The organism is Bacteroides sp. BFG-606, from assembly GCF_024788145.1.
GTDB lineage: Bacteria > Bacteroidota > Bacteroidia > Bacteroidales > Bacteroidaceae > Bacteroides > Bacteroides vicugnae.
Genome location: NZ_JANUIL010000001.1, coordinates 5,595,087 through 5,710,429, shown reverse-complemented (window position 1 = coordinate 5,710,429; position 115,343 = coordinate 5,595,087). Strand labels below are relative to the sequence as shown.

The 115,343-nt window shown below is 42.0% G+C and carries 74 protein-coding genes, 11 pseudogenes and 1 riboswitch (2 of these 86 cut by a window edge); of the genes and pseudogenes, 48 read left to right on the top strand and 37 right to left on the bottom strand.

The genetic code is table 11. The features are described from left to right. Together NXV01_RS22090 and NXV01_RS22085 are read right to left on the bottom strand one after the other, a co-directional pair. Positions 1-2,044, bottom strand: partial view of a SusC/RagA family TonB-linked outer membrane protein gene (locus NXV01_RS22090; RefSeq protein ID WP_259023245.1) — the 5' portion only. The gene continues 1,289 nt to the left of window position 1, outside the view; 2,044 of the gene's 3,333 nt are visible here — the first part of the coding sequence; its start codon is at positions 2,042-2,044; its stop codon lies off the left edge, out of view. Positions 2,045-2,076: 32 nt separating this feature from the next. Next, on the bottom strand, positions 2,077-4,710 hold the full coding sequence (locus NXV01_RS22085) for a zinc-dependent metalloprotease (protein ID WP_259023244.1): 2,634 nt from the start codon (positions 4,708-4,710) through the stop codon (positions 2,077-2,079). 198 nt (positions 4,711-4,908) lie between these two features. Here NXV01_RS22085 and NXV01_RS22080 point away from each other — a divergent pair, with 198 nt between their 5' ends. The 3 genes from NXV01_RS22080 (at position 4,909) to NXV01_RS22070 (ending at position 10,067) form a co-directional block, all read left to right on the top strand. Beyond that, complete coding sequence (locus NXV01_RS22080; RefSeq protein ID WP_259023473.1) at positions 4,909-6,561, top strand: M23 family metallopeptidase; 1,653 nt, start codon at positions 4,909-4,911, stop codon at positions 6,559-6,561. 25 nt (positions 6,562-6,586) lie between these two features. Then, on the top strand, positions 6,587-8,224 hold the full coding sequence (locus tag NXV01_RS22075; protein ID WP_259023243.1) for a C69 family dipeptidase: 1,638 nt from the start codon (positions 6,587-6,589) through the stop codon (positions 8,222-8,224). Positions 8,225-8,321: 97 nt separating this feature from the next. After that, complete coding sequence (locus NXV01_RS22070; protein ID WP_195649418.1) at positions 8,322-10,067, top strand: phospho-sugar mutase; 1,746 nt, start codon at positions 8,322-8,324, stop codon at positions 10,065-10,067. A 397-nt stretch (positions 10,068-10,464) separates the two neighbouring features. Here the strand turns inward: NXV01_RS22070 and NXV01_RS22065 are convergent. The 7 genes and pseudogenes from NXV01_RS22065 to cdd form a co-directional block, all read right to left on the bottom strand. Beyond that, a pseudogene (locus tag NXV01_RS22065) lies at positions 10,465-10,758 on the bottom strand (hypothetical protein); the annotation flags it as partial. Positions 10,759-10,776: 18 nt separating this feature from the next. Next, on the bottom strand, positions 10,777-11,613 hold the full coding sequence (gene nudC, locus NXV01_RS22060) for an NAD(+) diphosphatase (RefSeq protein WP_259023472.1): 837 nt from the start codon (positions 11,611-11,613) through the stop codon (positions 10,777-10,779). Positions 11,614-11,660: 47 nt separating this feature from the next. Then, positions 11,661-13,361, bottom strand: a complete 1,701-nt coding sequence (locus tag NXV01_RS22055) for an ABC-F family ATP-binding cassette domain-containing protein (protein WP_259023242.1) — start codon at positions 13,359-13,361, stop codon at positions 11,661-11,663. 377 nt (positions 13,362-13,738) lie between these two features. Beyond that, positions 13,739-15,112, bottom strand: coding sequence for an FAD-dependent oxidoreductase (locus NXV01_RS22050; protein WP_195649421.1), 1,374 nt, complete (start codon positions 15,110-15,112; stop codon positions 13,739-13,741). A 99-nt stretch (positions 15,113-15,211) separates the two neighbouring features. Next, positions 15,212-15,793, bottom strand: coding sequence for a DUF417 family protein (locus tag NXV01_RS22045; RefSeq protein ID WP_195649422.1), 582 nt, complete (start codon positions 15,791-15,793; stop codon positions 15,212-15,214). A gap of 88 nt (positions 15,794-15,881) precedes the next feature. Next, positions 15,882-16,721: an AraC family transcriptional regulator gene (locus NXV01_RS22040; RefSeq protein WP_004300715.1), complete on the bottom strand. Its 840-nt coding sequence runs from the start codon at positions 16,719-16,721 to the stop codon at positions 15,882-15,884. Positions 16,722-16,723: 2 nt separating this feature from the next. After that, a complete protein-coding gene (gene cdd, locus NXV01_RS22035; RefSeq protein WP_148364822.1) occupies positions 16,724-17,206 on the bottom strand; it encodes a cytidine deaminase in 483 nt (160 codons plus the stop codon). A gap of 541 nt (positions 17,207-17,747) precedes the next feature. On the opposite strand from cdd, the gene NXV01_RS22030 reads away from it, so the two are divergent. Beyond that, positions 17,748-18,350: a DUF4407 domain-containing protein gene (locus NXV01_RS22030; RefSeq protein WP_259023241.1), complete on the top strand. Its 603-nt coding sequence runs from the start codon at positions 17,748-17,750 to the stop codon at positions 18,348-18,350. A gap of 41 nt (positions 18,351-18,391) precedes the next feature. Here the strand turns inward: NXV01_RS22030 and NXV01_RS22025 are convergent, their stop codons facing one another. Both NXV01_RS22025 and NXV01_RS22020 read right to left on the bottom strand, forming a co-directional pair. After that, positions 18,392-19,213 (bottom strand): hypothetical protein, encoded by an 822-nt coding sequence (locus NXV01_RS22025; protein ID WP_259023240.1) that lies wholly within the window; start codon positions 19,211-19,213, stop codon positions 18,392-18,394. 210 nt (positions 19,214-19,423) lie between these two features. After that, the gene (locus tag NXV01_RS22020; RefSeq protein ID WP_259023239.1) at positions 19,424-19,591 is read right to left on the bottom strand and encodes a hypothetical protein; all 168 of its coding nucleotides are present in this window, start codon (positions 19,589-19,591) and stop codon (positions 19,424-19,426) included. A gap of 455 nt (positions 19,592-20,046) precedes the next feature. Here NXV01_RS22020 and NXV01_RS22015 point away from each other — a divergent pair, with 455 nt between their 5' ends. Then, the gene (locus NXV01_RS22015) at positions 20,047-20,673 is read left to right on the top strand and encodes a recombinase family protein (protein ID WP_259023238.1); all 627 of its coding nucleotides are present in this window, start codon (positions 20,047-20,049) and stop codon (positions 20,671-20,673) included. A 14-nt stretch (positions 20,674-20,687) separates the two neighbouring features. Here the strand turns inward: NXV01_RS22015 and NXV01_RS22010 are convergent, their stop codons facing one another. Together NXV01_RS22010 and NXV01_RS22005 are read right to left on the bottom strand one after the other, a co-directional pair. Continuing rightward, complete coding sequence (locus tag NXV01_RS22010; protein ID WP_259023237.1) at positions 20,688-20,903, bottom strand: hypothetical protein; 216 nt, start codon at positions 20,901-20,903, stop codon at positions 20,688-20,690. A 55-nt stretch (positions 20,904-20,958) separates the two neighbouring features. After that, a complete protein-coding gene (locus tag NXV01_RS22005) occupies positions 20,959-22,569 on the bottom strand; it encodes a tyrosine-type recombinase/integrase (protein ID WP_259023236.1) in 1,611 nt (536 codons plus the stop codon). A gap of 190 nt (positions 22,570-22,759) precedes the next feature. Here NXV01_RS22005 and NXV01_RS22000 point away from each other — a divergent pair. The 22 genes and pseudogenes from NXV01_RS22000 to NXV01_RS26095 all read left to right on the top strand — a co-directional run bounded on the left by NXV01_RS22000 (position 22,760) and on the right by NXV01_RS26095 (position 51,073). Beyond that, positions 22,760-23,666 (top strand): annotated as a pseudogene (locus NXV01_RS22000) (glucosaminidase domain-containing protein). Between the two features lie 138 nt (positions 23,667-23,804). Continuing rightward, positions 23,805-25,182, top strand: a pseudogene (locus NXV01_RS21995) (NAD(P)/FAD-dependent oxidoreductase). A gap of 181 nt (positions 25,183-25,363) precedes the next feature. After that, entirely contained in the window at positions 25,364-26,611 is a 1,248-nt protein-coding gene (locus NXV01_RS21990; protein ID WP_122135840.1) for an efflux RND transporter periplasmic adaptor subunit, read from the top strand. A 17-nt stretch (positions 26,612-26,628) separates the two neighbouring features. Continuing rightward, the gene (locus NXV01_RS21985) at positions 26,629-27,294 is read left to right on the top strand and encodes an ABC transporter ATP-binding protein (RefSeq protein ID WP_008999908.1); all 666 of its coding nucleotides are present in this window, start codon (positions 26,629-26,631) and stop codon (positions 27,292-27,294) included. 67 nt (positions 27,295-27,361) lie between these two features. After that, positions 27,362-27,988: a GIN domain-containing protein gene (locus NXV01_RS21980; RefSeq protein ID WP_148364826.1), complete on the top strand. Its 627-nt coding sequence runs from the start codon at positions 27,362-27,364 to the stop codon at positions 27,986-27,988. Between the two features lie 56 nt (positions 27,989-28,044). Then, the gene (locus NXV01_RS21975) at positions 28,045-29,322 is read left to right on the top strand and encodes an ABC transporter permease (RefSeq protein WP_259023235.1); all 1,278 of its coding nucleotides are present in this window, start codon (positions 28,045-28,047) and stop codon (positions 29,320-29,322) included. 1 nt (position 29,323) lies between these two features. Next, entirely contained in the window at positions 29,324-30,592 is a 1,269-nt protein-coding gene (locus NXV01_RS21970) for an ABC transporter permease (protein WP_195649425.1), read from the top strand. 31 nt (positions 30,593-30,623) lie between these two features. Next, a complete protein-coding gene (locus NXV01_RS21965) occupies positions 30,624-31,913 on the top strand; it encodes an ABC transporter permease (RefSeq protein ID WP_195649485.1) in 1,290 nt (429 codons plus the stop codon). Between the two features lie 34 nt (positions 31,914-31,947). Then, positions 31,948-33,201, top strand: coding sequence for an ABC transporter permease (locus NXV01_RS21960; RefSeq protein WP_259023234.1), 1,254 nt, complete (start codon positions 31,948-31,950; stop codon positions 33,199-33,201). Positions 33,202-33,285: 84 nt separating this feature from the next. Beyond that, positions 33,286-35,895, top strand: coding sequence for a HAMP domain-containing sensor histidine kinase (locus tag NXV01_RS21955; RefSeq protein ID WP_259023233.1), 2,610 nt, complete (start codon positions 33,286-33,288; stop codon positions 35,893-35,895). A gap of 129 nt (positions 35,896-36,024) precedes the next feature. Beyond that, entirely contained in the window at positions 36,025-37,503 is a 1,479-nt protein-coding gene (locus tag NXV01_RS21950; protein ID WP_259023232.1) for a TolC family protein, read from the top strand. A gap of 92 nt (positions 37,504-37,595) precedes the next feature. Then, the gene (locus tag NXV01_RS21945) at positions 37,596-38,945 is read left to right on the top strand and encodes a sigma-54 dependent transcriptional regulator (RefSeq protein WP_148364832.1); all 1,350 of its coding nucleotides are present in this window, start codon (positions 37,596-37,598) and stop codon (positions 38,943-38,945) included. Positions 38,946-38,971: 26 nt separating this feature from the next. Further along, positions 38,972-40,264, top strand: a complete 1,293-nt coding sequence (locus NXV01_RS21940) for a PAS domain-containing sensor histidine kinase (RefSeq protein ID WP_195649429.1) — start codon at positions 38,972-38,974, stop codon at positions 40,262-40,264. Positions 40,265-40,386: 122 nt separating this feature from the next. Continuing rightward, positions 40,387-42,915 (top strand): DUF5686 and carboxypeptidase-like regulatory domain-containing protein, encoded by a 2,529-nt coding sequence (locus NXV01_RS21935; protein WP_259023231.1) that lies wholly within the window; start codon positions 40,387-40,389, stop codon positions 42,913-42,915. 108 nt (positions 42,916-43,023) lie between these two features. Continuing rightward, the gene (locus NXV01_RS21930; protein ID WP_148364834.1) at positions 43,024-44,313 is read left to right on the top strand and encodes an inositol-3-phosphate synthase; all 1,290 of its coding nucleotides are present in this window, start codon (positions 43,024-43,026) and stop codon (positions 44,311-44,313) included. A 162-nt stretch (positions 44,314-44,475) separates the two neighbouring features. Further along, positions 44,476-44,955, top strand: coding sequence for a phosphatidylglycerophosphatase A (locus NXV01_RS21925; protein ID WP_148364835.1), 480 nt, complete (start codon positions 44,476-44,478; stop codon positions 44,953-44,955). Positions 44,956-44,969: 14 nt separating this feature from the next. Then, a complete protein-coding gene (locus NXV01_RS21920; protein ID WP_148364836.1) occupies positions 44,970-45,437 on the top strand; it encodes a GtrA family protein in 468 nt (155 codons plus the stop codon). 86 nt (positions 45,438-45,523) lie between these two features. Next, complete coding sequence (locus NXV01_RS21915; RefSeq protein ID WP_217721131.1) at positions 45,524-46,174, top strand: CDP-alcohol phosphatidyltransferase family protein; 651 nt, start codon at positions 45,524-45,526, stop codon at positions 46,172-46,174. A 123-nt stretch (positions 46,175-46,297) separates the two neighbouring features. After that, positions 46,298-47,215 (top strand): phosphatase PAP2 family protein, encoded by a 918-nt coding sequence (locus NXV01_RS21910; RefSeq protein ID WP_409012958.1) that lies wholly within the window; start codon positions 46,298-46,300, stop codon positions 47,213-47,215. 47 nt (positions 47,216-47,262) lie between these two features. Continuing rightward, positions 47,263-48,273, top strand: a complete 1,011-nt coding sequence (locus NXV01_RS21905) for a lysylphosphatidylglycerol synthase transmembrane domain-containing protein (protein ID WP_195649431.1) — start codon at positions 47,263-47,265, stop codon at positions 48,271-48,273. 61 nt (positions 48,274-48,334) lie between these two features. Further along, the gene (locus tag NXV01_RS21900; protein ID WP_148364839.1) at positions 48,335-49,507 is read left to right on the top strand and encodes an iron-containing alcohol dehydrogenase; all 1,173 of its coding nucleotides are present in this window, start codon (positions 48,335-48,337) and stop codon (positions 49,505-49,507) included. Between the two features lie 230 nt (positions 49,508-49,737). Continuing rightward, positions 49,738-51,073, top strand: a pseudogene (locus NXV01_RS26095) (ATP-binding protein). Positions 51,074-51,222: 149 nt separating this feature from the next. Here the strand turns inward: NXV01_RS26095 and NXV01_RS21885 are convergent. The 6 genes and pseudogenes from NXV01_RS21885 to NXV01_RS21855 all read right to left on the bottom strand — a co-directional run bounded on the left by NXV01_RS21885 (position 51,223) and on the right by NXV01_RS21855 (position 55,540). Next, a complete protein-coding gene (locus tag NXV01_RS21885; RefSeq protein ID WP_148364840.1) occupies positions 51,223-51,672 on the bottom strand; it encodes an N-acetylmuramoyl-L-alanine amidase in 450 nt (149 codons plus the stop codon). Between the two features lie 18 nt (positions 51,673-51,690). Further along, positions 51,691-51,984 carry a hypothetical protein gene (locus tag NXV01_RS21880; protein WP_099147015.1) on the bottom strand — a complete coding sequence of 98 codons (294 nt, stop codon included), beginning with the start codon at positions 51,982-51,984 and terminating at the stop codon, positions 51,691-51,693. A 121-nt stretch (positions 51,985-52,105) separates the two neighbouring features. Then, the gene (locus tag NXV01_RS21875; RefSeq protein ID WP_258981323.1) at positions 52,106-52,612 is read right to left on the bottom strand and encodes an HU family DNA-binding protein; all 507 of its coding nucleotides are present in this window, start codon (positions 52,610-52,612) and stop codon (positions 52,106-52,108) included. Between the two features lie 188 nt (positions 52,613-52,800). After that, positions 52,801-54,180 carry a replicative DNA helicase gene (gene dnaB, locus NXV01_RS21870; protein WP_258981322.1) on the bottom strand — a complete coding sequence of 460 codons (1,380 nt, stop codon included), beginning with the start codon at positions 54,178-54,180 and terminating at the stop codon, positions 52,801-52,803. 4 nt (positions 54,181-54,184) lie between these two features. Beyond that, a pseudogene (locus NXV01_RS21860) lies at positions 54,185-54,809 on the bottom strand (hypothetical protein). A 461-nt stretch (positions 54,810-55,270) separates the two neighbouring features. Beyond that, on the bottom strand, positions 55,271-55,540 hold the full coding sequence (locus NXV01_RS21855; protein WP_099147019.1) for a DUF4248 domain-containing protein: 270 nt from the start codon (positions 55,538-55,540) through the stop codon (positions 55,271-55,273). A 202-nt stretch (positions 55,541-55,742) separates the two neighbouring features. Here NXV01_RS21855 and NXV01_RS21850 point away from each other — a divergent pair, with 202 nt between their 5' ends. The 4 genes from NXV01_RS21850 to NXV01_RS21835 all read left to right on the top strand — a co-directional run bounded on the left by NXV01_RS21850 (position 55,743) and on the right by NXV01_RS21835 (position 61,313). Continuing rightward, on the top strand, positions 55,743-56,687 hold the full coding sequence (locus NXV01_RS21850; protein ID WP_217721128.1) for a site-specific integrase: 945 nt from the start codon (positions 55,743-55,745) through the stop codon (positions 56,685-56,687). A gap of 372 nt (positions 56,688-57,059) precedes the next feature. Further along, a complete protein-coding gene (locus NXV01_RS21845) occupies positions 57,060-57,509 on the top strand; it encodes a hypothetical protein (RefSeq protein WP_258981317.1) in 450 nt (149 codons plus the stop codon). After that, on the top strand, positions 57,497-60,040 hold the full coding sequence (locus NXV01_RS21840; protein WP_259023226.1) for a hypothetical protein: 2,544 nt from the start codon (positions 57,497-57,499) through the stop codon (positions 60,038-60,040). The genes NXV01_RS21845 and NXV01_RS21840 overlap by 13 nt, the downstream gene beginning before the upstream one ends. 772 nt (positions 60,041-60,812) lie before the next feature. After that, entirely contained in the window at positions 60,813-61,313 is a 501-nt protein-coding gene (locus NXV01_RS21835) for a GNAT family N-acetyltransferase (protein ID WP_259023225.1), read from the top strand. A gap of 77 nt (positions 61,314-61,390) precedes the next feature. On the opposite strand, the gene NXV01_RS21830 is transcribed toward NXV01_RS21835, so the two are convergent. From NXV01_RS21830 to NXV01_RS21820, 3 genes are all read right to left on the bottom strand, one after another. Next, positions 61,391-63,139 carry an ATP-binding protein gene (locus NXV01_RS21830; RefSeq protein ID WP_259023224.1) on the bottom strand — a complete coding sequence of 583 codons (1,749 nt, stop codon included), beginning with the start codon at positions 63,137-63,139 and terminating at the stop codon, positions 61,391-61,393. 178 nt (positions 63,140-63,317) lie between these two features. Then, on the bottom strand, positions 63,318-64,892 hold the full coding sequence (locus tag NXV01_RS21825) for an Rne/Rng family ribonuclease (RefSeq protein WP_148364845.1): 1,575 nt from the start codon (positions 64,890-64,892) through the stop codon (positions 63,318-63,320). Positions 64,893-65,172: 280 nt separating this feature from the next. Then, positions 65,173-65,448: an HU family DNA-binding protein gene (locus NXV01_RS21820; protein WP_004300646.1), complete on the bottom strand. Its 276-nt coding sequence runs from the start codon at positions 65,446-65,448 to the stop codon at positions 65,173-65,175. 211 nt (positions 65,449-65,659) lie between these two features. On the opposite strand from NXV01_RS21820, the gene mutY reads away from it, so the two are divergent. The 4 genes and pseudogenes from mutY (at position 65,660) to NXV01_RS21800 (ending at position 69,361) form a co-directional block, all read left to right on the top strand. Further along, the gene (gene mutY / locus NXV01_RS21815) at positions 65,660-66,694 is read left to right on the top strand and encodes an A/G-specific adenine glycosylase (protein WP_148364846.1); all 1,035 of its coding nucleotides are present in this window, start codon (positions 65,660-65,662) and stop codon (positions 66,692-66,694) included. A 145-nt stretch (positions 66,695-66,839) separates the two neighbouring features. Beyond that, the gene (locus tag NXV01_RS21810; RefSeq protein ID WP_259023223.1) at positions 66,840-67,319 is read left to right on the top strand and encodes a single-stranded DNA-binding protein; all 480 of its coding nucleotides are present in this window, start codon (positions 66,840-66,842) and stop codon (positions 67,317-67,319) included. Between the two features lie 77 nt (positions 67,320-67,396). Beyond that, positions 67,397-68,751: pseudogene (locus NXV01_RS21805) on the top strand (gliding motility-associated protein GldE). Continuing rightward, positions 68,729-69,361: a 4'-phosphopantetheinyl transferase family protein gene (locus tag NXV01_RS21800; protein WP_195649438.1), complete on the top strand. Its 633-nt coding sequence runs from the start codon at positions 68,729-68,731 to the stop codon at positions 69,359-69,361. The pseudogene NXV01_RS21805 and the gene NXV01_RS21800 overlap by 23 nt, the downstream one beginning before the upstream one ends. A 38-nt stretch (positions 69,362-69,399) precedes the next feature. Here NXV01_RS21800 and NXV01_RS21795 read toward each other — a convergent pair whose 3' ends face one another. The 7 genes from NXV01_RS21795 to NXV01_RS21765 form a co-directional block, all read right to left on the bottom strand. Then, positions 69,400-69,624, bottom strand: a complete 225-nt coding sequence (locus tag NXV01_RS21795) for a (4Fe-4S)-binding protein (RefSeq protein WP_004300640.1) — start codon at positions 69,622-69,624, stop codon at positions 69,400-69,402. Positions 69,625-69,632: 8 nt separating this feature from the next. After that, positions 69,633-69,935, bottom strand: coding sequence for a GNAT family N-acetyltransferase (locus NXV01_RS21790; protein WP_148364849.1), 303 nt, complete (start codon positions 69,933-69,935; stop codon positions 69,633-69,635). Between the two features lie 80 nt (positions 69,936-70,015). Then, complete coding sequence (locus NXV01_RS21785; protein WP_259023222.1) at positions 70,016-71,389, bottom strand: tryptophanase; 1,374 nt, start codon at positions 71,387-71,389, stop codon at positions 70,016-70,018. Between the two features lie 289 nt (positions 71,390-71,678). Next, on the bottom strand, positions 71,679-72,440 hold the full coding sequence (locus NXV01_RS21780; RefSeq protein ID WP_234132835.1) for a DUF4465 domain-containing protein: 762 nt from the start codon (positions 72,438-72,440) through the stop codon (positions 71,679-71,681). Between the two features lie 36 nt (positions 72,441-72,476). Next, on the bottom strand, positions 72,477-74,456 hold the full coding sequence (locus NXV01_RS21775; RefSeq protein WP_259023221.1) for a YncE family protein: 1,980 nt from the start codon (positions 74,454-74,456) through the stop codon (positions 72,477-72,479). Between the two features lie 17 nt (positions 74,457-74,473). Further along, positions 74,474-76,516 carry a TonB-dependent siderophore receptor gene (locus NXV01_RS21770; protein ID WP_195649441.1) on the bottom strand — a complete coding sequence of 681 codons (2,043 nt, stop codon included), beginning with the start codon at positions 76,514-76,516 and terminating at the stop codon, positions 74,474-74,476. Between the two features lie 182 nt (positions 76,517-76,698). Further along, positions 76,699-76,899, bottom strand: a riboswitch (cobalamin riboswitch). A gap of 305 nt (positions 76,900-77,204) precedes the next feature. After that, positions 77,205-78,149 (bottom strand): DUF5106 domain-containing protein, encoded by a 945-nt coding sequence (locus NXV01_RS21765; RefSeq protein WP_148364853.1) that lies wholly within the window; start codon positions 78,147-78,149, stop codon positions 77,205-77,207. A gap of 51 nt (positions 78,150-78,200) precedes the next feature. On the opposite strand from NXV01_RS21765, the gene NXV01_RS21760 reads away from it, so the two are divergent. Then, the gene (locus tag NXV01_RS21760; RefSeq protein ID WP_148364854.1) at positions 78,201-78,488 is read left to right on the top strand and encodes a hypothetical protein; all 288 of its coding nucleotides are present in this window, start codon (positions 78,201-78,203) and stop codon (positions 78,486-78,488) included. Between the two features lie 351 nt (positions 78,489-78,839). Here the strand turns inward: NXV01_RS21760 and NXV01_RS26090 are convergent. Next, a pseudogene (locus NXV01_RS26090) lies at positions 78,840-80,544 on the bottom strand (DUF6377 domain-containing protein). A gap of 300 nt (positions 80,545-80,844) precedes the next feature. On the opposite strand from NXV01_RS26090, the gene NXV01_RS21750 reads away from it, so the two are divergent. The 5 genes and pseudogenes from NXV01_RS21750 to NXV01_RS21730 all read left to right on the top strand — a co-directional run bounded on the left by NXV01_RS21750 (position 80,845) and on the right by NXV01_RS21730 (position 91,528). Next, entirely contained in the window at positions 80,845-84,018 is a 3,174-nt protein-coding gene (locus NXV01_RS21750) for a TonB-dependent receptor (RefSeq protein WP_195649444.1), read from the top strand. Between the two features lie 20 nt (positions 84,019-84,038). Then, the gene (locus NXV01_RS21745; RefSeq protein ID WP_217721116.1) at positions 84,039-85,664 is read left to right on the top strand and encodes a RagB/SusD family nutrient uptake outer membrane protein; all 1,626 of its coding nucleotides are present in this window, start codon (positions 84,039-84,041) and stop codon (positions 85,662-85,664) included. Positions 85,665-85,757: 93 nt separating this feature from the next. After that, complete coding sequence (gene bglX / locus NXV01_RS21740) at positions 85,758-88,007, top strand: beta-glucosidase BglX (RefSeq protein ID WP_195649486.1); 2,250 nt, start codon at positions 85,758-85,760, stop codon at positions 88,005-88,007. 15 nt (positions 88,008-88,022) lie between these two features. Further along, positions 88,023-89,280: pseudogene (locus NXV01_RS21735) on the top strand (glycoside hydrolase family 5 protein). A 22-nt stretch (positions 89,281-89,302) separates the two neighbouring features. Continuing rightward, positions 89,303-91,528: a glycoside hydrolase family 3 C-terminal domain-containing protein gene (locus NXV01_RS21730; RefSeq protein WP_409012957.1), complete on the top strand. Its 2,226-nt coding sequence runs from the start codon at positions 89,303-89,305 to the stop codon at positions 91,526-91,528. 121 nt (positions 91,529-91,649) lie between these two features. Here NXV01_RS21730 and NXV01_RS21725 read toward each other — a convergent pair whose 3' ends face one another. Beyond that, on the bottom strand, positions 91,650-93,431 hold the full coding sequence (locus tag NXV01_RS21725) for a cell wall metabolism sensor histidine kinase WalK (protein WP_195649448.1): 1,782 nt from the start codon (positions 93,429-93,431) through the stop codon (positions 91,650-91,652). A gap of 27 nt (positions 93,432-93,458) precedes the next feature. Beyond that, positions 93,459-94,148 (bottom strand): response regulator transcription factor, encoded by a 690-nt coding sequence (locus tag NXV01_RS21720; RefSeq protein ID WP_148364856.1) that lies wholly within the window; start codon positions 94,146-94,148, stop codon positions 93,459-93,461. A 241-nt stretch (positions 94,149-94,389) separates the two neighbouring features. On the opposite strand from NXV01_RS21720, the gene NXV01_RS21715 reads away from it, so the two are divergent. The 4 genes and pseudogenes from NXV01_RS21715 (at position 94,390) to NXV01_RS21700 (ending at position 99,435) form a co-directional block, all read left to right on the top strand. Further along, entirely contained in the window at positions 94,390-95,583 is a 1,194-nt protein-coding gene (locus tag NXV01_RS21715) for a hypothetical protein (protein ID WP_148364857.1), read from the top strand. Between the two features lie 141 nt (positions 95,584-95,724). Continuing rightward, positions 95,725-96,532: pseudogene (locus tag NXV01_RS21710) on the top strand (DUF3805 domain-containing protein). A gap of 26 nt (positions 96,533-96,558) precedes the next feature. Continuing rightward, positions 96,559-98,427 (top strand): ABC-F family ATP-binding cassette domain-containing protein, encoded by a 1,869-nt coding sequence (locus tag NXV01_RS21705; protein ID WP_148364859.1) that lies wholly within the window; start codon positions 96,559-96,561, stop codon positions 98,425-98,427. 153 nt (positions 98,428-98,580) lie between these two features. Further along, entirely contained in the window at positions 98,581-99,435 is an 855-nt protein-coding gene (locus NXV01_RS21700; protein ID WP_148364860.1) for a histidinol-phosphatase, read from the top strand. A gap of 90 nt (positions 99,436-99,525) precedes the next feature. Here the strand turns inward: NXV01_RS21700 and NXV01_RS21695 are convergent, their stop codons facing one another. From NXV01_RS21695 to NXV01_RS21680, 5 genes and pseudogenes are all read right to left on the bottom strand, one after another. Further along, a complete protein-coding gene (locus tag NXV01_RS21695; protein WP_259023220.1) occupies positions 99,526-101,568 on the bottom strand; it encodes a DUF4988 domain-containing protein in 2,043 nt (680 codons plus the stop codon). 23 nt (positions 101,569-101,591) lie between these two features. Then, positions 101,592-102,035, bottom strand: a complete 444-nt coding sequence (locus NXV01_RS26085; protein ID WP_409012876.1) for a DUF4955 domain-containing protein — start codon at positions 102,033-102,035, stop codon at positions 101,592-101,594. Between the two features lie 806 nt (positions 102,036-102,841). Next, positions 102,842-104,107: pseudogene (locus NXV01_RS26080) on the bottom strand (PL29 family lyase N-terminal domain-containing protein); the annotation flags it as partial. Positions 104,108-104,393: 286 nt separating this feature from the next. Continuing rightward, complete coding sequence (locus NXV01_RS21685) at positions 104,394-105,521, bottom strand: glycoside hydrolase family protein (protein ID WP_148364863.1); 1,128 nt, start codon at positions 105,519-105,521, stop codon at positions 104,394-104,396. Positions 105,522-105,628: 107 nt separating this feature from the next. After that, positions 105,629-109,663 carry a two-component regulator propeller domain-containing protein gene (locus NXV01_RS21680; protein WP_259023218.1) on the bottom strand — a complete coding sequence of 1,345 codons (4,035 nt, stop codon included), beginning with the start codon at positions 109,661-109,663 and terminating at the stop codon, positions 105,629-105,631. Positions 109,664-109,876: 213 nt separating this feature from the next. Between NXV01_RS21680 and NXV01_RS21675 the strand changes: the two are divergent. The 3 genes and pseudogenes from NXV01_RS21675 to NXV01_RS21665 form a co-directional block, all read left to right on the top strand. Further along, positions 109,877-111,101: pseudogene (locus tag NXV01_RS21675) on the top strand (glycoside hydrolase family 88 protein). Between the two features lie 54 nt (positions 111,102-111,155). After that, positions 111,156-114,362, top strand: coding sequence for a TonB-dependent receptor (locus tag NXV01_RS21670; protein ID WP_229128615.1), 3,207 nt, complete (start codon positions 111,156-111,158; stop codon positions 114,360-114,362). A 23-nt stretch (positions 114,363-114,385) separates the two neighbouring features. Then, a protein-coding gene (locus NXV01_RS21665) for a RagB/SusD family nutrient uptake outer membrane protein (protein ID WP_229126990.1) crosses the window boundary here: on the top strand, positions 114,386-115,343 show its 5' portion. 668 nt of this gene lie beyond the right edge of the window; 958 of the gene's 1,626 nt are visible here — the first part of the coding sequence; it begins with the start codon at positions 114,386-114,388; its stop codon lies beyond the right edge, outside the window.

Sequence of the window (115,343 nt, the reverse complement as noted above, 5' to 3'; positions counted from 1 at the left end):
CTACACCAAATAGGTCCGAGCCATCAATACGTACGCTTGCTCCTAGTGTGTAACGTTGCATAAGGGTATAAGAACCATTTGCATAAAAAGAGGCGAAAGCATTTTCGGCATAAGTTTCTGTATGTAATGGGTATTTTTTAACGTCGTCATTCTCTGTTAGAATCAAAGGCTTGGTGGTAAGTGTTTTAGGGTCATATCCGTAAGCATTAGATGCAAGTGTTTCATACCAATTTTTTCTTATTTCTGACCCACCCATAATTTGTACTTCATGGATGTTTTTAAAGGTTTGACTCCATTCTCCTTGTACTTTCCATGTGATTTGTGATGTAGTGGCGTTACTTACCTTGTGCATCCCCCCTTCCGGTATACGGTATGTGTCACCGGACTTACTGTCTTTACGCATATCACGCATGGAGAACGTATTTGCACCAATATATTGTTCTACTCCGGATTGTTCCCATTGCAAGCCAACTTGTGATGTTAGTTTCCAATGGTCATTGAAACGTAAGTCAGCATTAAAGATTGCATTAATAGCTGTCGTTATCGTTTCTTTACTGGTATTGGCACGATCTTCAAGGAGATTGAACCCTCGTTCAGGATCAGGCTCGTTATCGCTGTTGGATACAATGTCATAATCATATACATAGTTTCCTTCCGCATCATAAATTTCTTGATATGGATTTGCTACGCGAGAGTAATAAACAGGATTTGAATAACCATATTTATCGGTAATAAAGTCCTTATTCTTCCGTCGGTTAGCAAAGAGCGAAGTTCCTATTTTTAGTATTCGGTTTACTTGATAAGACGTTTTGTTTGTCAAGTTAAAACGACTCATATTTACTCCAGGCACATTCCCGTTTTCTTGTGAATATCCGAGTGAATTATAATAAGTCACTTTTTCACTTCCTCCTGATATGCTGAAATTATATTCCTGCGTGAAAGCATCTCTAAATAAGATGTCATTCCAATCTGTGTTAATTGTTTTTAATCGGTTAATTGCATTTTGAGCTTCTGTGGTTAAGCCATTCCATCCTTGTTGTTGATAGGTCTCAAATAAATTATGTTGTCTGAGTATGGATGCTACTCCTCCTTTATGTAAGTAGGGATGTGAGGTAAATATGTCATCAGGTTCTTTCATTAATTCTAGTTCTAGATTTACTTTTTGTTCGGAATTTAATAAATTCAATCGTGAAGTATCCAGATTAGGAGTATATGTCAATCTTGTATTAAAGTTGATTACAGGTTTTCCTGTCCGTCCTCTTTTGGAAGTTATGATAATTACTCCGTTTGCGGCACGCGCACCATAAATTGCGGTAGCGGCAGCATCTTTTAGGATAGTGATACTTTCTATATCGTTCGGACTCAACCCGGCAATGGATGATTGTTTCATGTTAACAATATCATTGTCTGTATCAGTGCTTAGTTTCGCAATATCAGTCCCCTCCAAAGGTATTCCATCCAATACCCATAACGGGTCTTGTGTTCCATTCAATGAAGCTGTACCACGAATACGAATACGTGCAGGAGCTCCCGGTGCGCCGGAAGTTGTCGTAACGGCTACCCCCGCAACTTGTCCGGCTAATGCCTGGTCGATACTTTTTGCTGCGCCTACCATTCCGTCTGTAACGTCTACTTTAGCAATAGCAGCAGTCAGTTTACGACGTTCCAGTTCTTGATAACCAGTTACTACTACGTCTCCTAGTGTGTGTGATGAAGCTTGAAGGACAATACGATAAGTATCTTTTCCAGCTTGCAACACGATATTTTGTTCTTCAAAACCTATATAACTACAATGTAGTCTGGTCACCTTTTCCGGAATGGAAATGGAGAATTTGCCATCCATATCAGTGATAGTACCTAGAGAAGTCTGTGATACTCCAGCTTTTTTCAAATCGTCTGCATTAACATATACAGAAGCACCGATTAGAGGTTCATTGTCTTCACCGGATATAACGACTCCGGTGATTGTGCGGTTAACAGCGTTGGCTGTAGCCAACGTGCTAACAAGAAAACATATAAGAACGTATAAGTATTTTTTTCTCATCAATATAGATAATTAAAGTGATTGATTTTGTTTTATTTGATTCCCAAAGCTGTATTAATACGTAGGATCATGTCTTCATAATGATAGCGTGCAGCAGTATCAGAAGTGCCGAGGCGGTTTTGTAACAATTTCTTGATACGTAATAACTCTCCGCGTTTCACCGAGATAGCATCAGAAATACGGTTGAGCTGACTGCCGTAGAAGTTGAGCACACGTGGAGCACCCATTCGGTCTTCCTGACGAAGTGCCCGTTGTTCGGCGGCATAACAACTACAGAAAGGAGTAGCATGGTCAAGCAGGAAATGCTCGCTTGCAATCTTCTTGTTGATTTTTACAGCTTCGGGTTCTGCGGCTGCTGTAAGTAATGCATCGAGGAAGTTTTTCTGCAAAGAACGTTCCATAACATTGGGGATGCCACCACGTTCGGTAATACCGAAAATGTTTTTATGAAGTCCGTCCATAAGCTCCACTACTGTAAATGCTTTCTTTCCGTTGACAGATTCATTCTCTATCATACGCATCAAACGAGTGTTGCCTAGTAAATCCCAAAGGATATAGGCTTGGGCGTTCTTTAAGATTTGCGTAGGAGCATTCTCCTGTTTTCCGATTGGAGTGTTGCGGAGCAGATAGGTATATTGTCCTACTTCCGTGTCAAACAGCCATTTAGGATAGGTCAATACTTCATCCATCAAGAATTTCAATGAAGCTTCTTGTTTCTCTTTCTCAACGAATGTATAAGTCTTGACACCGTCTCCTACAATTGTATTTTCAATATATATACCGCCGATGTTGGCAAGTACATGATATAAGTAGTTGTTCCACTGGTTGATAACTGCATAGTAGAGACGCGACGCTTCTTCGTAAGTTTGTCCTTTTTCTCCGGTGGTAGTCCATTGAAGAATTTGTGGAACGATACGTTTCAGGTTTTTGATGCCATATAAAGAAGAACGGACCGGATCATCACCCAGATCTTCGTTCTGTGCGCGTGGATCTACTGCGTCACGTACATCCTGCGCTTCACTATACTTATAAAGACGATCGGTATGCTTACTCAAGAAATCGAATAAAATATCCTTTTCTTCTTCCGGAGTATTCTTTCCGTACCAACGATAACCATATTCGATAGCAAACATATCATAAGGACCGATATGCGGAGAAAGAACTTTTACGCCATCTCCAGGCTGTGCAATATAATTGAATCGTGCATAATCCATGATAGATGAAGCGGTAGAATTCATTCTGGAAGTAAATGCTTCGGAACGTAACGAATCCGTCGGGAAAGCCCATGAACCCATCATATTGTGACGGAGTCCCAATGAGTGGCCTACCTCATGGCAAGCAACGAACCGGATGGCATCTCCCATTAAAGCATCGGGTAATTGCACATTGCGTGCTTCCGGACACACAGTTCCAGTCTGCACAGTGATCCATTCGCGTACCATAGAAAGCACATTGTGCCACCACATAATATCAGCTTCCAGAATTTCTCCGGAACGTGGGTCTAACAGGGAAGGTCCCATTGCATTTTTCTTTTCTGAAGCAGCGTAAGTCAGTACGGAGTAATTGACATCGTCCATGTCTATATGCATACTGTCTGTGATTTCCTTGGCGATAATCGCGTTCTTGAAACCTGCTTTTTCGAAAGCAATCTGCCAGTCCTCGATACCTTTTTTAATGTACGTACGCCATTGGTAAGGTGTTGAATTATCAATGTAGAATACGATTGGTTTGGCAGGCTCCACAAGCTGTCCTTTCAGATAAGCCTCCCGGTCTTCCGGTTTGGGTTCCATGCGCCAGCGAGTGATATATTGTGTTTTATCCGTACCTTGTTGTGCATCACTAAAACTTAATAACGGATTAGTGAAATAACCGACTTTCTGATTGTCGAATCGTCCCATCATCGGCTTTTCAGGCAACAAGAGAATAGAAGAACTGACTTCCACCGTCACATAAACAGTGGTAGTTCCTTCTGTAACTCTGGTAGTCAATTCGGAAGTTGCCACGACATTGTTTGAAAAGGATTTGATGGATAAAATACGGGATAAGTTCTTGATAGCCGAAGTACCCAGATTGATATTAGTAAATACATTATTAATACTGGTTTCAGTACCGTCATAAATATCATTCACCTTGATTACTAATGCAGTAGAATCTGCATTAATCGCTTCAATTTTGAATGCGGCAATCAATGGAGAGATAAAATTATCCTTTACCGAACGGAAGATGGCATCCGTTTGGGGGGCCAGAGGTAATGGGCGTTGTTGTCGTAGCATTAATTTGCCCGTAGCTTTATCCCATTCCATGCAAACCATCTGATTCTCGTAGTTTACTCCACGGTTTACACCTGCATCATTAAGTTCGGCAGGAACTCGTTGCAGTTTGTTGACAACTAATAAATCACGTCCCAAAAGTGAGGTGGGAATTTCAAAATAATAGTCATTCTTTTTTTGGTGTACAGCAAACATTCCTTTCGTTGTTTTACTGTCTTCCACTAATTTTTCGTAGTCGCTTTTACTCTTCTCTTCTTTCTCTTCTGGTTTCTTCTTTTTCTTTTTAAACCAACTCAGATTTTCTGTAGCGGGGGTAGTTGCAAATGCCGAGAGCGTTTCTCCACTCAGCAATATACATGCAATGACCGCTGCCATTACTTTTACATACATTCTCATTGAGTTTCTAACTTTTAATTATAATTAAAAAACAGCCACAAAAGTACTAATATTAATAACATAATAACTACTGATTTGCAATGAATATAACATTTAAAAGAAATATTAACTAGAATCTAAGACCATCATTCCTCCCAGATATTTCATAGTTTAGTGGGAATAGTGTACATTTGCGGGAGTAAAAAAGTGAATGGAATGATGAGACGATATATCACTGCTTTGATGCTGGCTTGCTGCATCGGAGGGTATGGACAAGAGAAAAAGCAAGCAACCTTTGTGCCTCCTTTTGACTTTCCTCTTACATTGAGTGGAAACTTTGGAGAAATCCGCTCCAATCACTTCCATGGCGGGCTGGATTTTAAAACAGGCGGAGTGATCGGTAAACCCGTTCTTGCTCTCGCTGATGGTTATATTTCGCGTATTCGCGTAACGAATGGATCGGGGTATGTACTTGATGTCTGCTACCATAATGGTTATTCAACTATCAACCGCCATTTGAGCGGTTTTGTTTCTCCCATTGCCGAAAGGGTGGAGAAACTTCAATATGAAGAAGAGAACTGGGAAGTGGAGATTGTGCCTGAACCGGGAGAATATCCGGTAAAAGGAGGGCAACAGATTGCATGGAGCGGCAATACCGGATATTCGTTCGGCCCACATCTTCATCTGGATGTGTTTGGAACGGAATCGGGGGATTATATTGACCCTATGCCTTTCTTCCAGTCGAAAATAAAAGATACACGTGCTCCGAAAGCTGATGGTATCCTCTTTTTCCCGCAACCGGGCAAAGGAGTGGTGGATGGAAAACAGGAGAATAAAACGATTCTTCCCAATAGCGAACGTCCTGTGGAAGCATGGGGAGTGATAGGGCTGGGTATCAAGGCATACGATTACATGGATGGCGTAAGTAACCATTACGGAGTTTATTCTGTTGTGCTCACGGTAGATGGGAATGAAATATTTCGCAGTACCGTAGATCGTTTCTCGCAAGAAGAGAACCGGATGATTAACTCTTGGACGTATGGACAATATATGAAATCTTTTATTGATCCGGGAAATACGTTGCGTCTGCTGAAAGCGTCGAATGATCATCGTGGTCTGGTGACGATTGACGAGGAACGGGATTATCACTTCTTATATACATTGAAAGATGCTTTCGGAAACACTTCCAACTATCGTTTTACCGTGCGGGGCCGGAAGCAGCCGATTGAACCGTTGAATCATCGGGAGAAATATTATTTCATCTGGAATAAGACTAATTATTTGCAAGAGCCGGGATTGAGCCTGGTTATTCCGAAAGGAATGTTGTATGACGATGTCCCCCTCAATTATCAGATGAAGGCGGATAGTGGTGCCGTTGCTTTTACTTATCAACTGAATGATAAGACGGTTCCATTGCATGCAGCTTGCGAACTTCGTATCGGATTGCGTAGAAAGCCGGTTGCCGATACGACCAAATATTATGTGGCCCGCATCACTCCGAAGGGAGGAAAGTACAGCGTAGGCGGAAAGTATGAAGACGGATATATGAAAGCTGCCATCAAGGAGTTAGGAACTTATACTGTTGCCATCGACACCATTCCGCCGGAGATTATTCCTGTTAATAAGAACCAGTGGGGAAGAAACGGAAAGATTGTCTATCGGCTGAAAGATCAGGGGACGGGAATTGCTTCCTATCGCGGGACGATTGACGGTAAGTATGCACTTTTCGGACGCCCCAATATGGTGAAATCGTACTGGGAATGTGTACTTGATCCGAAACACGTGAAGAAGGGCGGAAAGCATACGGTCGAGTTTACAGTGACCGATGGTTGCGGAAATGAAACGGTAGCTCGTGAAAGTTTTGTTTGGTAAATTATTAAAAGTGAATCATATATTTATGAAGAAAAGAATTATTTTTTGTGCTGCTGTATTTATGGCGGCTGTGGCGAACACTTTCGCTTGCACTAACCTGATTGTCGGAAAGAATGCGTCTGCCGATGGCTCGACAATCGTTTCCTATTCTGCCGACTCGTATGGCCTGTTCGGAGAACTTTATCATTATCCGGCTGCTACCTACCCGAAGGGAACGATGTTGAAAGTATATGAATGGGATACCGGCAAGTATCTGGGAGAAATAGAGCAGGCACGTCAGACTTACAATGTAGTCGGTAATATGAATGAATATCAGGTTACGATTGGTGAGACTACTTTCGGTGGACGTCCGGAACTGGCGGATTCTACAGGGATTATTGATTACGGAAGTTTGATTTATATTGGTTTGCAACGTTCGCGTACTGCCCGTGAAGCAATTAAAATCATGACCGATTTAGTGCAGCAATACGGTTATTATAGCGAAGGAGAGTCTTTTACTATTGCCGATCCCAATGAAATCTGGATCATGGAAATGATTGGTAAAGGTCCCGGAATCCGTGGAGCTGTTTGGGTAGCTGTACGTGTACCCGACGACTGCATCTCGGCTCATGCCAATCAGTCACGTATTCACCAGTTTGATATGAATGACAAGGAGAACTGTATGTACTCTCCGGATGTTGTTTCTTTTGCCCGCGAGAAGGGATATTTTAATGGAGTAAACAAAGATTTTAGCTTTTCGCTAGCCTACGCACCTCTTGATTTTGGTGCCCGCCGTTTCTGTGAGGCACGTGTGTGGAGCTATTTTAATAAGTTCACGGATAACGGAAAAGATTATCTTCCTTATATTGAGGGAAAGACCGATACTCCGATGCCTCTTTTTGTGAAACCGAAACAAAAACTGTCTGTACAGGATGTGAAAGATATGATGCGTGACCACTATGAAGGTACGCCTCTTGATATTTCCAATGATTTCGGAGCAGGTCCTTATAAGACGCCATATCGCCTCTCTCCTCTGAACTTCAAGGTAGACGACAAGGAATATTTCAACGAACGTCCCATTTCCACTCAACAAAGCGGATTTGTATTTGTTGCACAAATGCGTGCTCATAAGCCGGACCCGATAGGTGGTGTACTTTGGTTTGGCGTGGATGATGCTAACATGGCGGTATTTACTCCGGTCTATTGCTGTGCAACGAAAGCTCCGGTATGCTATACCCGTGTGGGCGGAGCCGATTATATTACATTCTCCTGGAATTCAGCTTTCTGGATTTTTAACTGGGTATCTAATATGGTCTATCCGCGTTATGATTTGATGATCGGTGATGTACAGGAAGCGCAGAAAGAAATGGAAACGACTTTCAACAATGCGCAGGAAGGTATTGAAGAGATGGCTGCCAAACTGTTGGCTAAAGATAAGAACGCAGCAGTAGATTTTTTGACAAATTATACAAACATGACTGCACAGAGCACTTTCGATACTTGGAAACAATTAGGTACATTCTTGATTGTGAAGTATAATGATGGAGTAGTGAAGCGTGTTAAAGATGGTAAGTTTGAGCGTAATTCTATCGGACAACCAGCCGGTGTGATCCGTCCCGGATATCCGAAAGAATTCTTGCAAGAATATGTCAAACAGACCGGTGATAGATATTTGGTGAAATAAGAATTGAATAACTAGGATTTGTAAACTTATTATTTTATATTTGTGTGCTCAAGAAATTGATAATAAATAATTCATTAACCAATAAATAACAATCGAAATGGAAAATCAGGAACTTATTAAACAGGTCACTGAAAAAGCCGAAAAATGGCTGACCCCGGCTTATGATGCTGAAACCCAAGCTGAAGTGAAACGCATGTTGGAAAACGATGATAAAACCGAACTTATTGAAGCTTTCTACAAAGACCTTGAATTTGGTACTGGTGGTCTGCGTGGTATCATGGGAGTTGGTAGTAATCGTATGAATATCTATACGGTAGGTGCTGCCACTCAAGGACTTTCCAACTATCTGAAGAAGAACTTCAAGGATCTGCCGCAGATTTCTGTAGTAGTAGGTCACGACTGCCGTAACAACAGCCGTTTGTTTGCAGAGACTTCCGCTAATATTTTCTCTGCCAACGGCATTAAAGTATATCTGTTTGATGATATGCGTCCGACTCCGGAAATGTCTTTTGCTATCCGTCACCTCGGTTGCCAGAGCGGTATCATTCTGACTGCTTCTCACAATCCGAAAGAATACAACGGTTACAAGGCATATTGGGATGACGGTGCACAAGTGTTGGCCCCGCATGATAAAGGTATCATTGACGAAGTGAACGCCATTGCTTCTGCTGCTGACATTAAATTCCAGGGAAATCCTGATTTGATTCAGATTATCGGTGAGGACATTGATAAGATTTATCTGGATATGGTGAAAACAGTTTCTATTGATCCGGCAGCTATCGCCCGTCACAAAGATATGAAGATTGTCTATACTCCGATTCACGGTACAGGTATGATGTTGATTCCGCGTGCATTGAAGATGTGGGGATTCGAAAACGTATTTACTGTGCCCGAACAGATGATTAAGGATGGTAATTTCCCGACTGTCGTATCTCCGAACCCGGAAAATGCGGAAGCTCTTTCCATGGCTGTAAACCTTGCCAAAGAAATTGATGCTGACCTCGTTATGGCTTCCGATCCGGATGCCGACCGTGTGGGTATCGCTTGTAAGGATGACAAGGGCGAATGGGTACTGATTAATGGTAACCAGACTTGTATGATGTACCTTTATTATATTCTGACACAGTACAAACAACTGGGTAAGATTAAAGGGGGCGAGTTCTGTGTGAAGACAATCGTTACTACCGAACTTATCAAGAAAATCGCTGATAAGAACAACATCGAAATGCTTGACTGCTACACCGGATTTAAGTGGATTGCCCGTGAAATCCGTCTGCGTGAAGGCAAACAGAAATATATCGGTGGTGGTGAAGAAAGCTACGGATTCCTTGCTGAAGACTTCGTGCGCGATAAAGATGCTGTATCCGCTTGCTGTCTGATTGCTGAAGTTGCTGCATGGGCAAAAGATAATGGCAAATCTTTGTATCAGTTGTTGCTTGATATCTACGTAGAATATGGATTCTCTAAAGAGTTTACTGTAAACGTAGTGAAACCGGGTAAGAGCGGTGCTGAAGAAATCAAAGCGATGATGGAAAACTTCCGTGCTAATCCTCCGAAAGAATTGGGTGGCTCTAAAGTGATTTTGAGCAAAGATTATAAGACTCTGAAACAGACAGACGATAAAGGTAACGTAACTGTAATTGATATGCCGGAACCCTCTAACGTTCTTCAATATTTCACAGAAGACGGTAGCAAAGTTTCCGTTCGTCCTTCAGGTACAGAACCGAAGATTAAGTTCTATATGGAAGTTCAGGGTGAAATGGGATGCCGCAACTGTTATGCTTCTGCCGAGTCTGCCGCCATGGAAAAGATTGAAGCAGTGAAGAAATCATTGGGTATCTGATTTTGTCTCTTCTGAAATTGCAGACATAGATCATAAAAAGATAAAGATTAAAATAGCGCCTCCATCGTCTTTTGAAGATTGTGGAGGCGCTTCTTTTTCTCTGTACATAGCCCTGATTCTGCCTATTTTCGGGCATTTTCCCTCATTTGGCACAGTTCTTTCATTTCCTTTGCATTCTTTAAGCTCACTTGCTAATCCTTCTTGCGAGAATCTTGTTGTATTGGCATCATCTCAATTTCAACAGGCAGGCTGCGGATATACACATGTTTTGTTGATGCTTTAGAGTGATACGTTCAGTTTCATATTCGTAAGTTGTTCGTTTGTAGTTGTGTGTATTTCGTAGCCTGCTTTTCTTCATCTTATTTCTTGGTTCCTATCCAAGTCCATTTATGCCATATCTCCATAAAAAACGGTAACCGAAGTCTTTTCCTTTTAATTGCTGGTTGTGCGACTGGATAAAGAAAGTGAATCCAAAAAGCAGAGCAAATATGGCATAAGATTTTCCGGCAAGCAGTGAGAAGGTTATATTAAATACTCCCTCATCCAAAATAGTGAGCCATTCGGGAGAACTTTCCGGATAAACAGGGAAAATGAAATGTTCCAGATTATGTACTAAGAGAATCGCCATTACAGCAAATCCTCTAAGAGCATCCACTACTTCGATTCGGGGTGTTTTGGGTGATAATTCCACGGGGTTGATTTATGATTATTAGTTTAATACATCTTCATTTGGATGTTCAATCCACCAATCGATCATCTTTCGTGCAAGGCTAAGTTTTCTGGGAAGTTCGGGTAGATTATCTCTTGTGTAAAAGTCTCCCGAACTCAATTCTTCATCTTGGAGTGTGATTTCCCCTCCGGCATAATCCGCAATAAATCCGACCATTAGACCGCTGGGATAAGGCCAGGGCTGGTTGCCGAAATAAGTGATATTCTTTACGTCCAGTCCGGTTTCTTCTTTCACTTCACGCGCCACACATTCTTCTAATGTTTCTCCGGTTTCCAGGAATCCGGCAACGAGGCTATTGAATGTTCCTTTAAAATTGCAGGCATGCACTAAGAGTAGTGAGTCTTTTTTTCTCACTAATACCAGAATCGCTGTGGATATGGAAGGATATACTTCCCGACCGCATTTCGGGCAACGTTTCATAATAGATTCTTTCTGTTCCATCAGCGTGCCACAGGCGGAACAGAAGCGGCTGTTTCTATCCCAATGCAGAATCTCATGCGCTTTTCCTGCAGTCTGATAATGAGACAAAGGGAGATATTCATAAGAGGCGCGAAGTCCTATCATTGTCCATTGCTCCGATTCTTCAATGGGAGAGGAGAGGGAGAAAGCTTTGCAGTTTCTACCTTCCAATGTGGTGATATTATGTACTGTTGTTTTTTCTTTCATAATGATAGGAGAACTTTCTCCATATGGGACGGCATACTTACCATCCCCTTTTTTCTCAAGAAGCAGTTGATCTTTATAAAAGATAAACCACCATGATTGTGCTGTCTGATCCATTTTATTCCAATTCTTTTCTTTGCGCTGCGAAGTTATAAAAAACTAGGTTGATATGTAGACTTCCCGGATAAAATATCAATAGACTAGCTTAATAAAATACGTTGCTCGATACCGATTTCCTGAATGAAATAATCGTCGTGTGAGATTACAATTACAGTACCCGTATAGTTCTTGATGGTAGCAGTAATGATTTCAATACTCTGTATATCCAGATTGTTGGTCGGTTCATCCAGAATAAACATATCGGGAGTATTATTGCTAATCATCAGGCAGCAGAAAGCAAGACGCATTTTCTCACCGCCGCTAAGTTTCCGGCAGGATTTATCCCATTCGGAAGCAGGGAATAAATAACGGTTCAGAATGGTCTTTATTTCATGCTCCGGCAGGTTCCGGTTATTGAAAGCGTAAGCCTGTTCCAGAATACTGTTCCGGTTGTCGATGATAGAATATTCCTGATTCAGATAAACATAGGTAAATTCCATTCGCGTCAGGTTTCCTTCCTGTGGCTGGAACTGTCCGGTGATTAGCTTCAAAAGAGTTGTTTTCCCACTGCCGTTGGCCCCTTCTATACGGAGGCGGTCTCCACTCTTTAGTTGGAAGCTGATAGGGGTTTGCCAGAGTTGCTGTTTGAAATCGCTATTGTCCTGAATATCATTACTGTCCGGACTGGGATGATTACCTGTATCAGCAAGATTTGCTTCATTATTCATCTGAATATGACTGTTGATTGAATTGGGATGATAACCGAAGTTAATCTCTTTTGCTGTCACCAATATCTTTCCGGTGTGGAGCGAGGAACTATTAAAATCGGTTTTTAATGTAGCGGTTGGGGAGAGCGAACTTCGAAGCTGGTTGCGTTCGTCTGTTAACTTCTCGGCTTTCTCCTGATGGGTGCTGTTAAGTTTGCTGGTACTCTTTTCTGATTTTCCTTGAAGCGCATTGAACACAATACGAGGAACTCCCTTTTTAATATGATTCTTTTCTCCACGCACATTTTGTTTGTCCCTGCGTTCGGCCGTTTCGCGTGCCACTTTGTGGGCAATGCGCAGTGCCTTCTCTTTTTCTTCAATACGTTGCTGCAATGCTTCCTGCATCAGCGTTTTTTGTTCTTTATAGAATTCATAATTTCCTCCATAGTAATTGATTTGATGCTTTTCCAGTTCGCATATTTCGGGGAGAAGATTAAGCAGAGTGCGGTCATGACTTACAACTAACAGTGTGGAGCGGCATTTCTCTACCCAGTCGTATAAACGTTGTCTGCCGGAAGAATCGAGGTGATTGGTCGGTTCATCCATAAGTATGACAGGTGGGTGATGGATGTCCATACCTGCCAGAAATACACGGGTCTTTTCACCTCCGCTAAGCAAATTCATCGGGTAAGATAGAGTAAACTGTCCTAGCCCCCATAAATCGAGAGCGGCAATGGAACGTTTTTCAATATTCCAGTCATCATCCAGGACGACGAAATTTTCGTTTGAGGCATCTCCTGACAGGATAGCATGTAGGGCTTGTTGCTTACGCTCTATCCGGAGTGCCTGGGCGATGGTTAATGAATCATATTGCCCGAAATGTTGCGGGATATAATATAGGGCATCCGGGCGGACAATGACACCGGAAAAGGGTGAAAGTTGACCGGCAATAATTTGCAGCAAAGTAGATTTGCCGCAGCCATTGTTACCGACTAATCCCAGTTTTTGGCCTTTGCTGATGGCGAAATTGAGATCACTGAATAATACTTCTTTATCCGGATGGATATAGCTGATTTGTTGAATACTTATAGACATAATGATCTATTGGGTTTGAGGTTGGAAATAGCGTGAAGGAAAATCACAGGATAGGGGAACGACAAACACAATACTGGCTAAACAACACGGATTTCGTGATGCTTAACAAAATAGAAAAAGCATATAAGAAAAGTGATGTTTACTTAGAAGTGTTGTCTTACTTACTAATTCTCATTGCGGTAGGTATATAGTTTAACTTGGTTGCAAAGATAACACTTTCTGTTAGATTTCACTCTGTTGAGGTAGAAAAAGAATAAGATTCATTTATTTAGAGGCTCTGTTTGCCTCATTCAGAGCCTCTGATTACTCCAAATACAGCCTCTGTTTGTCTTGTTCAGAGGCTGTATTTTAGGAGTGATTTATATTCTGCCTTATTCTTATACATCAAATAGTTGATTTAATCCCTCACTCATACTGGGATGTGTGAAGATAAAATCACGTAAGAATGTAGACGGTTGTCCCGTTTTCATAGCCATAGCTACGGTATTGATGATTTCCGAAGCATCGGCACAAAATAGTGTACAGCCCATAATTTTCCCGTTATGATTATTGATGATGGCTTTTAACATACCATCTGTCTGCTGTAGTGTACGGGTGCGGACGATGGAAGTAGCCGGTAGCCGGGAAACCTTAAATGAGTATCCTCTTTTTAACGCCTCTTCTTCACTGATTCCGATATGTGCCAACGGTGGATCAATAAATACTGCATACTGAACTGGATCACGGTCTCCGATATCACGTTTCTTATCACCGAAGAGCTGGTCACGGATAATCCGGAAATCATCCAGTGAGACATAAGTAAATTGCGACCCGCCTTTCACATCTCCCATTGCCCATATATGAGGAACAGTGGTACGCAACTGATCGTTTACTATAATAGCTCCGTGCGCATCGACTCCTACGCCTGCTGCTTGCAAATTTAATCCTTCAATCATCGGTTTACGTCCCGTTGCGATGAGAATGGCATCTCCGTCCACATAATAAGGAGTACCGTCGGATACGTCCGAGTAAGTCAGTGTCACTCCGTCACTGGTATCATGGACGGACTGTGCGCGGGTGTTCAGGTGGATTTCAATACCTTTTTTATCCATAACTTCTTTGACGCTGTTTGCAATGTCCCGATCTTCACGAGGCATAAATTTGTTTCCTCCTTCGAGTATCGTCACTTTGCTACCGAATCCGGCATACATAGAAGCAAATTCCAGTCCGATATATCCTCCGCCTATGATAATCAAGTGATGGGGAAGGACGTTTAAATCCAGAAGCGTACTACTGGTATATACATGCTGGCTGTGCTGAATACCGTCTATTGCCGGAATGATAGGAGTAGAGCCTGTATTGATAAATATCTCTTTACCTTGCAGTTCGATGTCCCCTTCCGGAAGCGCTACTTTTATGGTATTGGAAGATACGAAAGAGCCCGTTCCGGTGTAAATAGTTACATTGGGACGCTTGTTTAGTCTTTCGTAATTATCATTTCTAAGAAAAGAGGTGAGACGGTTCTTCCGGCCGATGGCTTGTTTGTACATATTCGCCTGTTTGGGAAAATCGTCATGGTAGAGCAAGGCGGAAACCTCGGCTTCATGCACCAGCATTTTGGTTGGAATACAGGCTATGTTCGGACAGGTTCCTCCATACATCATGTTGGAACGTTCCACGATGGCAACTTGCCATCCGCGGTTGGAAAGTTCGGCAGCCAGGGTCTTTCCTGCCTTGCCGAATCCTATTATTATTGCATCATATTGTTTCATAACTTCTTTTTATTAACGATTCGTATGAGACTATATAACAGTCTGAAAATACGATTTGTTCCGTAATCTCAAGAAGTTAGCACTTTCTGCAAAAGGGGATTAGCTCTTTTTAAGTGTTTTGAGTACGCGTTGTGACGAGTCGGATAATAACACTACGGCACTGGCTAAAATCACAATGTCTTTAATCACCAATCGCCCTGCGCCGGATAGTAATGGGAAGCCGAATTCTCCGCTTCCCAGATCGGGAACCCAGACTTCCGGGGTGGTGACGAGAAAAGAAAGTGTTCCCAGCGTCATGATAATAGCAAGAGCGTCACCTGCCAGTCCCACTTTCGGGAAAAAGATGCCTAGGAATACCAGTATGCCGATGCTCATAATAAGAGCTCCCAGTCCGTAGGAGAAAGTATAAGTACGGTTTGCTTCGTGCCATGCACGATTCTCCGGGACGAAAGCGCCTTCCGCATTTTTATGTTCTTTGTATTCAGGCGCATCTTTAGCATAGAAGAAGCTCATGAAAGGGCTGTTGGCTACGAACGGAACAATCCCGTCGGCTTCATAATGGAAATACTTCAATCCGCCTATCCATACAAATACTACCAAGATGGCCACGCGGATAAATTGGATACCGAAACCTTTTAGACTTGAAGTGAAGGTCAGTAAAGCGATAAATTTCTCTTTCATTTTGTTGGGGTTTTAATGAGTTTATCTAACGTTGCAAAGATCGTTCATTCCCCATACTCCTCAAATAGCAATACTTCCGTATGCCTTATCAATTTTTCCCTTCCTGCGTATTTCTGAATTGTACGGCGCTCTGTCCGGTCATATTTTTGAAGAAACGGCTGAAAGAAGCCTGGTCTTCAAATCCCAGAATATCGGCAATTTCTTTGGCACTTTTGTTGCTGTAAAGCAAAAGGCGTTTGGCTTCCGCTTCCACCCGTTCGTGGATTACCCGGAGTGGTGATGGTAGTTTGCAGGTTGAAAAGATGTTCGATAGTGTCTTGGGAGATTTGTGCAGCATATCGGCATAATCCTGTACTTGCTTCTTCGTCCGGTAATGCTCGTCAACCAAGTTATAGTATTGGCGGACAATCTCGAAACCGGATTCTTTTTCACGGGTGATATTCATGCGATGACGTGCAATGCGGGTACATTGAATGATGAAGCGTTTCAGCAGAATGCGTAGCATCTCTTCCTGCAGGCTGTCGGAAACGGTAAATTCGTTTTCCAGTGCTTCGGTAATGGTGTCGAGCTCTTTGCGTTCTTTTTCATTCAGGGTAAAACGGATCAGGTGAGAAGAACCGTTGAACAGGAAACCGCTACACGACACTTCATGGTCGTTGCCATAGATGCAATAGAAGTTACTGTTGAACAGCAAAGTCAGATATTCACCGTCAATCGATTTAAATTCGAGGTGTTGCAGATGAGTGAGTGAAATCACTTCATCTTTGGTAAGCATCATTTCCTGATGGTCGATTTCTACTGTGATGCTTCCGCTGCGTACCCATATAAATTTATAAAGCCCCTTTTCTTTTTGCAGTGCTTTTTCTGTCAGATAAGAGTCTGTAAGTGCGAGTGTCCCTTTTAGTTTCGTGTGATATTGTTGTAACATAGTTAGTCCTCCATTGCTGATGCGTCAAATGATAGCGGTAGTAGGTCGCTTATACTTTTTACTTCGTAGATACATTCTTTGCCATACAATAGGATACGGATGGGTTGTTTGTAACGCTTTTCCGTTTCCAGAATCACTTGCCGGCAAGCGCCGCAGGGGGGAATCGGTTGGTCGATGAAATCTTTTTCCGTTCGTGCCGCAATGGCAAGAGTGACAACCGGCTGGTCGGGATATTGGGAATTGGCATAGAATAAGGTAGTGCGTTCCGCACAAAGTCCCGATGGATAGGCGGCATTCTCCTGATTGGTTCCTGTCACAACAGTTCCGTTGCCCAATAGCGCAGCGGCACCTACGGAGAAATGGGAATACGGAGAATAACTACGAGCTGTTGCCTCCATGGCAGTCTGCATAAGTGCCCGATCGGCCTCATTCAACTCATCATATTGATATACTTTAATAATAGCGGTAATTGTGAGGTCTCTCATATACGTCAGGGTATTGGTTTCTACAATTAATGTTACAAAGTTAGGAAAGAGATTGATAATCCCAATTATTTTTCGGATTTTTAAAGTATACTGAAAAAGAGATTATTATAAACACAGGTTCTCTATACTTGTTCTTCTTGCCATTGTTGTAGAACAATGCAAATATAATATAAATTATCATTTGTGTAAATCCAACTTGCATATATCTCTATTTTTTATGTGGATTTTTTTGTATGTTTGCATACAAATAAAAAAATGTAAGCCTATGAAGTATTAAAATTTAGAAGACATATTAAATAAAAAGCGTTAGCTTTCACTCTTGCTTTTCGAAATCGCCAAATTGAAAAAAAGTACCCAAGCAGTTGAAGTTAATGCTCACGTCGTATATGGCGTGGGCTTTACTTTCATTTGGGTATGATAGTGTTTGGCGATACTAGAAAAGCAGATGATAAAGTTTAGTCCACGTTTTTTATTGTCTATTTTTTCGAATGATTTGGGACTAAAATTGAAAACTTTTAATTAATAGTAATTTATAGAAAATATGATGATAAATAAATATACACGTGTTATATTATTGCTAATTACATCTTTTAGTTTTAGTGGTTGTGTTGTGTCTAAAGTTGTAGGTGAATCCAATCAAGAGACCTTTATTGGGATAAGTGTATTATTTGTGTTTTTTATTATACTAGGTCGTATTGGAGAGGAATTTGCAATGGTAACTGGTAGCTATGAAGAAACTAATAACATCTATGATGATTCAGGGCGAAAAATAGGAGAAGTTGGTACTGGAAACTGGAGAAGTTTTAACCCAAAACAACTAAAAGGTGAATCATATTCAGATTATGTACAAAGAGTAAAAGATATGGATTATGAAGGTAGAGCAAAATGGGGTAATGGAGCTTTTCTTATTCCAATTTTAGTGATTGGTGTATTATGGATGATAATGAATATGGATGAAGGGCTAACATCTTATAAAAATCTAAATGTTTTTTTGGCAATATTATCTATAATTCTAGCAGGTCTTATAGGATTTATTGTGTCTATAAAATTATGGAAACCAATTAAATTATTTAGGAAATGGAGTGGAGTTATAATTGTTTTATGGCTTGTTTTTGAATTTATTATGTATCTTTTTTCTAAATAGCATATATATTATAGTGCCTATTTTATGTAGGCACTATAATATTATATAAGTAGTTTTTTTATATCAATAGTGTTTGTTTTTGTGGCTTTTAGTTTTTGATATAATTTTCTATATGGTTGCATAGCTCGGTTTATTGATGTATTTTTAGCGATGTATTTTCTAATAATAATTTCAACTTTTTGAAGGTCATAATCACATTGTTTAAGTAATATACTCCTTTCATATTCATGTAATGATATTACCGAAGTATTTTCTTCTATATTAATACAATTTACAGCTTCGTTAATAATACTTAAAATAGGATTTGCTACAGAATATAAGACACTCTTTAAGTTGTTATTTGAAATTTGAAGAAATTTTCTTATTTGTCCTACGGTGTTTATATTAAGCTCAAAGCGTATTTTGTTATGAAAGTATGCTATTATTTCTTCTTTATTTTTTAATAACCTAAGATACTCTATATTGGTTGATTTTTCTAGCTCTTTTTGCTTATTATAGATTGTTAATCTCTTTTTATATCGTGCAGTAGAAACTACATTTTCAATAGATATTCCGTTTTTATATTCTTTGTAAATCCACTTCTTATAATTGATTATATTCTCTTTTATATATTGGATTATTTGAGGGAAATTTTTAATTTGAATATCTTTGGTGATATCACATTTAAGAATATTAGAATCTAATATTATACTTTTAATATCTAAATTGCAAATCTCTAAATTATTGATGTTTGAAAGACATGTTTCTATGTTTTTGTAATTTATAAGTTCAGTATAATTTTCTAATAGAATCTTAGATGTAAATTCTAATATTAAAGATTGTTTTGTATAATCTATTATTATAATGAGACTATATGGTATCATTTGTTTGTATTTACAATATATTAAATTATCACTTTTATAATGGTTGATGAAATAATCTTTTTTGATATTGTTAATGTACTTTATATTTGTTATTATTTTAATTTTATCGAAACATAACATTGTATTTTATTATTAAGTAAGGATTATTAATCTTGCAGTGTAACAAGTTTTGTTACTTTGACAAGTAGTAACATTAAGTGGGCATTTCTTTTAAGAAACATTTTCTTCTTCCTGCTTACTAGGAATGGTTTTCCAATATTCTTTCATGGATTTTGAAATTGCTCTTTTGTGTTCTTCACTTTTAGGTTGATTTTTCAAACTCTGACTAATTTTTCGCTTAGTTCCTTCTCCTAATTCTCGATACTTTCTTTTTCCCATATTTCTTTTTTTATATAAATAGTTGATTAAGTAGAAAAGTAAAGTATAGTAGGTATATAATTTTTGTTTATATTTGATGAAGCAAACAGTACGCTGTTATATTGAGGTTATAATAATTTAATTATAGAGTATATAGTTACATATATTGATTTCTTCTGTTTTACTATACGTGTCATTATTTTCTCATGAAATCTCCTGGATTGTCTTTTAAATGTTTAATATATAATGATTTATTATTGAAAATAATATGAATTTATATTATTTAATATATGTAAGATACAGCTGTTTTTATGTGCTAATTATATATGTTGTATTCATTTTATTAGTGTATTCAAATAAATCAGGAAATATATATAAATACATATATAATATGTATTCAAAAAAATCTTTGTATTATTTGAATATATCTAAGGTAAATATTATCTTTGCAGAGTATTATAATAGATTATGAATATATGAAAGCAATAATTTATGCACGTGTTAGTTCTGTCACAGAACGTCAAACAACAGAACGTCAAATTTCTGATTTAAAATCTTATGCAAAATATTCTAAAATGGAGATTGTTAATGTCTTTGAAGAAAGAATATCGGGCGCAAAACGAAATCAGGAACGTCCTGTTCTTATTCAAGCTTTAGAGTATTGTAGAAAAGAGCATATTGATATGATATTAGTTTCAGAGCTAAGTCGGTTAGGGCGAAATTCCTTTGAAGTATTAGCTGTTATTAAGAGCTTGGTAGATGATAAGATAAATCTATATATTGAAAAAGAAAAATTTGTCTTATTGGATGATAAAAAACAACCTTCTATATTTGCTCCTATTATGATTGCTACTCTTGCAACTTGTGCACAGCTTGAACGAGAAAATATAAAATATAGGTTAGATAGTGGTCGAAAATTATATATTGAAAAAGGGGGTATTTTAGGGCGAAAAAAAGGAAGTTTTAAAACTATGGAACAAAAGAAAGAGGAATATAAAGATGTTATTAGAATGTTAAAACAAGGATATTCACTGCGTAATATATCTAAATTGACAAACTGTTCTTTATCTACAGTTCAGCGAGTGAAAAAAGAATTTATATAAAGAAAAAGGGGATTTTACTCCCCTTCTTCTTTTATTTCAACTTTATCATATGTCTCTATTATTTTTTTTATCTTTTTTATTATATCGTTAGGACTTTCTCCTTTTTTATATTTGTCCAGCTCTTTGTGAGCATTATCTAACTCTTCCCATAATTTTTTGATAGGAACATCTTCAAGTTTAATTTTCCGTTCTTTAATCTTGCTGTAATAAGTTTCTGCTATTCTACCCATATAATTAAAATTTTAAATGATTTTGCAAAGATATAAAAATAGATTAGATAATGAACTATTCAGCTTTGTTAATTGCTTCTTTATATAGTTCTTGTATTGCATTTACCTTTTCAAATAATGTTTTTTCTCTTGTATTATATATTTCTTTAACAGTTTTTATATCAATCCCTGCGTCAAGTAATTTGGACTCATATTTATAACTCATTAATCTATGTAATGTCTCAATGTCATAAATATTTTGAAACTCATATGCAGGTGCGCCTAACATGGTCAAAACCTCTTTTGCTTCATCTATCGCATCTTGAATAAACTTTTTTTTCGCTTCATCTATTAGCTTATCAATAGTTGCTGAACTAAATTCTATATTTGGTGATTTTTCCCTTATCTCTTTTTCAATTTCTCTATCTATTCGTTTTTCAATAAAAATGCCATCTCCGTTTTTTATATATGTATTAAGGCTGTTTTCTGTGGTGTGTCCACTTTGTCTTTGCGTGTCTATTTTTGCCACTCCTGCGGCTATAGAATTGGTAACAAAACTTCTTCTACTTGTATGTGTAGCAACTAGTTCCCAGCGTTCTTTGTTAATTTCATGTATTTCATGACCTCTTTGTTCAATTATTTTTTCACGCCCTGTTATACCTGCTTCTTTCGCAATAATTTTTATATCTCTGTCACACTTGTAGATGTCAATATTGGGTAATTTGAAATCATATTTTTCGAGAATTTCTAGTGCTTGTGGATGAAGTAAAATCTCTGCTGATTTCCCTGTTTTTTTTTGCTTTATGACACAATACTTTTTTCCTTTATATTCTTTTATTATATCTTTTGTTATTTGTTGGATATCGCTGAATCTTTGTCCTGTGTAGTATTGGAAAATAAATAGGTCTCTTATTTGCTCTTTATCCCCATTTAATTTTAATTCTATCATAGCCTTTATTTCGCTTTCTTTTAGGACAATTTGATTCTCTCTACCTCTTAAATCTTTTTCAAATTCGTACAAGAGAATCCGATTTTTCCTAAGGTCTATCAATCCTTCTTTTTCAGCACTTTTTGCGTACTCTATAATTTTTTTTATTTTTTGATTTCGAGTGCTAACTTCGTCATATTTACCTTGTCTATTAATTTTTGTTTTGAGGAACTCTCTATACGATATTAATAATTCTAAAGTGAATTTCTCCCAATTATCAAGATATATATTATTAATTTCAAGATATTCTTTGAATGATTTTAATATTCTGTATTCTGTTAATTTAGAGCTTTCTTTTATTGTTTTTTCCTCTAACCTTCTATATATCCAATGTAAAGGTTCTTTTTCTTTATTTGTCTTTTTACTCATAGTGACTTTATAAATGTGTTTCTTTATGATATCTACTTTCTGATTTAGTGAGATTATATTTTGACAAAGATAACTTTTTGCTTCATGAAAAGCAACAATACACTCATTTAATTTATTGTTGACTATTGTATTGTTATGATTATCTAATTCTGTCAAATGAGGGCTTATAATAGCTTTCTGTTGTTTGTAGTTCCATTGTTGAGGGTATATCTTAACGTTAGTACTTATTTTGATTCTAATACCACTTATATTAATGACCAAGTATATAATAGTTGGTTTGTTTAATTTGCTCTGTCGTAAATTAAAATACATTTTTATAGCCTCATCCAAAAAAATTGTTGGTTCTCCATTTTTGTTCTCTGATTAAGTTTTCCCTTTTGGTTCTTTTTGTTCTACAGAGATGGCGGGAAAGAAGAGTGGTATTCTCTTAAATACCTGTTAACCAATATTCGTGAAAAATCTTTTTTACTTTCAATTATTTTTCGGATTTTTGTGCCATCTAATCCACATCTGAACTAAAATGGAGAATAAACTGTATAGACTTATCTTTTTAACTGTTGTTTTCTTCTTTGCCGTAGGAGTGCAGGCACAGAAACGGAATGCCCGTTACATCGAATATATAAATAAGTATAGTGATCTGGCTGTTGAACAGATGAAGCTTCATAAAATTCCGGCCAGTATCACGTTGGCGCAGGGATTGCTGGAAAGCGGTGCCGGATACAGTCAGTTGGCACGAAAGAGCAACAATCATTTTGGTATTAAGTGTGGAAGTAGTTGGCGGGGGCGTACCGTTCGTCACGATGATGATGCACGCAACGAATGTTTCCGTGCCTATAGCCATCCTCGTGATTCTTACGAAGATCATTCTGACTTCCTTAGAAGAGGTGCCCGTTATGCCTTTCTTTTCAAACTGGATATCACAGACTATAAAGGATGGGCCCGTGGACTGAAAAAAAGCTGGATACGCCACAGATCCGTCCTATGCTAACCGTCTGATTACGATTATCGAAGATTATGATCTGTATAAATATGACCGTAAAGGTGTATACTCGGAACGGAAACTGAGAAAGAATCCTTGGTTGATGAGTCCGCATCAGGTATATATTGCTAATGATATAGCCTATGTTGTAGCCCGCAACGGTGATACCTTTAAAGATTTAGGTAACGAATTTGACATTAGTTGGAAGAAACTGGTGAAGTATAACGATCTGCAGCGCGATTATACGTTAGTAGAGGGAGATATCATCTATCTGAAGAGCAAGAAGAAAAAGGCTTCCAAACCTTATACCGTATACATTGTGAAAGATGGAGATTCTATGCATGGTATCTCTCAAAAATATGGTATCCGCCTCAAAAATCTTTATAAGATGAATCGTAAGGACGGCGAATATGTTCCTGAAATCGGAGATAGATTGCGCCTGCGGTAGGGACACATATAGAGTGTTTTTTTGTTCGCCACCGATGAATAAATCCGGCTTTTTTTTCTTTCTTCGTAAAAGTTTTGCCTTTCGAAAACTTAATGGTTCATTCATGTGTTATTATTCTTGATAAAACATGATTGTAATATGAGTCTTAACATTGCAAAAAATAATAAGAAACGTGTCGTTATAGTAGGCGGTGGTTTCGGTGGCTTGAAATTGGCTAACAAGCTGAAAAAGTCAGGCTTCCAAGTTGTATTGATAGATAAGAACAACTATCATCAGTTTCCCCCTTTGATTTATCAGGTGGCTTCGGCCGGTATGGAACCAACTTCCATATCTTTCCCTTTTCGTAAAATATTCCAGCGCCGGAAAGATTTCTATTTCCGTATGGCAGAAGTACGTGCCATTTTCCCGGAAAAGAATATGATACAGACTTCCATCGGAAAAGCAGAATATGATTATCTGGTGTTGGCTGCAGGAACTACAACCAACTTTTTCGGTAATAAACATATTGAAGAAGAAGCCATGCCGATGAAAAACGTTTCGGAAGCAATGGGGTTGAGAAATGCTCTTCTTGCGAATCTGGAACGTGCCTTAACTTGCTCAACCAAACAGGAGCAACAAGAGTTGATGAATATCGTTATTGTGGGAGGTGGAGCAACCGGAATAGAGGTAGCCGGAATACTTTCCGAAATGAAGAAATTTGTCCTGCCAAAAGATTATCCTGATATGCCGAGTAGCTTGATGCATATATATCTGATTGAGGCCGGGCCGCGACTGCTTGCCGGAATGTCGGAAGAATCTTCCGCTCATGCCGAACAGTTTCTCCGTGAAATGGGGGGTAAATATCCTGTTGAATAAACGTGTTGTGGACTATCGTGACCATAAAGTGGTACTCGAAGATGGTACGGAGATTGCTACGCGCACTTTTATTTGGGTGAGTGGTGTTACCGGAGTGACTATCGGCAACATGGATCCTTCGTTGATAGGACGTGGCGGACGTATTAAAGTTGATTCGTTCAACCGTGTGGAGGGAATGAGCAATGTGTTTGCTATTGGTGACCAATGTATTCAGGTTGCTGATGAAGATTATCCGAACGGACATCCTCAATTGGCGCAAGTCGCTATTCAGCAAGGAGAACTGCTGGCAAAGAATCTGATTCGTATGGAGAAAGGACGGGAAATGAAACCTTTCCATTATCGTAATCTGGGGTCGATGGCGACTGTAGGACGTAATCGTGCCGTGGCAGAGTTTAGTAAAGTAAAAATGCAGGGATGGTTTGCCTGGGTGATGTGGCTGGTTGTTCATCTGCGCTCTATTCTTGGGGTACGTAATAAGGTTATTGTACTCTTGAATTGGGTATGGAATTATTTCACTTACGATCAGTCTATGCGTATGATTGTCTACGCCCGTAAAGCAAAAGAGATTCGTGATCGTGAAAAGCTGGAAGAGACTACGCATTGGGGAAAAGAACAAGTACAAGAGGAAAAGAACCCCTCTATTACATCATCATCCAAGTAGACAGACCTCCTGTCGGCAGGATGATAGATTTTATTCTGAACGGTAAATTCGTACAGGGTGTCCGATATCGGACACCCTTTGTTTTTTGTTATCTTCTATTTATCAATCATTTACGGTTTTGGCACAGATTTGGTATATAAAGTATCGAATTGATACATCATAAAATAGTAAATGATCAGATATGGACAGAGAAATTCCTAAAGAAGTACGTCAAAAAGAACGTAATAAGAAGATAATTCGTTATTCATCCATTGGAGTGGCAAGTATGATTGCCATCGGTGTACTTATATCTGTACTAAGGGCAGGAGTGGAAGCAAAGGATCTTGTCTTTTCCACAGTCGATAAAGGAGTGATCGAGGTAAGTGTCAGTGCTTCCGGTAAGGTTGTCCCTGCCTTTGAGGAAATTATCAATTCTCCGATCAACAGTCGTATTATTGAAGTCTATAAAAAAGGGGGAGATAGCGTAGACGTAGGTACTCCGATTCTGAAACTGGACCTTCAGAGTACGGAAATTGAATATAAAAAGTTGCTGGACGAGGAACAGATGCGTCAGTATAAGCTCGATCAGCTTCGCGTCAATAATCAGACGAAACTTTCCGATATGGCAATGCAGATAAAAGTTTCGGCAATGAAATTGAGCCGGATGAAAGTGGAGTTGAGAAATGAACACTATCTGGACAGTCTCGGTGCAGGAACAACAGACAAGGTACGTCAAGCTGAATTGAGCTATAATGTAGCTCAATTAGAGTACGAACAACTTCAGCAACAATATAAAAATGAGAAGGAAGTAGCTGCTGCCGAACTGAAAGTTCAGGAGCTTGACTTTAATATCTTCCGCAAGAGCCTTTCCGAAAAGAAACGTACGTTGGATGATGCACAAATCCGTTCCCCGCGTAAAGCTATTCTTACTTATATTAATAACCAGATCGGTGCACAGATTTCCGAAGGCGGACAGGTGGCTATCATTTCTGATTTGAGCCATTTTAAAGTGGAAGGTGAGATTGCGGATACGTACGGTGACCGTGTAGCAGCCGGAGGAAAAGCAATTGTTAAGATAGGGAGTGACAAACTGGAAGGGACGGTTAGCAGTGTTACACCACTATCCAAGAATGGTGTGATATCATTTACCGTTCAGTTGAAAGAGGACAATCACCGCCGCTTGCGTTCCGGATTGAAGACAGATGTTTATGTGATGAATGCAGTGAAGGAAGATGTGATGCGTGTAGCTAATGGCTCTTTCTATGTAGGACGCGGTGAATATGAACTTTTTGTTTGTAATTCTGATAATGAACTGGTAAAACGTAAAATACAGTTAGGCGATTCTAATTTTGAATATGTAGAAGTGTTGAGCGGATTGCAGCCGGGTGATAAGGTAGTGGTAAGCGATATGAGTGCTTATAAGAACAAGAATAAGTTGAAAATTAAATAAACTAAATACTAGAAGTTATGATAACATTGAACTCTCTTTCTAAGATTTATCGTACGGACGAGATTGAAACGGTAGCATTGGAGAATGTGAATCTGACGGTAGAACGTGGAGAATTTCTAAGTATAATGGGACCTTCCGGATGTGGAAAATCCACCTTACTGAACATTATGGGGTTGCTTGATGCACCTACAATGGGGATGGTGGAAATCAACGGAATACGTACTGAAGGAATGAAAGACAAGGAACTGGCGGTTTTTCGTAATAAAACGCTCGGTTTTGTATTTCAGTCTTTTCACTTGATTAATTCGTTGAACGTGATGGATAATGTAGAACTTCCTTTGCTTTATCGACGTATGGCTGGCAGTGAACGAAAACGGTTGGCACAAGAAGTATTAGAGAAGGTTGGATTGAGCCATCGCATGAATCATTTTCCTACACAACTTTCCGGTGGGCAATGCCAGCGTGTAGCCATTGCCCGTGCTATTATCGGTAATCCCGAAATAATCCTTGCCGATGAGCCGACTGGTAATCTGGATTCAAAGATGGGAGCTGAAGTAATGGAACTGCTTCACCGGTTGAATAAGGAAGACGGACGCACCATCGTGATGGTCACCCATAATGAAGAACAGGCGAAGCAGACTTCACGCACTATTCGTTTTTTCGATGGACGCCAGGTGCAATAGAAATGGCCTCTTACAATTAGAACTAAATAGAAAAATAGATTAATGTATCTCTAAATTAAAAATCATCATGACAAAGAATATTTTTATCGTTGCAATAGCTGCCCTGTTAAGTGTTGCTTTTTGTTCACTATCGGCACAAAATGTGAGTAAAGATTATAATGTGGACGAGTTTTCTGCCATAAACCTGCAATCTGTCGGGAATATTATTTTTACTCAATCGTCAGGATGTGCCTGCCGTCTGGAAGGTCCTTCTGAATTTGTAGAGAAGACAAAGGTAACAGTGAAAAATGGAACTCTGGTTATCTCTTATAAAGATAAAAATGCCAAGAATGTCAAGAATCTGACTTTCTATATCACTGCTCCCGATTTGAGCAAAGTGAAAATAGACGGAGTAGGAAACTTCGATGCAAAAGAAGAACTAAAACTTAAAAATATAGCTTTCGAACTTGATGGAGTAGGTAACTGCAACGTGAAAAGTCTTTATTGCGATGAATTGAAACTTGATGTTGACGGAGTAGGCAATATGAAGCTGAATGTTGATTGCACCACTATCAAGGCCAAAGTGGATGGAGTAGGAAATATCACCGTGTCCGGTAAAGCGGATGCAGCTTTCTTTAAACGGGATGGCGTTGGCAAAATCAATTCCAAAAACCTGAAATGTAAAGACGTAACAAAGAAAGGTTGGAATTTCTAATGTAGAACATTCTTCTGTGAACTCCTGTAAAATCAAATCAAAAAAAGAATAAGAAGATGTGGAAGCAATACATAAAGCAAGCTCTTTACCAGTTGAAGGAGAACCGGCTTATTAGTATTGTCTGTATGGTAGGTACAGCTTTGGCTATTTGCATGATAATGGTGATCGTGCTGACATTGCAGATACGGATAAAAGACTGTGTGCCGGAGGTTAACCGTTCACGATCATTGTATGTCAAGGCAATGACATCCCGGCATAAAGAGCAACACAATAATGCTGCCAGCAGTCAGATGTCTGTCACGACTGCCCGTGAATGCTTTAAGACATTGACAATACCTGAAGCGGTTACCATTACTTCCGTTAATAATAAGATGCGCGCTTCTCTTCCCGGAGGAGGCAGGATGAGTGTAGATGAAATGGAGACGGATGAAGCGTTCTGGCAAGTCTTTAGCTTTGAATTCTTGTGTGGCAAACCATACACGAAAGCCGATTTTGAGAGTGGGCTGTCCAAGGCTGTCGTTTCTGCCAGTGTGGCACGTCGTCTGTTCGGTACAACTGACGTGGCAGGACGTACCATCCAATTAAACAAAGCCGATTATGCCATTACAGGAGTAGTGAAAGACGTATCAAAGTTGGCGACAGCTTCTTATGCACAAGTCTGGATTCCCTATACTTCGACAGATTTGGCTTCTTTCTCGTGGAGAGAAAATCTGATGGGGCCTATGCGGGCGGTCATCCTTGCACGTTCGTCCGACGATTTCCCGGCTATCCGTGCTGAAGTAGAAAAATACCGTCAAGTCTACAATAGTAAGTTGAAGGATATGGAATTGGTTTATCGTGGTCAGCCGGATACTCAATTTGCTTACCTTTATCGTCATTGGGGGACAGACCTGGATATGAAACACATTGTCAGGCGATTCGTTCTTATCATTGTAATTCTACTTTTGGTTCCGGCTATCAACTTAAGTAGCATGACTTTATCCCGTATGCGAAAACGTATGACAGAAATCGGTGTCCGGAAAGCATTCGGTGCTACTGCCAACGAATTGTTGCGACAGGTATTCTGGGAGAATCTGATATTGACACTGCTTGCAGGAGTACTGGGGCTGATATTGAGCTATTCAGCTACTTTTCTGTTAAACTCATTCCTTTTCGGTAACAGTGAGAATGCAGGTCTTGCCGGGGAAACTTCTCTTTCCACTGATATGCTATTCAGTCCGCTGACATTCCTTGTAGCATTCTGTTTCTGTCTGTTATTAAACCTGTTGAGTGCCGGTATTCCGGCCTGGAGAGTATCGAGAATGAACATTGTAGATGCAATAAACCAAAGATAAAATGATGAAACAGTTATTGAAACAAATATATAATGAGCGCCGGAGCAATGCTTTTCTATGGATTGAGCTATTGTTGGTGTTTGTCGTTTTGTGGTATATCGTTGATCTGGTTTATGTCACTTTGCATATTTATTATCAGCCAATGGGCTTTAATATAGAAAATACGTATGTATTACGCATGAATCGTCTTACCGATAAATCTACCGATTTCAATCCGGAGCTGACTGTTAAAGATGATATGGCTGCTTTAAGGGAAATAGCCGGACGTTTGTCCCGTCATCCGGAGGTCGAATCTGTCTGTATCTCTCAAAACAGTATTCCATATAATGAAGGGTGCAGTGGAGCGAGTTTCCGCTTCCCGGATAATGACACGGTTTGGATAAGTACGATGGATCGTTGGGCAACTCCTGAATATTATAAAGTGTTCCGTTTTCGGAATATCGATGGTTCCGGTTATGAAAGTCTGGTGAAAGCTCTGGAGAAAAATACGATAATCGTTCCTGTCGATGTTGCAGACTATTATCCGGATGCCACTTTCCATGGAAAAGACCTTTTGGCTAAAGAAGTTCGCACGAGTGATACCAACCTTCGTATTGCAGCTTTAACGGAGCCTGTTCGCTACGATCATTATAATATTGCCGGAAAACCTTTTACCGGGACATATATCGGCACTTATCTTTCTGACGAACAAATGGAAACGGTCGAAAATGTAGCCTATCTTGAGTTGAGCCTGCGTGTTCGAGAAGGCGTAGACAATGGGTTTGTAGAACGTCTTATGAATGATGCCGACCGTATCTATCAAGTAGGGAATATTTATATACTTGATGTCACCCCATTAAGCAAAGTCCGGACCGCCAGTGAGATAGACAATGATAATGAATTGCGTACCCAGTTCTGTATTCTCTTTTTCCTGTTGTTGAATATCTTTCTGGGAGTGATCGGTACTTTCTGGTTCCGTACTCAGCAACGCCGGGGAGAAGTCGCTTTACACATGGCGATGGGAGCTAACCGGAAAAATATATTCTATCGTTTGATTACGGAAGGTTTGTTACTGTTAAGCATGTCGGCTCTTCCTGCCGTATTGATTGCATTCAACATTGGATATAGTGAACTGGTAGATATATCACAAATGGCATTTACAGTATCCCGTTTCCTGATAGCCATTTTACTGACATCTCTCTTGATGGCAATAATGATTATTCTTGGCGTGTCGTATCCGGCTCTGCAATCAATGAAAGTGCAACCGGCCGAAGCACTAAGAGATGAGTAAGAAATATACTGAACTTTATACTGAAATGATAATGATAAAACTCTACTTTAAACAAGCGTTCCATCTGTTGAGGGAAAATAAACTGCTTTCTTCTATTTCTATTATAGGTACAGCTTTGGCTATTGCTATGATTATGGTAATTGTCATCACTTTACGTGCAACAATCGCTCCTTTTGCACCGGAGACCCATCGTGACCGGATGCTCATTTTCCGGTATGCCGGACTTCAGAACAAATCCAATGTGAACTGGCAGAGTAACGGCCCTATCGGATACAATACAGCGAAAGCCTGTTTCAAAGAAATGAAAACTCCCGAAGCGGTTTCCATCACTAGTTTTTTTCGGGAAACAATGTTGGCAGCCAAACCGGCAGGCGAAATGGAGAGTTGTAGTGTGTTGCAAACAGACGATGCTTTCTGGAAAGTGTTCGAGTTTGATTTTATATCCGGTAAACCGTATGATAATGCCGATTTTGATGCGGGTGCGGCAAAAGCCGTAATCTCCGAAGACATGGCACGCCGCTTGTTCGGAATATCAGAAGTAGTTGGAAAAACCTTTCTTCTGAATCATTCAGCTTATGTTATTTGTGGAGTAGTGCATCCGGTATCTAAATTGGCGAATTATGCTTATGCACAGGTCTGGATTCCTTTAAGTTCGACAAATGCTTTCACAACCACTTGGGGGGATGAAAATATCATGGGAATGACTGCTGTCTACATTCTGGCCAAATCAAAAGAAGATTTTCCGGCGATTCACCAGGAGGCGGATCGGCTAAGAGCCATTTTCATGGCTGGGCATCCCAACTTCGATCTGCTTTATCGTGGACAACCCGACACCTATTTTGTAGCCGCGCAACGGTACTCCGCCAATAATCCTCCGGCTGTGAAAGAAGCCGTCCGGCAATATATCTTGACGCTGCTTGTTCTGTTACTTGTTCCTGCTGTCAACTTGTCCGGACTTACTTTGTCGCGTATGCGTAAGCGTATCTCTGAAATAGGCGTGCGAAAAGCCTTTGGTGCACCCAGACGTGAACTTATGATGCAAGTGCTTTCCGAAAATATGCTTTATTCTCTCTTCGGAGGTATTCTCGGATTGGTATTAAGTTATGTTGCCGCTTTCCTTTTGGGAGGAATGCTTTTCTCTGTAGATTTCGTATCTAATGGCGTGGAAGATTGGCGGACTATGTGCATCGACTTATTATTCGATCCTGTCGTATTCCTGTTGGCATTCTTTGCCTGCTTCCTGCTCAATCTGTTAAGTGCGGCTATTCCGGCATGGAAAGTAACCCGCACCAATATTGTTGACGCCATAAATGAAAGATAATCCAATCACATTCAACTCATTAATTCTAAAGAAAATGCAACTATTAAAACAAATATGGAATGAACGCCGGTCAAACGGATGGTTATGGTCGGAACTGTTAATTGTTTTTGTGGTCTTGTGGTATGTGGTCGACTGGACATATGTGACGGCTCGTACCTATTACGAACCGGTAGGATTTGATATAACCGATACTTACTATCTGGAACTTAGTCTGAAAAACAACAAGAGCGACTCGTATCTTTCGAAAGAGCAAAAGAATACCACGCTGGGACAGGATATCACCGAATTAACCAATCGTCTCCGTCGGTTGCCGGAGGTGGAAGCTGTTTCCATATCCAATAATGCACGTCCCTATATTGGTAGTAATTCCGGCATGATGGTGCGTCTTGACACACTGGTTAGTAATCCGCTGAACCGTGCGATGACTCCTGACTTCTTTCAGGTATTCCGTTATCAGAGTGCCGATGGACGTGGATATGAAGCATTGGTACAGGCTTTGAAGAATGGTAATGTCGTAGTGGGTGAAAACTTCTGGCGGCCTGATTATAAAGGAGACCGTACACTACTGGGTAAGAATCTGGTAAGTGTGGATGATTCTACAGAAGTGTACAAGATAGGAGGTGTATCGGCAAAAGTGCGTTACAATGATTTCTGGGCTAATTATAGCGACCGGTATGTAGCTGTTGCCATTACAGAAAAAGAAATGGCCGAACTTGATGATGAGTTTTATCCTTCCAATGTGGAAGTTTGTTTGCGGGTGAAACCGGGAACTTCCACAGACTTTCCGGAACGTTTGATGAAATTATCCGCCAGTCAGTTGAGTGTCGGTAACCTATTCATCCTGAAAGTGCATGATTACGAAGATATACGCAATGATTTCCAGCAAGGGAGTTACAATCAGGTACAAGTACGTTTCTGGATGATGGGATTCTTACTGCTTAATATCCTGTTGGGTATTGTCGGCACATTCTGGTTTCGTACACAGCACCGTCGTGCTGAGTCGGCGCTTCGTATAGCAGTTGGGTCCAGCCGGATGCAGCTTTGGCAACGGCTGAATAAAGAAGGATTATTACTGTTGACGCTGGCCGCTTTGCCTGCTGCTGTGATATGCTATAATATCGGCTATTTGGATTTGACGGGAGGGTATTTGGAATGGGGAGTGGTACGTTTTCTTATCACATTTGCCATTACCTATTTCTTGATGACTTTAATGATTCTCATAGGCATTTGGTTCCCTGCTCGTCAGGCCATTCGCATACACCCTGCCGAGGCGTTGCGCGAAGAATAAAAAACTTGGGCTATCTGTTTGTTTTCAATATAATTAACGTATCTTTGTCGGCATAATATTGAAAACACCGCAGGCTTTAATTATATGAATCGACGCTACTATTGTTTGCTTATCGTTCTGTTTTTTGCTGTTCTTATTCAGGCGGCAACAGCGGAACGTACATACAATATCCTGTTTATACAGTCATACACCTCACAAACTCCTTGGCATAGTGATCTTAATCAGGGGTTGGCCAAAGGATTTAAAGAAAGTGGCCTGAAGGTGAATATAACAACGGAGTATCTTGATGCCGATTTTTGGGCATTCAACTCCGAAAAAGTAATTATGCGTCGTTTTTGTCAGCGTGCTCGTGACAGGCAGACCGATTTGATTATAACAGCAAGTGATGAAGCTTTCTATACTCTTTTTGCCTGTGGAGATTCGTTGCCTTTGCAGATACCGGTCGTGTTTTTCGGCATTAAGTATCCTGATACGAAGCTGCTTGCTACTCATCCCAATGTTTGCGGGTTCACAGCCAATCCGGATTTTGATGTCATATTGCGTCAGGCGCAAAAGATATTTCCCCGGCGGAAAGAAGTGGTCTGTGTGATAGATAACAGCTTTTTGAGTAACAAAGGCCTTGAAGATTTTGAAGAAGAGTGGAAAATCTTTCAAAAAGATAATCCGGATTATAGAATGAAAGTCTATAATACTCAAAATTATACAACGAGTCATATTATTGCCGCTATTTGTTATCCTCGTAACAGTTATGAACGTCTGGTAGTTGCTCCTAAATGGTCGCCTTTCCTTTCATTTGTTGGCAAAAACTCAAAAGCTCCTGTCTTTTCGAGCCAGAATGTGGGATTGACCAATGGAGTTTTTGGCGCTTATGATGCCGACAGCTATACTTCGGCATTATCGGCAGCTCAAAGGGCTGCTTTAGTCTTAAAAGGTACATCCCCTCAAGACATAGGAGTGACAGAAATCACACAGGGATTCATCTATGACTATAAACAGTTGGATTATTTTCATATTGACCCCGATAAAGTAGCCTCTAGCGGAACCATCGTTAACGAACCGTATTGGGAGAAATATAAATACCTTTTTATACTGCTCTATCCGTCTATCCTGGCATTGCTGATAGCTTCTATTGTGTGGTTGATGCGTGTCAACCGACGTGAATCCAAACGACGGATTCAGGCACAGACCCGTCTGCTCGTGCAGAACAAACTTGTGGAACAGCGTAATGAGTTTGATAATGTATTTCATTCCATCCGCGATGGTGTGATAACGTATGATACCGATTTGCACATCCATTTCACAAATCGTTCCTTATTACAAATGCTTCATTTGCCGTATGAGTCGGGAGGTCGTTTTTATGAAGGAATGATGGCAGGCAGCATCTTCAAGATATATTATGACGGTCAGGATATTCTTCATTCCATGTTGAAGCAGGTAGCTGTTAAAGGAGAAAGTGTGGAGATACCGCAGGGGGCTTTCATGAAAGAAGTGCATAGTGATAAATACTTTCCGGTGTCGGGGGAGATTGTCCCGATCCGTTCAAAGAATACGATTACCGGTATGGCACTTTCCGCACGGAATATTTCGAATGAAGAAATGCAGAAGCGTTTCTTTGATATGGCAGTAGATGAGAGTTCCATCTATCCGTGGCAGTTTGATATGGAAACAAACTGTTTTATTTTCCCGCAAGGTTTCCTGAAACGTCTTGGATATGATGAAACGGTTACTACGATTTCCCGTGATGAAATGGATCGTACCATCCATCCTGAAGATTTGAAAGAAATTAGTCCACTGTTTGATAGGGCATTGACGGGTGAAGATTCAAATACCCGCCTGAACTTCCGTCAGCGGAATGTTAGTGGAGAGTATGAATGGTGGGAATACCGTTCTTCTGTAATCACAGGGCTGACACAAGATTCATTGTACAATATATTAGGTGTTTGTCAGAGTATCCAACGATATAAGACTGCCGAGCAAGAGATGAGAGAGGCGCGTGATAAAGCTCTCCAGGCTGACAAACTGAAATCGGCCTTCCTTGCAAACATGAGCCATGAGATTCGGACTCCGTTGAATGCAATTGTAGGTTTCTCTGATTTGTTAAGCGACACGAGCGGCTTTACGGGAGAAGAGATTACCCAGTTTATTGGAACCATCAATAAGAATTGTGGTCTGTTGCTGGCTTTGATTAATGATATTCTTGATTTGTCACGTATCGAATCGGGAACCATGGAATTTATGTTTGCAGAGCATAACCTGTCTTTGTTGTTAAAGACCGTCCACGATTCTCAACGGCTGAATATGCCTCCGGGAGTAGAACTGGTGTTGCGTATGCCCGAAAGCGATAAGAAATATCTGACAACGGACAACGTCCGCTTGCAGCAAGTGGTGAATAACCTGATTAATAACGCTGCTAAGTTTACGAGTAGCGGTTTCATTACCTTCGGCTATGAAAATGATGAAGATCCCGGATACATCCGTATCTTTGTAGAAGATACCGGAGTAGGTATTTCGGAAGAAGGTATTCGTCATATATTCGAACGATTCTATAAAGTCGATAACTTCACACAAGGAGCGGGTTTGGGATTAAGTATTTGCCAAACCATTGTCGAACGGCTGAATGGCGTTATCTCCGTCACTTCCGAAGTAGGTAAAGGTACCCGGTTCACTGTGCGCCTTCCTAACTACTGCGAATAATCGAACGTTCATTTGTGGGCATAGTGTCCGAAAATGAACACTTTTCTTATTCTGTAATCTGTTGAAAATAAAAACATTACTTTTTTGGCACATCGTTTGATCCTCTGTTGGAGGAAAATACTGTGCATAATGAAAAAGAAACGTATATTGTTTGCTCTTGTTGCCGCTTGTCTGCCATTGGCATTGTCGGCGCAGAAAGAAAGGGAGATCACCTTAAATGAAGCCATTGCGATGGCACGTGCTCAATCTGTGGATGCTGCCGTTGCTTTAAACGAGTTGAAAACAGCCTATTGGGAATATCGCACTTTTCGTGCCGATCTGCTGCCGGAAGTCAACCTGACCGGAACTCTGCCCAATTATAATAAATCATATAGTTCTTATCAAAATTCGGACGGTTCTTACGGCTTCGTCCGTAACAACACCTTAGGACTGACCGGTGATCTTTCCATCGATCAGAACATATGGCTCACCGGTGGTAAACTTTCGTTGACCTCTTCTCTCGACTATATCAAACAATTGGGAGCCGGAGGTGACCGTCACTTTATGTCCGTCCCTGTCACCTTACAACTCACGCAACCCATCTTTGGAGTGAATCATATAAAATGGAACAGGCGCATTGAACCGGTGCGTTATGCCGAAGCAAAAGCTGCTTTTATCACTGCTACCGAAGAAGTGACAATGCGTGCTATCACTTACTACTTCAATCTCTTGCTGGCAAGAGAAAATCTCGGCACAGCGAAACAGAACCTGACAAATGCTGATCACCTTTATGAAGTGGCTCTTGCCAAACGTAAAATGGGACAGATTTCCGAGAATGAACTCTTACAGCTCAAACTTTCCGCCTTGAATGCGAAAGCAGCATTAACAGAGGCAGAGAGTGACCTCAATGCCAAAATGTTCCAGCTCCGTGCTTTTCTGGGAGTAGGTGAAGATGAAATACTAAATCCTGTTCTCCCCGAGGCGGTGGACCGTCCGAAGATGGAGTACAATCTGGTTTTAAATAAAGCATTGGAACGTAACTCGTTTGCACAGAATATCCGTCGTCGCCAGTTGGAAGCCGATTATGAAGTAGCCACCGCACGCGGAAATCTGCGTAGTGTCGATTTATTTGCAAGCGTGGGGTATACTGGCGAGAACCGGAACTTCCCTGCCGTTTACCGGAACTTGCAGGATAATCAGATTGTTCAGGTAGGCGTTAAGATTCCGATTCTCGATTGGGGAAAACGTCGTGGAAAAGTCCGGGTAGCCAAGAGTAACCGGGATGTAGTGCTTTCAAAGATCCGCCAAGAACAGATCAACTTCAATCAGGATATCTTTCTGTTGGTGGAGCATTTTAATAATCAGGCGCAGCAGTTGGACATAGCGAAGGAAGCCGATGCAATTGCACAGCAACGTTATAAAACCAGTATTGAAACTTTCCTGATAGGCAAAATCAATACCTTAGATCTGAATGATGCGCAGAACTCTAAAGATGAGGCAAGACAGAAACATATTTCCGAACTCTATTATTATTGGTATTACTATTATCAGATTCGCAGTCTGACGCTATGGGATTTTCGTTCGAACTCCGAACTTGAAGCTGATTTTGATGAAATTATCCGGCAATAAAAAAGAGAAGAGTGATGCCGGTTGCTATTTTTTTGTAGCTTTGTACAGTCATAGCAGTAAAACAATACCTATGATTAAAAAGAACATAAACTATGATTCTGATAATTGACGACGACAGCGCAGTGCGTTCTTCGCTTAGCTTCATGTTGAAACGGGCAGGATACGAAGCACAGACCGTTCCCGGTCCGCGGGAAGCAATGGAAGTAGTACGTTCCGTAGCACCGGATTTGATTCTGATGGATATGAACTTCACTCTTTCCACAACGGGTGAGGAAGGTTTAACCCTGCTCAAACAAGTAAAAATATTCCGTCCCGAAGTACCGGTGATTTTAATGACCGCTTGGGGAAGTATCCAACTTGCCGTGCAAGGAATGCAGGCAGGAGCCTTTGATTTCATTACGAAGCCATGGAATAATGCCGCCTTGTTACAACGCATCGAAACGGCACTCGAACTTTCCGCCACTTCACAGGAGACAACCCAGGAACAGAGCGAGTCTTTCGACCGCAGCCACATCATCGGGCGTAGCCAGGGATTGATGGATGTGTTGAATACCATTGCCCGCATAGCAAAGACCAATGCTTCTGTATTGATAACAGGAGAAAGCGGAACAGGTAAGGAGCTGATAGCCGAAGCCATTCATATCAACAGTCAGCGTGCCAAATATCCTTTTGTGAAAGTGAATCTCGGAGGAATTTCCCAAAGCCTGTTTGAAAGTGAGATGTTCGGGCACAAGAAAGGAGCTTTTACCGATGCTTCCGCAGATCGTATCGGACGTTTCGAGATGGCAAACAAAGGAACGATTTTTCTGGATGAGATCGGTGATCTTGATCTTTCGTGCCAGGTGAAGTTGTTACGCGTATTGCAGGATCAAACATTTGAAGTGCTTGGTGACAGCCGCGCCCGCAAGACGGATATTCGGGTGGTATCAGCCACCAATGCCGATTTGCGTAAGATGGTGGGCGAGCGTACTTTCCGTGAAGACCTGTTCTACCGTATCAATCTGATAACGGTGAAACTGCCGGCTCTGCGCGAACGTCGTGAGGATATTCCTTTGCTGGCACGTCATTTTGCTGACCGCCAGGCTGTAACCAATGGATTGCCCCGTACGGAGTTTTCTGCCGATGCCCTGCAATTCTTGAGCCGTTTGCCTTATCCGGGGAATATCCGTGAATTGAAGAATTTGGTGGAACGCACTATTTTGGTAAGTGGCAAACCGCTTCTCGATGCTTCCGATTTTGACGCCCAGTACATCCGTCACGATGATGCAAAAGTAGCCGAAGGCGCAGCACTGGCCGGAATGACTTTAGACGAAATAGAACGTCAGACCATTCTTCAGGCTTTGGAACGCTGCAAAGGAAATCTTAGTCAGGTAGCTACGGCATTAGGCATCAGTCGTGCCGCCCTTTACCGACGCCTCGAAAAATATAATATTACAGTATAAAAACAAACTGTTAATTACAGATAAACGTGCGTATAAAAGGACTTTTTTACATACTTGTCATTCTGTTGCTGGCATTGGGCAGTATATTGCTCTATCTCTCCAGTCAGATAAACGCGCTCTTTTTCTACATAGGAGAGGGGCTGGTGCTTTTTATCCTGCTTTATCTGACATTCTTCTATCGTAAGATAGTGAAACCGTTGAATACCATCGGAAGCGGTATGGAACTGCTGCGTGAGCAGGATTTCAGTAGCCGTCTTAGTCCTGTAGGACAATATGAAGCCGACCGTGTGGTGAATATATTCAACCGTATGATGGAACAGCTCAAGAATGAACGTCTCCGTCTGCGTGAGCAGAATAACTTTCTCGATCTGCTGATTAAGGCTTCTCCGATGGGAGTTATCATAACCTCCCTTGATGAAGACCTTGCGGAACTGAATCCGATGGCTTTGAAGATGCTGGGCGTTCGTCTGGAAGATGTACAAGGCAAGAAGATGAAAGAAATTGATTCTCCGTTGGCGGTGGAACTGTCCAGCCTTCCGAAAGGAGAGACGGTTACTGTCCGTCTGAACGACTCGAATATCTACCGGTGCACTCATTCCTCCTTCATCGACCGTGGATTTCAGCACCCTTTCTACTTGGTGGAAACCCTTACTGACGAAGTGATGAAAGCGGAAAAGAAAGCCTATGAGAAAGTGATCCGCATGATTGCTCACGAAGTGAACAACACAACTGCCGGCATCACTTCTACGCTGGATACGGTAGAACAAGCCCTTTCCTGTGAAGAAGGTATGGACGACATCTGCGACGTGATGCGTGTGTGTACCGACCGTTGTTTCTCGATGAGTCGTTTCATTACCCGTTTTGCTGACGTTGTGAAAATCCCTGAACCGACACTTTCTTCTATCAATCTGAATGATTTGGTTTTCACCTGCAAACGCTTTATGGAAGGAATGTGTAATGACCGTCATATTGTCCTCCGCATGGAAATAGATGAAAGTATGAAAGACGTTATGCTGGATGCCGCTTTGTTTGAACAAGTACTCGTAAACATCATCAAAAATGCGGTGGAAAGCATTGAAGCCGATGGAGAAATAATAGTCCGTACTATGTCTCCCGCCACTGTTGAAGTGATAGATAACGGTAAGGGGATCAGCAAGGAAACAGAAGCTAAACTGTTCAGCCCCTTCTTCTCCACCAAACCGAACGGTCAGGGAATCGGGCTTATCTTTATTCGTGAAGTCCTGATGCGTCACGGATGCACATTCTCTTTGCGAACCTACGCCGATGGCCTGACCCGGTTCCGCATTATTTTCCCCTAATTGTGTCAAATAAGAACATTTCTTCCATCAAATAGACCTTTTTTTGTCTTAAAATCACTCATACCTTTGCCCCGCTCAATTCAATAGGATTTAAGGTATGAGATTAATGAAAAAAAGGCACATTGACGCTCTTTCTTTTATTGGCTATCAGTATTCCGCTAAGTGCGCAGTATGTGGTGCAAGGTGTGGTGACTGATTCTCTGACGAAAGAACCTCTGCCTTATGCATCTGTACGCTTAAAAGACACGACAGAAGGAACTACTACCGGAAGCGACGGACGTTTCTACTTCAAAACCAACCGTTCCGAAGCAGTGCTTGTTATCTCTGTAATCGGTTATAATGACTATATCCATTCCATTCGTCCTGCACATAACGCATCGTATAAAGTGGCGCTTTCGCCTACCGAATATGCCCTCGGTGAAGTAGTGGTAAAACCCAAACGCGAGCACTATCGGAAGAAAGATAATCCGGCCGTAGAATTTGTGCGCCGCATGATTGAAAGCCGTGACAACCATTCCCCCTACGAAAAAGACTTTTGGCAACGCGAACGTTATGAAAAGACCACTTTCGCATTGAACAATTTCGATGAAGAGAAACAGAAGAAATGGCTGTATCGTAAATTTGATTTCCTTACCGAATACGTAGACACTTCCGCCGTCACCGGTAAACCGATTCTGACAGTATCGGCTCGCGAACTGCTTGCCACAGACTATTACCGGAAATCTCCCCGTTCCGAGAAGCAGTGGGTGAAAGGGCGTAAACAGGCCGGGGTCGATGAGTTTCTCTCCAAACAAGGAATGCAGGCTGCCATCAATGAAGTCTTTAAAGACGTAGACATTTATGAAAATAATATCTCCCTGTTCACGAACAAGTTTGTCAGTCCTTTGTCTCGTATCGGCACAGGTTTCTATAAATATTACCTGATGGATACTTTACAGATTGCCGGAGAACCCTGTGTAGACCTTGCTTTTACACCATTCAATTCCGAGTCTTTCGGTTTCAACGGACATCTGTATGTGGTGCTCGACTCTACTTATTTTGTCAAACGTGCCGTATTTAATTTCCCCAAAAGGATAAACCTGAACTTTGTGGATTATATGTTGCTTGAGCAGGAATTCAAGCGTGCCGAAGATGGTACACGCTTGCTCGACCACGAAAGCATCACTGTTGAGTTTAAACTGACCGAAGGGCAGGACGGTATTTTTGCCCGCCGTGTGGCAGATTACAGCAACTACACCTTTATCCCGACTGCTGAAGCTGGCAAAGCTTTCACCAAGCCCGAACGCATTATTGAAGAAACCGAAGCCCTGTCTCGTCCCGAAACATTCTGGGCGGAGAACCGCCCGCAAGCCGCTATCTCCCAACAGGAAAACTCGGTAGACCGCCTGATGACGCAATTACGCAGCTATCCGGTATATTACTGGACCGAAAAAGTGCTTTCCATTCTCTTTACGGGATATATCCCTACCTCTAAAGAAGCCCCTCTTTTTTATATCGGCCCGATGAATGCCACCATCAGCGGTAATACATTGGAGGGTCCCCGCATTCGTGCCGGAGGTATGACAACCGCCTGGCTCAATCCGCACCTGTTTGGCAAAGGATATGTGGCCTACGGTTTTAAAGATGAAAGAGTGAAAGGATTGGCGGAACTGGAATATTCATTCAAGAAGAAAAAAGAATATGCTAATGAATTTCCGATCCATTCTCTGAAATTGCGTTACGAATCCGATGTAAACCAGTACGGGCAAAACTACCTGTATACAAGTAAAGACAACGTGTTTCTGGCTTTGAAACGTGAGAAAGACGACCGTATCGGCTACTTCCGGCAAGCAGAGATGACCTATACCAATGAGTTTTATTCCGGTTTTTCTTTCCAGTTGACGGCACGTACACGAAAAGATGAGTCCTCCTATCTGATTCCTTTCTTAAAAAAAGAAGGAGATGCGTACACTCCGGTCAAAGATTTCTCTATCACTGCGGCAGAGTTGAAACTGCGTTATGCTCCGAACGAGAAATTCTTCCAGACTCAATGGAACCGTTTCCCTGTATCGTTGGATGCACCGGTGTTTACCCTGTCGCATACCCTTGCCGGAAAAGACGTGTTGGGTAGTGATTATACCTACAATCATACCGAGGCCGGTATTCAGAAACGCTTCTGGTTTTCCGCATTCGGCTATACAGACATTATCCTGAAAGCCGGAAAAGTGTGGGACAAAGTTCCTTTTCCGTTGCTAATCATGCCTAATGCCAACCTTTCTTATACCATCCAACCCGAATCCTACTCGTTGATGAATGCGATGGAGTTTATGAACGATGAATATTTCTCGTGGGATGTTACTTATTTCCTCAACGGATGGCTGTTCAACCGCGTCCCGTTGTTGAAAAAACTTAAATGGAGGGAAATAGTTTCCTGTCGGGGTCTATATGGACATTTGAGCGATAAAAACAACCCTGCTTTGAGTGACGGTTTGTTCGCTTTTCCGATAGAACACACACAAACAATGGGAAAAACACCTTACGTGGAGGCGGGTGTCGGTATCGAAAACATTTTCAAGGTGTTACGTTTAGACTATGTCTGGAGGCTCACTTATCGTGATTCTCCCGGGATTGACAAATCCGGCTTGAGAATAAGTCTCCACATGACCTTTTAAAAGTTAAATCCTGCTAATTGCAATGTTTATATGACAAATAAAGACCGTATTAGTAATTAATTAATCTTATTTTTGCATCAATTTTAGTTTAATTTTAATAGAATAGAAATGAAACAAGAAATTAAACCCGCTACCGGGCGTCTTGGCGTACTGGTAGTCGGAGTGGGTGGTGCGGTAGCTACCACGATGATTGTAGGTACACTAGCCTCTCGTAAGGGACTGGCAAAACCGATAGGATCTATTACACAGTTAGCCACAATGCGCATGGAGAACAACGAAGAAAAACTCATCAAGGACGTTGTGCCTTTGACGAATTTGGAAGACATTGTTTTCGGAGGATGGGATATTTTCCCGGACAACGCATACGAAGCTGCTATGTACGCCGAGGTTTTGAAAGAAAAAGACCTGAACGGAGTGAAAGAAGAGTTGGAAGCTATCAAGCCGATGCCGGCTGCTTTCGATCATAACTGGGCAAAACGTCTGAACGGTACGCACGTTAAGAAAGCTGCTACCCGTTGGGAAATGGTAGAACAACTTCGTCAGGATATCCGCGACTTCAAGGCTGCTAACAACTGCGAACGTGTCGTTGTGCTTTGGGCTGCAAGTACTGAAATCTACATTCCGTTGTCTGACGAACACATGTCACTCGCTGCTTTAGAGAAAGCAATGAAGGAAAACAACACAGAAGTGATTTCTCCGAGTATGTGTTATGCGTATGCTGCGATTGCAGAAGACGCTCCGTTCGTAATGGGTGCTCCTAACTTATGTGTAGATACTCCTGCTATGTGGGAATTCTCTAAACAAAAGAATGTACCTATCTCCGGTAAAGACTTCAAGAGTGGTCAGACACTGATGAAAACTGTATTAGCTCCGATGTTCAAAACCCGTATGCTGGGTGTGAACGGTTGGTTCTCTACCAATATCCTCGGTAACCGTGACGGTGAAGTACTCGATGATCCGGATAACTTCAAGACGAAAGAAGTCAGCAAGCTGTCTGTAATCGATACTATCTTTGAACCCGAAAAATTCCCGGATCTCTATGGAGATGTTTATCATAAAGTACGTATCAACTACTATCCTCCTCGCAAAGACAACAAAGAAGCATGGGACAACATCGACATCTTCGGATGGATGGGTTATCCGATGGAAATCAAGGTGAACTTCCTTTGCCGCGACTCTATCCTTGCAGCTCCTATCGCTCTTGACCTTGTGTTGTTCAGTGACTTGGCTATGCGTGCAGGCATGTGCGGCATCCAGACTTGGTTGTCATTCTTCTGCAAGAGCCCGATGCACGATTTCGAACATCAGCCCGAACACGACTTGTTTACACAATGGAGAATGGTAAAACAGACATTGCGTAACATGATTGGTGAAAAAGAACCTGATTATTTAGCTTAATCAGTAACCCCGAATAATAAGTTGAGATTGAGATTTACCATCCTATAAAGACTGGTGGATGCTCAACCTCAACTTTTACTTTTGTATTGTACAAATTCCCGATCACGTTTGGGAACTTATGGCACAACCGACTCGTAGTTTGTAATTAGTAATAAGTAATAAATGAAGCGTCCTCCCTTTCTACCTGTTTTTATAGGCACGGGCTTTGGCTCCGGTTTTTCTCCTTTTGCTCCCGGCACGGCTGGGGCGTTACTGGCTTCTATCATTTGGATTGCATTTTATTTCCTTCTTCCTTTCCCTGTTGTATTATGGCTGACCGCCGTTTTGGTGATTGTATTTACATTCGCTGGTATTTGGGCTGCCGATAAGTTGGAAACTTATTGGGGGGAAGATCCTTCGCGCGTGGTAGTGGACGAGATGGTAGGAGTGTGGATACCGTTATTGGCTGTCCCCAATGACGACTGTTGGTTCTGGTACGTGATTGCGGCTTTTGCCTTGTTCCGTATCTTTGATATAGCCAAGCCGTTGGGCATACGCCGTATGGAAAGCCTGAAAGGTGGAGTTGGTGTGATGATGGACGATGTTTTGGCGGGAGTGTATAGTTTTATTTTGTTAGTGGGAGCAAGATGGGTGATTGGCTGAAAAGAGTTGCACGGATGATTTCCCAGAAGGGTGGTTTCTTCATGTTCTTGAGGGCGCAGCTTTCTGCTCAAATGGCAACTATTGCAGACTTTCTTGTTACGATTCTTCTGGTCAGGCTCTTCGAAGTCTACTACGTATATGCCACCTTGGCGGGGGCTATCTATGGAGGGATCATCAATTGTGTAATCAACTATAAATGGACCTTTAAATCGAAAGGAAAGAAAACGAATGTGGCTGTAAAATTTATCCTTGTATGGATTTGCAGCGTTTGGCTGAACACGTGGGGCACGTATGCACTGACGGAATCATTAGCGAGGATTCCTTGGGTACGTGATACGCTTAGCCTGTATTTCGGAGATTTCTTTATTATTCCTAAAGTGGTAGTGGCAATCATCGTAGCATTGTTCTGGAATTATAATATGCAACGCTTTTTTGTCTACCGGAATATAGATATAAGAAGTTTATTCGGAAAAAGAAACTGAAAAAACAGATTGAAAAGATCGATTGAAAGAACTGATTGAGAAAACAGAAGATTTAGATAAAAATAGATATAAACAGATTTAAACAGATGAATTACAGAGATTATTTACAACAGTTGATTTATAAGATTATCAATCCCTTGATACGCGGAATGATTAAAATAGGGATCACTCCTAATTTTATCACCACTACCGGATTTATCCTGAATGTAGTAGCGGCAGGAATGTTTGTATATGCCGGCATTTATGGCGGTCAAAATGATTTGGCCATTATCGGCTGGGCAGGCGGTGTGATTTTGTTTGCCGGATTGTTTGATATGATGGACGGACGTGTAGCTCGCCTAGGTAACATGAGTTCCAAGTTCGGTGCGCTTTACGATTCAGTGCTCGACCGTTACAGTGAATTGATGACCTTCTTCGGTATCTGTTACTATTTGTCAATGAAAGACTATTTCCTCTATGCACTTATTGCCTTCATAGCGTTAATCGGCTCACTGATGGTAAGCTACGTGCGTGCTCGTGCCGAAGGGTTGGGAATCGAATGTAAAGTAGGATTCATGCAACGTCCGGAGCGTGTAGTGCTGACCAGTCTCGGAGCTTTGTTCTGTGGCGTTTTCAAAGACATCACCGCTTTCGAACCGATTCTGATTATGATTGTTCCTCTCGCTTTTGTTGCTGTGTTTGCCAATATCACGGCTTTTGCACGTGTGAGACATTGCTACAAAGCGTTGAAAGAATGAATTAATTTACTATTGGACGATTTACTATTTACATCGTACATCCTAAATAGTACATCGTAAATAGTCCAATAGTAAATAGTCTAGTTGTCTAATCAAAACGTTATGATGATAAAGAATATTCAAATGCCGTCGAAGAGAGAAGCCCTGACTGTGACAGTCATTATGGCTCTTTTCCTTTTGCTGACAGGTATCTTCATCGGACTTCGTTCCGAGCACTTGTTAATGGCGGTACTCTATTTAGTTTTATTTTTTGCCGGATTGCCTACTCGTAAGTTGGCGGTAGCTCTGTTGCCTTTCGCTATTTTTGGAATTTCGTATGACTGGATGCGTATTTGCCCCAACTACGAAGTGAACCCGATTGACGTAGCCGGACTGTATAATCTCGAAAAGTCCCTCTTCGGAGTGATGGATAATGGCCTTTTGGTTACCCCTTGCGAATACTTCGCTGCACACAACTGGCCGATAGCAGACGTCTTTGCCGGAATTTTCTACCTTTGCTGGGTTCCTGTTCCTATCCTGTTCGGGCTTTGCCTGTATTTCAAGAAGGAAAGAAAAACCTACCTTCGCTTTGCATTGGTATTCTTATTCGTCAACCTGATCGGCTTTGCCGGTTATTATATCCATCCGGCAGCTCCGCCCTGGTATGCTATCAACTACGGTTTCGAACCGATACTTAACACACCCGGCAATGTAGCAGGATTGGGACGCTTTGATACTTTCTTCGGAGTGACCATCTTCGATTCGATCTATGGACGCAATGCAAACGTCTTTGCGGCAGTACCTTCACTGCACGCGGCCTATATGGTAGTTGCATTAGTGTACGCCATTATCGGTAAATGCAGATGGTATGTGATTACCCTTTTCTCTATTATTATGGTAGGTATTTGGGGAACAGCCATTTATTCATGCCATCATTATATCATTGATGTATTACTCGGTGTCTCTTGCGCGTTGATCGGCTGGCTGGTATTCGAATATGTATTGATGAAAATTCCGGCATTCAAAAGATTCTTCGAAAGATATTATGCATATATAAAGTAGATCTATCTCCGTATTGGAATAAATCGTACTAAGTCATACAAGAAACAGTGAAGAACAAATATCGTAATATATTCCTCGCCTTTGGTATTATTGCCGTCCTGATTATGATATTCACTTTCGATATGGATTATCAGGAGCTTTGGATGAATCTGAAACGTGCGGGGATATATTTACCTTTGGTCTTGTTGCTGTGGCTGTTCGTCTACCTGATTAATACGGTATCGTGGTATATAATAATTCGTAGCAGCGGTAAAACCGGCTTTTCATTTGCCCGGCTCTACAAATTCACCGTGACGGGATTTGCACTCAATTACGTGACTCCCGTCGGACTGATGGGCGGTGAGCCATACCGCATTATGGAACTGAAACCCTATATAGGAATCGAACGCGCCACCTCTTCCGTGATTCTTTACGTGATGATGCACATCTTTTCCCACTTTTGCTTTTGGTTGAGTTCAGTCTTGCTTTATGTCTGCCTGTACCCGGTGGGGTGGGTGATGGGAATGATCCTGGGAGCTATAACCCTCTTTTGCCTACTGATCGTTATTCTTTTCATCAAAGGCTATCGGCATGGGATGGCAGTAGCTTTTGTCCGCATGGGTAGCCGTATTCCTTTCCTGAAAAAGAAAGTCGTTCATTTTGCAAGTGCACATAAAGAGAAACTGGAGAATATAGACAAACAAATCGCACTTCTCCATCAGCAAAAGAAACAAACATTTTATAGTGCCCTCTTATTGGAATATACCGCCCGTGTAGTCAGCTGTCTTGAAATCTGGCTGATACTGAATGTGCTGACCACTAACGTCAGCTTTGCCGACTGCTGCCTGATTGCAGCTTTCTCTTCTCTTCTTGCCAACCTGCTGTTTTTCCTGCCCATGCAACTGGGAGGTCGTGAAGGCGGCTTTGCCCTTGCCGTAGGTGGACTTTCCCTTTCCGGAGCCTACGGTGTCTATGCCGCTTTGATTACCCGAGTGCGTGAAATGGTCTGGATTGTTATCGGACTTGCACTGATGAAAGTAGGAAACTTTAAACAATCAAAAGAAAAATATTCTGCTTAAATTTATAACTTTGTCTGACTTATAAAGGATCTATATAAAAAGGCCTATAAAGAAAGCGACAATGAATAATTTTATCTTTTACAGCCCTACCGAATTTGTATTCGGACGGGACACGGAAGCGCAAACCGGAGCATTAGTGCAGAAATACGGCGCACGCAAAATAATGATTGTCTATGGCGGTGGCTCTGTGATACGCAGCGGATTATTGGCTCGTGTTGAGAAATCATTGCAGGAAGCGGGGATTCCCTATTGTATGCTGGGCGGTGTACAGCCTAACCCGATAGACACGAAAGTATATGAAGGAATCGACCTCTGCCGGAAAGAGAACGTAGATATGATGCTCGCCGTTGGTGGCGGCTCTGTGATTGATACGGCGAAAGCTATTGCAGCCGGAGTTCCTTATGACGGAGATTTCTGGGACTTCTACATCGGAAAAGCCATTGTGACGAAAGCATTGAAAGTAGCCGTTGTGTTAACGATTCCTGCTGCCGGAAGCGAGGGTTCCGGTAACACCGTCATCACGAAAGTCGATGGCTTACAGAAATTAAGCCTCCGTGCTCCCGGTGTACTGCGTCCTGTTTTCGCCGTAATGAACCCCGAACTGACCTACACACTTCCTCCTTTCCAAACCGCCTGCGGCATTGCCGATATGATGGCACACATCATGGAACGCTATTTCACCAACACGAAAGATGTAGAGATAGGCGACCGTCTGTGCGAAGGCACACTGCTTGCCATCATCAAAGAAGCAACCACCGTCATGAAAGAACCTGAAAACTACGGAGCCCGTGCCAATCTGATGTGGAGTGGAACCATTGCCCATAACGGAACCTGTGGTGTAGGTTGTGAAGAGGACTGGGCTTCCCACTTCCTTGAACATGAAATCAGTGCTATTTACAATGTAACTCATGGCGCCGGACTTTCCGTAATCTTCCCTGCCTGGATGACATGGATGACAGAACACAATGTGGATAAGATAGCCCAATACGCTATCCGGGTGTGGGGAGTGGCAGAATCTGACGATAAAAAGGCGGTGGCCCTTGAAGGAATTTCCCGCCTGAAATCCTTCTTTACTTCCATCGGCCTGCCTGTGACCTTCAAAGAACTTGGCATTGAGAATCCCGACATCGACCGCCTTGTAGATAGTCTGCACCGGAATAAAGGCGAATTGGTAGGCAATTATGTCAAATTAGCGAAACAGGACAGCAAAGAGATTTACCGTCTGGCATTATAAGAAAAACAGATATAACCAACAACTGCATCATTTGTCTTCTGATAGAGGGGTGCAGTTGTTGGTTTGTTTCTTTTGCCCCATCTTTGGAACAGTATTATAAATGCTTCCCCTCTTTATGCAACAAAAACAGTATAGTTATGCCCCATTTTTAGAACAAAATTCGAGTATTTTACCCCATCTTTGAAAACTTTTTATAACTTTGTTGTTGATAACCAATAAGTTTGTGATTCATGTTTAAAAGAGATATATTGCTTCATTTGGAAAGATGGAAAGTCGATGCGCACAGAAAGCCTTTAATATTACGTGGAGCGAGACAAGTAGGTAAAACAACGGTAGTTAACGAATTTGGGAAACAGTTTGAAAATTACCTTTATTTGAATTTGGAGAAACGGGAGGCAGCATCCTTATTTGAGTTGAATGTGCCTCTAAAAGATTTGATGCCTTTGTTCTTTGCACATTGTGGAAAGGTAAAGAAAGAGGGACAAATCTTGCTTTTTATTGATGAAATTCAAAATTCGGCAAAGGCGATGGCATTGTTGCGCTATTTTTATGAAGAATTACCTGATATTTATGTGATTGCTGCCGGTTCATTATTAGAAAACCTGATAGATGTGCATGTTTCATTTCCAGTGGGAAGGGTGCAATATATGGCATTGCGTCCTTGTTCATTTCGCGAGTTTCTGGGTGCTGTCGGCGAAGAAGCTTTAGTGACTGTTTTAGATCAACCGGAAGTCACTTTCGCTTTTCATGACCGTTTGATGTTATTGTTTAATATCTATACGCTGATTGGAGGCATGCCGGAAGTTGTGCAGCTTTATGCAGAGAGCAGGGATATTCTAGTTTTGGAGTCCACTTATGAAACCCTTTTGCAAGGATACCGGGATGATGTGGAAAAGTACGCTCAAGGGAAACGACTTCCGGAAGTGATTCGTTTTATCTTAAAGGAGGGATGGCATAAAGCCGGGCAAGCAGTAACTTTAGGGGGGATTTGCCGGTTCGTCTTATAATGCCCGGGAAGTAGGAGAGGCTTTTCGTCTGTTGGAGAAAGCAATGCTATTGGAACTAGTTTATCCGACTACGGCAACGGAAGTTCCGGCCACTCCTGAAATAAAGCGTATGCCCAAGCTGGTCTGGTTGGATACAGGATTGGTGAATTATGCGGCACAGGTGCAGAAGGAAGTTTTGGGAGCAAAAGATATAATGGATGCTTGGCGTGGTATGATAGCGGAGCAGATTGTGGCGCAAGAACTGTTGACACTGACAGATAAAGTCAGTCAGAAACGTTGTTTCTGGGTACGTAATAAGAGCGGTTCAAATGCAGAAGTCGATTATGTCTGGGTACAGGATTCCATGGTTTATCCCATTGAAGTTAAGTCAGGACATAACGCCCATCTACGTTCCTTGCATTCTTTTATGAATCGCTCTGTGCAGACAGTTGCAGTCAGAATATGGTCGCAGCCCTATGCGGTGGATGAGGTGAAGACGGCAGACGGGAAAGAATTCAAATTGATTAATCTTCCCTTTTACCTCGTTGGAAAATTAGACAGCATATTGCGTCGGTTTTAAACGACCTTTGATAACGAGTAGTCTTGTAAAATCATAAAATAAAGATTAGGCACGGATTACACAGATTACACGGTTAGTGCTATGCTTATACAAAGCAACCGTGAAATCCGTGTTATCCGTGCCTAAATTATAATAAAGCTAATCTTTTTTTAGACTTTATCCCAATCCTTTTCAGCATTGAAGCAAGGACAGGCTTTGATCCATTCTTCCGGTTCAATCTCGCCGTTTCCGTTCAGGTCGGGGCTAAGATCCCGGTGTCCACATATCCGGCAATCGGGATACTCTTTCAATAAAGCAAGAATCAATACGCGCAGAGAGTGTTTTTGCCAACAGGTGCGTGTGTCCTTCGGTTGTCCCATGCAGTCGAGTCCTCCTTCGTAGCAGATACCTATACTTTCCTTGTTGAAACCGCGACAATGCGCACCGACCTTTTCTATCGGACGGGTAGACTTTATATCACCGTTCTTGCGGATATAAAAATGATACCCCGTTCCGTTGAATCCGCGCCTGCGGTGACAGATATCCAGATCATATTCCGTGAAGCTCTTGTCCTCGCGCGTGGCGGAGCAATGGATTACTATTAGATTGATAGTTCTCATGGATAAGACCGTTCATTGTCAGGCTTCTGCCACACTACGTTGCGAGCACTCTTTATGGATACATTGCAAGGTGGCAGCCTGCGCCAGCTGACCTCTTAATGAGAATATCTCCGTATGCATCTCTTTCACTTTCGAGCTAAGGTCGAAATAATCCTTCAACACTTTTTCCAACTGCTGCATCAGAAAAGTATATTGGTCTTTCACCAGTTCGCTGAACTCTTTTACTTCTTGCGCCATTACTTTGCGCTTTTTGCGGTTACTGCCCAGAAAGGGCAGGATTGTCATAATGATCTCTATGATTTTATCAAGCATTTTAATAAATTGAAAATTGAGAATTGAGAATTAAAAAATAAATGTAGAAGGAAACAGAAACCGCATGGAGAGTAACTGTAGAAATCACTCCGTAATATCCATGCGGCACTGTTTTTTAAGATTAAGCTGCCGGGTCCGGAGCTTCGCCACTTCCGCCGCCATCACCGCTTCCGCCGTCTTTTCCGTCGTCGGTGCTTTCTCCGTCGCCCTTTGCTGCCAGGATGAAATCGACATTATTCTCGCCTCGGGTAGTGGCATGACTCGTATTCACCAGCTGAAGCGCCTTATCTGCTACGAAACGGACATTTACTTTGCGGATGCTGCGCACCGTGCAATCTTTCTCCTTTTCCGCCCCTTCGCTGCTCAACGTGATATGGAACGTACCCAATCCGTCAATCTTCACCTTGTCGCCCTGGGTAAGCGACAGGCGTAATTGCTCGACAAAAGCCTCAATGGCATGCTTCACGTCTCCTGCAGTGAGCGAAGAGTTCGCTTCGATGGCATCCGCCAGCTTGTTGATGTCCATCACTCTCACTGTACCCGATTTCTGGCGTACATAATACAACATCTGTGAATCGGATTGATTCACATACTTTCTGCGCTGATAGCGCTCCACTAATACATTCATACAATTAAAAAGTTAAGGTTTAAGTAATAAAATTTTCTCTGTCCTTACGACATTACAAATATACGAAATATGAAAGGGAAAGTCAAGTATTTTGCTATATATTTTGTGTGTATAATGAAATAAAATAAGAAAATGATTTCTGCTATATATTGTAATATAAAATTGTATGTTATTAGTGTAATTGTTTCTTATTTAGCATGTTTCAGCATATACTCTAACGGAGGGACATATTCGGTGATCTTGGTCATTTCCGGATTATGTCTGAAATAGACGTTTCCTGTCTCTCCGTTGCGTTGCTTGGCTATGATGACTACTCCCAGGCCTTCGGTGGGATAACCACTTTCCCGGTCGGTCGTTACCCTTGCAAGGGCGGGACGGTAGAGCAGCATGACGACGTCTGCATCCTGTTCAATGGCTCCGCTCTCGCGGAGATGGGCCAGTTCGGGCCGGCCGGCAGGGCGGTTTTCCGATTCGCGGTTTAGCTGGCTAAGCAGTACGACCGGTACATTCAGTTCTTTGGCTAGCAATTTTGCCTTGCGGGTGGCTTGTGCCACTTCCTGTTCGCGGTTGCGGTTGTTTTGACCGGTCGTCATGTCGCAGAGTTGCAGGTAGTCGATAATAATAGCATCGCACGCATGTTGGCTTTGCAGCAGTCGCGCGCTGGAACGTATATGTTCCATGTTGACCGATGTGCTGTCGTCTACGTGTATCGGTAGGCGTTTGAGGTCAGCGGCTGTTGTGCGTGCCTCTACGAGTTCCTGTTGGCTGACGGTTCCCGATCGCCAATGGCGGGCACTGATTTCGCTGGTCGCTGTCAGCCATCGGTCTGCTAGTCGTTCTCCTTGCATCTCGAGGCTGTAGACAGCTACGGCATACCCTGCCATTGCTGCGCTTCGTGCCATGTGTAGTGCGAATGCCGTTTTTCCTACGCTGGGACGGGCGGCGACCACCACCAACTCGCCTTTCTGTAGTCCGGACGTCATGCGGTCCAGATCCGCCAGTCCGGTAGGGAGGCCGGTCACTCCGTTTTTGTTGTTGGCGATACGTCCTTCGGCTTCTACCATGGTGGCGGTCATTAGTTCATCCATGTCGCGCATGTGGTTGTTATGGCCGAATTCGCCTTCCAGACGGTCGAGCAGGTTATGTGCGTCTACCAGTGAGTCGTCGATATCCATCGTTTCGTCTAGCGAACAGGCGAGGAGTTTGTTGAACCCCAGAATCATTTCGCGTCGCAGATATTTCTCGTGTACGATCTGCGCATGATATTCAAGATGGGCGGAGGTTGCCACCTTGCTGCTCAATTGGGTGATGCCGAACGGTCCGCCCGCCTCTTCGAGCTTTCCACGGTGGGAAAGCTCTTCTTTTACGGTGAGGATGTCTATCTTTATTCCTGCATGATACATGGCCAGTATGGCGGCATAGATAACCTGATGGCGCAGGACGTAGAACATTTCGGGACGCAGCTTGTCGGCTACCAGTGGTATGGCTCCCTGCTCTATCAGGCAGGCGCCGATGATGGCTTCTTCTATTTCGGGAGCCTGTGGTGAAACTCTGTTTTCGGTATTCATAGGATCAGTATTCGTTAAGAAAAGCTTTGTTGGATAAATAGCTGGCGGCATGGAGAAGGAAATTGATGTTCGTTTGGTGGAAATAATATTCCTCTATCCTGTCGATGGCGAGTTGTTGTTCCTTGTCGCTCAACTTTTTCCATTCGCGTTGTGCTTTGGCGATATTCTCTTTGGGGAGCTGCGTGATGCTGTGGAATTCATTCCAGAACAGGTGGAACTGTTCGTTGACGGTTTTCTTTTTCTGCTTGTCGCTGTCGGGAACTCCTACCCACTTGTCGTATTCGGTGACACGGATATGCAGGGAGGAATTGTTGGGGTGGGGGGATGATTTCTATAATTCCCAGCGTGGCAAGCTCGTGTATGAACCGGAAGGCTTTTCCGACAGACCAGTGGAAGATGTGGCTCCAGTCACGATAACTAAATAGGCTTTCGCCTCTTTTGTACAAGCAGTCTTTGTTCTGTCGGTCGTTATAGAGTGTATCCGAATAGTTGACTTTCATCAGGATTTTCAGGAGTGCTTCTAGTTCTCCTTCTTGCATGTGCAGGTCTTCTATCTGCTGCTGTACTAAGGCTTTAGGGATAATGAGAAAACCTTGTTTCAGCATGGCTTGGAAATTGATTTTTTTCATTGGGTATTATTTAAATTTTCTGTAAAAGTACGCTGTTTCCGTGCGGTTTGCAAGGGGTGTGCCTGTTTGTGGACGGGTGTGGACGAAGAAGAATAGTTGTGGTACGTAAGTTGTTGTATTTTTGTTTTCTTTCATGGGGCGAAGAAGTGATCGGGAGATGAAATGGATGCTCTGTTTGTGTTTGATAAAGCTTCTGCCGGAGATAGACAGAGCCTTCGTTAGGGGGATTCGGAGGCTCTGTTTGGAATGAAAAAAACGGTCATTTTGCCGAACGCTTTGTGGAACGCTTTTTTCTTTCGGTAAATAGCTGTATAAATGATAGTTATCTTCTTATCTGAAAAAAGTGGTGAACGCAAAGTGGAATACATAATAAACAATAAAAAGATAAATGATATATTTAAAAATATATAGTTCGATTTTCCTTTTATTCCTTGTCGATGTTTTCGTTTTCTACTACGTAATTAAACGTTTGTCGGCAGGTCGATGTGGGGAGGTCCCCAATGACGGTAAAGGATTAGTTGCATTTCGGGACTGATGTCGATTGTTTGGCAGGTGTAATACGCGGCAGCCAGTTGTTCATTCAACGTCTTGTCTGCTTTGATGCGTTTGCGCATTTTTTTGCTGGCGGAAGAGGCGTTTGCCAGATCAGGAAAATATTCTTTCGCCAACTCGGAGAAATACTTGAATCCATTGATGCTGTAGTGTTCGACAGCTGGTTCATTGTTGTTCATAACTTTGTTGTTTTTTAGTAATTAAAAGAGTTGTTTGTTTAAAAAACTGCGCAAATGTATGAAAATAAATTTGATAGATAATGTGAATATTTCAGTTTTTAACTTTATAATTTTATGTATGTAAATTTTTGTATATATATTTTCGTATTTTACTAAAGTAAATTGTGGGAATAGTAAATATTAATTATTAAATTATTTTTTAATGAAGAAGGAAAGTTTTACTTCGTTTATGAAGCAAGTGGCTGTTGATTTGCAGCAGAGTGGGAATTTAGGGACTGCTCATGTATATAGAAGTAGTTTGAATGCGATTCTTACTTTTCAGGGTTCCGGTTGTTTGTCGTTCCGGGAAATAACTCCGGAGTGGCTGAAGCATTTTGAGGGTAGCCTTCGGGCTCGTGGGTGTAGCTGGAACACGGTGTCTACATATCTTCGCACGTTGCGTGCGGTTTACAATCGTGCTGTCGATCTTCGGAAGGCGCCTTATGTGCCACATTTGTTTCGCTCCGTATATACAGGTACGCGGGCGGACCGTCGCCGGGCATTGGATGCGGAGGATATGAAGAAGGTATTTGCCCGTCTGTTGCAGTCGGATGCGGTTACTTCTGCCATGAGGAGTGCGCAGGAGTTGTTCATTCTTATGTTCCTGCTCCGGGGATTGCCTTTTGTCGATTTGGCTTATCTGCGTAAGAGTGATCTCCGGGGGAATGTGATTAGTTATCGTCGTCGTAAAACGGGGCGTCCGCTGTCTGTGACGTTGACCTCGGAAGCGATGTTTCTTTTACGGAAGTATAGGAGCCGCGAGGAGCAGTCGCCCTATTTATTCCCGATTCTTCACAGTGACGAAGGTTCGCCAATGGCGTATAAGGAATATCAACTGGCTCTGCGCAATTTTAACTATCAGTTGGAACTGGTGGGAAAGCTGCTTGGACTCAAAGATCGGTTGAGCTCATATACCGCACGTCATACTTGGGCGACCACTGCGTATTATTGCGAAATTCATCCGGGCATTATTTCCGAAGCAATGGGACATTCGTCTATCACTGTAACAGAAACTTATTTGAAACCTTTCCGGAGTAGGAAAATTGATGAAGCAAATAAACAGGTGATCGACTTTGTAAAACGCTCGGTGATAGGTACAAGTGCTTGATTTTTACTCTGTTACTTCGTAGGTAACGGGTTGAAATATCGGTGCAAATATGAGCATATTTCTTAAAACAACCAAACGAAATCATACATTTTTTCTAATAAACTACTCAAAAGAGGAATTAAACAAATAAAACACACGGATTCTTTGTATTAGGACTTTGTTAACTTCTAAATTTTGCAAAAGATTTCCCTCCCTCTACTGCCTTTCAGAAGCAGGGGTAAAAATGTTTCATTGCTTATCGTCTCATTTTTCAGTATTGACTACTCCAAAAGAGCAGGTACAAAGGTTTATCCGTTACCTACGAAGTAACGGGCGGCTATTATTGAAACTTAGTGTTTAATAATATATTATTAATGTAATTTTTAAGTAGTTATGAAGAAAAAATTTGTTAGGGTAATGCTTTTTGGGGCATTGACGCTTACAGTCAGTACAGCAGTAACGAGCTGTAAGGATTATGATGATGACATTAAAGGCTTGCAGGAGCAGGTTGATAAGATCACATCTGCTAGTCCTGTAAGCACGGAAGACATGAATGCAGCTGTTGATAAGGCGAGCAAGGAATTGAAAGAACAATTGGCCAAACTGGAAAAACTGGTGAATGATCCTTCGTCTGAAACTTCGTTGACACAGCAGATTGCTGATTTGCAGGAAGCTCTGAAAACAGCAGTAGGTGAGAATGCAAAAGATTTGGCTGGTAAACTGGCTACAGCTCAAAATGATTTGGCCGCTTTGAAGAAGGCTTTAGGAGGTGATGATTACATCAATGGACTGAAAAAAAGATCACCGACCTCGAAACTGCTAAATCTACTTTGCAGACTTTGATCGATGCCGAAGCTGCTTATCAGAATAATAAGGATATTAGTGGCTATAAAAATACCGGTTTTGATGCTTATCTGAATCAGGAGATTTTGAATGCTATCGGCAAAGAGGGTAGTATTGCTCTTTATGTGGATAAAGTTGTGAAAACGGCTGTCGGTACAGTGCTTGCAGACGTCAATAAGTATCTTTCTGAAAACTTTAAGGAAAATGCGGATCTTGCTGCTTTTGTGAAAGAAGTAAATGAAACGCTTTTCTCTAAAGAGTATAAAGCTCAAATGGATAAGCTGAATCTGTTGTTGGCAGCTATCGATAAAGCTGTAGGAGATGGCTCAACTTATGAGGATTATGCAGCTGTCATCAAACAGATTGATGAAACAAAACAACAATTGGCAGGATTGGAATTGCCTTCGGGTGAGGGGGTTACCTTTAATTCAGCTGTTAAAGATATTATCCAAAGAGAATCTGAAGGTAATGCCGGTATTATAAAAGGTCTGGAAGAAAAACTACAGAAAGAAATTGATGCTATCAAAGGCATGATTCAGAGCATTGTGTATGTACCGGAATATGCAGATGGACAGGTGTTGTTTAATACTTACTATATGCAGTTTGATGATAAGAAAGAAGATTGGAAACCTGTAGTCAATGTGGACGAAGTAACAGTGAAATTCCGTGTATCACCTTCTGCTGTGGTAGCTGATTTGGTTGCTAACTTCGGCGAGGAAAACGCAAAATATGATATTGCCGTAGATTGCCAGAAAGTGAAAACACGTGCTTTAAACGATCCGTTCAAGATAAAAGGAATCAAAACTGTAGAAGGAGAATCTAACTTGATTGAAGTGACGTTGGATGCCAGTGCGGTAAGTCATAGTTATGCTGTAGCTCTGACTGTAAAAGACAAGGTTGCTACAGATAAGAAAACGTTGAATGATGTTTCTTCAAACTATTTTGCTGCTGTGAAGAGTGATTTGTATATCAGCAAGGTAGAATGGGCATCTGCAAATGGTGCAGTAGCAACAGTGAAGAAAGGTGCTGCTATTGACTATATGGAAAACGATGGAGATACAAAGGTTTCTGATTACGAGTTAACTGTGAATACATCAATAGATGGTAGTGGAAAGGTTAGCGGTACTTCTTCCACAAAGACTTTGGCTGAACTAGGCATCTCGGATAAATATTTCAAGGTGGCATTTGCATTTACAGACAAGGCTACAGCTGAAAAATCCTTTGAATTAAAAGAAGCAACTGGTGTTCTGACAGCTAAAGGAGATGCAGGAAGCAAAGCTACTGTGAAATCTACCGTAACAGTGACGGATCCTGCAACAGCCGGAGATAAAAAACCTGTGACAAAAGAATATACAGCTAAGGAATATACGGAAGTTAAAATCGTCAGCGAAGGAGAAGCACAAATTATTACACTTAAATCGACAGAGTCTATTTTGTGGAATGCTATAGAAAAGTCTTATGATATTACTACTATTGGTGCCGACGGTGTAGATAAGGTTATAGCTGCAATAAAGAATGCGTTGAATATGAAAGTAACGGATAAATTCAGCTCTTGTACCTTTGATGCTGTTGCGCAAGACCAGACAATTAAGTTGGGTTCTAATAGCGGTGGTGAACTTGCTTTAATTATTCCTAAAGAAACAACTTGTGCGCCTACTGATATTACTACGAAGATTACTAATGGTGATTATACAGTAGATGTAACAGTGAAGGGCGTAACCGTAACTCTTCCTGATGCAGAAAATAAAGCATTTAAATTGGTAGCTAATACTTATACAGACGGAACATTGCTTATTAATTTAGGTAAAGATGTTAATGGTAAGGTAAATGCAGTAACAGCCTCCAGAAGCTTGAAAGAACTTTATACAAACTACGATAAAGTATATGAAAATTTGGTTACGACTGTCGGTGGTACAATGGAGTTTGCTCTTGCTGATGATGTTCAAAAAGATGCTGCTCCGGAAGAACGTAAAGGTGTAAAAGTTGACAAAGACGGTACTGTTACAGTGTCTAACGATTACGATGGCAAACCTATCAAAGTCACACTGGAGGGAAAATGTGGTAAGGAGAAAATATTCGCCATAACTATTCCAGTTGTAATTCCTGCTAATGAGTTGAACGGAACATTCGGCTATAAAGATGCAAAAAATACCAAATTTGAGTATGACGTGAAAAACGCGACTGCAAGAACAAATGGTCTTGATTTGACAACTGCATTTGTTTGGAAAGATGGAGATAAGAAAAACGTATGGCCTACAGCTGATAATGATACCTATGGCAGCAATAACGCTATGGATATCTATAATTTCTCTATCGTGTATTCTCTTTCAGGAAAAGATGCATCCTCTTTTGAAGTGCCTACTATTTCTGACAGTAAACTCAAATTGATTAAATCAATAGCTGAAACAAGTACGATCAAGAGTACGATGGAAGTTGTTGTGACAGCTACTCCTACCTCTCCTTGGGGTAGCATGGTTGGTCAGGCTAAGTCGATAACAGTCACTGTTCCGACTTGGGTAGACAAACAATAATAACCTGCTAATTAATCAGATAACAATATCTCCCGTAACTTATAGGTTCTTCTAATAAAAGGAACGGGAGATATTAATCTCTGGTGATAGATAAACCCTTCTTCACCACGCTGGTGAAGAATACGTCAAGAAGTAACAGATGGAAGGCATTAGCTTGTGAAAGTCAGTCCTCCCCTTTCTGTACTTCTTTTAGAAAGGGATGCCGCCCTAATTTCCCACTGGCATCCCTTTTATCTTTACTCTGAATGTATCTCCCTATATTATGCTAGTACGCTAAATTTTTTAATACTAGTATCCCATTTCCCTATAGATTAAGGAGATGCTTTGAGAGAATACGGAAAGCCCGGGCTTGCGAAAGTCCGGGCTTTTCAATCTTTAAGAAGAAATCTTAGTTGTAGATTATCGCACGATAATTACCAAACACCCATTCTTGCTATTTTACTTCCTCACATACCACCATGAAAATATCGGCATATCCTTCCTGAAGAAGAAAATGTATGATGATTTGCTATAGGAGAAATTGTGTTACTTTTGTATCTACAATTAATGAAAGGAGGGAATAAGATGGCAAGACCAATAAGAGAAACCCCAATATTGTTTGGAGAGGATGCTCGTCGGTTTGAAGAAAAGATGAAAAGTCCACGTAAAGTGTCGAAAGAGGAGCGGGAACGTAGACGCAAAAATTATGAGCTCGTTATGAAAGCGGCAACCAATTTTAAATGATTGGATAATAGGTGTACAAATAGACTTTTCTAAATTCCGCATTAGTCGGATGGAAGAAGGTGAAAAAATAGAAGAATCGTTCAATTGCGGTGATGCCGACTTGAACGATTTTATTTTGCATGAGGCTTCGTTTTATCGGGAGGCATTACTGGCAGTGTCTTACATCGCTAAAGTTGATGATAGGATAATAGCATATTTCAGTTTGGCTAATGACCGTGTTTCGTTAGGGGATTTTGAGAATAAGACAGAATTTAATAGGTTTCGTAAGCATCGTTTTGTTAATGATAAGCGTTTGAAAAGTTGTCCCGCTGTGAAAATATGCCGTTTTGCTGTTGATGTTGCTTATTCTGGTACAGGTATCGGTACAGTATTGATGGATTTTATAAAAGACTATTTTATCGAGAACAATAAAACTGGATGTCGTTTCATTACTGTGGATGCATATTTAAACGCTATTCCATTTTATGAGAAAAATAATTTTAGTCTGCTGCTTCCAAATGATGATGATAAACATACTCGTTTGTTGTATTATGATTTGAAAGAAGAATAGACAATAATCAAACAAAAAGGCGACCCGTACCTAACGAGTCGCCTTTTCTGTATAGTGCATTTGAATATATATGAACTTTAAACTTCTTCGCACACCGCCATTTTCATGCCTTGATAGACAACAATAATTTTGTGCAGCGTCGTTGTTCCGATTGCTTTTTGCACCGTTTCGCTGGCGGCATAGCGGTTGGCTTGTGTGATGGCTTCCTGGCGGAGTTGCTCTACTTTTTCATCGTTATCCTTTCCTTTGGCATATTTCAGTTCTATAATGTATGAATGAAGCATATCTTTGTAAATATCCAATAAAGGAAACATGAAGATATCGGCATATCCTTCCTGATTTTCCTGCTCGGAAATAGGACGATAGAAACGGTTTTGTACAGTCATAGCCAGTGTAAATCCATGTACGTATGCTTCGCCCTTTTGTTTGTCACGTTGGGAAGAGTAGCGGTGCAGGCATTCGGCGATATAGTTGAAATAGGCTTTCCAGTCGCCACGATAAGCCATGGCAGATGCCAGTTTTCCTTTTTCCCAATTATCGAAACGGAGATCTGCTTCGTTGTATGTATCTAATAAGTAACTGTACAACTGTTCACGTACTACTTGGTTGGGAATGGTCAACTTCGTTTCTCCTTCTAACGTTCCGCTGATAGTCAACATGCCGAAATAGAACAGTAGGCTGACAAAATTATCCGGTTCTGCAACAGTCTCGGCTGGGAAGCCCGTTTTTAGCTCACCAGTGATATATCCCTGTTTTATTAATGTTTGAATAGTCGAGGCATCATGGGTGAATTCTTTATCCTTGCGGATGAGCATTCGTAGTTTGTTATAATCTACGCGGATATTCTCTTCTACCATATTGCGAGGCATATATCCTTCATTACGAATGTAGTTATCTATAAAGTAAAGCACCATATTGGAATTGTACATGGTGGTATTTCCGTAACTTTGCTCTGAAAAGCAGTAATTGTCATACCAAGGCTTCATTGCTTCTATCAGCTCGTCGATAGAGTGATGGAACTCGCAGGTAGTGGCGTAATAATCCAGCATTGCGCGCACTTCTTCTTCGTTAAATCCGGTCATTTCATTAAATTCCGGGGAAAGTGAATAGTTGGTGCCGATATTGAATCCGCTAGTCAGATCGTCCATCGTGACGGGGCTGACACCTGTTACGAAACAACGTTTGATCGTGGAGTCTGTACCGGCTTTCACTGTATCGAAGAAACTGCGTAAATAACCGGTCCCATGTGTTTCGCTCTTATAATCTTCCAGGCAGGAAGGTTCGGATAAGATTTTGTTTGTAAAGTGATCGTATTCATCAATGAACAGATAAATCTGTTGATTGGTCTTGACGCATTCTTTATATAAATAGTCCAGTTGCTCTACGGCTCCCTTTTTCTTATTCATCTCTTCTTTTATCCCTTCGGGAAGATATTGGGCGTAAACATCGCAGAAGAAGTTGAATTCTGTGTTGCAATGCGCGTCTAATGATTCACGGTAACTTTTCAATTCCGCATTAACTACGGCAAAGTTGAGGTAAATGATGAGATATGAATTGCGTTCGGGAGTGGGATGCTTGCCTATATATAAGTCGCCATACCATTTCTCGAACTTATCAGCTTCGAGTATATTATAATAATGTCGGAGCATGGAAATCGTTAAACTCTTCCCGAATCTGCGTGGACGAATGTAAAAGAAATACTTATTCGCATTCTCTATGAGCGGGATATAATGTGTCTTGTCCACGTAGTAACAGTCGTCTTCGCGGACATCGATGAAGTTCATCATTCCATAAGGAATACGTTTGCGCTTTACTGGTTGATTCATGCCTCTTTCATTTTCTCACAAAAGTAACAATAAAAAATGAATCTTGATGGATGGACGGAAGCTTTTTAAAATAGGAATCAATTTCAGTGCGGAAATCCGTAATCTTGAAAAATGGATAGTTGAAGAAAAATAGAATAAACAAAAAGGCGACCCGTACCTAACGAGCCGCCTTTTCTGTCTATTTGATTTCGATTTCTTCCTTCATATCGATTTCCTCTCCATGTGTATCATAGAACACATATTGCAGGAATGCGAGTTTCTGACTTGGAATAATCTTAATACCGAATCCATATTTCATTTGCCACTTCCGTTTCAGGGAAACGAGTCCCTGATTGATGTAGGCGGCAACATACGGATGGACGTGTAACGAGAATTTCTTAACCTTCAGTTTATTGACCAGGTAATCAATTTTACTCTCCAAAGTGTCCGTAAAGAGAATGGACGATTTGATGGTGCCTTTGCCGAAGCAAGTAGGACAGATTTCGGTCGTGTTGACGTCCATTGCCGGACGCACACGTTGGCGTGTAATCTGCATTAGCCCGAATTTGCTAAGCGGCAGAATATTATGCCGTGCCCTGTCTTTCTGCATATTGGCACACATTCGTTCATAAAGCTTTTGACGGTTTTCGGCTTCATTCATATCAATGAAGTCGACGACAATGATACCACCCATATCTCTTAATCGCAGTTGGCGGGCCAGCTCGTCGGCGGCTCCCAGATTTACTTCGAGTGCGTTACCTTCCTGCCCGTTGGCATTCTTGGTGCGGTTACCGCTGTTCACGTCTACTACGTGAAGCGCCTCAGTGTGCTCAATAATCAGATAGGCACCACTCTTGTAAGAGATTGTTTTACCAAACGATGATTTAATCTGCTTGGTGATACCGAAATTGTCGTAAATGGGAAGTTGGCCTTTGTACAGTTTCACGATATTAGCCCGGTCGGGCGCAATCAGTGATACGTAATCTTTAATTTCATTGTACACAGCCTCGTCGTTGACGTGAATATTCTCAAATGATGGGTTGAAGAGGTCGCGCAACAAACCTACGGCGCGGCTGGTTTCTTCATAAATCAACGTCGGGTACTTGGTGGCTTTTTGTACTTTTACCATCGCATCTTCCCAATGCTTAACCAAGACTTTAAGCTCTCCGTCGAGTTCGGCTACGCGTTTGCCTTCGGCTACCGTGCGGACAATGACACCGAAGTTTTTCGGCTTGATGCTCATCAGCAGCTGTTTCAGGCGGGCGCGTTCTTCGCTCGATTTAATTTTTTGCGATACCGAAACCTTATCATTGAAAGGGATCAGTACGAGATAGCGTCCGGCAAACGAAATTTCGGACGTCAGTCGCGGTCCCTTAGTGGAGATCGGTTCCTTAACGATTTGCACCACTACTTCTTGTCCTACTTTGAGGGTGTTGGATACAGTTCCATCCTTGTCAAGGTCGGGAAGCAGGGTTGCTTTGCTGATGGAGGTCAGCTTCTTTTTGTCGCTTAAAGTCTGCTTTACAAACTTTTCGAGTGAGTTAAATTGAGGACCCAAGTCCAGATAATGAAGGAAAGCGTCTTTCTCGTAACCGACGTCTACAAAGCATGCATTGAGTCCGGGCATCAATTTCTTGATACGTCCCAAATACATATTGCCCACAGAGAAAGAAATATTTCTTCCTTCGCTTTGAAGTTCCACTAGGCTCTTATCTTCGAGAAGGGCGATGGAGACCTCTTTGGGCTGTACGTCAACTACTAGTTCACTTGTCACTGTTTGTTTCCTTATTATTGATTGAATCTCATTTATATGAACAACTTTTTTTACAAAATGTTCATTTTGGGTTAGCTACTTAAACAAAGAACAAACTTGAAAGACATTGGCTTCGCAAGTTTGTTCTTTATTTCTGTGTGATCCAGACTTAAAAATTATTTTTTGCTTTTATGTCTGTTCTTTCTTAGTCTTTTTTTACGCTTGTGCGTAGACATTTTATGTCTTTTTTTTTTTTCCGCTTGGCATAGCTTCACATTTTATGGGTTAATACTCTTGTTTATTATTTCTTTACTGAAATTGTAAATGTCTTAGCCGGTTTGAAAGCCGGAATGTTGTGCTCCGGAATAATAATCGTAGTATTTTTAGAAATGTTGCGAGCAGTCTTCTGTGCTCTTTTCTTTACTACGAAACTACCAAACCCACGCAGGTATACATTCTCATCATTAGACAGCGAATCCTTTACTGCATCCATAAATGCTTCAACTGTTGTAAGAACTGTCTGCTTGTCAATCCCAGTTTTCTTTGTAATCTCGTTTACAATATCTGCTTTAGTCATTTTTCCTTAAAAAAAATATTATTACTATGTTATTGCTAATTTTTTGGACTGCAAATATATAGCTTTTTAAGCTCCTAAAAAAATATATTCTGCACATTTTTCTAAAAAAATAGTGGCATAGGGTTTTCTTAGAGCTAAAAGAGTTACTTTTGTGTGCCTTTTGAGTAGGATATACAAGATAAATGTTAGATAATACATTAGTAGAGAGGATATGAACGAGTTTACGAAAACGATTGTAGAGTGGTATGAAGAGAATAAACGTGAATTGCCTTGGAGGGAGTCTGCCGATCCGTATTTGATCTGGATTTCGGAGATTATTCTTCAACAGACGCGGGTGGCGCAGGGGTATGATTATTTTCTTCGCTTTATCAAGCGTTTTCCCGATGTACAGACTTTGGCCGCTGCGGATGAGGATGAGGTGATGAAGTATTGGCAGGGGTTGGGGTATTATTCGCGTGCCCGCAATCTTCATGCCGCCGCCAAAAGCATGAATGGTGTTTTCCCGAAAACATATCCGGAAGTGCTGGCTCTGAAAGGAGTGGGGGAGTACACGGCGGCGGCTATCTGTTCGTTTGCTTACGGCATGCCCTATGCGGTGGTGGATGGCAATGTGTATCGGGTGCTTTCACGTTATTTCGGTATAGATACTCCGATTGATTCGACGGAGGGAAAGAAACTTTTTGCAGCATTGGCAGACGAGATGTTGGATAAAAAGCATCCGGCTGTTTATAATCAGGGGATAATGGATTTCGGAGCAATTCAGTGTACTCCGCAGTCGCCCAACTGTTTGTTCTGTCCGTTGGCAGGCGGTTGTTCGGCACTTTCGAAGGGGTTGGTGACAAAGCTTCCGGTGAAACAGCACAAAACAAAGACTACCAACCGTTACTTCAATTATATTTATGTACGTGCGGGCGCGTATACCTTTATAAATAAACGAACAGGAAATGATATTTGGAAGAATTTGTTCGAATTGCCATTGATAGAAACTCCGACGGCTCTTTCGGAGGAAGAGTTTCTTGCTTTGCCGGAATTCCGTGCATTCTTTGCGTCGGGGGAAGTGCCGGTGGTGCGTTCTGTTTGCAGGGAAGTGAAGCATGTGTTGTCTCACCGGGTGATTTATGCTAATCTGTATGAAGTAACAATCTCTGAAAATTTGACTTCTTTCGGTAATTTCCAGAAAATAAAAGTAGAGGAACTGGAGCAGTACGCTATTTCAAAGCTGGTACAAAACTTAATCAAGTATTAAGTATTAGGTATTAAGTATTAACCATCCAGTTTATGGCACAGCCTAATACTTAAAACTTTAATACTTAAAATTCTTGCATCCTATTGTTATTCTGTTTAATTTTGGCAGCGGATTTAATTTAAAGAATCATAAACTTGATACAGATATGTCAGTAAATAGAGTGATATTGATAGGAAACGTAGGACAAGATCCTCGGGTGAAATACTTCGATACAGGTTCGGCAGTGGCAACTTTCCCATTGGCTACGACGGATCGTGGATATACGTTGGCTAATGGAACCCAGATTCCCGAAAGAACAGAATGGCATAATATCGTTGCATCTAACCGTTTGGCGGAGATTGTAGATAAATATGTGCACAAAGGTGACAAACTATATCTGGAAGGGAAGATAAGAACGCGTTCTTACAGCGACCAGTCGGGTGCTATGCGCTATATCACTGAAATTTATGTGGATAATATGGAAATGTTGTCTCCGAAAGGAGTCAATCCGGGTGCGGGAGCTTCTGCTTCCGGACAGCCTGCTACGGGACAGCAGCAACAACCGGTTGCCGGCCAGCCGCAACAAACGCAGCAGTCGCAGGCGCAACCTGTACAAGATAATCCGGCAGATGATTTGCCGTTCTAAATAATGTGATAGTGTGCCAATCGATTTTTTCTAACTCATTGGCACATTATCTTTTGTTTAACTAAAATATAAACTCTTTGGACTCAGATGGTTATTTAAGCCAATTGGCTGACATTTTCAACGGTATTACCGTAAACACTCCTTCTATCTCTGCTATTATTGCCATAGTGCTGGCAGGTGTGCTCCTGCTTGGTTCCGGCTTTGCTTCGGCTTCCGAAATAGCTTTTTTTCACTTACTCCGTCCGATCGGAATGATATTGATGAACACAATCATCCTTCCGATGAAAAAATAAGTGCCCTGTTGGGTGATTCAGAACGCCTCTTGGCAACGATATTGATTACGAACAATTTTGTGAATGTGACCATTATCATGCTCTGCAACTTCTTCTTTATGAATGTGTTTGTCTTCCATTCTCCATTGGCAGAGTTCCTGATACTGACCGTCATCCTGACTTTCCTGCTGTTGTTGTTCGGTGAAATTATGCCAAAGATCTATTCGGCACAGAAAACATTAGCCTTTTGCCGTTTTTCGGCACCGGGAATTTACTTCCTGGAGAAGGTATTCCGTCCGATAGCTACTGTGCTTGTGCGTTCGACAACTTTTCTGAATAAGCATTTTGCTAAGAAGAGTCACAATATTTCTGTGGATGAACTGTCGCACGCGTTGGAACTGACGGATAAAGCGGAGCTTTCTGAAGAGAATAATATTCTGGAGGGCATTATCCGTTTCGGTGGGGAAACCGTGAAGGAGGTGATGACATCACGCCTGGATATGGTCGATTTGGATATCCGTACGTCTTTCAAGGAGGTGATGCTGTGTATCATTGAAAATGCTTATTCACGTATTCCTATCTATTCCGGTTCACGGGACAATATCAAGGGGGTGCTGTATATTAAAGATCTTCTGCCTCATGTCAATAAGGGGGATAATTTCCGTTGGCAGTCATTGATTCGCCCGGCTTATTTTGTGCCGGAGACGAAGATGATTGATGATTTGCTGCGTGACTTCCAGGCGAATAAGATTCATATTGCTATCGTTGTGGATGAGTTTGGAGGAACTTCCGGACTGGTAACGATGGAGGATATTATCGAAGAGATTGTAGGGGAAATTCACGACGAATACGATGATGAAGAGCGTACATACGTTGTTTTGAATGACCATACTTGGATATTTGAAGCGAAAACGCAGTTGACGGATTTCTATAAGATTGCAAAAGTAGACGAAGACGAATTTGAAAAGGTGGTGGGTGATGCAGATACATTGGCAGGTATGTTGCTCGAAATTAAAGGTGAATTCCCGGTGCTGCATGAGAAAGTGACGTATCACAATTATGAGTTTGAAGTGCTCGAAATGGATAGTCGCCGTATATTGAAAGTTAAGTTCACAATTCTGCCGAAGGAAATGGAAGATGGCGTTGTTTCTGCAGTATAAGACAAATGGTATACAGTGGGCTGTCTGGAAGATGGAAGAGTCTTTGGATGCTTTATTGCTTCTTTTGCCCGGTGCGCGAAGAGCTTTCTGTGAGCAGGAATTGAATCGCTTTGTCTCCGAACGTCGTAAGATGGAATGGTTGTCGGTTCGTGTTCTGTTGTATTCCATGTTGCAGGAGGATAAGGAAATCGGTTATTCTTCGGAGGGGAAACCTTATCTCACAGATCATTCTTTTTTTATCAGTATTTCTCATACGAAAGGTTATGTGGCGGTGATGCTTGCTTCTTCGGTTCCGGTAGGCATTGACATTGAGCAATATGCTCAACGGGTTCACAAGGTATCCGACCGTTATATCCGTCCTGACGAGCAAGTAGAATCTTATCTGGGAGATATAACCTGGGGGCTGCTATTGCATTGGTCGGCAAAGGAAGCTGTTTTCAAGCGGATGGAAAATGCGGATGCTGATCTTCGTAAACTCCGGTTGACGCATTTTATTCCTCAAGCGGAGGGGACGTTTCAGGTTCAGGAGTTGGCTACGGAGCAGCAAGAACTTTATTCTGTCGGTTATCGTATCTGTCCGGACTTTGTATTGACGTGGACATTGAATTGAACGAATGAAGAAGTGTGTGAAGCTCTTTTCTCGGTGTGTTATTTCTCTTTTTTATTAAGTCGATAGCTCAATGCTCCTGACGGACATTTGCCGATTTGTGCAATTAATTCTTCTGTTGTCGCATTTTCAATTTGTACCCAGGGTCTTTCTTTTGGATGATAAACATTGGGTAGCATCTTTACACATATTCCGGCATGCTGACATAATTCAGGCTGCCACACAATGGTCAGTTCACCATTGGTATATTCAATTTTTTTTCCCATATATGTATTTATTTAATATGAATACCACGCATTACAATTCGCTTCCATTCCGGATGTTTGTGAATGTAACCGGCTACAAACGGGCAAAGCGGTACCAAGCGTAGACCTTGTCGCTCGATGTCTGCCAATGCTTTTTCTGCAAGTTGTGAGCCTACTCCCTTGCCGCCTAATGAAGCGGGTACTTCGGTATGTACAAGGTATATTTCTCCATTGTTTGATTTGATATAGTCTATTTCAGCTATTTTGCCATCGATCTGAAACTCATACCGATGTTTTTCTTCGTTGTCTATTAATTTATGATCTTCTGCCATAATTTTTACGTATTAAGTTCGATTATAACATAAACACTTGGAGAACACTTTTGTTTTACGCGAACAAATATTCTCCAAGTTTATAATCTTTCCAATTGGACTGTGAAGTGTCTCATTAAGGGAGCTTCCCAGGCGATACGTACTCCATGAGTGATGCTTTCTCTGCGTTCATATACATTTTTGAGGGCGGCAGCTATTACATTCATGTGATTGTCGGTATATACTCTGCGGGGAATGGCGAGGCGGAGTAGGTCAAGACCGTTGAAGCGGTTTTCATGGGTCACCGGATCACGGTCGGCAAGGATATAGCCGATTTCGCATCCACGGATACCGGCTTCCAGGTAAAGTTCTATGGTTAGCGTCTGCGCCGGGAATTCTTCTCGAGGAACATGTGTCAGCACTTTAGGCGCATCAATGAAGATGGCGTGTCCTCCGGCCGGGCGTTGGTAAGGGATTCCGTATTCATCCAGTTTCTTTGCCAGGTATTCCACTTGTTTGATACGTGTTTCGAGGTTGTCGAATTCGGTGTTTTCGTCCAGTCCGATGGCGAGGGCGTTCATATCCCGTCCGTTCATGCCTCCGTAGGTGAGATAGCCTTCGTATTGTACACAGAAACCTTTTGCACCTTCATACCAGTCTGCACGCCGCGTGGCAATAAATCCGCCCATATTGACGATTCCGTCTTTCTTGGCGCTCATTGTCATGCCATCGGCAAGAGAGAACATTTCCCGTGTGATTTCTTTGATAGTTTTGTCTCGGTAACCTTCTTCGCGCATTTTGATGAAGTAGGCATTCTCGGCAAAACGTGCAGAGTCGAAAAGTACGGGTTTGCCATATTTGTCGGCGATGGCACGTACCTCGTACAGGTTTTGCATGGAGACGGGTTGTCCTCCGGCTGTATTGTTGGTGATGGTGACGATGATAAAAGGAATCCGTTCTGCGTATTCTGTGAGGGCTTTCTGTAATTTATCAGGGTCTACATTTCCTTTAAACGGTATTTCTAGTTGGGTTTGTTTGGCTGCATCGATGGTGCAGTCTAATGCGATGGCATGACGTCCCTCAATGTGTCCTTTGGTGGTGTCAAAATGCGAGTTTCCGGGCACAATGTCTCCTTCATGTACCAAATAAGAGAAAAGGACATTTTCAGCGGCACGTCCCTGATGGGTTGGTATGATGTATTCAAATCCTGTTAGTTTCGTAATCATCTCTTTCAACTTGAAGAATGAGGTCGCTCCGGCATAGCTTTCATCACCTAGCATCATTCCCGCCCATTGGCGGTCGCTCATCGCTCCGGTCCCGGAGTCGGTGATGAGATCTATATAAACTTGTTCTGATTTGAGTTGAAAGACATTATAATGTGCTTCTTTAATCCATTGCTCGCGCTCTTCACGTGTGCTTTTCCGGATGGGTTCTACCATCTTTATTTTCCATGATTCAGCAAAAGGTAATTCCATTGTCGTAGATTTAATAGTTTTGAACGACGAATGTAGCTAAAATTTGCGTAATTAGCAAATATATGATGACTTTTTGTAAGTTGTGACTATTGGAATTACTTCTCCATGGGCTAGTAATATATCAATTTGTAATAGGTAGATATAAAGAGAGCCGGATTCCTTAAAAGAATATCCGGCTCTTTAAAATTATGCATTCGATTGAATATGATTATAAGTTTGATTATTGGTAATCAATAGGCTGATTAGAAATAAGTATATAACCGATTGATGTCAATTGAACAGTGGTTGTTTAGTCCTCGATAAGTGTAATACCGTCAAGGCAGAAATAAGAAGGAGTGTTCATATAAGATACTCCTTCATATTCTGAATTATCAGTGGAACTCATTTCAAATTTAATATAATCAGCATTTTTAATACTGCTCCAATCAAACCATTGCCATGTGTTTACAATTTCGGTTTTTCCGTTTCTGAAATCGGCAAGATAGAAATCGACTCTTCCTATTTCATTGTCATTGGCTCTGTAACCAACAGCTGTTATTTTATACCAGTCACCATTGGCGAATTTCTTTACCATAGATGGATCTTGTCCATCGTCTCCGTTTTTGATGGCTAGATATGCATAAGTTGTATTAGTAACCCATGCTCCTTTAAATGCATATTCTCCTTTGAGATTAGTAATCTTTGCAGTGTTAAAGCTACTGGTATATGCAGTGAGATAGGTTGTCCCATTTTTACCTTTTCCTGTAATAGCACTGCTATTAGCAGATCCGGGAGTGGTAATGTCAGTTTTATTGGTGTAAGTAAATCCTCCAGCAAGTCCCCATGCTGCATAATAATGATTACATTCAATTAGATTCTGATTATCTTTGATACTTGTCTCGAGAATATCATAGCCTGTTGGTTGATCACCTGTGGGAGTAAATTCACTCTCTGCTTTTGTTAATTTATTTTCAAAACTGGCAACCACTTCGTTTTTTACATCATCGTCATCATCGCTACAGCCGCAAAATACAAATACTGATAACAGTAATAATAAGGATAATTTCTTCATGTTCTTTTCTGATTTTAGTTATTAATTAATTGTTGATTATTTTTTGAAATGTAAGTTTTCAACGGTTGTGACTTCGGTGGATATTTCACCCATTTGTCCTGCATCCTGGTTGACTGCAGTCGTAATCTTTACGAAGTCGATTTGATCCAAGTCGGCTGGTGTGCCGTTACCATCCACAGCCCAATCTATCTTGAAATTACTTTCTTCCTTGGTGTTGGGATGGTTGTCTGCATATCCCCATGGATAACAATATCCTACCCATAATCCATTTTCCGGAACGGCATTGTCTTTTAGGCGTGTTCCCCGGAATGTGATTTCATTATCTTCTATCCAAAGTGGATAATAGGATTCCTGATTGTGGAAACTATTGCGGAGAATATATCCTTCATTGCCTTGATTGTCCTTCCAGAGCACCTTTTGGTTGGCTGGGTTCGGGCGAAAATAGGTTATTTCATATCCGCGGGTTTCTGTGTCTTTCCCGTATTCGCTGCCTTTCAGTTCATACCATTCGTCATCAGGTTTTCCATTACCGTTTGCATCTTTGGATACGAATACAATTCCCGGTTCGGCACTTCCTCCCAGTTCTCCTGTTCCGGTTTTGGAATTGTAGTAAGCATTGCCTCTTACCTTGAAGTCATATTCTCCCGTTACATTCGGAATGGGCTGTGGGAATCCTAAAACAATGTAGCCACCGAATCCTCCTAATGTAATAAGCGATTTTTGCCGGATTCTGCGGGTTGCTTCTTCCAATATTTCATCGTAGGTAAATCCATCCTTGTATGCTGATGTGGTAGTATTGATAAATTGTCCGGGAGCAGGACGGTATTCCCATACTTTGTTGGCGAAAGCCAGAGGGTTTTCCGTGTCGTCGTCATTATCGTCAATATTGCTTTGTGAGGCTTTGTCACTGAATGCGATGGTATTCGGGTTAAGTCCGATGTTGTTCAGGCGGAACATGAGTTGTCCTTGTTGGTTGAAACAAAGTAAGTCGCCGTAAGTGGTGTAATCGTGTGCTTCGGTGATATATACGTTGTTGCTGTACGGGTTGATATTGATACCGTAAGGTGTCTTTATCACAGTTCCATCGGTTATGAAATTCTCACGGATTGTTTCTTCTGTTTTCAGATTGAACATCTTGATAGAAGAAGTTTGTGTGGTATAGTTGTAATTGTATAGATAGGCTATATCTCCGTCGATGGCGAAGTTTTGCACTTTCTCGTTAGATTGAGTGACTTTGTTTGTCCGGCAGTCTATCTTGACGAAATTATAATCTCCGGCTTCTATATCTTCGCCACGGGTGGCTACATAGACGGTTTCATCCGGACCTGCTACTATTTTACCGGGATTCGGGCCTACTATAATTTTGTTACTTTCTTTGAATGTGGCAATATCGACAACGGATACTGTATTATCTACACCCAGCCCTGATGAATAATCCAATCCGCCGGAATTGGAAATATATAGCTTTTCGTTTTGTACACAAATGCCGTCAGGGTTACGTCCCACTGATGTGATGGCATCTATGGAAAGGGAGGTTGTATCTATACGTGCAACGGTTCCGTCATAGGAACATACGTATGCTTTATCTTTATGAAAAGCGATATAGCGTGGTTGGCGGGAACTCCCATTTTCTGCCTGCATCTGAATTTGTTTCAATGAGGTTCCTGTACGAAAATCTATCACTTCTACTGTACTGGAGATGTTGACTACGACATATACCTTGCTTCCATAAATAGCCATATCGTTGGCTGTATCTCCTAATCCCCGGTGGTTGACTGCTTTGAAGTAATCACGAATCATTTGTTGATTGCCGAAAGAGAAACGTGCCAATGAGCTGTTATTCTGGTTGAACAGTCCTTCACATAATACATATAATTCAGCGGTACCCGTTTCTGTCGGATCACCTATAATGCCTGATGTGAAAGGTTTGTCTTCCATGTCATCACATGCCATGAATAACAAGATCAATGACAGCCAACACCAGAATATATACATTAATTTCCTTTTCACGACCATATCCTATTTTATAATATTTAATATCTTATTTTTATTGTCGCTCTTACAGATCGTCCGGGCATTGGGAAGTATTTCACAATTTCGTAATTCTTGTCCATCAGGTTCAGTACTTCCACGCTGAAAGAGGTGGTGACTTTTCTTATCTGGAAATCGCGGCTTGCAGAAATACTGTGGTCGCTATAACTATCTAATCTGTTTTCGGCAATGTTTTGTCCCAACGCGTAGCGCTTTCCTGAAAATAGGAATGAGTAAGACAGATTGATCCATGGTGTTTCAATGCCTGCCTGCCCCGAAGCGGAGACGCGGGGAGTGTAGGCTATCTGGTGTTTGTATGTCGATTCATACGTGTTTGGATCGGGTGGGGTAACGTCTAATGCTCGTTGGTATGTATAGTTACCCGAGAGGTTGATGCGGATTTTTTCCCAGGGTTGGAGGGAGAGACTTCCTGTAGCATCAATGCCTTTGATGTCAACTTGTCCCAGGTTTTTCATGCTCCATACTGCAAGGTTCTTGGTAGGGTAAGCGATGATTTTATCTGTTACCTTATTATAATAAGCATCGACGGTTGCTGACAAATAGGGTAGGAATGGGCATACATTCTTGCTGTATGTCAGTCCGATGTTGTATTGTTTGGCTTTTTCCGGCTTTAGTTGTGTGTTTCCTACTTCTTCGTAATATAAGTCGTTGAAACTTGCCAGGCGGAAAATATCTTTATAGAAGAAGCGTACACGGAATTCTTCATGATGAAAAGGTTTGAATGCGGCACTTACATAAGGGGTTAGTTTACGGTGATTGCCGGCACTGCCGCCTTTCTTTACATCTTCATTGATAACGGTTGCCAATGCGGATGCGGAGATTGTTAACCAGTCATTCACGTATTTGCCGGCGAATGCCGTTAGCCATGAATAGCGCGTGGGATGTACAAAGTTGTTTAGATCGGCGTTCATGGTGTTGATGCTTCCGTCGGTGGAAAGAGAGAATGAGAGGTTGCTCAACAGTCTGTATAGTACAGAAGCGGAAAGGTAATATTCTTGCTGGTAGTAGCTGTTTTCTGTTTTCTTTAATGAGTTCTTTGTATCGGGGTCCAGGTACCGTTGATAGCTCCAATTCCACTTGGCAGAGGTTTGGAATACCCATTGTTGGCTGAATTCTTTCTTGTATTGACTTTGTATGAAAGTGTTTTTATCCCACAGGTGTTGGGTAGAATGGTCGTTGTAGAAAGTGGTAGCTTTGGGTAGTCCCCGGGAGGACTGGAAGTAGTAGGCTTTCAACCGCCATTGTTCTTTATCGGAGAAGTTGCCGTAAAGTCCGGCTTCAGCACGGAATGTCTGTACGTCTGTATTTTTCCGTTTCTCACGTGAGGACAGATCTCCTTCTGCACTTCCATAGCGCAGTGTATATGGATAATGTCCGTCAGAGGACATCCATTCGCCACTGACTGACATGCTCCATGTTTTATTGAATTGTTGTTCCAGCAGGAGGGAGGGATTGACTAATCCCCAGGAACCTGTTTTGAAAGCTCCTGCTATGTTGGTCTTTTTGTCCTTCGTGAATAGTGGGGTAAGTGTTTGTATATTCAGTATGCCTGCTGCTGCAAAGAAGCGGGCAGGTTGGAAGATATTATCGCTTTGTCCGTTGTTTAGAGAAAGTCTGTCAACATTATCGAGCGAGAAGCGACCTATATCAATTTGTCCCGTTTGGCAATCGGTCAGGGTAATTCCGTCATAGCTGACAGCAGTATGTTGTGCTCCCAGGCTTCGTATGGATACTGTTTTCAGTCCGCCGATACCTCCGTAGTCTTTCACGGTCACTCCCGCAAAGTGTTTCACTGCGTCGGAGACTTGCAGGGCGTGCAGGTTTTTCAGGGCGTCTTTGGAGAATACTTGCAGGGGAGCGGTTGAACGTACTTCGCGAGTCTGGTAGATATCTGATACTGTTATTTCAGGAATAGAATATGTATGTGTCGTATCTACCTTTTGCTGTTGTGCAAAAAGTGATATGGATAAGAATTGGCAGCAGAATACTGCAAAGATCATTTTCTTAAATGTTCTCTCTTTCATTTATTCCTTTTTCAGTCTATTGCTATTTAAAAGTGTCCGGGCGAAATCCCTTCGACCGGACACGCATAAATAAACTTGGCAGAGTTTATTCGTTTTAACACACTTTCTCTGAATCAGAGTGATGAATGAAATGATGGACGACTTGTCCCGTTCATTAGACTCAACGCTTTTTCCTCGAAAGCAGTGAAACATATTTGCATGGTAGGTCTTCTGACTTGTTCCTGCTACAAACGCCTTCCCGGATTAGTCTCCAGTGGCAATGAGTGAATTGCTTGTAACATACATGGAACTTACAGCAGCGGGACTGTTCAGGATTTGCACCTGATTCCCTTTTAATCGCTTCCCCCGCATGGGAGTCGCGAACCAATGCGTGACAAAGATAGGGAGTTTATTTTGCTTTTGCAAGGGGGAGTGTTCTTTTTCTTTCGTCTTGATACGAAAGAGAAAGAACCAAAAAGAAAATACCTGCGCTTGACGCTGAAAAACGAGGCCGGGAAACCATGCGGTGTGTTCGTGAGGAGGGTGTGGGGGAGGGGTAAGCGTTGGTGGGACTTTGGAAAAATGGTGACGCTATCCGATATAAATAGTGACGGTATATGCTCAAGATGCTAACGGTATCCTTGCCATATACCGTCACTATTTTTTCTATGTTAATCAAGTGTCCTATGTTAGTTCGTATAGTGTATGTTTACTGTTCGCTTTTCATTAGTAGGTATTCTTCGATGGCTTGTGCGGGGGCGTCTTTTAAGAGCACAGTTTTTTCCTTATTTAAAAGGTAGAGGGTGGGGATTGCTTTCAAGTCGTATAGTTGTTGTTCTTTGATGGCGAATTTCTTGTCGTATCCGTTGATCCATTCTTTGGGGAATTCGTTCAGATGTTTGCGCCATTCGTCCAGTTCTTCGTCAGGATAGACGGAGAGGACTGTTAGTTTCTTTTGTTCCAGAAGTTGGTTGATGATAGGGGCGTTTTTCAGGGCATCTATCGTTTCTGTGCAGGCATGGCAACCTGGGTTGTTGATGAATAGCAGGATGTAATCCGTTTGTTGTTGGTAGAGGGAACCTTGCGCGCCGGAAGCCAGCGTGTAGTTGAAGTTCAGGGCTTTGGTGCCGATGCGGTTTTTCTGGGCTAATTCCCGGCGGGCTTTGGGACGTACTTTTTCTATTTCCTCTAGCAGGGGGGAAGTTAACATAGCATCTAATACGGGGATGTAGAATTCTTCGTTACGCATGGGGGAGTTGGGGTCGTAGAGATATTTATCGGCCAGATCGGTGATGTAGGTGAATACCTTTTTGTCTGCGTTCGTTTGCTCGATTGTTTTCCGCATGGCTTCTTGTGCGGTTTTCAACGGGACGTGATTCAGTATGTCACAATAGTCCGCCCAGGCTTGTTCGGTTATTTCGGGGTGGTGGATGTAATTGGTGTCGGCGAAGTTGACATGATCCCAATAGTGCTTCACGAGGAATTCTGCACGTTGCTCCGGAGCTGTCATCATTTGCGGGATGGCGGGCAGGGTGAAGGTTGTAATAGTATCCCGGGGAGCTTCGTTTTCACATTGATTGGAAGCGTTTCCACTTTTGCAGGCACAAAGAAGGAGAATACACAAAGTAAATAGGATATTTATATTCGTTTTCATGACTTGCTATTTTTCGTTTAACTTATGTATGTGCATTGAAGTATACATGTATTGAAGACAAAGATAACTTTCTTTTTATTTTTATCAAAAAAATCATCTTTTTTTCAGTTACCGGAGTTTCAAATGGTGAATTTGCGAAGTTCGGGAAAGGATGAGCTGGAAAGAGGATCATGTTCTGTTTTTAAGATTTCCATCGAAAAAGAATACTTCAACATGATTAAACCAGAAGACAAATTGCATAAACAAATGCAAGAATATGCAGAAACTCCGGCTTATTTTGTATGTTTTAGCGAGGAATATGCACTTTTGGGGGTAAGTAAAGCCTCCATTTCTTACTGATATAGCTTTGGTTTCTCACCGATGAACCTTCTGTTTCTCACCGACAAACCTTTGGTTTCTCGGTGAGGAAGCTGCGAAGGCATAAAAAGGGACTTTTTTTGAGCTGGTTGGTCTTCGCCGGGTGATAAAAGGAAAATGGCAAAAAGACCGTATACCGACGATTTGTCTTTCCAAAAGAGTCATATAGTGGTAAATTACTTTTGTGTTGAAAGAAAAACGTTCTAAAATGTAAAATATAGGATTCCGCTGAAGGAAAATGCTACGCATTTAGTTAATCTTCCGCACGGTGATCCAATCTATTGCATTCTCGTGTGTTTTAATATTCCTTTTTTAAGGAAGTATGCACAGTGGTCATTCTTGCATTTTGCCCAGACTTTTCACTGTATTGGCGAACTCATCTTTCGGTACAATGGCTTTGTTGCGTGTCTTCAGTCGGTTGTTGTAGACCGTCTGCGGAGAGCAATGTAAGAATTCGGCTATCTTCACGCTATCGTTAATTCCCAGACGTACCAGCGCATATATGCGTAGTTCGGTATTCAGTAATTCTCCATCTTTTAGTAAAATCTGCTCGTCGGGATGCAGCAGGGCGTTGAAGTCTTCGACAAAATTGGGATAGACATGTAGAAAGATGGCGTCGAAGTTATGGTAAAGCTCTTTCAACTCATTCTGTGCCATAATCGGAGAGTCTGTCAATTCTTTTATGTCATCAAATTGTTTGGCTTTCATTTTCCTGTTAATACTTTTACGGAATTCGTCCAACTTGCTGATATAGTTGGAACAGATGGAAAATACGTAACCTATATATTCTTCCTTTACATAATTGGATTCGCGAAGTTGGGCGTTTGTTTCTTTCAACTGTTCATTTAACGACTGTAACTGGCCGTTTGCTTTTTCCAACAGTTGATGGGTTTCCGACAGTTCGTCCACATGTTTGTTCAGCAACTGATTGCTTTCATTCAGTTGGGAGCGTGAATATGCCAGTCGCTTCATTTGCATATAGATATAGAGAATGGCAATCAATAAAATGATTGAAAGAATACTGACCAGAAACAAGAATGTATGCAAACGGGCTTCCTGTCGGATATTTCTTTCCTGATAGGCCCGATGAATGGCGTCTTGTGTTTCCGAAATGCCGATAACACGTACCCGGTTGCGATAAAGTTGGGCGTTTTGGAGGCAGTAATTAATATAGGTATAGGCACGGTCTATATCATTCAGTTCATACAATGTTTTTGACAGCTCTTCCAGCGAAGCAATGTCCTTGTTTGCTGTTTTCACATCCGCCATTGCCGAATAAATCATATATTTCAAATACTCGTTTTGTTGATTGCTATCCTGATAAAGGCAGGCTAGGATATAGGCATTCATTGCATCACGTCGAGTTTCCAGGGGATGACCTCTCTACTTCATTCAAGAGTTCTTTCTTTATGGATTCCGTTTCAGTGGTTCCCAGAAATTTCCACCCTTTGTACCATAAATAGAAAGGGTCTTGAGGAGTGATGTAGGCATAGATAGAGTCTTTATACGCTTTTTCTTTCTCATAATATCCTTCACGGATATTTGTATTGTTATCTCCTGAATACTGTCTGAAATGGGAGTACAGATACATCAACTGTCCGTAATATTCCACTTTCAGTTCAGGGGTGAGTAATTGGCTCGAAACATTGCGTAATTCATCTAATGCCTCCTTCAACAAACCGGTAGCAGCCAGAAGAAAAGACTTCTTGATTTTCCATTCCGCTTTCCATTCTTTTTTATTTAGCTTGTCGGCGATGTCCAGATTCTGGTCTACATAAATCATGGCGGAATCGGAATTGTAAACGGAATATTCATCGTAATACATCTTGTTCAGCCAATAGCGTTCTTCTGATGTACGGATATTCCGTCCCTGGTTATGGAGTTGGTTTATTTTGGCCTCTTTAGCAGCGACGAAATCATCCTTTCGCGCGATTAAAGAATCTAATTTTGATAGAAGAGACTCAATTTCCATACTATGGGAGTCAGCAGACAAAAAGGTAGAAGTAAATAAAAGTAATAAGGTAAGCAGATGTTTCATTGTACTATATTTGGTTAGACGTACAAATATAAGTCAATCCTTTTAAATATGGCGGATGTTCTTTAGGAAAAAGTTAGGTTATATAATCGTTTGATGATGAATACCTCTTCCCGTTTTATTTATTAAAGTTTACTTTTTGCTCTCTTCTTTTTATAGTAATATGTTAATAATTAGATTTTTATCAAAAACGGTGGTTTACTTTTGCGCTTTACCTGCTCATACAGGCTATATGCACTTGTTTTATCTTTGCGTTGACAAAAGTCATAAGAAATTTGAGTGTTAACTTTAATATTTTGTGTTATGAGAAATGATTTAAAAAAGACGCAAGCGTTCAGATATATGTTATCTGTCGGATGCTTGCTGTTTTTCTTTTCTATCGGTATGTTTGCCCAGCAGCAGACTGTGAAAGGAGTAGTAAAAGATGTAACCGGTGAGCCCATTATCGGTGCGAGTGTATTGGTAAAAGGTACTAATAACGGTACTATTACTAATCTTGATGGTGCTTTTTCTCTCTCCAATGTAGAAGAGGGGGTAGAGATTGAAATAACCTACGTAGGTTATCTTCCGCAAATTGTGAAAGCTACTATCGCTCCGCTCAACATTATTTTACGGGAAGATACGAAAACTTTGGATGAAATAGTAGTGATTGGTTATGGTACTCAGAAGAAGAGTGTGGTAACGGCCTCTATTGCCAAGGTCTCTTCCGAAGATTTGAGCAGAACATCTCCCACACGTGTGGACAATGCGTTGAAAGGTCTGGCAGCCGGTGTTCAAGTTACTACCCTCAATGGTCAGCCGGGAGCGAGCTCAAGAGTACGTGTGCGTGGTATTGGTACTATCAACAACTCCGACCCGCTTTACATTATTGATGGTATGCCGGTAGACGGTGGTATTGATAATATCAATCCTGCTGATATTGCCAGTATCGAAGTATTGAAAGATGCAGCTTCCGGAGCCGTTTATGGGGCTCGTGCGGCAAATGGTGTTGTTCTCGTTACTACAAAGAAAGGTAGTATCGGCAAAACTAAAGTGAGTTATGACTTCTCTTATGGATGGCAAAGTGCATGGAAGAAGCGGGATATGCTGAATGCTACCCAATATGCTACATTGATGAATGAGGCTGCCGATTATGCAGGCGAGGCTCCCCGTTACGAACAGGTTGCTTCTTTAGGTTCGGGTACCAATTGGCAGGACGCCTTGTTCTATGATAATGCTCCGGTCCAGAATCACCAGTTAAGTATCAGCGGTGCTTCCGAGAAGGTAAATTACTATTTTTCATTAGGATATTATGATCAGGACGGTATCATTGGGGGAAATTACGATGCTTCCAACTACCAACGTCTGTCACTGCGTAGCAACACAATGTATACGCTGTTTGACGAATCGGAACAACGTAATTGGCTGAAAAAGATGACATTCTCTATGAACATAGCTTATTCTCGTGTGAATAGTGTGGGTGTCACTGCCGGCAGTCTGACCGGATCTCCGCTCGGCGACGCTTTGTTCATGGATCCTACCATGTCCGTTTACGCTAAAGATGAAAGCGAACTTCAGAATTATGACCGGAATACTTATGGTGACCCTATCTACGACAAACGTAGCGGACAGTTGCTTTCCATGCCGAGCAGTGATTTCAATGAACTTGCTAATCCGCTTGCAAGACTTTCCTTACCCTATGAAAAGAATAATTCTGATAAGATTATCGCTACTTTGGCTGCCGAACTAAGTGTTTGGGATCATTTGAAATATAAATTCTCTTGGGGGTCCGACCTCGCATTCTGGGGAAAAGACGGATGGAATCATCCTCACTATCTGAATAAAAATGCTACGAATGACAAATCGAAAGTGTGGTCTGAAATGAATCGTGGCTATACGTGGCAGATTGAGAATGTGTTGACGTATGACAAAACGTTTGGTGTTCATTCTTTTGCGGTTGTGTTGGGGCAGTCGGCCAAGAAGTATACAGGACGCGGATTAAAGGGCGATGCAATGGATATGATTGAATATATTGGGGACAAGGCAAACTTGGATTTCACAACCGGTTTGCAGTCTGCAGGTAAACGTAATGCCACCGGTGGGGCATTTGACCCGACAACGTTGGCTTCCTACTTCGGTCGTTTGAGCTATAACTATGATGAACGCTATATGTTACAGGTTACTGTGCGTCGTGACGGTTCGTCTAACTTCGGTCCTAATAACAAATGGGCTACCTTCCCTTCCGTATCTTTAGGATGGAACATAACAAATGAAAAGTGGATGGATCAACGTCCATCTTGGTTGACTAATACAAAACTGCGCCTCTCTTGGGGTAAGAACGGTAACGAAAATATCGGAGCTTTCCGTTATATGGCCAATGTAGCTATCGGCAACAACTATGTGTTCGGCACTCCGGGATACCAGAGCATCGTCATGGGTAGTAAGCCGTCCGGTACTCCCAATAAGGACTTGAAATGGGAAGAATCGGAACAATATGATGCCGGTCTGGATTTCGGCTTCTTCAACAATGCTTTGACTTTCACGGTGGATTATTTCTACAAGAAGACGAATGGCATGCTGAAGGAAATGAGTATTCCTTCTTACTTGGGTGAGTCCAAGCCTTGGGGCAACGTTGGTTCGATGAAGAATGAGGGAGTTGAATTGGAGCTGGGGTATAAGTTCAATAAAGGTGACTGGAACTTCGGAATATCCGCTAATGCCAGCTATCTGAAAAATGAATTGATTAATCTGGGGAATGCCGATGGCTTTGAGATGTATGACAATGTTCACCAGATTGGTAACGTATCCCGTGCGGAAAACGGAATGCCATATCCTTATTTCTATGGTTATAAAACAAACGGTATCTTCCAGAACAAGGAGCAGATTGATGCTTATGTGAATGATAAAGGGCAGAAGCTGCAGCCCAACGCAGTGCCGGGTGACGTAATCTTTGTAGACTTTGACAAGAACGGAGAGATCAATGATAAGGATAAGACAATGATTGGTAAGGGAACTCCTGATTGGACATTCGGTTTGAACCTCAATGCTTCCTGGAAAAATATCGACTTCAGCATGTTGCTGTCAGGTGCTATGGGGCAGGAAATCATGGACGTAACCCGTCGTCTGGACTGCCGCTATGTGAATCTTCCCGCAGAGTTTATGAATCGTTGGCATGGTGAAGGAACTTCCAATACAATGCCTCGTTTTTCTTGGGCAAACAACAATGATAACTGGCGTGTTTCTGATCTTTATGTCCATAATGGTTCTTACGCACGTATCAAGAACATTCAGTTGGGTTATACATTGCCGTCCTACCTGACTCAGAAGATCTTTATTCAGAAGCTTCGTTTCTATGTGGCTGCCGAGAACCTGCTGACAATGACTTCTTATAAAGGTCTTGATCCGGAACTCAATGGTGACGAACGTTCCAATGGTATCGACCGTGGTTACTATCCTCAGGCGCGTACCTTTACCGTAGGTGTTAATCTTAATTTTTAATGAATATAAAGCATACAGATATGAAAAAGTTTACATTATATAGCTTCGCCGCTCTGGCTTTGATGCTGGGTACAGCATCTTGCGGCGACGACTTCCTGTCAGTTGAGCCTTCAAGCAGCTTGCCCATTGACGGATATTATACTACAGAATCCCGAATGATGGAGTCAGCAGTGGCTGCTTACGATCCGATGCAATGGTATGACTACTTTGGTGGATGGGCACCCTTGAGCTTGGTATGGGACGCTATGGCTGATGATATGTATGTCGGTGGCGGCAACACATCCGACCAGTCACAGATTCACCTGATTTCCCAGTACAAGTCCGATCCCCGTAATAATATCGATGGAGCGTGGACAACAAGTTATTCAGGTATCAATCGGTCTATCCGGTTGATTGATAATGCGAAGGATTCAGATCTATCCGATGATAAAAAGGCTCTTTTTATAGCCGAAGGCCGTGCGATGCGTGCCTGGTATTATCTTGTTCTCTGGAAAACATGGGGCAATATTCCTTTTTATGAAGAGAACTTGACCAGCCTTCCTTATCTGGCAGATCAATTAACTGTAGATCAGGTTTATGAAAAGGTGGTTGTCGATTTGGAAAGCGTGCTGGACAGTGAAGTACTTCCGATGAAACAACCCGACGAATGGGCCGGACGTATGACGCAAGCTGCTGCTTCCATGATTTACGCTGATTATGTGATGTACCAGAAAGACCAGTCCCGTTACGGAAAGGCTTTGGGATATATGAAAGCAATCATCAATTCGCATAAGTATGACTTGGTTAAAAATTATAATGATCTTTATGCGCTTGATAAGGAATGGAACGAGGAAATCATATTCGATGTAAATTATATAGCTAAAGGAGGTAAACGTACTTGGGGGGATGCCAATTTTACAGGTGGTACTGTATATCCTGAAATGATTGGTATTGATGGCTTGACTATCAAATGTGCAGAGGGGCATACTCCTGAATTTACAAGCGGCTGGGGGTTCGGCTCTGTTTCTAAAGAAGTGTATGATGCCTTTGAAGACAATGACCGTCGTCGCGATGTTGCCATTCTTAATCTGGATAAATATGCAAGGGCGAAATTCGCTGAAGGGGATACCGTCACTTATGGTGGTCGTTATCAGAACACCGGTTACTTCCTGCGCAAATATCTGCCCCGTCCGGGTGATACGGAAGGTAGTGTAGGTGATGCCGGTTTGAACCATGATGAAAATCTTCATCTTTACCGTTATGCCGAGACATTGCTCAATGCGGCTGAACTGGCTTTGGCTACGGGTGACGGTCTTGCGCAAGATTATTTCGATCTTGTCCGTGAGCGTGCCGGTGTAGCTTCTATCCCTGTTACCGTGGATAATATCATTAATGAACGTCGACTTGAATTTGTGGGTGAGGGAAAACGTTATTTCGACCTTGTCCGCTCCGGAAAGGCTGCTACCGTACTCAAAGCTGGAGCCGGTGTGGTTCTACGGACTAAGCGTACCTATAATTTTGACAAGAATCAGTGGGAAGGTGAAAATACTTGGGGTGGACAGGCTATCCCGGAACGTGTTGACTGGACAGAAAACAAGAAATACATTCCTATTCCTCAGAGTGAAATAGAAGCTGCACAAGGCTCGATTACGCAGAATCCATACTAATTTAATAAGTATATTTCCTTAGAATGCCTTGCTTGTGCCACGCCTTTGACGCGATATGAGCAAGGCATAATCAAATTAGAAGAATAACATATGATGAAACATTTCAAACTGTCTTCTGCCTGTTTGCTTATGCTTTCTTTCTTTGCCTGCACACCGCAAGCAGGTAGTGAGAAGGATAGGGACATAGATAATAAGGTCGAGGAACTGCTGGGTAAGATGACTTTGCAGGAAAAAATAGGGCAGATGAATCAGCTGAGTCCGAATGGAAGCATTGATCAGATAGCCGGAGTGATAAAAGAAGGGAAAGTGGGTTCTCTGTTGAATCTGACTGACCCTGAATTGGTGAATAAAGTGCAGGAAATAGCTGTGAAGGAATCCCGGTTGGGGATTCCTGTCCTGATGTCGCGTGATGTGATTCATGGATACAAAACTATATTTCCTATTCCATTGGGACAAGCGGCAACCTTTAATCCCCGAATTGCAGAGGATGGAGCCCGCATAGCCGCTGTTGAGGCATCTGCCGATGGTATTCGCTGGACTTTTGCTCCGATGATTGATATTTCCCGTGATCCGCGATGGGGACGTATGGCGGAAAGTTGTGGCGAAGATCCTTATCTGTCTGCTGTGATGGGAGCGGCGATGGTTAAGGGGTTTCAGGGGGATTCTTTGGACGATCCGACAGCCATAGCGGCATGTGCCAAGCATTTTGTGGGTTATGGTGCCGCTGAAGGTGGCAAGGATTATAATTCGACATTCATACCGGAACGTGAATTGCGCAATGTCTATTTCCCTCCTTTCGAGGCGGCTGCCAAGGCAGGGTGTGCCACGTTCATGACTTCTTTTAATGATAATGACGGAGTGCCTTCTACCGGTAATTCCTTTATATTAAAAGAGGTGCTGCGTGGAGAATGGAATTATGACGGCGTAGTTGTGACGGATTGGGCGTCGGCTACCGAGATGATTGCGCACGGTTTCTGCAAAGATGCGAAGGAAGCGGCTGAAAAGTCGGTCAATGCAGGTATAGATATGGAGATGGTAAGCGGTTCCTTTATGGAAAATCTGGAGACTTTGGTAAAAGAAAAAAAGGTTTCGGTAGCTACTATTGATAATGCAGTTCGTAATATCTTACGTTTAAAGTTCCGCTTAGGGTTGTTCGATAATCCTTATGTGGTATCAGATCAAACAGTAAAATATGCGGAAAGTCATTTGGCGAAAGCGAAAGAAGCAGTAGAGCAGTCGGTCATCTTATTGAAGAATGATAACGAGGTTCTTCCTTTGGGAGAGATGGTGCGTACGGTTGCTGTAGTCGGTCCGATGGCGGATGCCCCTCATGACCAGATGGGTACGTGGGTGTTTGATGGTGAAAAGGAACATACACAGACTCCGCTGAAGGCATTGCGGGAAATGTATGGAGACAAGGTTCAGATTATTTATGAACCGGGATTGGCCTATAGCCGCGACAAACAGACTTCGGGTATAGCAAAGGCGGTGGCAGCAGCCCGGCGGGCGGATGTGGTACTGGCTTTTGTCGGTGAAGAATCTATTCTGTCGGGCGAAGCTCACTCCTTGGCTGATTTGAACTTGCGTGGAGCGCAATCGGAATTGATTGAAGCGTTGGCAAAAGCCGGTAAACCGCTGGTGACGGTGGTTATGGCAGGTCGTCCGCTCACTATTGGTAAAGAAGTGGATGAATCGGCTGCCGTGCTTTATTCCTTTCATCCGGGAACGATGGGTGGTCCGGCTATTGCAGATTTACTGTTCGGCAAGGTTGTTCCGAGTGGGAAGACTCCGGTTACTTTTCCGAAGATGGTGGGACAGGTCCCTGTTTATTATGCGCATCATCACACGGGACGTGCTCCCAGCGGCAAGGAAACATTGATTGATGATATTCCATTGGAAGCCGGGCAGACCTCGTTGGGTTGCACTTCTTTTTATATGGATGCAGGTTTTGGTCCTTTGTTCCCCTTTGGTTACGGATTGTCGTATACTACTTTTGCCTATGATGTGTTGGAATTATCGGCTGATAAGTTGGCGGCAAATGCTACATTGACGGCGAGAGTGAATGTGACGAATACCGGAAAGTATGCCGGAACAGAAGTTGTCCAGCTCTATGTGCAGGATAAGGTGGCTTCTGTAGCCCGTCCGGTGAAGGAGTTAAAAGGTTTCCAGCGTGTCACTTTACAGCCGGGAGAGACCAAGACTGTAACTTTCTCATTGCCCGTCAGTGAATTGGCTTTCTGGAACATTGATATGAAGAAGGTGGTGGAGCCCGGAGAATTTAAGTTGTGGCTGGGTACAAACAGTGAGGAAGGACTTTCCGCTGATTTTGAAGTAATAAATTAATCGTTAGGAATAGGTATGAAATATATAATTTATGTATTATTGTTTGTGGGGGGATTTGCTTCATGTCAGCAAAAACAGGCGCAGCAACAGGAAATTGCGCCTGCTCCTGAAGCATTCGTGCGTGTGTCCGGACAGGACTTGATTCAGCCGGATGGCAGCAAACTATTTATTAAAGGTACGAATCTGGGTAACTGGTTGAATCCCGAAGGATATATGTTCGGCTTCAATAAAACTAATTCCGGACGTTTCATCAATGAGATGTTTTGTCAGATGGTAGGTCCGGACTTTGTGGCAGAATTTTGGAAACAGTTTAAAGACAACTATATCACCCGCAAGGATGTGGAATTTATCGCTTCTACGGGGGGCAAATACCATTCGTCTTCCTTTCCATTATAAACTCTTCACTAATGAGGACTATATGGGGTTGACAGGGGTTCAGGACGGATTTGCCCGTGTAGACAGTGTCGTGAACTGGTGTCGTGATAATAATCTTTACCTGATTCTGGATATGCACGATGCTCCGGGCGGACAGACAGGTGATAATATTGATGACAGTTACGGTTATCCCTGGCTGTTTGAAAGCGAGGTAAGTCAACAGTTGTTCTGTGATATTTGGAAGGAGATTGCCGATTATTATAAGAATGAGCCTGTAATATTGGGATATGAGTTAATCAACGAGCCTATCGCTCCCTATTTTGAAAATATGGAAGAACTGAACGCAAAGCTGGAACCTCTGCACAAGCGTGCGTTGAAAGCTATTCGTGAGGTGGATAACAATCATATTGTCCTGATCGGAGGAGCACAGTGGAATGGTAACTTCAAGCCGTTCAAGGATGCTGCTTATGACGATAAACTGATGTACACTTGCCATCGTTACGGAGGTGATCCTACAAAGGAAGCTATCCGGACTCTTATCAATTTCCGTGACAGTGTGAACCTGCCGATGTATATGGGTGAAATCGGTCACAATACTGATGAATGGCAGGCGGCTTTTTGTAAGGTGATGGAAGAAAACAACATCGGGTACACTTTCTGGCCGTATAAAAAGATAGATGGCTCTTCGTTTATGGGTATCAAGGTGCCGGAAGGTTGGGAGCAAGTAGTTGCTTTCTCGGAAGCACCTCGCGCTACTTACAAAGAGATACGGGATGCACGCCCTGATCAGGAGGTGGCAAAGAAAGCGATGTCGGCGTTTATAGAGAATAGTAAATGTGAAAATTGTATGCCGCAAACGGGTTATATCCGTTCGCTGGGCTTGTGGGTTAATAAATAAAAAATGGATGACCATGAAAAGTATGATTATTTCGGGCATGTTGGCCCTATTGTTGGGTAGTGCGGTTCAGGCACAAACGATTCCCGTTTATTTGGATAATACAAAACCTGTAGAGGAAAGAATAGAAGATGCGCTCAACCGTATGACTTTGGAAGAGAAAGTGGCGATGACACATGCCCAGTCCAAGTTTTGCTCACCGGGTGTGGCACGTTTGGGAATTCCCGAATTCTGGATGACAGACGGTCCTCATGGTATTCGTCCCGAAGTGCTTTGGGATGAGTGGGAACAGGCCGGATGGTCTAATGATTCTTGTGTGGCTTTTCCTGCACTGACTTGTCTGGCGGCAACATGGAACCCCGAAATGTCTATGCTTTATGGAAAGAGTATCGGTGAAGAGGCGCGTTATCGTAATAAGTCCGTGTTGTTAGGTCCCGGAGTGAATATTTACCGTACTCCGCTGAACGGGCGTAATTTCGAATATATGGGTGAAGACCCTTATCTGGCCGGACAAATGGTAGTTCCTTATATACAGGGTGTACAACAGAATGGCGTTGCCGCTTGCGTAAAACACTATGCGCTGAATAATCAGGAAGTGAACCGCCATACCACCAATGTTATTGTGGATGACCGTGCTTTGTATGAAATTTATCTGCCTGCTTTCAAGGCTGCTGTCCGGCAGGGGAAGGCTTGGGCCATCATGGGATCTTACAACTTGTATAAAGGTCAGCACGGTTGTCATAACCAATATTTGCTGAATGATATCCTGAAAGGTGAATGGGGATTTGACGGAGTGGTTGTTTCCGACTGGGGAGGTACCCACGACACGGAAGAAGCTATTCATAATGGCTTGGATATGGAGTTCGGTAGTTGGACAAACGGACTTTCCAATGGGGCAAGCAATGCTTATGATAACTACTATCTGGCACATCCGTATCTTACATTGATAAAGGAAGGCAAAGTAGGAACAAAAGAGTTAGATGATAAAGTGAGGCGCATTCTTCGTCTGGCTTATCGTACAACAATGGATAGGGAACGTCCTTGGGGTGCTTTGTGCTCGGAAGCTCATTTTGCTGCCGCCCGTCATATCGGTGAGGAGGGTATTGTGTTGCTGCAGAACAATAACAATGTATTGCCTATTGATTTGGATAAGGTGAAAAAGATTGCTGTGATTGGTGAGAATGCTGTGAAGATGATGACAGTGGGCGGTGGTAGTTCTTCACTGAAAGTGAAACATGAGCTTTCTCCGTTGGATGGGATCAGAACTAGATTCGGAAATAGGGCGGAAGTTGTTTATGCCCGTGGATATGTGGGTGATCCTACAGGTGAGTATAACGGTGTGAAGTCTGGTCAGGACTTGAAAGACGACCGTTCGCCGGAAGAACTTATTGCTGAAGCTGTGGAAGTTGCCAAAGAGGCTGATTATGTGATCTTTGTCGGTGGGTTGAACAAGAGTGCGCATCAGGATTGCGAAGATGCAGACCGCAAGGAACTTGGTCTGCCTTATGGACAAGACGAGGTGATAAAAGCTTTGGCACAGGCTAACAAAAATCTGGTTGTCGTCAATATCTCGGGTAATGCAGTATCTATGCCCTGGATCAAGGATGTTCCGGCTGTGCTTCAGGCATGGTATTTAGGTTCGGAAGCCGGCAGTGCGATAGCGGCAATTTTGGCAGGTGATGTGAACCCGTCGGGGAAATTGCCGTTTACTTTCCCTGCTGCTCTGGAGGATGTAGGTGCTCATAAATTAGGCGATTATCCGGGTGTTCTTAGAGCGGATGGCAGTAATATTGTGGATGAGAAATATAATGAAGGAATTTTCGTAGGCTATCGTTGGGCGGATAAACAGAAAACAAAACCTTTGTTTCCTTTCGGACATGGTTTGAGTTATACTACTTTTAAATATGGAAAGGCTGTAGCTGATAAGAAGGTAATGGGAGCGGATGAAACGCTTACTATTACTGTACCGGTAACAAATACAGGTAGTCGTGAGGGGAGCGAAGTAGTACAATTGTATATCAGTGACTTGAAATCATCTTTGCCTCGTCCTGTAAAGGAGCTGAAAGGATTCAGTAAAGTGAGGCTGGCTCCGGGTGAGACAAAGGAGATTACTTTTACTGTCAATGAAGATGCTTTGAAATTCTTTGATGACACCCGTCATCAGTGGGTGTCAGAGGCGGGTAAGTTCGAGGCAGTCATAGCATCTTCCGCTACAGATGTCAAGTCCAGAGTTCCTTTTGAGCTAAAATAGAGTTGTAATTCTTGTTTCTTTATGGTTCTTCGTCAAGTTTCGTGTTGGCAAATCTCATTGAAAGACCGATGTGTAAGGGGCTTTAGCCTAAATTAAGTAACACGGAATTTGACTAAGAACCTTATTTTTCCTTAGCCAACGTAAATACAAATTCCAATCCGCCACCCTGATTGTTTTTGGCGGAGATGTTGCCGCCGTGGATGATGACGGCGTTCTTCACGATAGCCAGTCCCAACCCTGTTCCGCCCAGTTTGCGTGAGCGGCCTTTGTCTACCCGGTAGAAGCGTTCGAAGAGGCGGTTCAGATGTTCGGGAGATACTCCTATACCTGTGTCGGCAAAGCTGAAATAGTAGAATTTCTCATCTTCGCGGAAACAGTTGATATTTATTTGAATATTGGTTCCGGCGTATGCAATGGCATTGTCCATCAGGTTGCGGAAGATGGAATAGAGCAGTGAGTAATTACCTTTGATTTGTATGCTCTTTTTCAGGGAGTTGATTACTGTTATATGCTTTTCGTCCAGTTCCAGTGACACTTCATTGATAATGTTTCCTACCAGTACACTGATGTCCACCCGTTCCATATCGATCATGTTGGCGGCTTCATCCATGCGGGTGAGTACGGAGATGTCGCGTAATAGTCGGCTTAACCGGTTGCTTTGTGCATAACAACGTTCGAGGAATACGTTGATCTTCTCACGTGGAATATTTTCATTGCTGACAATGGTTTCCAAATACCCCTGAATACTGCTGACGGGAGTTTTCAACTCGTGGGCGATATTTTGGGTCAGTTGGCGTTTGAGTCTTACTTGCTCTTCTTCCTGGGTGACGTCATTGATGGAGATTTCAAAGCTGGCATCCTGGAAGATGATACATTCTACGATAAATGTCCGTCCGTTCTTGTTGATGGTGACTGACATTCGTTTCTCACCTTTTCCTCTTGAACGTTCTTGCTGGTTCTTGTTGATAAAATGAATAATTTCTTTCAGTTCATTGATGGCAAAGACTTCTTCTGTTGTTTCCAGGTTTGAATCCGAGATCAGGTTACTGTATTGGGTAAAGAGGTTGTTGACTAGAATTTCTTTCTTGTCTTTTGTGAATATACCCAGTCCTTCGTGTGAAATCTGAAGATGGGTAATCAGTTTTTCGCGCTCAATGTAGAGAGCCTCTTTGGTTTCGTGCAGTCGTTTGTAGATTTGAATGATATGTTGGGAGATTTCTCCCAGTTCATTGTGCGGGAAAGCCGATTGCATAGCCATTTCGATAGGCTCGTTCCGGTCGGCGCGCATGGCAAATTCACGGAGCTGGTTGATGGAAGTCCCCAGTTTATTGGTGAATTTGTAGAAGATAACCATTAATAATAAGGTTACGATTACGGTAAACCATAAATAGTGCGGGTCTGCTTGCAGGTTGTTGATGAGGCTGACATTATAAGGCAAAGCCGAGCGCACGATATAATCTTTATAGCGGGTGGCTGAATAGAAATAGGGAAGTCCGGTTGTTTCGGAAGTACGGCGTACGTCATACCCGTTGCCATGCTTTATTGCCTTTTGTACTTCCGGACGGTTCTGATGGTTCTCTATCTGGCTGTTATGGCTCGGATAACTGTCGTAAACCACATTTCCTTCCATATCGATAAGGGTTACGCGTAAATCCTCCAGAATATGGTTGTTGACATATCCATTGATTATTTCACTGTCAATGGCTTGTTCGTCCAACTGTTCGTAGAGTCTGCTGTTGTAATCTTGCAATTTTGTATTCAGCAGTTCTATTTTGTATTCCCGTTCTCGTTGATACTGGTAAGCAATGAAACAAATGGCAAATACCAGAAACAGTGAGATAACCGAAAGGAAAAGCTTCCGGCTGAAAGAAAGAAAATGCTTTTGAGTTACAGGCAGGTTCATAATAACTATTTAATTCGGCATAATTATTTATTCAGCTTCAAAACAGTATCCGTATCCGAGACGGGTGACAATGCATTTGCCGTATACACCAATCTTTTTACGCAGACGGGTGATGTTTACGTCGATGGTACGGTCGAGCACGTACACTTCGTCACTCCAGATGCGGGCCAGGATGTCTTCACGCGAAAATACACGTCCCTTATTCTGTACCAGCAGAAGCAATATCTCAAATTCTTTTTTGGTCAATGGCACTTCTTCATCGTCGATACTTACTTTCTTCTTGGTGATGTCAATGACGAGCGATTGATAAGTAAGACGTTCGGGAGCTCTTTCCGTTTCCGTTGTTGCCGTGCGTCTTAGTACAGCCTTCACACGGGCAATGACCTCACGCAGAGAGAAAGGTTTCGAAATATAATCGTCCGCTCCCAGATTGAATCCGGTCACGGTATCGTTTTCAGTATCTTTTGCCGTGATAAAGATGATAGGCACTTTCGCTGTTTTCTTGTCTTTCTTCAAGATATTCGCCATTTTGAATCCGGAGATTTCTCCCATCATCACATCGAGGAGAATTAAATGATAGCTGCTGATGTCCATCTTCATTGCTTCTTCGGCAGAGTTTGCAGTGTCAACCTCATAGCCTTCGTTTTCAAGATTGAATTTCAGTATCTCACAGAGGTCTTCTTCATCGTCGACAACTAGAATACGGTAATCGTTCATAAGATATATGTATTAATGTGATATGACAAAGTTACGTTTTTATTTTATCCTTTGCAAAGATGGGGAGACTTTGTTACGGGCAGATGAAACAGACGTTACAATCATGTTACATTCCGGGAATCGAGAGGGCTGATATAAAATATAAAAGTTTTTGCTGATTGTAAGAGGAAAAAACGAACGCTATTTGTTATCTTTGTTAGCGAGATACAATAGAAATGTTTGACCATAGAAACTACAAATAATGATAAAAATTGACCTGAAAAGACATCGGCGGGAAATAATAGGCTCTGTTGTGGTGCTGTTAATTCTCCTTGGCGGTATGTCTGTGTTTAAATATACCTCATTCAATTCCGGTTTTGAGATTGTAGACGACTTGGGAGGGAATATATTCCCTTCGGCGATTCTGTCTGTTGCCACCACTGATGCGCAGGTGATTGTTCCGTCAGATTCAACGTATTTGGGGAATCCGAAATCGTGTATTGCTATTCGGGTGAAGTCGAAGACAGCCTATAGCCGGGTACGGATTGAAGTGGCCGAAACACCTTTTTTCTCCCGTTCGGTGTCGGAATTTGTACTAAACAAGCCCAGAACGGAATATACGATTTATCCTGATATCATCTGGAACTATGAAGCCTTGAAAAATGAGGCGCAGGCAGAACCGGTAAGTGTGGCTATTACTGTTGAGATGAATGGAAAGGATCTGGGGCAACGGGTGCGCACATTCTCTGTGCGTAGTATCAATGAATGTCTGTTGGGGTATGTATCGAATGGAACCAAATTCCATGATACAAGTATTTTCTTTGCTGCCTATGTCAATGAAGAGAATCCGATGATCGACCAGTTGCTTCGCGAGGCATTGAATACCCGTATTGTGAATCGTTTCCTTGGCTATCAGAGCAAAGCTAAAGGAGCGGTGGATAAGCAAGTGTACGCCCTTTGGAACATATTGCAGAAACGCAAATTCCGTTACAGTTCTGTTTCCAACACCAGCCTTTCGAGCAATGTTGTTTTCTCGCAGCGTGTCCGTACGTTTGATGATGCGCTGGAATCTTCACAGATTAATTGTGTGGACGGTAGTGTACTGTTCGCTTCATTGCTCCGTGCCATCAATATCGATCCGATCTTGGTACGTACACCGGGGCATATGTTTGTGGGGTATTATACGGATAATTCACATACGGACAAGAACTTTCTGGAAACAACCATGATTGGTGACGTCGATCTGGATGATTTCTTTCCGGATGAACAGCTGGACTCTACGATGGTAGGCAAATCGCAGAATGAAATGTCATTGCTGACTTTCGAGAAATCAAAGCAATATGCTAATAAAAAGTATAAGGAGAATGAGGAAGGAATCCACTCCGGAAAGTTGAACTATATGTTTCTGGAGATTTCTAAAGATGTGCGTAGGAAAATACAGCCTATAGGGAAATGATGTTTTTCAGGCACGGATTACACGGATTACGCTGTTGCTTTATGTTATCATCTTTCCGAAAACTGTGAAAACCGTGTAATCCGTGCCTGAAATTCGTATTTAATTCGTACTTTTGCCAAGTAATCATTTTAAAGTAAAAGGATGCAAGGCAAGAAATTTATCTCTCCCGGAGCATGGTTTTCTATGAGCTATCCGTCAGACTGGAACGAGTTTGAAGATGGCGAAGGCTCTTTTCTTTTCTATAATCCCGATGTATGGACGGGAAATTTTCGTATATCCGCATTTAAAGGAAAAGCCGGTTATGGTAAAGATGCTATCCGGCAGGAACTGAAAGAGAACGATTCGGCTTCGTTGGTGCAAGTCGGAGCGTGGGAATGTGCGTATAGCAAAGAAATGTTTCAGGAGGAGGGAACTTATTATACTTCCCATTTGTGGATTACAGGTGTTGATGATATAGCTTTCGAATGTTCCTTTACCGTACCTAAAGGCGGAGTTGTGAAGGAGGCGGAAGAAGTGATCGCTACTTTGGAGATACGCAAAGAAGGACAGAAGTATCCTGCTGAACTGATTCCTGTCCGTCTTTCTGAAATCTATTTGATTAATGAAGGGTACGAATGGGTGGTATCTACCGTGGAAGCAGGAACTGAAGAAAGATTTTCAGGGAATAGAAGAGGACTTGGAGAAACTTCAGCAAGTGATTGACAGCGGTAAGATAGGTGCGAAGAAAAAAGAGGAATGGCTGGCTATCGGTATTACTGTCTGTGCGATTCTGACGAATGAAGTGGAAGGTATGGAGTGGAAGACGTTGATTGACGGTAACCGGGAAGCTCCTGTTGTTCAATATAATGACCGGATCATTGACCCGATGAAAATTGCATGGAGTAAAGTAAAGGCAGGTGAACCTTGCAATGTCATTGAAGAGTATAAATCGGTGATTATTAATCACTAATCACTAACCAACTAATCATTATTTACGTGGCAGTACCTTATTTACAGATAGATAACCTGACCAAGTCTTTCGGTGACTTGGTTCTTTTTGAAAATATATCTTTGGGCATTGCCGAAGGTCAGCGTGTAGGATTGATCGCAAAGAACGGTAGCGGAAAAACGACCTTACTGAATATCATTGCCGGAAAGGAAGGTTATGATAGCGGTAATATTGTCTTCCGTCGTGACCTTCGGGTGGATTATCTGGAACAAGACCCGCAATATCCCGAAGAACTGACAGTGCTGGAAGCTTGTTTTCATCATGGCAACAGCACAGTGGAGTTGATAAAGGAGTACGAACGTTGTATGGAAACCGAAGGGCATCCGGGACTGGCAGACCTTTTGGTACGTATGGATCAGGAGAAAGCCTGGGAATATGAACAGAAAGCCAAACAAATTCTTTCGCAACTCAAAATCCGTAACTTCGACCAGAAAGTGAAACAACTGTCCGGCGGACAGTTGAAGCGCGTCGCTTTGGCAAACGCCTTGATTACCGAACCGGATTTATTGATTCTCGATGAGCCTACCAATCATCTTGACTTGGACATGACTGAATGGCTGGAAGATTATCTGCGTCGTACCAACCTTAGCCTGCTGATGGTGACGCACGACCGTTATTTCCTCGACCGTGTTTGTTCGGAGATTATCGAAATAGACAATCAGCAAGTTTATCAATATAAGGGAAATTACAGTTATTACCTCGAAAAACGTCAGGAACGTATCGAAGCTAAAAGTGTAGAAATTGAACGGGCTAATAATCTTTATCGTACGGAACTCGACTGGATGCGCCGGATGCCGCAGGCACGCGGACATAAAGCCCGTTATCGGGAAGATGCTTTCTATGAATTGGAAAAGGTGGCGAAGCAACGTTTTAATAACGATAACGTCAAACTGGAAGTAAAAGCATCCTATATCGGCAGCAAGATATTCGAAGCCGACCATTTGTACAAGAGCTTCGGTGACCTGAAGATTCTGGAAGACTTTTCTTATATCTTTGCCCGTTATGAGAAGATGGGAATTGTAGGAAACAACGGAACCGGAAAATCTACTTTCATCAAGATATTAATGGGGCAAGTACAGCCCGATAGCGGTATGGTAGATATTGGCGAAACGGTGCGTTTCGGCTATTACTCGCAGGATGGTCTTCAGTTTGATGAACAAATGAAGGTCATTGATGTAGTGCAGGATATTGCCGAAGTAATTGAATTGGGTAATGGAAAGAAACTGACAGCTTCACAATTCTTGCAGCATTTCTTGTTTACTCCCGAAACGCAGCATAGTTATGTCTATAAGTTGAGTGGGGGAGAGCGCCGTCGTCTTTACTTGTGCACTATCCTGATGCGTAACCCTAACTTCCTCGTGCTGGATGAGCCTACCAACGACCTCGATATTATCACATTGAATGTGCTTGAGGAATATCTTCAGAATTTCAAAGGTTGTGTGATTGTCGTTTCCCACGACCGTTACTTTATGGATAAGGTAGTAGATCACCTGATGGTATTCAACGGACAGGGTGACATCCGTGACTTCCCCGGCAATTATAGTGATTATCGCGACTGGAAGGAGGCGAAAGCGCAAAAGGAGAAAGAAGCAGAGAAGCCGCAGGAAGAAAAGACTGCCCGCGTCCGCCTGAACGACAAGCGGAAAATGAGTTTCAAGGAAAAGCGTGAATTCGAACAACTGGAAAAGGAAATTGCCGACCTGGAAACCGAAAAGGCACAGATTGAAGAACTTCTTTGCAGCGGTACACTCTCCGTTGACGAACTGACCGAGAAATCGAAACGCTTGCCTGAAGTCAATGACTTGATTGATGAAAAGACGATGCGCTGGTTGGAACTCAGCGAAATAGAAGGTTGAACTGTGCCGCTGTATTGGCACACCTGTGCCAATGCGGTGGCATTGCAGTGCCAATACGGTGGCACAGTTGTGCCACTATGTTGGCACAAGTATAGTTCAGCCTATTGCTGTGATGACCTGATGATGATAATAACCCTGATAACGTAACCTTGTATGACAAACCTTACCAATTATCATAGCCACTGCCTTTATTGTGACGGGCGTGCCAATATGGAAGATTTTATCCGTTTTGCTATTAGTGAAGGCTTTACTTCCTATGGCATCTCTTCTCATGCCCCGTTGCCGTTTTCTACCGCATGGACTATGGAATGGGACAGAATGGAAGATTACCTTTCCGAATTTGCCCGTCTCAAAGAAAAGTTTGCAGATAAAATAGAACTTGCTGTCGGTCTTGAGATTGATTACCTGAACGAAGATAGCAATCCCGCTTTCTTCCGATTTCAAGAATTGCCGCTTGATTATCGGATAGGTTCTGTGCATATGCTCTATTCTCCGGAAGGGAAAATCGTGGATATTGATACTCCGGCAGATACTTTCCGTCAATTAGTGGACAAGCATTTTGGCGGTGATTTGGATTATGTAGTCCACCTTTATTATAAGAATCTGCTTCGCATGGTAGAACTGGGAGGATTTGATATTGTCGGTCATGCGGACAAGATGCATTATAATGCTTCTTGCTACCGTCCGGGATTGCTAGATGAACCGTGGTATGATACATTCGTTCGCAGCTATTTCACGGCAATTGCCGAACGTGGATACATTGTTGAAGTCAATACCAAATCTTATTATGAATTAGGAACATTCTATCCCAATGAACGGTATTTTTCTTTCTTGAAAGAGCTGGGTGTCCGGGTACAGGTGAACAGTGATGCACATTATCCGGAGCGGATCAATAATGGGCGTGCCGAAGCATTGGCAGCCTTGAAGAAAGCAGGCTTTGAGACAGTCGTGGAGTGGCATCATGGAAGGTGGGAAGATATGAGAATCGGTTCTGTTTCATTTGTATGAGAAAACGTGCTTTCCGTTGAGCGTCATTAGCTTACTGGGAAAACACGTTCTGGAATCTGTGAGATACTTGAAATTCTCTGTATATATATGTTATTTCAGGTTAGCTCCTTTTCCGGCAAGTTCAGGGATTGGTGTGAAGTTTCCACTATCAAATCCTCCGGGAATTGCAAACGGGTTCTTTGAATAACGGGTGATAATACCATTTGTTTCCCCTTCTTGGTTTACTTTGGTTGAGGCATTCGTTTTCCATCCATAGGTATTCCATTTCCATTTATTGGTCAGGTCGGGATTCAGTCCGTAAACAATGTTGTCAGCTATTGATATGGATGGCATGGGGTCGATGTTTGCGATGATATAGAAGCTTGAACCACTATTGCTGAATCCATCCGTCACATTATCGTCAGAATAACCAATGTTGTTTTTTATACTTACATTTTCTACATTAGTCATAACCAAATAGGCGGCAGCAAGGGAATTACTGCTGTTACCGGCATAATTGATAATCGTATTGTTGGAGAAAGAAATGTTTTTGGTAGTTCCTTTGGCATTGGAAGTATAGATACTTCCTTGCAGCAGAGTTCCTTTCTTGTACCAGATATTGTTTTCTATAGAGACATTAGTGACATCTGTGGTTATCAATGAACCAATGTTGAATATTGAACTTTTATCCGGAAATTTACTCATGTCGATATAGTTGTTTTTAAAGTATAGGCTGTTGATACCACCCAATGGTGCGTTAGTACCTGTCAGTGCGAGAATTGATTTGGCCGGTGCGTTGATGTTGCAGTCTCCGATCCAGACATTATGGGCGTTGCCTGTACTGCTGTAGTTGCCCATAGACAAGTTTTCTATAGTGACATTCTTGAATACGATGGAACTGTTTTGTTGTAAACGTATGCCACCGGTACCGCTAAAATTAAGATTCGGTTTTTCTGTTGCCGACTTACTGATGAATACCACCTTTTTACCATTCATAGCTTGATCTCCATCCATGGTAATATTAAGAATGTGCTCTCCTGATAAGAAATAAATCGTTGGTTGAGACGGGGCGAGTATTGTTTTTTCCAGTGTCTGGTCCGTTTCGCTCAAATCTATTTCTTGTGATACAGGGAAATTCGTACTGTTAATTTCAATAGCACCGGCTCCGTCTCCGATAGTGAAGAGAGTTTCTCCTTTCTGATAGATACTTAGATAGTCAATAGCCGGTTCAACCGGTTCTTCGGCAATAACTTCCACCTGCAACTTCAGGATTGTGCTGAATTTACCGGAATTAGCCAGAATTGAAATATCTGTGCTGTTAGATGCCGTGGCACGTGTCAATGTTGTCAAAGCTTCGGGTGCGGTTACGGTTAAGATAGCTTCATTGTCAAGAGGTTCGGATAATGTTGCATTCCAGCCGGCAGGACACGCCATTAATGCAATGTCATCTACACCGTTCAGCAATATTTTAAAGTTCTTACTTTCTTTAGAAGTGAATTTTTGAATTCCTGTCACTGACTCCTCAAATGTACATGAGAATGAACCAACGATGGGTACCGTTATTTCCGTATCATCTTTCAAGATCAGGTGGAACGATTTCCCGTCATCACTGATATTGACTGATTTAAAGAAACCCGTGTCTGTTGTTCCCTCTGCTTTTACCGGATGACCGTTGGAGTCTTCAACCGGCTTAAATTGTTCGCTGGTTTTATAACGTATTTCCCAATACCCCGTATCTTCGTTGATACGGAATTCCGGAGTAAGTCCGTCTTCGCCTGTTGCTTTTACCGGACTGTTGCCAACGAGTATGCGTTCAGGTGTTTCATTTCCATAACGTACGGTCCAATAACCTTCGCTGTCAATTCCCACCATGGGATAGATTGTTTCCTCCATCTTCTGAACAACTCTCAATATTTTACCATTGCTAAGAGTGATGGTATAGGCACCGTTTTCTTCATTCACCGTGGTAATGGTAGCCCCATTTCTATAAAGCTCTTGGAGAGCCGTAATATTTCCGTTCAGATTATTGGCCTGAATTTCCAATTTGGTCAGACGTTTTTGTAAATCGTGTACTTCATCCCAAAGATCATCAGTCTTGTTGCATCCTGCGAACACTACGGTCAGCATGATTAGAAGATTCCATAATTTCTTCATAATAATTCTATTTAAAGTTGTTTTTATTTTAATGAGTTAATCCAAGCAGGTACATATCCCAAACGTTTACGAAGCTGTGCCTCATAGAGTGAATAAGGTTCTACGGCAGTGTTGTAAGATTCGTTTAATTTGACTTCGTTATCTGAGAAAGTTAACTGACTGGCAGCGGGACCGTGGAATCCTACGATTGTAGGAGGTAGGAAACAAGTCCAGTTTCCGTCCCACCATGTGAAAGAACCTTGAGACACACTGTTTGTATTAGTTGCGTTGAAATTCCATAAGGTAAGATCGTCCAGATGATTGGGTAGCTCACTTTTGGCACCGCCCTGATGTAATTTGATAAATGCTCCATTGCAGCAATCGAATAAAGTAGCCCGTGGTTGTGTGGCATGCGCTTCGAAGCACGCGTCTTCCCCCAAGTGACATTCCAGATAACGGTACCCATACTTTGCTTGGATACCCCGCAACCATGAAACTGTCCGGCATTATCAAGATAAGTACCGGTTGTGTTCTCATCAATGGCGATGTATCCGTTGCTATGGTCGTGAACTTTTCCGATGAATATTCTGGATGATCCTCCCGAGCGAATGGCAGAGTGACCACGATGCCCGTTTATCTCAATGTCATATGCTGAAATATTAGCAGATGATGATATGCTAAGTGCTTCACTTATATTAGTGAAGTCGACACGGCGTATCCAGGAGTTTACCAGACGCATCATGCCAATCGGCTTATAGTCATTGTCATCTCCTCCATTATTACCATGGTGAAGAAATCCGGGTTGTGTGTTTCCTGCAAACGTAAGGTCTTCTATGCCTATATTCTCGTAATAATTGAATTTGCATAGCTCCCATTTCCATTGAGGGTCTACCTCATGCATCAATGGTTCTGCAAATGTAATTTCATTTCCTTTTTTATTGACTATCTGATGATAGTCATATACCTGTACACCGGAATTAGTAAGGTTAGTCCATTGTGAGTTGGCTGTTTTGTTCCACACATTCCCGTCGGCTGTAATAGACGTCAGTTCCTTGTTGATAAGAGATGGGCTGGTATCAATCAATCTTAAGCATACCCATTGTCCTGCACTAAAAGAACTGGCATCTGCCACATTGATGACAAATGTTCCTTTGGGAGCAACATCACCGGTCAGTCTGACCGGATTCTGAAGATCTACCGTATGTTTGATATTAATCATGGCAGGAGGAGTGGAATTAGCTACGTTTACATTGCGGTCAGCCATTCTGATAATGGTTTTATCACGTCCGGCTCCTTTGAGTACAAATCCTCCGAAATTTATCTCAATTGGCTTTGAAACTCCGTTTTCATCATCGGCAGCGGTGTGCAGCACATAATCTCCTTCCGGGAAGTAAATGATGGCTTTTGCATTGGCCTGATACTTGAATAATTGGGTGATACTTAACAACGCTTCCCGGTCTGACGTTTTGCCGTCGCCTTTGGCACCATAGTCCTTTACGTTATAAACGGTGTAGTCATTACTTTTTAAATGAACGGCGGGAGGAGCTTCTGTACCGTGTTTGTAACCTGCATATGAAAAATCGAGCAGAATATTTTCCGGAGAGTTGGTGGCAAAACGATTCCATGCCAAGGTGGCGTTCGCATCAAAACCGGTGGTCAGCAATTTTACGGAAATAGTCGTCATACGAAGATAACCTTGTATGGAAGTATATATAATTTTAATATTCTCTTCTTTCTCGACTGATGTGTTTGACGGAGCAATAATTGTAAGTTGCTGTTCTTTGAGATCTGCCTGCCAGTCATCCGGTGCAAGGATAGTGACGGCGGACACTTCGTTTTGTTCCACTTCATATACGCGTTTTTCACCCAATGGGAATACTTGTTGTTTACTTGTCCCCGGTATTCTTAGATAGAAACTTTCCGTACAAGGTATTTTATATACTTGACCGTCTGTCAGGGTGACGGTTAGTATTTTCTTTTCAGAGTCGTAAACAACTTCTTTGAATACTCCGTCTTCACTTACACCGTTTTTTCCTATGGCTGTACATTCCTTACCACCCAAGAGGCTATATGTGGCGCCCCCATTCGTGCTGATTTCCCAGAATCCATCTAAGTTGACTCTTAATAGTGGAGTAACAGCGGTTTTGTCTGCGCTTTCTGCCGTAGCCGGAATTTTGTTTCCCTTTTCGTCAGTCAAAGAATTGAATGTAACTCCGTTGTCTGTACTGAAAACCCAGAATCCTTCTTTACTGATAGAGAGTAGGGGAATGGATAGATTTACTTTAGAAGCTTGTACCACTTCAATAGTAGAACCATCATTTAGTTCAATCCGGTACTTGTCGCCTACATAAGTGACTCCTACGATTATATCAGCTTTCAGTAAAGCCTGTAGGCTTTCGAGAGAAGTGTTAAGACTCTTTGTCGCAGTCTCCAAAGCGACTGCACGGTCTTTTAGCAGGTTGATTTCTTTGCTCAATTCGTCAGTGTCTTGACACGAGAACAGGAAGAACAAGCAGAAGAAACCTCCCCAAAGGTACTTAATGCTTTTGTTGTTTTTCATACGTTTTTATTTTTGTGGGTAATTTTGCTGGGGGCAAATGTATTTGATCTGGGTAAAAAACAGGTGCGTGCAGCGTACTTAAGAACATACGTTAGAGTACAAAATAAGATCAATGTACGTTGACCGCATAAAAACAGAACATTGGGAACTCGTTATGAACGGAATGGAAACCGGATAAAAAAAGCGACATAGAGTTTTTATCTACATCGCAAATTTACTGCATGGCTTCAAGTGCTAAGTTACATCTCTTTTCAGATCTGTTGACTGTATCGAAAGGGGGGAGGCTTTATTTTATCGGGATAACCATGTTCCATGATTGGGTTGCATTGTCAAATCCGCCGGCACCATTCATTGTTGCAAAGAAAGCATGAGTCGCTTTCCCATTTTCGAATAACAGGAACGGGCGTTCCAGTTGTCCTTGCATTTCCACTTTTCCATCTTCCCATTCTACAGTACGTGAGTAGGCTTTGGGATCTTTGTCTATCGTCCACTGAATACCATTTGGGGAGTGAGCCATTACACCTCCGCCTTTTTCTCCGGTAAATTTAGCAACATGGTCTTTAAAGATTGCATGGTATCCTCTGCTGTCTTTCCAAAGGAACGGGTCTTCCGCTTCTCCTTGTCCGTCCACTTGAAAGATGGGCTGGCCATTGTTGAGTACTGTGTAAGGTCCTTCGATGGACGGAGCATATGCCATGCCAAGCGCCATGTCCGAGAACTTATCGTCTCCGACATACGTTCTTCCTTTGAAGATCATCATTACCGAACCGTCTTCCTGTATGATAGGAGAAGGGTTGGATACAAGAAAACTATAGAAAGTATTGGGTTTTGTTTTTAATATAGGTTCGTCGAAACGTTTCCAAGGACCATATGGGCTGTCGGCAATAGCCAGTCCGATGCGTTTATTGGAGCGTCCGACAGTACACCATGGGCTGTCCAGTGTCAACTGGTCATAGGTAGGATTGGCGAAAGGATGTGTAGATCCCATATATATCAGGTAATATTTATTCTGGTATTCCAGAATACGCGGATTATGTGTCGAGCGTCCGTCCCAATACTGTGCTCCACGGGCGGGTAGTGCGATGTCACTGAATTTGTAAGGTCCTTCGGGGGTATCGGATATTGCGTGAACTATTTCTGAAGCTACCATCCAGCCGGGATGAAAAGGAAGAGATTTCGGAAAACGGGAAACAAACATATGGTATTTTCCGTCATTTCCTTTTATAACAGAACTTCCCCATACCCAATATCCTTCGGATTCAAACGCCGGTGTGCGTGGAGCCTGTCCCAGATGATGGAATAGCTCATTCTCCGATTGCCGTTTCAACTTTGTCAGGTTTTCTATTTTCTGCGCAAATACAGTGCTTCCCAATACAGTGAAGCATAATAAGACATATAAATGTTGCTTTCTCATGTTTTTTTACTTAAATTATAGACTATCTTTATTATTGCAAATAAAGTCTGTTTTAATGAGAATCAAGTGTGTCATCTGTACATGAATAGTGTTGTCTGCGTACAGGCCTATCCGTTTTCGCTTTCCTGTTCTTCTTTATTATCCCCTTTCCGGTATGCTTGAGGTATCATGTGATATTTTTCCTTAAAACATTTGCTGAATTGTCTGGGAGAAGAGAATCCTAAACGGTCGGAGATTTCGGAGATGTTGAATTCAGGGTTTTCCTTGAGCATGATGGCCGCACGCTTTAGCCGTACGGTCAGGATAAAATCGTATGGGGTCTGTCCTGTAATAGCTTTTAGCTTGGTAAACAATTTGGTACGCGCTATACCTGTCTCACGGGCTAGGATATCTACATTAAACTCAACATCATCTATATGTTTCTCAATGACTTGCATGGCCTGATCAACCAATTCCTTATCTAATGGGTTGGTTGCCAATATTTGTGGAACCGTTTGCGGGTGTTTGCTGAATTTTTCTTGCAGCATAAGGCGGTTATTCACGAGATTGTTGCATCGTGAAAGCAGGATATTAATGTTGAATGGTTTAGTAATATAATCATCTGCTCCCAAACGTAACCCTTCCAGATTGTGCTCGATGGCTGTACGTGCCGTGAGCAATACTACTGGAATGTGACATGTGTCTATGTTATTCTTTACTAGTTTACAAAGCTCCGTACCGGACATTTCAGGCATAACAATGTCACTAAGTATGATATTGGGCTGTCCTGCCTGCACCTTTTCCCAGCCTTCCTGTCCATTAGCCGCTGTATCGACCGTATAGAATACCTCGAATATTTTAACAAGCATTTCTCGCAGCGATTCATTGTCTTCTACAATCAGAATTTTAACCTCTCTGCTTTGTGCGATAGACTCTTTATTCATGACTTCCTGATCCGATAAAAGTTGTTGTACGGTTTCCGGAGAGTGAGGTCCTTCTTCAACTGCTTGTTGCGGTTCTTCCTGATGTTTGCTGATTTGTTCAGGACTGAAATGCTCGTTACCACTTTTGAGATGCACGCAGAAGGTAGTTCCTTCTCCTTGTTCGCTGTATACTTCGATACTGCCGTGATGCAATTCTATAATACCTTTGGTAAGAGCCAGACCAATACCTGTTCCGGCATGGATGGGAGAATCCATTTGTTCCGTTTGATAGAAGCGGTTGAATATCTTGTCAATATCCTGTGGAGAAATACCTGCTCCATTATCGGTAACTTCAATGATGACTTCCCGGTTGCCCTTCCGTACCGATACGGAAATCTCTCCTTCCTCTTTCGTATACTTAAAGGCATTGGACAGAAGATTATTCATGACCTTCTGCAACTGTTTAGCATCGTACCATACGTTTATTATATCGTTTGTTTTCTGGAATCTGAACGTTATTTTTCTTTGTACGGCATATTCCTGGAAGAGTAGATAATTCTCATAAATAAAATCGACAATGTTATGTTCGCTTACTTTGATAGTCATATATCCTTGCTCCTGTTTTCGGAAGTCAAGAAGCTCTGTTATCAGCTCACGCAGTTGCAGGCTGCTTTTATATACTCCGAGAATTTTAGTATAGATGGTCGGTGCAAACGAACGGACTTGCAGTAACATTTCCATTTGCCCGATAATTAGCGTGAGCGGTGTACGGAATTCATGCGAGATATTAGTGAAAAACCGCAGCTTGGCCTGATTGAGCTGTTCGATGTCTTCAGTACGTTTTTGTTCATACTTTAATGATTCCTGCAATTTGATCCGGTTATTGTAAGTGCGTATAAGGAAATAAAGAATTGCGCCAATAATCAGAATATATGATAAATAGGCCCAAACAGTCTTATAGAACGGCGGAAGAATAACGATCTTCAATTGATGTGCCGGTATATGCGCATGGTTGTTTTTAAGGCGTACGTATAGTGTGTATTCACCGGGATTCAGGTTTGTATATGTAATTGTATGTTGTCCGCGTGTACTGGTCCATGTATTTGAGAATCCATCCAGAAAATATTCCAGTTGGTCTTTATTGGCCGGAATATAATTGGATATGGCATATTCGATACTAAACATGGACTGGTTGGCTTTGAGTATGAGCTTTCGGGTGGAACCTAAATCTTCTTTCAGTATATGGCTTTGGTCTCCCGCATTAATTTCCTGTCCGTTTACTAAAAGACGGAATGGAGATATCGTGTAATCTCCGGGAGCATAATCAATGTCTTTTTCCTCAAAAGAGATCATTCCGTCAATGCCTCCTATGAAGATTTCTCCTTGGCGGGTTCTGTATAAAGAACGTTCGTTAGGGGCGGATAGGGGTACACCATTCTCTTGATTGTAATTCGTGAATTTTTGGGTAGGGTAGTCCAGAATTGAAAAACCTAAATCTGTGGTGAACAGTAATTTATCCGGAGACAACTCACATACGTCATACACACAGTTGCTTGCTAACTCATTATTTTCTTCATCAAAGTTAATGAAATCATCCGTTTCATACCGGTAGAGATCAATGCCATTATCATTACTGCATATCCATATACGGTGGCGGCTGTCTTCATAGATTCGGTTGATACTATTACTGCTGATACTATGTTCCAAAGCATGGTTATGCTTATAGTTTGTCATTTTATGACTATCTGGCTGGTAGGTAAATATCCCGTCACCTCCTCCGTATATCCATAGTGTCTTGCGGTGATCAATGAAGAGACCTCCGGCATATGTTATCTTGTCTGGTTCTTCTTGAAACAGGCGGTCCACTTTTTCCGATTCGGGATGGAATAGGCAAACCCCTATATTGGTTGCAATGAGCAGCTGGTCTTTATAAGGAACAATATCCCTGATAATATTAGAAGGAAGTGAATTTTTGTCACCCTCTTTAGATTTGTATCGGGTGAACCGTTTGGTCTTTAAATCCATTTTGTTCAGTCCTCCCATGTGCGTACCTATCCATAACACTTCGCGATGAGCGTCATAATAGAGTGATTTTATATTATTGTGCGAAAGGCTGTTGGCATTATTGTCGTGTTTATACCATTCGAATTGATGGCTTGTCAAATTGTACTTGTTCAGTCCTCCGCCTTCAGTTCCTATCCATAAGTTATTCTGGCCGTCCTCTATGATACATCCTACGATAGGAGAACTCAATCCTTCATTTGCTACGTCCGATGTCCGATATTGATGGTAAATCTGACTTTCCGGATTGAAATAATTGACTCCGCCAAAATAGGTCCCTGCCCAGATACTACCCTGATGGTCACACAAAAGGCTCCAGATGGAGGAATGGCTAAGCCCTTTTTCGTGTTTCAAATAATAAGTGAATGTTTGAGTAGCCGGATGAAACATGTTTAATCCGTCGAAAGTGCCTATCCATATATTCCCCTGTTTATCTTCGATACAGCAACGGATAAAATTAGAACTGATAGTTGAGAGGTCATTTTCCTGATGACGGAAGTTTTTGATTGTAGTTCCGTTCATTGTGAAAAGTCCATGTTCCCAGCTTCCTATCCAGTATTGTCCGGATGAATCCTGAAAGATTGTAGAGATATTCCCTTTGGGAATGAGGTGTGACAGGTTGCCTTTTTCTAAACTGAACAGCCCTTGGGTTTCGGTACCAATGAGTACACGTTCTTCACTTATATGAAGGGAAGTAATTTGAGTCCGCTTTTCTGGTAATTCATAATATGTATTAAATTGTTTCCCATCGTATTTATAGACACAGTTGTTGTAAGCAATATATAATTGTTTATGGAAAAACATGGCCCGTATTTCTTTTTGTATCAGTGTGGTGAATTTATTAAGCCTGATATTGAAAGCAGATACCCCTTTGGGAGTCATGAAATAAATCTCCCCGTTGCCATTACCTGTTATCTGTCTGATGTTGTTGTAGATCAGACTGTTTGGATTGTTTTTCTGGGATTTGTATATTTTGAATTCATGCCCGTTATATAAATTAGCCCCGTTTCGTGTACCTATCCAAATGAATCCTCGTTCGTCCTGATACATCGTCATGACTGCATTATGAGAGAGTCCGTCACTATTTGTGAGATGTCTGAAAGAGATATCCTGTGCTTGTCCTTTGATAATATGGATAAGCAGGAAACAAATGAGACATAGATGTTTCTTGATAGTCATAGGTATTAGAATTCTAGAATTTGCTATGCAAATATACGTTCTTTTTGCAGATATGCAACTGTTGTATGAGTACATAAAATGTGTAATATAAGTACATTTGCAGTTTGCAGGGATGATGTACGTACAGAGTATGATTCTTGTATGCATAGCTAACGGCCTCTTTTTTATGAATACCTACATTTGCGATATCATTCATTTAAATCTTTACAGCATATGAACAGCATAGTCTTGACTTTGGCGGGAATTTCCATCTTTATGATGGCCGGATGTAACTTGAAAAAGGCTGCAACGGAAGATATGGTAACAGAAAATATATCAAACGCCGTTTCCCAATATTCTTTGATGACCAACCGGATAGAAGCAAGTGACTGCATAATGAATCCGAAGACTTTGGACGAAAAGCAACAAGTGGTTTATGCTTCTTATGATGATTGGACCAGTGGGTTCTTCCCTGGCAGTATGTGGTATTTGTATCAGCTTACAGGAGATGAAAAGTGGGAGAAACTGGCTGTGAAATATACGGAATCACTCGATTCCGTGCAGTATCTTACATGGCATCATGATGTGGGTTTTATGGTAGGATGCAGTTATCTTAATGGAATGCGTTTGGGACAGAAAGATTATAAGTCGGTTGTGTTGCAAACAGCGCGTTCGCTTTCTACACGTTTCCGGTCCGGAGCTGGAATTATACAGTCTTGGGATGCGGATAAGGGCTGGCAGGCACAACGAGGATGGAAATGTCCCGTTATTATAGACAATATGATGAATCTCGAACTTCTTTTCGAGGCGACCCGCTTGTCGGGTGATTCCACCTATTATAATATGGCAGTCAGTCATGCCGACCGGACACTTAAAGAACATTTCCGCTCTGATGGCAGCTGTTATCATGTAGTAGACTATGATCCGGAAACTGGTACTGTACGCAGTAGGCAGACAGCCCAGGGGATATGCTGATGAGTCTGCCTGGGCAAGAGGGCAGGCATGGGCTATTTATGGTTATACGGTTTGTTACCGTTATACACATAAACCGGAGTATTGGGAGCAGGCTTGTAGAATATATGATTTCATATTTACGAATAAGCATTTGGCTTCCGACTTGATACCATATTGGGACTATGATGCATTGAATATTCCTAATGAGCCACGGGATGTCTCAGCGGCGGCTATCACTGCTGCAGCTCTTTATGAGCTGAGCATGTATTTGCCTAATCCGCGTTATAAAAAGACAGCCGACAAAATACTGGCCTCATTAAGCACTCCTGCCTACCGTGCTAAAGTAGGAGAAAACGGGAATTTTATTTTAATGCATTCGGTAGGCAGCATACCTCATAATGCGGAGGTAGATGTTCCATTGAATTATGCGGATTATTATTTTCTGGAAGCCTTGAGTCGTAAGCGGGAGATGGAAAAACAAGTAGTTTGCAAGAAAGTACTGTAATTTTCCGTTTGCTTTCTTGAGAAACCGGCATATTAAATCAATAGAATACTAAGAATGAAAAATAGATTAATAACCAATTTGAATTATATTATGGAGAATCGACAAATCACAAGACGCGTCTGTCTGTTGCTGATGACGCTTTGTTCTTTCACCGTTGTCTTTGCACAGATTGCAATCAGTGGAAGGGTGATGGATGAATCGAAAGAGCCCATTATAGGGGCGAATATTAAAGTGAAAGGAGGAACGACCGGTACCATCTCCGATATGGATGGACGGTTCAAACTTTCTGTTCCTAAATCATCTTCAGTATTAGTCATCTCGTTTATAGGCTATGCGACTAAAGAAGTGACGGTAGGAAATCAAAAGGTACTGAATGTGACATTGAAAGAAGATGGTGTTGCCTTGGATGAAGTTGTTGCTGTAGGGTACGCAACAGTGAAAAAAAGTGATTTAACCGGATCGGTGGCAAAGGTGGATATGAATGATTTAACGAAAGCGCAGGTACTTTCCATCGACCAGGCATTGGGTGGACGTGTTGCCGGTGTGCAAGTTGTTTCCTCTGACGGGCAACCCGGAGCCGAGGCTAATATTGTGATTCGTGGTAGTAATACAATTTCGGACTCCAGTGATGGCGCACCTTTATATGTGATTGACGGTTTTGCTACGGAAGATGGAAATCTGGCTTCACTGAATTCAAATGACATTGAATCGATTGATGTATTGAAGGATGCTTCTGCTACGGCTATTTATGGAGCACGTGGGGCAAACGGAGTCATTATTATTACAACGAAACGTGGTTCGGAAAGTGCTCCGAAAGTAACGTATGATGGATATGTGACTTACCAATTGAAACCGCAGGGCATGGAGCTGCTTCAGGGGAGAGACTATGTTGCCATGCAGGAGGAGGTATTGACTGTTTCTGAAATGAATAGAACATATTATAGTTATGATGAAGCGTTGGGACGTAACCGTATTTTGAGCGATTATGATAAAGTGCCTTCGTACAACTGGCAAGATCAGGTTTTCCGTAATGCGCCCATGACCAGTCATCATATCTCATTGACGGGCGGTACTAAAAATACGAAATATAGTTCCAGTTTGTCTTATTATAACCAGCAGGGGATTATCATTAACTCTTCTTATGAGAGCTTGAAAGCACGTCTGACACTAGACCAGCAGATTACCAGGAAAGTGAAATTCGGCGGTAGCTTGAATTTTGCTAATAATATTTCAAAAGGTACGGCGCCTTCACAGGGTTCTGACGCAGGTGGTACGCAGTATTTTCTATATCAGGTACTGGCTTATCGTCCGGTGTTTTATGCCGATTCGGAAGAATCGGAGGACGCTTTGTTAGCTGAAAATCCGAACTATCCGTATAATCCTTTGAAAACAATAGAAAATATGTATCAGAAAGTGCGCAGCCGTCAGTTGAATCTGAATGCCTATTTATCATGGGATATTCTAAAGGATCTGGCATTCAAAGCTACTTTTGCTTATACTTGGCGTCAGGACCGGAATGAGGCATTTAATAATGCGGATACCTATTGGGGAGATCCGCGTTATTCTGCCAAACATTCAAATGGTAATTTTAGTTTTAGGGAGTGGGATGGATGGTCTAATGAATATACGTTGACTTATAAAAAGAGAGTCAAGAGTCATAATATCACTGCCATGCTCGGAGCCTCGATGAATAGCAAAACAATCTCTACATTAGGTGCCAGTTCGACGATGGTGCCGTGGGATGGACTCGGCTTTTGGGGAATTTCGAATGGAACACCTGACAAGGTTACTTCGACTAATTTTGAAGACCGTATGATGTCTTATTTCGCCCGTTTCAACTATGACTGGAAATCCCGTTATCTGATGACGGCAACGATGCGTGCGGATGGAAGTTCCCGTTTTCCTTATCATAAGTGGGGATATTTCCCCTCGGCTTCTTTCGGATGGCGTGTTTCAGAAGAAGCGTTCATGCAGGGAAGTCGCAAGTGGCTGTCGAATTTAAAGTTCAGAGTGGGTTGGGGAACTACCGGTAATAACAATACGAAGAATTATTATCCTTCCCAGTTGCTTTATTTAGGCGATCAGAATTATGCTTTTAATAACTCTATAGATAATCCGGCAATTTATATTTCTCAAATGCCGAACAAAGACCTGAAGTGGGAAACCACTTATCAGACAAACATAGGATTGGACTTTGGATTATTTAATAACCGTATTAACGGTGTAGTAGATATTTACGATAAACAAACAAAGGACTTGTTGTTGTATGCGGAAGTCCCGTTGTCTATCGGCTTTGATAAAATACAGCAGAATATAGGTAGTGTGCGCAATCGTGGATTGGAAATATCAATCAATACGGTCAACTTAGTAGGTGGCAGGGGGCGTTTCAAGTGGACAACAAATTTTAATATCTCCTTCAATAGAAATGAGATTACCGGACTGTCGGGCGATCAGGATTATCAGGTTTCAGGGCTGGATTCTCCCAAGTTGTCTAATCTTTATATTGCCCGTATAGGGCATCCTCTTTCGGAGATGTTCGGATATGTATATGATGGTGTTTATCAATATGAGGATTTTAATGAAGTTTCTCCCAATGTATTTGTGCTGAAAGATGGAATACCCAACAATACAAAGGAACGTAATACCATTCAACCGGGGGATATGAAACTGAAAGATATTAATGGAGACGGAAAGGTGACGCCTGAAGATATGACAGTGATTGGTCACGGGCTGCCGGTTCATACGGGTGGTTTTACTAATAATTTCGAATACAAAGGCTTTGACTTGAGTGTATTCTTTCAATGGTCTTATGGTAATGATGTGATCAATTATAATCGTGCCAAACTGGAGAATATGAATGGTGTCCGCCATACCAATATGCTTGCTTCTGCAAAAGATCATTGGACACCTCGTATAGACAATGGTGACGGAACTTATGCAGCTGGAAATTATACGAATTATTTATGGAGGGTAGATGGCGGACTGTCCGACATCAACACAAGTCGTGTCGTAGAAGATGCATCCTTCCTGCGATTGAAAAATGTGCAGTTAGGTTATAATTTTCCTGTAAAGCTGATTCGCAAGTTTAAATTGAGTTCCTTGCGGTTGTATCTTAGCGGACAGAATTTGTGGACATGGACCAAATATACCGGATATGATCCGGAAGTGTCAACCAGGAATTCGGCAATGACTCGTGGATTTGACTATTCGGCTTATCCGAGAACGACTTCTTTTACATTCGGTGTGAAGTTAGGATTATAGTTTAACAGGTATAAAAACAGAATATGATGAAAAAAATAGTATATATTATAGGAGTAACCTTGGCATTTTCCTCTTGTAGTTTTTTGGATACGGAGGTATATGGCAATCTGGATGAAAAGAACCTGTATCATGATGAGAATAGTTGCATGGCAGGTTTGGCCGGGATTTATGACCGTTTGGGAGCAGAAGGTGTTTATGGACTGAATATCTGGGGAGAGTTGGACGCCGGAACAGATCTTACTGTATATCGCGCCGATTATAATAAAAGCAAGGCATTGCCTTCACTCAATAATTATAATAATACGGATCCCTATTTACAGCTTACCTGGCAACATTTGTATGAGGGTATTAATCGTGCGAATGATTATATTGCTTCTATTACCGGACGCACGGATTCGGATTGTGGCGGTGCACGAAAGAAAACAATGTTTCTGGCAGAAGCAAAAGCATTAAGAGCATTATTCTATATGAATCTGGTTGCTTATTGGGGAGAGGTTCCTTTGCGACTGGAAGTTGTTCGTGATTTGGCACAACAACAACTGAAGAAATCTTCCCAGCCGGAAATTTATAGGCAGATTATAAAGGACTTGGAAGAAGCGGAACCGGGTTGCCTTCCGGCTGATGAACTGAATGCACCGGGACGCATTGCGAAAACTACCGTGCAGGCATTGTTGGCACGTGCATATATGTGGCAGGCGGGATATCCAGTTGAGGCTGATACTTGGGAGGACGCACTTATCTGGGCGCGTAAAGTGAGAGACAGCGGTTTGCATACTCTATATAAGACGACCGAGGACGGGGTGAATGGTTATCGTGCTTTATTTATTAATATGTGTTCCAATAAGTATGACCTGACTTACCGTGAAAGTATGTTCGAGGTCGAATTTTATGGTAACGGTTTGGATAAGACCAATGAAAGCGGTAAAGTGGGACTTTATATGGGCATTAGCCAGCAAACGACTACTGATCCCGATGTACCGA

Bases quoted from the DNA above. Each gene is read 5' to 3' on its own strand.
- NXV01_RS22085 (WP_259023244.1), bottom strand. From the start codon at position 4,710: ATGAGAATGTATGTAAAAGTAATGGCAGCGGTCATTGCATGTATATTG.
- NXV01_RS22080 (WP_259023473.1), top strand. From the start codon at position 4,909: ATGAGACGATATATCACTGCTTTGATGCTGGCTTGCTGCATCGGAGGG.
- NXV01_RS22075 (WP_259023243.1), top strand. From the start codon at position 6,587: ATGAAGAAAAGAATTATTTTTTGTGCTGCTGTATTTATGGCGGCTGTG.
- NXV01_RS22070 (WP_195649418.1), top strand. From the start codon at position 8,322: ATGGAAAATCAGGAACTTATTAAACAGGTCACTGAAAAAGCCGAAAAA.
- NXV01_RS22055 (WP_259023242.1), bottom strand. From the start codon at position 13,361: ATGTCTATAAGTATTCAACAAATCAGCTATATCCATCCGGATAAAGAA.
- NXV01_RS22050 (WP_195649421.1), bottom strand. From the start codon at position 15,112: ATGAAACAATATGATGCAATAATAATAGGATTCGGCAAGGCAGGAAAG.
- NXV01_RS22045 (WP_195649422.1), bottom strand. From the start codon at position 15,793: ATGAAAGAGAAATTTATCGCTTTACTGACCTTCACTTCAAGTCTAAAA.
- NXV01_RS22040 (WP_004300715.1), bottom strand. From the start codon at position 16,721: ATGTTACAACAATATCACACGAAACTAAAAGGGACACTCGCACTTACA.
- cdd (WP_148364822.1), bottom strand. From the start codon at position 17,206: ATGAGAGACCTCACAATTACCGCTATTATTAAAGTATATCAATATGAT.
- NXV01_RS22030 (WP_259023241.1), top strand. From the start codon at position 17,748: ATGATGATAAATAAATATACACGTGTTATATTATTGCTAATTACATCT.
- NXV01_RS22025 (WP_259023240.1), bottom strand. From the start codon at position 19,213: ATGATACCATATAGTCTCATTATAATAATAGATTATACAAAACAATCT.
- NXV01_RS22020 (WP_259023239.1), bottom strand. From the start codon at position 19,591: ATGGGAAAAAGAAAGTATCGAGAATTAGGAGAAGGAACTAAGCGAAAA.
- NXV01_RS22015 (WP_259023238.1), top strand. From the start codon at position 20,047: ATGAAAGCAATAATTTATGCACGTGTTAGTTCTGTCACAGAACGTCAA.
- NXV01_RS22010 (WP_259023237.1), bottom strand. From the start codon at position 20,903: ATGGGTAGAATAGCAGAAACTTATTACAGCAAGATTAAAGAACGGAAA.
- NXV01_RS21990 (WP_122135840.1), top strand. From the start codon at position 25,364: ATGGACAGAGAAATTCCTAAAGAAGTACGTCAAAAAGAACGTAATAAG.
- NXV01_RS21985 (WP_008999908.1), top strand. From the start codon at position 26,629: ATGATAACATTGAACTCTCTTTCTAAGATTTATCGTACGGACGAGATT.
- NXV01_RS21980 (WP_148364826.1), top strand. From the start codon at position 27,362: ATGACAAAGAATATTTTTATCGTTGCAATAGCTGCCCTGTTAAGTGTT.
- NXV01_RS21975 (WP_259023235.1), top strand. From the start codon at position 28,045: ATGTGGAAGCAATACATAAAGCAAGCTCTTTACCAGTTGAAGGAGAAC.
- NXV01_RS21970 (WP_195649425.1), top strand. From the start codon at position 29,324: ATGATGAAACAGTTATTGAAACAAATATATAATGAGCGCCGGAGCAAT.
- NXV01_RS21965 (WP_195649485.1), top strand. From the start codon at position 30,624: ATGATAAAACTCTACTTTAAACAAGCGTTCCATCTGTTGAGGGAAAAT.
- NXV01_RS21960 (WP_259023234.1), top strand. From the start codon at position 31,948: ATGCAACTATTAAAACAAATATGGAATGAACGCCGGTCAAACGGATGG.
- NXV01_RS21955 (WP_259023233.1), top strand. From the start codon at position 33,286: ATGAATCGACGCTACTATTGTTTGCTTATCGTTCTGTTTTTTGCTGTT.
- NXV01_RS21950 (WP_259023232.1), top strand. From the start codon at position 36,025: ATGAAAAAGAAACGTATATTGTTTGCTCTTGTTGCCGCTTGTCTGCCA.
- NXV01_RS21945 (WP_148364832.1), top strand. From the start codon at position 37,596: ATGATTCTGATAATTGACGACGACAGCGCAGTGCGTTCTTCGCTTAGC.
- NXV01_RS21930 (WP_148364834.1), top strand. From the start codon at position 43,024: ATGAAACAAGAAATTAAACCCGCTACCGGGCGTCTTGGCGTACTGGTA.
- NXV01_RS21925 (WP_148364835.1), top strand. From the start codon at position 44,476: ATGAAGCGTCCTCCCTTTCTACCTGTTTTTATAGGCACGGGCTTTGGC.
- NXV01_RS21920 (WP_148364836.1), top strand. From the start codon at position 44,970: ATGATTTCCCAGAAGGGTGGTTTCTTCATGTTCTTGAGGGCGCAGCTT.
- NXV01_RS21915 (WP_217721131.1), top strand. From the start codon at position 45,524: ATGAATTACAGAGATTATTTACAACAGTTGATTTATAAGATTATCAAT.
- NXV01_RS21910 (WP_409012958.1), top strand. From the start codon at position 46,298: ATGCCGTCGAAGAGAGAAGCCCTGACTGTGACAGTCATTATGGCTCTT.
- NXV01_RS21900 (WP_148364839.1), top strand. From the start codon at position 48,335: ATGAATAATTTTATCTTTTACAGCCCTACCGAATTTGTATTCGGACGG.
- NXV01_RS21885 (WP_148364840.1), bottom strand. From the start codon at position 51,672: ATGAGAACTATCAATCTAATAGTAATCCATTGCTCCGCCACGCGCGAG.
- NXV01_RS21880 (WP_099147015.1), bottom strand. From the start codon at position 51,984: ATGCTTGATAAAATCATAGAGATCATTATGACAATCCTGCCCTTTCTG.
- NXV01_RS21875 (WP_258981323.1), bottom strand. From the start codon at position 52,612: ATGAATGTATTAGTGGAGCGCTATCAGCGCAGAAAGTATGTGAATCAA.
- dnaB (WP_258981322.1), bottom strand. From the start codon at position 54,180: ATGAATACCGAAAACAGAGTTTCACCACAGGCTCCCGAAATAGAAGAA.
- NXV01_RS21855 (WP_099147019.1), bottom strand. From the start codon at position 55,540: ATGAACAACAATGAACCAGCTGTCGAACACTACAGCATCAATGGATTC.
- NXV01_RS21850 (WP_217721128.1), top strand. From the start codon at position 55,743: ATGAAGAAGGAAAGTTTTACTTCGTTTATGAAGCAAGTGGCTGTTGAT.
- NXV01_RS21845 (WP_258981317.1), top strand. From the start codon at position 57,060: ATGAAGAAAAAATTTGTTAGGGTAATGCTTTTTGGGGCATTGACGCTT.
- NXV01_RS21835 (WP_259023225.1), top strand. From the start codon at position 60,813: ATGGAAGAAGGTGAAAAAATAGAAGAATCGTTCAATTGCGGTGATGCC.
- NXV01_RS21830 (WP_259023224.1), bottom strand. From the start codon at position 63,139: ATGAATCAACCAGTAAAGCGCAAACGTATTCCTTATGGAATGATGAAC.
- NXV01_RS21820 (WP_004300646.1), bottom strand. From the start codon at position 65,448: ATGACTAAAGCAGATATTGTAAACGAGATTACAAAGAAAACTGGGATT.
- mutY (WP_148364846.1), top strand. From the start codon at position 65,660: ATGAACGAGTTTACGAAAACGATTGTAGAGTGGTATGAAGAGAATAAA.
- NXV01_RS21810 (WP_259023223.1), top strand. From the start codon at position 66,840: ATGTCAGTAAATAGAGTGATATTGATAGGAAACGTAGGACAAGATCCT.
- NXV01_RS21800 (WP_195649438.1), top strand. From the start codon at position 68,729: ATGGCGTTGTTTCTGCAGTATAAGACAAATGGTATACAGTGGGCTGTC.
- NXV01_RS21795 (WP_004300640.1), bottom strand. From the start codon at position 69,624: ATGGGAAAAAAAATTGAATATACCAATGGTGAACTGACCATTGTGTGG.
- NXV01_RS21790 (WP_148364849.1), bottom strand. From the start codon at position 69,935: ATGGCAGAAGATCATAAATTAATAGACAACGAAGAAAAACATCGGTAT.
- NXV01_RS21785 (WP_259023222.1), bottom strand. From the start codon at position 71,389: ATGGAATTACCTTTTGCTGAATCATGGAAAATAAAGATGGTAGAACCC.
- NXV01_RS21780 (WP_234132835.1), bottom strand. From the start codon at position 72,440: ATGAAGAAATTATCCTTATTATTACTGTTATCAGTATTTGTATTTTGC.
- NXV01_RS21775 (WP_259023221.1), bottom strand. From the start codon at position 74,456: ATGGTCGTGAAAAGGAAATTAATGTATATATTCTGGTGTTGGCTGTCA.
- NXV01_RS21770 (WP_195649441.1), bottom strand. From the start codon at position 76,516: ATGAAAGAGAGAACATTTAAGAAAATGATCTTTGCAGTATTCTGCTGC.
- NXV01_RS21765 (WP_148364853.1), bottom strand. From the start codon at position 78,149: ATGAAAACGAATATAAATATCCTATTTACTTTGTGTATTCTCCTTCTT.
- NXV01_RS21750 (WP_195649444.1), top strand. From the start codon at position 80,845: ATGAGAAATGATTTAAAAAAGACGCAAGCGTTCAGATATATGTTATCT.
- NXV01_RS21745 (WP_217721116.1), top strand. From the start codon at position 84,039: ATGAAAAAGTTTACATTATATAGCTTCGCCGCTCTGGCTTTGATGCTG.
- bglX (WP_195649486.1), top strand. From the start codon at position 85,758: ATGAAACATTTCAAACTGTCTTCTGCCTGTTTGCTTATGCTTTCTTTC.
- NXV01_RS21730 (WP_409012957.1), top strand. From the start codon at position 89,303: ATGATTATTTCGGGCATGTTGGCCCTATTGTTGGGTAGTGCGGTTCAG.
- NXV01_RS21725 (WP_195649448.1), bottom strand. From the start codon at position 93,431: ATGAACCTGCCTGTAACTCAAAAGCATTTTCTTTCTTTCAGCCGGAAG.
- NXV01_RS21720 (WP_148364856.1), bottom strand. From the start codon at position 94,148: ATGAACGATTACCGTATTCTAGTTGTCGACGATGAAGAAGACCTCTGT.
- NXV01_RS21715 (WP_148364857.1), top strand. From the start codon at position 94,390: ATGATAAAAATTGACCTGAAAAGACATCGGCGGGAAATAATAGGCTCT.
- NXV01_RS21700 (WP_148364860.1), top strand. From the start codon at position 98,581: ATGACAAACCTTACCAATTATCATAGCCACTGCCTTTATTGTGACGGG.
- NXV01_RS21695 (WP_259023220.1), bottom strand. From the start codon at position 101,568: ATGAAGAAATTATGGAATCTTCTAATCATGCTGACCGTAGTGTTCGCA.
- NXV01_RS21685 (WP_148364863.1), bottom strand. From the start codon at position 105,521: ATGAGAAAGCAACATTTATATGTCTTATTATGCTTCACTGTATTGGGA.
- NXV01_RS21680 (WP_259023218.1), bottom strand. From the start codon at position 109,663: ATGACTATCAAGAAACATCTATGTCTCATTTGTTTCCTGCTTATCCAT.
- NXV01_RS21670 (WP_229128615.1), top strand. From the start codon at position 111,156: ATGAAAAATAGATTAATAACCAATTTGAATTATATTATGGAGAATCGA.